Source organism: Novipirellula galeiformis (assembly GCF_007860095.1).
GTDB classification, from domain to species: Bacteria; Planctomycetota; Planctomycetia; order Pirellulales; family Pirellulaceae; genus Novipirellula; species Novipirellula galeiformis.
The window spans coordinates 719,254-834,596 of sequence record NZ_SJPT01000001.1; the positions used below are offsets into that span (position 1 = coordinate 719,254).

Sequence of the window (115,343 nt, forward strand, 5' to 3'; positions counted from 1 at the left end):
GAGCACATTGGGTGAGGTCGGCTGAGTAGCCGGCTCGAATCACATTTTTGCCCCCCCGTGATTCCGCTAGCCGCGCCGCCAATGCGTCGGATTCGGGAATCGCAAACGCACCCGGCTGGGGATGACGGCCGAACCAGGATTGCCAAGTTTGGCCCGCTAAGAGCGACTCGTCGTTGAGTTCCAGCGGCGGGAGTGCCTCGATTGCTAGCGGATTTTCGAATCGTGATTGGCAAAGCGTGACCACGGCTCCGGCGAACAACACGTCTTCCATCGTGATAAAACCATCGGTGCCCGCACACACCAAGGCGACGTTCGCGGTGGGATCAAGACGATCGACGACCGCTGTCAGATTGAGAAAACAGCCGAGTAATACCTCTTTTGCTAGCGAAGCCGCTTCGATCGCTTTGGTGCCGTTGGTGGTGGTCACGACAAGTTCGCGTCCGGCCACACGCTCGGGCGGATACTCGCTCGGAGAGTTCCCGCAATCGAATCCCTCGATGGGAACGCACGCTCGTTCGCCGCACAACAGAGGGGGAGTTGGCATCGCACCAGCGATCTGGCGTGCTTGATCGACGTCGCGGGTGGTTACGATTTGTTTGGCCCCCCCCGCCATCGCCACACTCATGACCGACGTGGCGCGGAGGATATCGATCACGACGGCAATCTCCGTTCGGTCATCGATGGGGTTCAGCGGAGGCAGCAAGGATGTCCACAAACGCATTAAAAAAAGTTTCCTAAAAATGGTCCTGTTCTGGCTCCGCCCAAACGCGAGCTTCGTCATCAAGCCAATCGACGTGAATGACATTCGGGTTGCAACAAACCGGACAATCCTCGACATATTCTTGCTGGGTTCCCGACGAGGGATCGAGCGGAATGACGATTTCCTCGCCGCAAGAATCGCAAAGGTACGTTGCTTCATTATCCATTTTGACACTCTTGTGGATGGATGCCTGGGGCGTATCAACGCGGATCACCCTCCAATCGCACCTCGTTTTGGGGAGCGGAGGGAATTCGTGATTCATCAACGATGTCGCTTGGGCGTTCTCGAAGAACTGCCGATGCTACCCTATAATCACGGCGACCATGATTATCCCCCGTTCTTTTCTTAAGTGCTATGCCCGGACCTGCAATCTCACGCTCCGTATCGTCCGGTGAAAACGCGTCCGGTCAAGGCAGTTCGCGTCAAAACGTCGATTCGAGCGTGTTGCTGGCTCGGTTTGGATTGACCCAATTTCGCCCCGGCCAACGCGATGTCGTCGATGCGATCGCTGCGGGGAACGACGTGATGTGTGTGATGCCGACCGGGGGTGGGAAAAGCTTGTGTTACCAATTGCCGAGTTTGGCTCGCTCGGGCACGACGATTGTTGTCTCGCCGCTGATCGCGTTAATGAAAGATCAGGTCGATACGCTGCAAGCTCGCAATATCAATGCGAAATTGCTCAACAGCACGCTGAGCATGTCCGAGCAAGTCGACGTGATGCAGGAGATGTCGCGCGGCGAGTTGGACTTGGTTTATGTCGCGCCGGAACGACTTCGCAATTCGCGTTTTTTAGAAGCGGTGACGACGGCCAATATTTCGCTGTTGGCGGTCGACGAAGCTCACTGCGTGAGCGAGTGGGGCCATGACTTTCGCCCTGACTATTCGCGATTGGGCCGATTTCGTGATCGCTATCTTTCCAAGGTGCAAACGATTGCGTTAACCGCGACGGCCACGCCTGCGGTGCGAAAAGACATTATCGACTTGTTGCGTCTGCGAGAACCGAAAACGTTCGTGACCGGTTTCGCCCGCACGAATTTGCGGTTTAGCGTTTTGCATTCCAAGGGAGACCGGGAAAAAGACGAACAACTGGTCAACTATGTGAACCAATGCGAAGGCACAGGGATCATTTACGCGGCGACCCGAAAGCGATGCGAAGAGATCGCCGGTTGGTTGCCTGAGAAAACCAAACGTCCCATCGGCGCCTATCACGCCGGCTTAGAGCCGCAGCAGCGCCAACGGATTCAAGACGATTTTATGTCGGGAAAACTGGCGGCGATCGTGGCGACCAATGCGTTTGGAATGGGGATTGATAAATCGGATATCCGTTACGTCATTCATTACAACATGCCGGGCACGCTCGAAGCGTATTACCAAGAAGCCGGCCGCGCCGGTCGCGATGCCAAAGACAGCGATTGTTTGATGTTGTTTTCCTACAACGATCGCTACATTCAAGAGTTCTTTATCGAGAATCGATACCCTTCGCGCGAAACGGTTTCGAAGGTCTATGAGTTTCTGCATTCGCGTTCGGAGGATCCGATCGAATTGACGCTCGAGCAAGTGCGAGCGGCGATTGACGTCAAAGATGGCAGCGAAGCGATTGGCACGTCGCAAACCTTGTTGGCCAAGGCGGGCGTGTTGAAACGGCTCGACAGCACGGCAAATCACGCGTTGATTCGCATCGACAGTAACGCCCCGACGATGTTGGACTTTTTGCCCAAGGAAGCCAAGATCCGGCGGCGCGTGATGTTGGCGGTGGAAAAGGTGATCGGCAAACAACGTGGCGAGGATGTCTTTGTGACCCCCAAACGTTTATCCGATTTGGCAAACGTTGATCGCGAACAACTCAGCCGTACCCTGCGCGAGTTGAGGCGGTTGAAAGGGTTTGATTACGTGCCTCCCTTTCGTGGCCGCGCGGTTCATTTAATCGAACGCGATGTGCCATTCGATTCGCTCGAGATCGACTTTGATGAACTCGAGCGACGTCGCCAAGCCGAGCATGCAAAACTAGATGCCGTGATCGGTTTTGCGCGTAGTAGTGGCTGTCGCCAACGGGTGATTTTAGATTACTTCGGTGATCCCGAAAGCAAGGATTGTGGCAACTGTGATCGTTGCAATCCCGAGGGCCGGCGCTCGAGCGTGCCCGTGGATGAAGCGGTCGTAGCAAAAGCGTTCGAGGGAGTGGATCGCGATGGCTTTGTCCGCGGAGTCCGCGTGGTGCTCAGCGGTGTGTTTCGCATGCATGCACGGTTTGGGAAAAATCTCGTTGCCCAAATGCTCTGCGGATCGAAAAATAAAAAACTGCAACAATGGAAATTGCATCGACTGAGCACCTACGGATTGTTGTCACTGTTGAAACAAAGTGAAGTCGTCGCAGTGATGGATGCCTTGATCGCACGCGGTTTGTTGATCCAACGCGAGGTGGATGATCGTCGCCCGACGGTCGATCTAAGCGACTTCGGTAGTTTGGTGATGCACGCCAAGGAGCCGGTCAACGACACGTTGGGGATGAAGTTTCCGTTGGTCAAGCGGTTGGCCGCGGCTGCGAAAACGCTCGAAGCTGCCGACGTGCACGAAAAATCGAGTGCGATCCAGGAGGAAACTGAAACGTCCACCGACGCGCCGGAGTCGCCCTACTGCGAAGAATTGACAACGGAGCTCAAGGAACGATTGAAACGGTGGCGACAAAAATCGTCTGCGGCTTTGGCGATCCCGGCCTATCGTATTTTGAGTAATGCGACGATCGACCGCATCATCGATGCGGTGCCGCAAACCAGCAGCGAGTTGGAGAAAATCTCCGGTATTGGCCCTGAGACGATGGAGCAATTCGGCTACGACATCGTCGAGCTCATTTTGTCGGTCGTCGGCGAATATCCCCCCGCGACGGCGACCGCTTCCTCGGCGAGCGACTCCGACAGCCATTCGGCCAGCGAAGAACGTGCCAGCGACGAACGGGCTAATGACGAACGGGCTAATGATGAACGGGCCAAGGATGCCTGCGAAAACGCGGCGGAAGCCGAGACCTTGTTCGGTGATGAAGCGGTTGAGGCGGTCGATGCAGCAAGGTGCGAGTACGAGCGATCCGCAGCCGAAGGCATGGATGGAGCGCAGGAAGACGATGATTTTGAGGAGCAAGTCGAGGGGGGGACAAGTCGCGACGTTGATCGTGACCGGAGTGTCGCGATAGCGAAACCGGGGGGGGAAACGTCAGAATTGGATTCGGATGGGCCGCTGGGGACCCATCCGACCCAGGACGACGCAGCGGACGCGTATTGGACATGGCGTCTATTCCGCGATGGTTACACGGTATCCCAGGTCGCTTTGATTCGTCGCTGTCCGGCAGTGGCCTTGGTCCGTCAGCTGGAAATCGCCTCGATCGTCGGGCATCCGGTCGATCCGAGTTGGTTGGCAGCCGCACGGGCAGTGAAGCCGTAGCGGGGCAACCTGCGGAGGGTGAGGCAGCGGAGGATGATTAGGCGAGCGAGCTTGAATTGGAGTATTTTCGCCGTTGGGAACCGATCCAATGGGCCAAAGGCGTGTCTCGAGCCCCACGTTGGTGGCCTGGGCACATTCAAAATGGCAAGCTTCGGGTGAACGCTTTGCGTTTTGGTCGGTTAGTCATCGAGCGTTACAGTCGATACAATCGGGCCGGCCTACCAACGAAGTTTGGAACCTGTTGCGGCGGAAGCGATTGTGCAATTGGGCATCTTGAACAAGGGTTTAGAGTGAAGGGTTGGGCTGATCCGTGAAAAACTGGCACGCAACGTGCATTCGCTGGATCAGCCGTTGCTGGTGTGGCATTTTTGACAGACAAACAATACGCTCCGCAGCGGCGGGCTTGGCATGATTGGCCAAGCCGGATGCTGCGATGGGCGATCTAGAGAATCGACCTACGGGTCAAGGTTGACAAAGGAAACCGATGGATAAAAGGTCCGACGAAAAAGATTCGGCAAAGGGCGGCGTCGCCGCGAACAAACGTGGTAATAACACGTTTTTGATCGCCTTGGTGGTTGCTGGACTGATCGCGATGCTGTTCATGAATCGCGGCGCGAACGTGACCGAAGTCTCAACGAGTTTCTTCCTCGATCAACTCGCCAACAATAATGTCGAGTCGGTACAAATCTCCGACCAACGGGTCTACGGGACGTTCAAGGTTCGCCCTGACGCGCCCGATGTGATGGAAGAGGGCAAGCGGAAGCCGCAGGTTGATAGCGAAGGAAAAACGGTCAAGTTGCCGAAAGAATTCCTGTTCCGCCTCTCCGCCGACGCGGGGGCCTCGGTGCGACTGCAAGAGCGTCTTGAGGCAGCCGATGTCGATTTCCGCATCATGCCGGCTGACAATTCGCAGCAAATCATCAGCATTATCGCGTTTATTATCTTGCCGTTGGGAATCGTGTTCTTTTTGTTCATGATGCTCCGCCGTACGCGCAGCGACATGATGGGGGGCGGGTTCTTGTCAGGGTTCAGCAAGAGTCCTGCGAAGCTTTTCGAAGCGTCCGAAAAGATGATTACCTTCAACGAGGTCGCTGGACTCGAAGGGGTCAAAGCCGATCTGCAAGAGATCGTCGAATACTTGAAAACTCCCGAAAAGTTTCAGCGACTGGGCGGGTTTGTCCCCAAGGGGGTGCTCTTAAACGGGCCTCCGGGAACCGGTAAAACGTTGTTGGCACGCGCCGTGGCGGGCGAAGCCGGGGTGCCGTTCTTTTCGGTCAACGGTAGCGAATTCATTCAAATGTTCGTTGGCGTTGGTGCTAGCCGGGTGCGAGATTTGTTTCGCACCGCGAAGGAAAACAGTCCGGCGATCATCTTTATCGATGAAATCGATGCGGTCGGACGCCAGCGGGGTGCGGGTGTCGGGGGCGGTCACGATGAACGCGAACAAACCTTGAATCAAATCCTCGGCGAAATGGACGGCTTTAGTCAAAGCCAGACCGTGATTGTGATCGCTGCGACCAACCGTCCCGATGTTTTAGACCCGGCGTTGTTACGCCCGGGACGCTTCGACCGTCACGTCACCGTGGGACGCCCGACGATGAAGGGACGCGAGGAAATCTTTAAGGTTCACGTTCGCGATGTGCCCCTTGGCGACGATGTCGACTTGAAACGACTCGCTGCGGGAACGGTCGGATTGACGGGTGCGGACATTCGCAACATGGTCAACGAGGCCGCGCTATGGGCAGCTCGACAGGACAAGAAGCTTGTCGAAATGAATGACTTTGATTACGCCCGGGATAAAATCCTGATGGGCGCCAAACGTGAAGAAGTCCTGCAAGAGAGCGAGAAGGAAAAGACCGCTTATCACGAAGCCGGACACACGTTGACGGCATGGCATCTCGATGGAGCCCATGTGGTTCATAAGGTCACGATCATTCCTCGGGGACGCGCCCTCGGGGTGACTCAGTACGTCCCCAGCGAAGATCGATTGAGCATCAGCAAGCGAGAGCTCGAGCATCAATTGATTGTGTTGCTCGGAGGCCGTGCGGCCGAGAAGATCATTTACAATGAAACCTGTGTCGGGGCGGAGAATGATCTCGAGCGGGCTACCAGTATTGCTCGGCGGATGGTGACGCATTGGGGGATGAGCCCTAAGGTCGGTCCGGTCAGCTACAAGACGAGCGACGAAGATCCCTTCCTCGGACGAGAAATTCATCAAGCGCGGCATTTCAGCGAGCATACGCAAGAATTGGTGGACGAAGAGGTCGCTCGGATCTTGCTCGAAGCGGATCAAAAAGCAGAGCAATTGCTACGCGAACACCGCGGGGAACTCGAGACGATCACACGTTCCCTGTTGGAGCACGAAGAGCTGGGTGAAGCTGAATTGACCGAGCTAATCGGGATGTCGATTCAGGTTCGTAATCGTAAAAAAGGCGACCCGCCAGCGATCGAGCAAACGCTTGCTCCGGAAAGTGGTGCGGATCATAGCCCAGGGTCCGCCGTGGGCGGTCACTCTAGCACGCCACCGAAGGACCGTTAGGGCATGATGTCTTAATGGCTAAAAAGAAACGCGGCAAAGCACGCACCGATTTTCGCAAAAAGTACCAAGCTCGTGTTCGCCAAGGGGACATGACGCGGTCCTTCCAACTTGGCGACGTTGAGAAGCTCGCGGATGTCGTTCATGGAGAACGGGTCAGCGGCAAAGGCGAATTGACGCGTAAGCGAACCGTGAACAATCCGACGATTGAAAAGGATGAGGACGGGGTTACCTCGTCGCCCGATCAATCGCTGATCAAGGGACGTGTGATTAGCGTTCACGGATTGCGGAGCAAGGTGCTTGGTGAAGATGGAGTGTTCTATGAATGCGCGATCCGCCAAGTGCTCAAATCGCTTAGCATCGAACAACGCGGCGTCATTGTCGCGGGAGATCGAGTCTTTTTTCGTGCCGAGTCTCCCTCGGACGGGATGATCGAGAGTATCGATCCGCGGAGCGGGGTGATCAGCCGATCGAGTCGGGGGCGCCAGCACGTGATCGCGGCTAACGTTGATTACTTGTTGATCATCACCAGCGCGGCACAACCCGGACTCAAACCCGCTCTGATCGATCGCTTTTTGTTGACGGCCGAGCATTGTGGTGTCGAGCCGGTGATCGTGATCAACAAGTTGGACTTGATCGACCCGGTGCCGCTGCAACCGATGGTCGGTGTGTTTGCGTCGATGGGTTACCGGGTGTTGGTCACCTCGGCGGAAACCGGCGAGAACGTCGACTATCTCCGGGCGTTATTGAGCGGCAAACAAACCGCATTGGCGGGACAAAGCGGAGTGGGGAAAAGCAGTTTGCTCAATGCCATTGAGCCTGGGCTTGGTTTAGCGGTCTCAGCCGTCAGCCAGGACAACGAAAAGGGGCGGCATACGACGACGGCAACGACGCTGATTCCCCTTGACGGAGGGGGGGCTGTGTTTGATACACCGGGGATTCGTCAATTCCAGCTTTGGGATATCGCCTCGGGCGAAGTCTCGGCCGCCATGCCCGATCTGAGGCCCTATGTGAGCGCGTGTCGCTATCCAAATTGCTTGCATCTAAGCGAAGATGGCTGTGCCGTCAAAGAGGCGGTGGCCGACTCGCGTATTGATGCTAGGCGATATGATTCGTACTGCCACTTGGTCGAGGAATTGCTAGCCGAGGAAGGGACATTTCGTTGACCGGGTTAGGGGGTCAGACTAGACTAGATCGCACTGAAGCAGACAAAAGACATCGCGCTAAGGGTGTCTTGGGCTGAGCAACCTGACGGGCTCCTTTTCTCTTTTCCAAGCGTTGCATCCGCGGTAGCCGAGATGCCATGTGACGCGTCCGCGTTGGTAATTTCTTTTTATGGCCGCTGACGAATCAATCCGAACGGATGCATCGACGGTTTATCGTGGCAAGGAGGATCCGATTGATGCGGGGCAAGATCCGGCCGATTCGGGTTTGATCCAGCCGATGGAGCTTCACGAGCTTGCCGAAGCTCGCACGGTGATTCGAGGATCGTCGCGGGCCAATGCGGACGAATCGGCTTGGAATCGGGTCGATCGCACGCCGGCTTCGGTGGCCAACGTTTTGCTTGGCAAGCGGCTCAATCACTTTCTGCTCGAGGATTTCATCGGCGGCGGAGGGATGGGCGCGGTATTCCGCGCACACGATGAACAACTCGACCGCACCGTCGCGATCAAAGTGATTCCGTTTGTCGGAGATGATCCCGATTTGAAACGCCGCTTTCGCAATGAAGCGCAAAGTGCGGCGAAGTTAGATCATCCTCGGATCGCAAAGGTGTTTGATGTCGGGACCTACGACGATTGGCACTACATCGTTTTTGAATACATCCAAGGGACAAACATTCGCGATTTGGTCAATCGCGAAGGAGTGATGTCGGCCGATCAAGCCGTCTTTTTCACGTGTCAACTTGCCGATGCGATCCAGCATGCATCGGATCGTGGCATCGTGCATCGCGACATCAAGCCATCGAATGTGCTGATTGGCGAGGGCGAGACGATCAAACTTGTCGACATGGGGTTGGCACGCTCGGACAATTTTGAATTGAGTGAAGACATGACCGCCAGCGGCGTGACGCTGGGGACGTTTGATTACATTTCGCCGGAACAGGCCAACGATCCGCGCGATGCCGATGTGCGAAGTGACATCTATTCGCTCGGTTGCACGCTGTACTTCATGCTTGCCGGTCAACCGCCCTACCCCGGCGGCACGATGTTGCAAAAGTTGATCAACCATGGCAAGACGCCTCCTCCGGATGTGCGTCAATTGCGCAGCGAGGTCAGCGGTGATCTTGCCGCGGTGATCCAAAAGATGTTGGCCAAGCGTCCTCAAGACCGTTACCAGAATGCCAACGACTTGATTGCCGATTTGCAAGAGGTCGCCCGTCGCGAGGGATTCGAGCGAGTGCAAACGCTTGGGCCGGTGACCGTCAGCACGCGCGGACCTTTGGTTCAATTGCTTGAGCATCATGCACCTTGGTTGGTGGCGTTTGCGTTATTAATGATCACCGCGGGATGGTTATACGTCGCATCGGGGCTTGCCCGCGATGATTTCGCGATTGTGGTGCCTGAACGTAACAGCGTGGTGAGTCTATCCGCTGAACCCGGATTCGCGTCTTCGCAAACGAGAGCGGCATCGACTCCGCCGTCGGTGCCCCGCGTCCAGGGCGCTCCGGCGGCAACTCGGCCTGAGGCTGCGGCCCCGAAGTCAAACACGCCGCCCCCAGCGACGGATTCGAGTGTCAATCGGGATGCCGGCAGCACCGCGCCTGAAGTGGCTCGTTTGCCCTCGGATCCGCCTCGCATGCTCGATTTGCCTGTCCCCGAAGAGCTCGGAGGCACGGGGGTGTCTGCATCTCCGACGGTCGATGCGGCGAGCGCGGCGGCAATGAAACCGGGGAGCGAGAAACCGCCCAGCGATGCTGCCGCGGTGTCGCCCAAGGAGATGCCCGTTTCGGAGGTGTGGAAGCCGCGTGCGATTCGCGTCAGTCACGCTGAATCGCGATTAGAAAGCGATGACGAGGAAGCCGAGGACTACGCTTATGTGTCGTCGTTGGACCAGGCGATTAAACTCTCGAAGGATTTGGGGGTCGATCGAATCGAGCTCGCGGAGCCGCTGATCCGTAGTGGCCCGATTAAAATTGATCGCGATGGTTTGGTGATCAGTTCGAGCGTCGGAGGCAGTGTCATTCTGTTCGATTCGTCCGATTCCCCTTCGATGCGTCGCGTTGAGTTGTTCGATATTGGATCCAATCGAATCGATTTGGAAGATTTGCATCTGGTTTGGTCGGTGCCGGTTGCGTCGATGGGTGGAGGATGTTTGTTGTCACTCAAGGAGAACCGCTTGGTTCGCTTAACCGATTGCAGTTTGACCATTAAAAATCCGGTTCGTCATCCCGATGTCTATGCCGTCGATATCATGACTCACTCGACTGAGGCGGAGTCTGCGGCGGACCCGAGTGGCGTCGCGGAGTCCAGTGCAGCGTCGGGGCCGTTGCCGCTGGTTTCGATTGAGATGTACAACGTTTGTATTCGCGGCGAAATGTCGATGTTGCGGATGGATGTGGCCGCGGAATTGCAAATGAGATGGGAAAACGGACTGCTCGCGGTCACCGGCCGGATGATCGATACCGCTGGAGCGGTGCGGCAGCCACCCCCCTCGGCGAGGCCGATCCAATTGTTGTTAGATCAAGTCATTGCGATGGTGCCACGCGGATTGGTGCGAATGCGATTGAACGCGACGGGACCGTTCCCGTTGCCGATCGATCGAGACGCCCGGAATTGCGTTTTTGTGGTCAACCCCGATACCGCGGTGGTGGAAGTGTCGGGAATTGAATCGTTGGCCGACGAAACGGCTCTCTTTATGCTGCGGGGTGAAGCGAATGCGTACGACACTCAATCCGACCTTTCGGACCCGATGTTGCGGTTGGTGGACGTCCAAGGCCAGGAAAGGATCGTCCGCATGGTCGATTTGAAGAACCAATCTCCGGCTTGGGCCGAAGAACGCTCCCCAAGATGGGCGGTCGATTGGGCGTCCGAAAATTTAAAAACAATGCCAGCCAGCCGTCTCGGTCTCGCCGATTTTCGTCAATACGGGGCCGTGATTAGCGGTTTTGACGAGCGGTCTCTAACGATAATGACGGCTGCGACGTTAGTGGAGTCGAACGAAGAAAATTGACTTTGATTTGACTTTTCACACGATCTAAGACTTAATAGTGCATCGTACGGCTGAATCAGTGGCGGTGCTTCCCACCCTTGCTCCAAGCTCGAACCTACCTCAACTTCTAAATCTACGGAGAAAATGAATGAAACGACTGGCTATCTGTCTCGGTTTTTTGTGTTTACTAATGTCGCCCGCCATGGCGATCAGCGAATTTGGAAAGCAGTGGAAAAGCGAGTACCTCGGCGAAGAAGTCGATAAGGATTTCGTCAAGCTTGGTAAGAAAGCAAACTGCTACGTTTGCCATGTGAAGGGCGAAAAGAAAGAAGAAGCTCGCAACGAATATGGCAAGGCCATTAACGAATACCTCAAGAGCGAAGATTTTCCGAAGGAATACATCAAAGACAATCCTGAGGAAGCTAAGAAGAAAATCCTCGAAGGTTTCAAAAAGGCTGCTGAACACAAAAGCTCGGACGGAATGACTTTTGGCGAAAAGATCAAAGCCAATCAACTTCCTGCGACCGACGCAGGTCTCTAATTCGTTCACGCTCCTCTCGTTGCTCGCCCAACGAGTCTTGTTGAATTCCCATTCGCTTGCTGACGCTTGATGTTAGCGAGCGAATTTTTTTAGGTGAAGTTCGTTTTCCGTCACTCTCCTTTCGCGATGAAGTCGCCGCATGAATTGGAAATGGAATTGCGTTGGATGCATGGTTTTCACTGCCCTGCTCGTAACCGCGGTTGATGCTCAAGAATCCACTGGCCCGTCCGCCGACGGCGAAGCAGGCTTTGTCGCCTTGTTCGATGGCAACTCGCTTAACGGGTGGCAGAAAGCCGAAGAGAACGCGGATGCTTGGGGCGTCGCAGCGGGCACGCTCGTCTGCAAAGGAAAACGTTGCCATCTGTTCTACGTGGGAGACGAAGCCCCGTTCAAGAACTTTCATTTCAAAGCCGAAGTCATGACGACGCCTGGCAGCAACGCGGGCATCTACTTCAACACCAAGTACCAACCGACCGGTTGGCCAAAGTACGGTTACGAATGCCAAGTCAATGTCTCTCACCGCGACCCGAAAAAGACAAGCAGTCTTTACGCGGTCGATGATGTCGCCGATCCCGGCGTCAAAGACAACCAGTGGTACACGCAAGAGATTATCGTCAAAGGACGGCATGTCGAGTTGAAGGTGAACGGCAAGACGCTTGTCGACTACACCGAGCCCGCAGACAAGCAGGCATTCTCCGCTGACTTTGAACGGCGCTTGAGCGAGGCAGGCACGTTTGCACTGCAGGCACATGATCCCGACAGTGTGGTTTATTTTCGCAATCTGAGAGTCAAGAAGCTCGCCGATTAACGACGCGAGGACGATCGCGTGAACTACGGTAGCGCGCTTGCGTCAATGACTTCTCGGTCGGCTCGGGAACCGATCGCGTGCCGAACGGTGTCATCCAAGCTGTCGGTCAAGAAACGCACCGACCCGTCCGCAAATAGCGAATGAATGCCGCCGACATGGTGACTGCCCGCGGAAATCTCCAGTTCGTTTTTGGAGGCCACGTCGAGATTGATTTTTGAACGCAACGAAACCAAAGCCTGCGAGAAATCGGTTCCGTTGGCATACCCTTTACGCCGATCGAATTGAGGGTGGTAGACTGCGAAATGGCTACAGATATCACACCTCGGTTCGCTGATGAATCTTGTTTCGGCACACAGTGCGGTATTGCTAAGTCCGTCTAAAATCGCAGCGTACGAAATCGGTTTTGGCGATGGCAACGAGGGGGGCTCGTTTGCAGGGTCCAGCGGATGACGCTCGAATTGACCGATCTGCAATACTCCATTTCCGCGTTCCATTCCCAGCTCCGACGAGCTGGAGTAGCTGTCGCGGACGACATTGCTTCCCGAGTTGCCGAGATAGCTATTCATCGCCCGGGCGACATCACTGCCATCGATGGCAAGCCCGTTGTTGTCGGGCAAGACCATGGGGCCCGGCTCGCTGGGACATCGGTACATCGGGACGAGGGTGCTGACCAGCTCGGCCAAGCGTTGGCGATCCTCCATCGTGATCGGGCCATTGCGCAGCGGGGGAACGATTTCCCACAACGCGGTCTGTTCGGCGAAGGGCAAAATGTCCGTAGTCCAGCTGTAACCATGCCCTCCCTTGGCACCCCAGGGCAACGTCTTGTAAGCCGACTCGTAGTTGTGGCACGCCAACCCGATCTGTTTCAAATTGTTTTGGCATTGAATGCGTCGTGCCGCTTCCCGTGCCGCCTGGACCGCGGGCAATAACAATGCCACCAAGACTCCGATGATCGCGATCACGACAAGCAGCTCGATCAACGTGAAGCCACGGGACGCGATCGGCAGCACTCGCGTCGAGTTTGGTTTCAGCGGCGGAAGGTCGCGGTGATGTGACATTGAAATCGGCAGCTGACAAACGGGAGGAAAGCGAAGTCGCAGCGGAAGTCGTCAAGACTTTCGTGAAAGGGGCCGAGCGATGCGAAGCTCTGGAAAAGTTCCGCTACCCCGAATTTTTCCTTTGACAATGCACTAGTTTAGTCGAATCCATTGTCACGGAGACCCGTGGGGATATTTTTGCAAACGGCCTCGCTCCTGGCTCAACCATCGCGTCGTAAATCACCACTGCTGCGCCCCAATTTTGCTGCAAAGTATTGTCGCCAAGCAAGTTGGTCATAACCAAAGTCAGCCTCCGGCTCGATCATTTTGAGTAGCGTCAAAACGGGAGGGTTCTCGAGATAGCGAGTCGTGACTTTGGGTTTTCCCCCCATCGCAAGCCCGCCGCCACCGCTGCTGCTCGTGCCGACCTGCATGCCGGGACCTGGGGCGGCCGTTTCGGTGTGTTTGGTGACTAAGGCATTGATGTAGGCGGAGGCCAGTTCCGGTTTGGGAAAGTAACTGAGCGCTCGAGCGGCCAGCAACACGTCGCGATTATTGGGGCTTCGCAGCATATTCACGTACGTGGCAACCGCCGAGCCGCTGCCGTACTTTTGAAGTTGCTCTATCGCGGCTTCTCGAATCACGTCGTCGGGTTCCTGGAGGCCGACACGCACCAGGGCTTCGACTGAAACCGAGTTGTGAAGCCGTCCGAGTATTTCAACCCATAATCGTTTAAGTCGTTGGTTGTGATTTTCTTGCAGCAATTGTTTGGTAATCGCCGAGGCCGCTAATGGATCGTCGATCGCTTTGAGCGATTCAACCGCTTCGTCTCCCTTGCTGCCGCCGCGTACCGCAATTCGAATCAGGCGTTCGACCTCTTTGATCCACTTTTTGGCATCCACATTCGTCGAGGCCTGGATCTCCTCAATCGCTGCGGCTTCAGGCAACATCCATTTTCCCGCGACCGAGATCATGCCTCGCGACCGTTGGAGATCGCTGTAGCGAATCCATTTCCCTTTTTCCTTCACATAGTCTAGCGCCGCTCTCGCCTTGCTATGCTCGGGATCAAAGCGAATGGCCAATTGCAAGTGGAATCGTTTGTAGGCGTCGGTGCTGTCTTGGATGTTTTTGGCACACCAAATCGCCAGCTTGTAATGATTTTCGGCGTTCTCGCCAGCGGCTGCCGCGTAACGGCGGTAATCCCCCAATTTGTCCGACGAAACGACCCGGCGAACCCGGTTGCTCGATAGCGCGACGCTGATCTCGTCGTCAACGACAACGATGTCAATCTTCTTGTCCTCCAGCCGGCGGACTTGCCCACTAACATGCCCCCCGCCTGAGAGTTCGATGGTATCGCCGCGGAGCGACACCGGTTCCACAGCGAGACTCAGCGCCGCAAGGGCCGCCAACGCAGGAGGTAAACGCCGCAGAGTCCCTAGTTGCCGCAAAAGCCCCAGTTGCCGCAGAGAGCTCGTGTCTCGCTTTGTTCGCCGAATGAGTGCAGGCATGGGAATTCGGGTGTCAGAGGAGGTGGAGGAGTGCCTGTGGAGGGCGAGAATCTGCGTCGCCCGACGTCTCGGGCGTCAGAAATCAAGTCGCCCGACGTTGGCAAACGCAAGACTGCGGATATCCGAGACATCCGGCGACGATCCGGTTTACCATTCTACACGCACTGCAGCGTATTGAGACGGGGCAATTTGTGAAGGTACCTCCGGTTAGCGAAGCCGCTACCTCCCCTTCCGCTACAGCTGGCTACCCCGAATCCTCAGAATCGTTCAATTCTGTATCCGCAGAAGCCGACAATTATACTTGACTAAGTAGATCATGTTTGTAGTATTTGGAGGCACGAGTCCTCTCACGCTGACTTTAATACGATGTCTGCTGTTCTCCACCGCCCGATCGACGAGAAGTCGAGCTCGATAATGACGCAACCCAAATCAACGTCTTCGAATCCCTTGCAACTGTATTCGCTCGATTCAGGAGAGCCGCGGGGTGCTTTGGCAGCCGAGCCGCCATTGGAGCCGAGTGAAGCCTTATTGGCGGAGTTACAGCGGGACAGCGAGTCGTTAGAAAAAGCGACGCCGCAAGAGATCTTAAAATGGGCGGTCGACCGTTTTGCACCCCATTTCACGATGGCGACCGCGTTTGGCCCCGAGGGGATGACGATCATCCATATGCTTGCCGAGATCGCTCCGCAGACGCCCATTTTCAATCTTGAGACGGGGTACCAGTTTGCCGAGACGCTCGAGTTGCGTGAAACGGTCAAGAAACGCTACGGAATCGAAGTCGAGTACAAGTATCCGGAGACGACGGTGGCGCAGTACGAGGCGGCGAATGGGGGGCCGGTTTACAAGACGGATCCGAATCGTTGCTGCTTCGATCGTAAGCTCAGTGTGCTGCACGCCGCAGCGAAGGGTTGGCATGCTTGGGCCAGTGCGATTCGTCGAGACCAGAGTCCCGACCGTGCCAAGGCGCCGATCGTCGGATGGGATCGTAAGTTTGAATTGGTGAAGATCAGTCCGTTGGCGAATTGGACCAAGAAAGAGGTGTGGTCGTTAATCGCGGCGGAAAAGATTCCCTACAACCCGCTGCATGACCAGGGTTACCCGAGCGTGGGATGCCAACCGTGCACCCGCTCGGTGTTGGCCGGGGAAGACGAGCGAGCGGGACGTTGGTCCGGTTTTCAGAAAACCGAATGTGGTTTGCACTCTTCGTAACCGAGGCTTGGTGTCATGCTTATTTCAGCCCGCGTTCATTACGCCTGTCTCGCCATGCTTGAGCTGGCGATGCGTGCCGAGGATGCTGCGCCGGTTGCGGTTCGCGAGATCACCGACCAGCATAACATTCCTGGCCCCTTTCTGGTCCAGATCTTGCGGACGTTGCGCACGGCTGGATGGGTGCAAAGCGTTCGAGGCAGCCAAGGAGGCTATCGGCTGTCGGTCGATCCCAAGGAAATTACCTTGCTCGATGTTGCCGAGGCGATGGGATGTCAGGAAGGAAGCTCGCACGTCGCCGAAAATGCAACGCAAACGGATCAGTCGTTACAGCGAGTTTGGGACAAAGCGAGTGAAGCCTCGCGTGAAGTGCTCAGCAGTGTCCGGCTGAGCGATCTGGCCGAGCAATGTCGTTACGGCGATGCAACGATGTTCTACATCTGAGCCGTGAGAGCAATGTGATGCGGGGCCGCTTGATGCGACATTGCCCGTGCGTCGGGGCTGAATCGTGCGTCGGGGCTGAGCCGTGCGTCTGGGCTGAATCGTGCGTCGGGGCTGAATCGGGCAGCGGTGGCTAGCGCCGGGGCGATCGAAGCGAAACCCTGGATGCAAGGGAGGACCCATCGCGTGGGCGACGGTTCGATTGCGGCACAGCTCGATTGCAGCACAGCTCGACTGGCACCTAGCTCGATTGGAACCTGGCTCTATTGCGTCACAGCGGCGGTTGCGTCGCTGTCAGGGGCGTTTTCGTTTTCCGCTGCGGAGTCATCCTCGTCTTCTTGTTCGTCCTCACGGAAATAGGTTCGCAGCGGTTGTGGTAACGGATCGATGGCGAGTTGGTCGAGCAAGAATCCTTTCTGCTTCGCTTCGCGAAGGACTGCGACGGCGTCACCGTAGCCACCACCCACCTCTACGATCCCTTCGAGAACGGCACGCACCGAACTGGGGACGACCACGCGGCGATCACCCTCGCCCGCTTTGAAGCGGCTGATCCGGAGATGGTCGGGTTTTTCGGGATCGGTTTTCAGGATGATGCCCGAGGGCCCCAGCAAGTAGCTGTGGATTTGCAAGTTTTGGGGGCTTCCCATCAAAACAATCTCAGGAGATTGGCGAAGCGAGACAATCACCGCGGGGGGCCCATCGGGAGCGACCTCGTAGAGTCGGAACGCATCGCCGACGACTCGTCCGGCGAGATGTTGACGACCATCGGGACGGCGACGAATGCTACAGAACGCGCCATAGCGAGTTTCCAGACTCGGCTCGATCATCAAGCTTGCGAGCCCCTTAATCGCCGATTGTTGGTCGATTCCTTGGAGTGCCAAAAGTGCAGAATGACGAAACGCTGCGGTATTTCGAGTGGCTTCGATGAGCGGTTCAATCGCTTCGCTGCGATCCAAGTACGCCAGGGCTTCGGCGGCATAAAAGCGAAGCTCCGGGTTGCTAGATTCGAGTCCTTGTAGCAGTGTGGGGATGGCGCTTTCGCCGAGGCCTTCGAGTTGCAGTGCCGCATCAAACGCGGTGGCGGGTTCGGATAAGCGATTCGCCAGATCGGTCAAACGGACTTGAGTAGCGGAGGATTCCGGGGCCACGCCTAATGCTCGCACCACCGCCATCATTCTGCCTACGTTGTCACGATAACGTGGATGGATTTCGACTTCGATGTAATCGTCTTCGATGGCTTTCGCGATCCCACGCCGAGTCGTGCCATCGAAAAAGAAGAAGCGGCGATTGATGGCCGACGAGATCGCTGCGGACATCTTCACATGTTGGAATTCGGGACGCAGGATCAAACCCAGCTTGCGGGTGATCTGGATGCGCCCGCCGCCCAGCACTTTTCCTTCAATGCGATAGGCATCGTCGGTCGCCGGGTCGTAGTCGGCTCGAGTTAGAACCGGCCCAGTGCCGACGATCATCACGTCACTTTGGCGGACGCTGCTTTGTAAGACTTGTTGATGACGCAGGCGTGATTCGAGAACCCAGCCCCCATGTAAATCCTTCGTTTCGGTTCGCGGAGGGGAGAAGATTTTGAGGTCGACCGGATCGCCACGTCGAGCACCCGGAGGAACATACGCCCGCACGCGAACCAACGCCGTTTGATTGAGTTCTAGGAAATGGTTGGGGTCTTGGACTTCATGGCGACGCATCTCGTCGAGCAATTGGTCGCGGTACGCCGACGGAATCGCCGGTGCACCGGTGCCCGGCAATCCGTTGACCGCCGCCACTCCATCGACTTGGATCGTGTTCATCCCCTGGACGATCGAGGCATCCCGGATCAAATCGGGAGCCTTGGGAACTTTCAGCAGTTCTCGCAGGTGGGCGTCTTTGTCACCCTCGTCGGAACCACTACGCCAAAACGAGGTGCATCCGCCCGCGGTGATCAAACCGAGGCAAAGTACTATCCCTGCTTGGATGCCGGCGCGTCCTGTTACGGAATCGGTAACGATTTTTGGCTTCCTGCCTCGCATCAGCTGACTCGGTGGCGATCGTGGAATGAACTGGTTGCGTTGCTTGATAGCTGACAAAGGCACTTCGAATCAAGACAAGACTGTTCAGGATCGCTTTTCTTGGAGTTTAGGGTTTTCGCGATGTCGAGTGGCATCACGCTTAGTCTTCTTGGCTAAGTTCCGCTTTAACGCTGCGGTCAAGTCAATTCCCGACTGGTTGGCCAAACAGATCGTGACAAACAGCACATCGGCTAGCTCATCGCCAAGGTCCCCCAGTTCACTACCGGGCTTGCATGATTGTTCACCGCACGTCCGCGATAAAATGCGGGCAACCTCGCCCACCTCCTCGACCAACTGGGCCAGATTCGTCATCTCGTCAAAGTAGCGAACCCCGATCCGCTGGATCCATTGATCTACCTGATCCTGGGCAGCGCGAATCGTCAATGATTGCATTTCCGAATCGGGCTGCATTTCGCAATGATCGTGGGATTCACTCATTTTGCTAGCAACAAGTAGGTACCACTTTTCCCTGCCACCGCGATGTCGGTTTTGTCATCGTCGTTGAGTTTGGCGGTCACGATTTGCAGTCCGCAACCGACATGGCCTTCCTCGATCGTGTGGCGCGTAAAGGTTTTGTCGGCGGCATTCCAACGATAGTAATACAAGCAAGGCATTTCATTTCCGCCGGGGTCATTCCCATTATGACCAAAGTATCGTTTCCCGGTGATCAATTCGTTGCTGCCGTCGCCATCCACGTCGGCCCAGGCCAAGGTGTGGGGTTGGCTAAAGCGTCGGTCGATTTCATGTTCGCGAAATTGGAGCTTGCCGTTCGCGTCGACGCCTTGGTTCTCGAGCCAGACCAGTCCGTAATCGTGGCCTTTGCCGAAGATGACGTCGCTATCGCCGTCGCCATCGAGATCGACGACCAGCATTGGAATACTCGCGTGCAGATTCCAAGTCTCGTGGAAAGTCCACTCCGATTCCCAGACGCCGTTTTCGGGATGTTCGTACCATCCCTTGCCCGTCAAAACATCGAGCCGTCCGTCCTGGTTCATGTCGCCGACGCCCATGCCGTGAGCATTTCCGCGTGCTCCGATCTGATGCGGGACAAGTTCGTACGCCGCCGGGCTCTCTTTGCTGACCGGAGTGCTTTTTTTGACCAGTCGCCAAACCATCGTGGGCGCATCCTTAGCCCAACTATTGACGATCCATTCGGGGACGCCATCGCCGTCGAGGTCCTGAAACAACTGAGCTTCATTTTGCGAGCGTTGGGTGTCGACCAGCAAATGCTTGGGCCACATCCGACCAAGTCGCAGCGCTTCGTCGCCGGGGTTCTCGTACCAATGGACCTCGCTCGGCACAAACGATCCGGCGATCACATCGAGTCGGCCGTCATCGTTGACATCGAACAAATAGTCGCCATTGCTTTGCACATAGCCGTTCCAGTCCTCGACGTGCCGCAACGGGCGGGCGGCCCAATCGGTTGCGGAGAACCAGTGACGGCCGGCGACCAAATCGGTTTTACCGTCTCCGTCGATATCGCCTGCAGCGATCCCTTCATTGGCATCCAATGCGAGCAACCGTGGAGCGAAGGTGGAGCCCGGTTCCCCTGCGGTGGCCGAGCTTGATCGTGACGCCGATAGGGCGCTAACGAGGATCACGCAACTGAGCATGATCGAACCGCGCATTTGACTCGTAAGGGTTGTATACACTTCTTCTCCGCGATGGGTGGTTGTTTTTTGAGGGGAATGCGAGTGGGGCAAATAAAATCGATTGGAATCTAGGGGGCGGCTGCGAGAGCCGTTCCACACGCTGAAAGGGGGGGCGATGGCGCAGGCGTATAAATTTCTCACTTGATGTAATCCGATCGTTTTCGGCATCAAGAGAGAGAATTATGGTATTTGGGGTAAAGACGCCTTTTGATTTCGTTCAATGGACGGCATGATTATACGTCCATCCACCGGGATTGTGTGGGGGACGCGTTTACAGACCATCCTCAAGCCTAATTCGAGCGATTGTTGAATCACAGCACCGAAACGAAGCCGCTGTTTCTTGAGGACATGACGGTCGGCGACCGTTGGTCGAGTCCGTGGCGTGAAATCAGTGGCGAAGACGTGGCGGATTTTGCCAGGCTTACCGGCGACCACGATTCCCTGCACAGCAGCGAGAGCGTGGCTTCCCCCTTTGGTGAGCCGGTTGCTCACGGATTGCTGGGATTGAGTGTGCTGGCGGGACTCGGCAGCGATCATCCCAATGCGTCGACGTTGGCCTTGGTCGGGATCTCCGATTGGCAGTTCGAAGCCCCCATTTTCTTCGGCGACCGCGTGCAAGTCGTCACCGAGGTGGAGCAGATCCAGCAGCACGGCCGTCGCGCCGGGCGGGTGACATGGCTGCGCGAATTGGTCAATCAACATGGGCGAATCGTTCAACGCGGACGTTTTGTCACGCTGGTCGCGACTCGCTCACGAGCTCGCCATCTGGGGAATCAAGAGCATGCCCAACGCAGCTTGCTACCGCCTCGCTAGACTGCGGTCGGCTAGAACGCATCGTTCTCCGCCCGCCTGCCCGCCTGCGTATCCTGCCCGCCTGCGTATCCTGTGGTGCTCTTGCGCGGGCTTCTTGGGATTGCTGACGGGACGGGATCATTCTTGAGAGTCACGTCGAATCTCAATCCCTCGAGCACCTCTTCTCGTGAACGCTCTATCCCCAGACCCTCCGATGCAATCGAAGTTATTGCCTCGGATCAAGCTATTCTCTCACGTGGCATCGATCTTCATTTTCTCCGCACTCTAAAAACGACCTCTGTCCCCTTCGATTTGTCGCATTCACTCCTGGCACCTTCGATTTCTCCGAAAACGCCAGTGCTTCATTCGAGCTCCTCCGGAGTGTCAGGGTCCTGTTCGCGACGCGCTGACTCGCGGAACTCTATTGCGGTCACTCCTACTTTCTTATGGAAGTGATCCATGAAGTACGCGGGACTGCTGAAGCCACAGCGGTAAGAGATCGCCGTGGCTGAGAGCGTCGTTTCGATCAACAGCTCTCTGGCACGCGTCAGCCGAACTCGCACGATTTCGGATTTAAGCGAACGCCCCAGCAACGCGCGGAACCGTCGTTCTAGCACGCGTCTGCCCAGGGACACTTCCTGAACGACGTCGTTGACGTCGATCGCATCACAAGCATACAGGCGAATATATTTCACCGCGTTTGCTACCTCTGGATCCTCGACCGCCAGCATATCGGTCGACTGTCTTTCGACAACACGACGCGGAGTTACGTTGAATTTAGCAGGGACGCTTTGTCCTGCCATCATTCGACAAAGCAGATCGGCGGATTGGTAGCCGACACGAATGGGATTGACGTCAATGCTCGTGAGTCTTTGATCATTTAATTCGCAAAGCAATTCATCGTTGCCAACGCCGATCACCGCGACTTGTTCAGGAACCGGAATATTTGCCGTAGCGCAGGCGTCCAGTACCTCGCGGCCACGAATGTCGTTACAGGCAAAGATGCCGATGGGTTTGGGCAAGCTGCGAACCCAATCGACCACCTGTTTTTGTTCCTTCGCCCAGGACGGACCGTACGGGCCTCCGCCGCGTGGCTGAAATAATTTGACGTCGTACCCGGCCTCTTCTGCCAGAACTTGGAAAGCATCGCAACGTTCGTCAAGACGCGGACGATGGCCTCGTCGCAATCCGCAGATTGCCAAGTTTTGCAGACCCAAGCCCGCTAGATGGCTGAACGCCATTTCGGCGATGCGCTGGTAATCGGTCTTCACCACCGGGAAGCCCGTGTTTTGGATGTCGCCAAGCACGTCGAGGCAGGGCGCCGCCGAGCGTTTGAGTAACGCGGCCGTTCGCAGGTTGGTTACATGCGCAATGATTCCGTCGCCTCGCCAGGAAGCCATCCACGCGGGCGTCGGTTCTTCCAAACCCCGCGGTCGAAACAAGATCGACCAGCGACCATGTTCTTGTACATGTTGCCAGATTCCCTTGAGCACTCCTCTGCCGTAGGCCCGAGACGTTTCGACAAACAAGGCAACGCGTGGTGTCGTTGACATAGAGAATTTTACCTCGGGAGAAAGTAACGCGAGACAGGGGCGATAAACCTCGGATAGTCCGAATTACTCGCATCTAAACTAACGAGAGAAGGCATCTCAGGCAAACTGGAATTGACGCAAAATCGAATAAGTTGTTCGCAAAGCTGAATTGAATCGACGCGCAGCGAGCAACTAGGATGTGGCCATGCGTTGAACCACCGCGTCGGCAACAGCCACCGCCTCGGCAACGTTGTGCGTTACTCTTCATTTTTCGATCCCGTTTTAAATCTCTGAGGCCTATCGCGATGCCCCACCAGGAATGTGTGCCGAATCAAAGACTGCAGCGACGAGGGCGTGATGATTTGAAGCGGGGCCGCCGGACCGGCTTTACGCTTGTTGAGTTGCTCGTTGTGATTGCAATCATCGGGGTTTTGGTTGGACTGCTATTACCCGCGGTCCAGTCTGCTCGCGAGGCCGCTCGACGAATGCAATGTACGAACAATCTCAAGCAACTCGCCCTCGCGGTTCATAACTATGCAGATACGTTCAAGGTGATTCCCCCTCTCGAAATCTGGAAATCAGGCAGATCGACCAACTGGGGATCAAGCGTCTTGCTATTGCCATTTATTGAGCAAACGGCATTGCGTGATGGGTTGAATCCGCAAGGGGATGCGATTCCCAATGTGGGCGACCAGCCTTTGCTGGCCACTCGGATTGATGGGTTTATTTGCCCCTCGGATCCTGGCCCCGATGTGAATTTTGCGTTCAACGATCTTGGCAAAGCAAACTACTTGCCCAGCCAGGGCGTTTTTTGGGCGCTGTATAACGACAGCGGTTACACCCAACCGTGCCGCTTGGCTCAAATCACCGATGGGCTTTCGCACACGCTCATGTACAGCGAGCGATTCTTGGGGGAGACGCCCTTTCGTAGCGTGGGAGGCGTATGGGCAGGACGCAGCAAGACAGGGGGCAACGTCCAGGCGCATGGTCGTGCCGCTTGGCCGCCTAATACTCCCTATGCCGGCGATTTGGCTGACATCTCTGGCGCGTCGGATCCGCTGAATACGCGGTCGGCCTATAGCAGCTTGCATCCAGGTGGCGTCAACATCGCTCGTTGTGACGGTTCGGTTCGCTTTGTCAGCGAAAATGTGGATAGCATCACCAGCTACCCCTCGAGTTCCTCCACGAACTTCTTCCGCCTCGCAGACCAAGCCGTATCGCAACCGGCGCAGGCCAATCGCGTCTGGCAGAACTTGTTTATTCCCAATGACGGCAATCCAGTCGGCGACTACTAACAGAATTGGAAAATTGAGATGAAGCGATTTCATTCACTCGGCCTGCGGGGCGCGATGGCCTTGATGGTTTTGGGAATCCTGGGTTGCGGCCCCAAGAGCGGCGTAGAGCGGCACGATCTTTCAGGCACGGTCACCTTTAAAGGTAATCCTGTGCCGGTGGGGATGGTTTCATTCGAGCCGATCGAGAAGGGGGGCGGAGGCGGATTTGCCCCGATCCGAAATGGTGAGTTCGACACGGCCGATGGAGGCCGAGGCGCGCTGAGCGGGACCACGGCCGTTCGGATCACGGGCTTTGACGGAATCAAAGATCCGAGTAATCCCGATGCTCCTCCGAAAGCCTTGTTTCCTGCTTACGAAACGACGATCGACCTGGACGACGATCAGGATGAAATCGAGTTCGCGTTGCCCCTGGAAGACGCTCAACCGAATTAATCCGGAGCCGGTTTTTCCAGGATTTGACAATACAATTCTCCCTCTACCCCAACAGACATGGCGACCATGCTCAATCGACGAAATCTCATCAAAGCGGCCGCAACTTGGGGAGGAGCTTGGGCCCTGCCTAGCTTGCCGACAAACGGTTGGGCGAAATCGTATGGCGAAGATCGTCCGTTGCTTCGCCCGGTTTTTGACGAGGTCATTTGCCCCGAGACGGCGGAGCATCCTCGAAACGATCACCAATTGATCTTGCCGTTGGATTCCGACCGTCTGATGCTGGTTTGGTCCGAATACTACTTGAATGCGGAGAAGCCATCGCAGCGAGAGGGAAATGCAAGAATTGGAGATGAAGTCTCATGCCAGATTTCTAGCATAACGTCGTCCGATCGAGGCCGCACGTGGGGCGACCGACGCGTGCTGCAACCCAATCAGTGGCAACACAACGTCAAGCAGTCCAATCTGGTTCGGCTTTCTGAGAACGAAATTTTGTTGTTCTATGTTGGCTGGGATTCGGCGACCAATCGCAATGTCTTTCGGCGACGCTCGCTCGACAATGGCCAAACATGGGACGAGCAAGTGCAAATCTCAAAGCCTGGCTGGTACTGCAACAACGCCGATCGTGCGATTCGCTTAAGTACCGGGCGGATCATCTTGCCGGCGCATGGCCCATTCGACCCTCGCTATATCGGCGGCACGCGTTATCGGGGGGCCGACCTGCATTCGTTTGTCTATTATTCGGACGACGGTTTTCGGACTTGGAAGACCAGCAAAAACAGCATGACGGCCCAGGGGCGAGGATGTCACGAGCCGACCATCGTCGAGTTGAAAGATGGCAGCCTGTATTGCCTGATGCGAAATACGAATAAGAAACAGTATGCCAGTATTTCTACCGATGGCGGCGAAAGCTGGTCGACGCCACAGCCGACCGTACTGACTTCCCCCGAGGCCCCCGCGCTGCTCAAGCGAATTCCCGCCACCGGCGACTTGATGGTGATCTGGAACAACGTCAGCTCGAGCTCCAATTGGCCGAGAACGCCGCTTAGCGTCGCCATTTCAGACGATGAAGCGAAAACGTGGAAGCACGTTCAAGACATCGACAATCGCAACAACTTTGAGGTCGCCTATCCCTCGGCAACTTTCGTCGATGATGAGGTGTTAGTTGCCTATTACTCGCGAGACACTAAGGGAAGCCGAGGCTCCGAGGTAACGCTGCGAATCTATAAAACCGACCAGCTATACGCCTAGGCAGAAAACAAAGGTGTCTGGATTGAAGGCAGAAAAGGGGAAGGGATTCGTTTTCGAGTGTGCAGCGGTCTAGCATTGGTACTTTGGTGATTGATCCGGCACGGGGTGTTGAGCGATGCCGTGAATGAAACGTGCCGATGAAGCAGGCTGCGTCTACCATGCCTTGAACCGGGGCAATGCGAGGCGAGAGCTATTCCATGAACCCGAGGGCAGCCTGGCGTTTTGGTGAACGATTCACCAAGCCTCAGAAAAGTACCCCGTGGACTTATCTGTCTTCTGCTTGATGCCATCACCAATGGCACTTGGTGGTTCGCCCTCGGAAACACGGACGGAGAGGCAAGCTTCTCGGTTGGCCGATGCGACGTCCAACGCACTGGCTACGCCAGGTCAACGAACCACTTTCCAAGAAGGAACTGGAAACGATCTGGAACTCCGTCGTCTGAAACCGACCCTACGGCAGTGAAGAATGGATCGGTACAAAAAAAACGGCGTGAGTGAAATCACGCCGTTTGAAATCAGGTTCTTTTAAGATCTGGCTCGCTAAGCCCAACCCGTACGAAACGGTTAGCCAGTTTCGCTACATAGTTGACCTTGAAAATTAAGCGACTGGCTTTTTCATGAATTCGCGTTCGACTTCGATCTTGCTGCCATCGGGCGTTGCATCGTTGTCGATATCGAACCACTCTTCCTTGAATTCCAGGTAACCGCCCTTGCCCGCGTTCGCGTTCTTCAGCGCTACATTGGTTCCCAATGCGATGACCGCGTCGCCCATTGCGACGGCGGGGTAGCAACGAGGTCGGTTCTCTTTGTCTGGGTTGCGGATGCAATATGCCCAGTGCTCGATCTCTTCGCGGTAGCCGCGGCTGACCGGACCGGAATCCGCTGCTTTCGCCACGGGTGCGGCGAAGTCTCCGCTGGCGCTGGTGTCCAAGGCGTAGCCGCCACCCTTCTTGCTGATCCCGACCTTGCTGCTTGTGTCGCTGTTGCGATAGAGCATCACGTCGGTTTCTTTGTCGAGGATCAAGGTTCCCTTGGATCCTAGCACCACTTCGCCCCAGCCGCCGAAGCCGTTGCCATTGATCGACGAATAGGTGACCACGACTTTCTTGTTCGGGTCGGTATCGTAGCCAGGGACGGGGCCGTTGCCGGGGTTCTTTTCGTTGGGGTACTTTTCGACGCGATCGTAATAGCCGACGTCGAAGGTTTCGGAGTACTCAGGGCCAGGGAACTCGTACATGCAATAGACATGGTCGCCGACTTCGCGATCCAGGGGCATGATGTGTCGGCCGCCGACCGCGTGAACGCTGAGCGGATGGACTTTCTTGCCATCGTCACGAAGCGAGCTGAGGAAGATGCTGACCGCATCGAGTTGGTGGCTGCCAAGTTCGGCCATCAAACCGGCACCGGTGCGGTCAAACAAACGCCAGCGATGGAGTTCTTCCATGGCCGTGAAAATCTTGCCTTGGAGCGTAAAGTCTTGGTAGCCAAACTTCGATGGATCGACGTTCTTGTCCGCATCCCAAGCGGTCCACAATGCGATCTCGTTTTGTAGCCGAACGATCTCATCAGGATTCTTTTCCGTCTTCAGTTTGTTGACTCGGTGAGCCAAGTCTCGGGCGATACGGTCAAACTTTTTGTCGCTGCCGACGATCTTTTCACCGCCGGGCAATGGCATCGACCAACTGTCACCGCCGGGCAAGTTGCCACGGTGCCATTGGGCGCGAATGTGATGCAATTGGCCAAGTAGACCCCAGCGAATCAGGTTAATGGCGTTGTCATATTTGACGTTGTAGTGACGTTGATGACCGGTCGCCAAATGCAGCGGGTTGCCGTTGGGATCCTTCAGTTCCGCCGCCATCCGCGACATCACCTTGCACTGGGCCACATTGTGAGCCATCAGTTTTTCGGTCAACACATGCAGCCCCTTTTCCATCGCCAACGCGGCGACCGAAGCGTGCAACCAAAGCGGCAATGCGATGATCACGGCCTCGATGTCGGGGTCGTTTAGGCACTCCATGATGCCGCCATTATCGGCGTTGTAAACCTTGACGTTTTTGCGTGCTTCGGCCTCATCCTTGTAGCCTGCCACGCTAATCAAGCCGGGCCGACGCCCCAGCGCCGAGGGGCTCGACCAATCGCCATGAAACGCACGGTGCTCGCTGTAGGGGCGAATGTCACAAACCGCTTTGATGTCCACGTATTCGGGATTGCAGCCCCCGATCAAGACGTTGCCTTCGTCTCCGGTTCCAATCACGGCAACGCGAACGGGATCATTGACTTTGCCGTAGCCGAAATAGGCGGCTCCCAAACCCGCACCGCTGACCGCACCGGCAGCGACAATGCCGCGTAAAAAGTCTCGACGATTGACGTCGTAGTAACTTCCTACCGCTTCGTAGTAATTGTCTTCGCCAATTTTGCGTTGTTCCGCTGAAAGTTTGTCGACCATCGTTCTCTACCTTGTCGCTATGTTGAATCGTTGTATTGAATGAGTTGAAATTCGGACGCTATCGAGGAGGGGCTAGGCTTCGTCGCTTGGGACGCCCCCCGCCATTTTGCGTACGATCAAATGGAGGAAGTAATCCAGACCTGCGAATCGTCCTGCGCCGGTTCCTGCAAGCACCAGGCACGCCATTCCTTCAATCAGTTGATAGTAAGTGGATCCTGGGCCCGAAGTCGGTGGGTATTGACTCAGGAATACGGAAATCAAAAAACCAGCTGCGGCTAAGGCAGCGACCGGAGTAAAGAGCCCGAATAATATGCAAAGTCCCACCGCGATATCGAAATAGGGAACAATCGAATCGATCACGCTGGTGTCAATTCGCGCTGAACGAGGAACGGAGGGGGCGAAAGCACGGTGCGACTGGATTTGCTCCGGAGTGGCAATCGCGATCAGAGAGGAGGTGAGGTTCTCCCAGATTTTTTCGATATCATTCATCGCTCCGGCGCCTTTGGAAACCCACTCCTTGCGGATCGTTTCGCGTTGGCCACCTAGACTCGACACTCCGTCACGCACGGGGTCGACCGCCAAATCGGCGACTCGGCTTTTGCCGAGTTCATATTCCTCTAAGTCGTTCGCATACTCATCGATCACATGATCGTATTGTACCAAGGCGTTTTTGTAGACTTCTTGAGCTTGTCGGTTTTGCTTCTTGTCGAACTTGTAGTGGTCGCTGATTTTCGCCCAGACCAATTTCCATTCGCTGTCGATGCGTTGGCGATCTAAACGAATTTTACCATCATGGTCCCAGACGAGTCCACGATAATGCTCGGCAAAGGGGCCTTTGGCATTGGCGAAAAATGGGGCTGCGGACCATTTGCCCGACGACACCTTGTCGACCCCCTCGGTGTAAAAATGCCAGCCGACCGACAGGCGAAGTAGCACCAGCATGGTGATGCCCACCAGTCCCAGTAATCTTGGAGAAAGCCCCCAGCCAACGGCCAAACGCAGCGGCAACAATACAAGCTCTCTCACTGAAGGACGACTCCGAACAAAGGACAAGCAAGAACCAGGGGTGGGCGTGTCCACGACTGGTAACAGGTGGGTTGGAAAGTTGAGGATTCGGTTAAAAAAAACCGCACGCTGCGGCCCATTATGTCACCTGAACGGGAAATCGCCAAGGATAAAGGGACTCAAAATTCCCCACGTCTGCTTGAGAAGGCAATTGGACACCTCAAGAGGGGACCTTCTGGTTGCATGTCCACTGCCCCTCCCCCGATTTACTTTGGGGGTGCCGTCCTGTTTACCTCTTTTATTCGCAAGAGGGAGGAGTGAGCAGGCTTAGAGAGGTGAGCAGGCTTAGAGAGGAAGGAGCCGTTGCTGACTCGATTCCTTCATGCATTCGATCTACAGCGTCGCTGGATACGTCTTGCCGAGCTGTGTTGCCCGACTCCGAAATGTGCCCGACTCCGAAATGGACGTGAGAGTGAAGCGGGGTTGGTTTGGTTTACCGACAGCGGCTGGCTGAATCCTGCGCCTTCACGTTGAGTAGCGCCTTCACATTGAGTGATGGCGGGCGGGAATCAGCCCTGCCGCGTGAATTTGAGGTTCGAGGGGGGGCACATGCTTCGGTGAGCGTGGCCCTCCCCCTCCGTCTTCTATCAAACCGAGTGATTCAAACGTGCTGAACCGTGAAGCTATTAGAATGACTCGATGACTTCGCCGCTGTTGATGGTACCGAGCGCCGACCACGTTTTGATGTTGATCGACTCGGTCAGGAAGTGGATGCTTCCATCGCCGAACAACACCTGTGCTCCTCCGGGATGCACGCTGCTGGTCGTATACGCATAGTTTCCGTTGATGACGTACACATCGTCGGACGCCCGCTCGATGCGAGTCCAGATGCGATAAGGGATGTTGTCGTAAGAGCCCATCCACAATGAACCTTGAGGTGTTCCTTGCGTCGTTCTTTCAGTAATGACGATGGTGTTGCTCAAGCCGTCGATGAAATCGCGGAACTTTCGCGGTGTCGGTATATCGGTTGATTCGGGCATGGCAGCGAACTGATCCGAGCAAGTCGTCGCCGTGGGGCTGTTGTAATAACAGGCCGTGCGAGCGCCAACGTAGTTGGATTTGCCATAACTTCCCATCTCAAGATTGAGCTCGCCCATCGGATCCGAGGGGCAATTAAAGCCAGCGATACCTTGCTTGGCATCAATGTCCTTGGCGTTGGTCGCTGCTGGAGTGCCCGATTGAACGCCGACCCAGTAATTAGTCGTTGAATTGCCATCAAACGCGAGGTGGCTTTTCATTTGATCGTGAAGGGAGTTTTGCTCCATGAAAGGCAAGACCATTGCGCCCCATGCGATCCGGTTCTGGATAACGATGCTAGGAGGTATCGAGTTGAGCGTGTCGTGGTAGTTGTGCAGTGCGAGTCCAATCTGCTTGAGATTGTTTGAACACTGCATTCGGCGAGCGGCCTCGCGAGCGGACTGGACCGCGGGTAATAGCAGTCCGACCAGAACGCCGATGATCGCGATGACCACAAGCAATTCCACCAGAGTGAATCCGTCGTTTCGTTTCGAGCTGTAGCGTTTCATAGAATGACCCTCAAGTACTAGATAAGTAAGGAAAAGAACTTTTTGAAAGCGAGGGGGGGATGAGTAGTGGTGGTCGTGCATCCGCAGCATGATAAGAAAATGGGCCCTTGAATCGATTTCGCCTTGGTCTGTGTGAGCAGGGCGAGTCTTCGTCAAGGTGGCGGTGCAAAACTTGCGTGTCCCCTCTTTCGGTCAATTTGAAATTACCGGATTAGGTGGTCGATGTCTAGGAAATTGTTCCGCTATTTTGCTCTTGAACGCATGAATTTTAGTGGTGCCATTCTTCTGTTTTAAGAGTTGATAATGGGGGGCATGCATATTTTGGCGACGGGTTCTTGGGGGGCTAGGCAAGCGGCGTACGGTGAAAAACATGCTAGATTCCCGTGTGATTCGCCATTGTTGGCGGCTGCCAATAAGCCCTTGTGCAGGTCTTCGGTATCCCGCAGATCGACTTGCTTGGGCGTGCATGGGCATGACACCTCGCGGGGGCGGATCCCGAGGCTGAAGTGGACGCGATCGGTCCAAGTTCACCGCGATGGTGCCGCTGATGAGTTGCACGCAGCGGTTACAGCGTTACGCGCAGCGGTAGTGCGGTTCCGCCATGAGGGGCGACGCGGGGGGGCTCGCTTGCGTGTTGCAGTGCCACTTCCGCCGCTTTGCTTTGGGGACGCCGTCGCGTCACCTCTCTTTTATTGGGAAACAGGTGAGGAGAGAGCAGGCTTAGGGAGGAAGGAGCCGTCGGTGACTCGATTCCTTCAGGCACTGGGTCTAGAGCGTCGTTTGAAACGCGTTCCAGGGTTGCATGGCGAATGCCGAAATAGAAGTGAGAGCGAAGCGATCGTGGTTGGTTTGGTTTACCGATCGCGGTTGGCTGAATCCAGCGTCTTTACATTGAGTGATGGCGGGCGGGGGGGCAGCCTTGCCGTGTGAATTTAAGGTTAGAGGGGGCTCATGCTTTTGTAAGCATGGCCCCCTCTTTCTTCTATTTGAACGAGTTATTCAGACGTGCTGAACAGTGAGAGCACTAGTATGGCTCGATGACTTCGCCGCTGTTGACGGTGCCGAGCGCCGCCCAGGTTTTAACGTTGATCGAGTCGGTCAAGAAGTGGACGCTTCCATCGCTGAATAGATGCTGTGCCCCTCCTGGATGTACGCTGCTCGTCGTCCAAGGAAAGTTATTGTTGATGACGTAATCGGCCGCCTGTCGATAGATGCGTGTCCAGACGCGTGCTCCCTCAGCGTCATAGCTGCCCATCCACAGTGCTCCAAGGGGGGAACCTTGCGTCGTTCTTTCAGTAATGATCAGGGTATTGCTAAGCCCGTCAACGAAGTCGCGGAACTTCCGTGCTGTCGGTATATCGGTCGATAAGGGCATCGCAGCGTACTGGTCCGAACATGTTGTCGCCGTGGGGCTGCTGAAGTAACAGGCCGTACGTGCACCTACATAGTTGGACTTGCCGTAATTAGACATCTCCGTGTTGATTTCGCCCATCGGATCCGAGGGACAGTTGTAGGCAGCAATGCCTTGCCTGGCATCAATGTCGTTGGCGTTGGCGGCCAATGGCGATCCCGATTGGACGCCGACCCAATAATTGGTCGTTGAATTGCCGTCAAACGCGAGGTGGTTTTTCATTTGGTCGAACATGGTGTTCTGTTCGAGGTAAGGCAAAATCATCGCACCCCATCCGACTCGGTTCTGAGTGACAAAGCTATAGGGCAGCGCATTGAGGGAGTCGTGGTAGTTGTGCAGTGCGAGTCCAATCTGCTTGAAATTGTTCGAGCACTGCATTCGGCGAGCGGCCTCGCGAGCGGCCTGAACCGCGGGTAATAGCAGTCCAACCAAGACGCCAATGATCGCGATGACCACAAGCAATTCCACTAGAGTAAATCCATCGTTTCGGTTCGCGCGGTAGCGGTTCATGTAATGACCCTCAAATACCAGGAATAAGTAAGGAAAAGAAGTGTTTAAAAAGCAAAAGGAGACGCTGATGATTGCGGCTCCGCAGCGTGATGAGAAAAGTGCCTTTGGCTAAACATCACCGCGGTCAATATGGCATTGGCGAGTGTCGCCCAAAGTCGCAGTGATGGATGCGTCCCCCTCGGAAGAGGGCGTTTTGGAATTTAGCCAATTGGATGTCAAATGTCTAGGAAATTATTGTTTTTTTTTTGCTTTTGGTGACATCGTTGAGACTGGAGTAACGTTCTGTTTTCAGAATCGAATGTTGGGGGCAGACAGCCTGTCAGAGGCTGCCTGGGGCGGCTGACTGCATTGAGGTACACCAAGCGATCTGCGGCGAGAAACCGCCAAATTCTTATCGGGTTCCTAAGGCCACCCCCTCGCTCCAAGCCTTTGAACGGGGCTTCGGTGTCCCTTAAAACGACTTGTGTTGCTGATGGGGAACGAGTCGAGGCTGCACTCCGATAGTGAACCAGACGAGGTCAGCTGGAGTGGCTTGAGGTCGCTCCATTGCTGACTTGCGCGCAGCGGCATTGTGCGGTAGCGAGGTGAAAGGGGGGCGGCGTGGGCATCGTTTGCGTGTGACGATGCCGCTGCCTACTCGCCGTGAAGCTTTGCGACGACAATCTTGGGCGCTCACAGGGCGAGAATCCGTTTCGAGATCCAGCCCTGGCCACTGACGCCAACCACGGAAAGTCAAGTTTCCGTGGCATTCTTCTACTGCGACGCTAGGCGCTTGAGCCTTGAGTGGGGTTGGCTTTGGGAGGGGTGCGAGGTGCAACGGGGCCTCCGGATTTCAGATCGAAATTGACCTCGTTGAGACCTGATTTAAGCTCCGCTTTCAATTCGGTATCAGCGTTGTAGCGGGCTGGTAGCGTTTCGACAGGGGCAGCCTCTGATTCAGCAGAGGCTGCGGAGGTGATGCGTACGGTATGGCTGCCGACTTCCGCACCCAAACGATCGAATGTGTACGAAAGTTCATACTTGCCGTCCTGGTCGGTTTGCCCCGTGGATGCACGGCCCTCAGCCGGAGTGAAGGTGACGAGTGCATTAGGAAGGGGAGCCCCGTCGAGCGTTACCTTTCCCGTGACGTTCGCAAAATCAGAACATCCACCACACCACAAGACGCTACAAGTCACCAAGATCGCAAGCCAAGAGCGGGAGGGTTGATAGGGAGCCATGCGGGAATCCTCGAGAACTGAAGAGTGAATAGAATGTCGTTCCTCCGTCGCAACGGATAAGCGTAGCGCGTCGATCGGTATTTGTCAAGAACGACAGCCCCCTGAGCTGCGGGGCGTTCCCCGTCATTCGTGGTGTTTTTTCGCGTGATATTGAGGTGAATGAATGTGATCTCCGGTGCGGTGGCTTGTGTCTCTTGGGTGGGGTTGCGTTGCGCCGGAGGTGCGATGCATCCATTTGTTTCGTGTTCCTGTGGGACGTGGCTTTCGGTTGTGTCAGTCGTTGACGTTTCCAGCAAGTGGCTCGTTCGCCGGACGCTTGCTGATTCACTCGTTTCAGTTTCAAGGCAAGCTCTGTGTACGTTACTTGTAACTTCGCGTGATCACGCGTGTATCCCGACGAGTCATGAAGGTGTGAATACAGAGTGGCGCCGCTGCGGAACTCGATTTCGTTGCCAGTGAATTAGGACGTCGTTGAATCAAGAAGTCGTTGACCTAGGACGTCGTTGACCTAGGAAGTCGTTAAGCACAAACGTCACTATTGAAATCCAATGACGCGTCCGATCGTCATCCCGATCGAGGGTTGTATGGAAACGCAGCAAGGCGGGGAGACGTGACGAGGGGGGGCTTTTCAGGGCACGCACGTTACGTCTTTCCACCTCCACGACTTGGCGTCACGTTTGCCAAGCCGATTACGATCGGTTCCAGCACAGGGTCGGCCTAAGCATGGGGGCGGCCTAAGCACGGGCTCGACTCAAAAGGAGTCATCGGGACGGGGATCATCGGGAGCAACGGTGTCAGGCTATGGTGCATTTGTCCGAGCCACAGGGGGTGACGTCGCATTCGTGAACGCTCCGTAGCGTTAACCGCGCTGATTGACCGCGTGCGGGTAGGGGAAGTAGGTCGGTGGGCTGCGGCGAGTTTGGCTGCGGCGAGTTTGGTTGCGGACAAGGCGTGAATCGTCCGCCGGCGAAAGTCGCAAGGAGTCCCCGAATGCGTGCCGGAGCAGGATTAGGCCATGCGGCAAAGCAGCGGTTTCGTGGCGTCCCCCCCATTCGTCTTGCTTTTGCTTGAACCAAAAGTGCGTATTGTGACGCTCTGGAAATGCCTAATTCAGAGGGGATGCGGGTTTTGAGTGGGGAATTTCTATTGTCAAGTCGATGACCGAATGACGCTGGATTGCTAGGCTAACTTGAAGCCGGATTCGCCGTGGCACAAGGAATAATGGAGCCCCCCAATATGAACGCCCCGATCATCACCGATTTGAGTCAAGCCGCTTCGCCCCAACCGAAGCCCTTTGTGCACCTGCATTGCCACAGCCACTACAGTCTGTTGGACGGTGCTGGCGATATTGGTCGGCTCGTCGATCGCTGTGTCAGCCACGGCATGAACTCGATGGCGCTCACCGATCACGGCAACTTGCATGGTGCGCTGGAGTTCTATCGCAAGGCCAAGGGCGCCGGAATCAATCCGATTATCGGGTACGAAGCCTATATCGCGCCGGGTAGCCGGTTCGATAAGGGAGGCGCTAGCAGTAGCAAGGACGCCAGTTATCACTTGACGCTTTTGGCAAAAAATCGCGTCGGTTTTGGGAACCTCGTCAAACTGGCCTCCGCCGCCTCGCTCGAAGGATTCTATTTCAAGCCGCGAATTGACAAAGAGATTCTGGAAAAATATAGCGAGGGGCTGATTTGTTTGTCGGGCTGTGTCAGCAGTGAATTCAGCCGCGCCGTGATGAAGGGAGTCGACACCGCCGAGCATGAAAAAGAGGCTCGTGATATCGCCGGTTGGTTCCACAAAGTGTTCGATGATCGTTATTTCATCGAAATCATGAACAACGATGTGCAAATCCAAAAAATGCAATTGGAAGGCGCCGTTGATATCGCTAAACGCATGGGGTTGCCGTTGGTCGCGACCAGCGATTGTCACTACGTCGATCAAGAGGACTCCGAAGCCCAAGACATCATGCTGTGTATCAACACGGGGCGTTTTCGGACCGACACGTCGCGGTTCAAGATGGAGAACGACCAGTTCTTCTTGCGCAGCCCCGACCAGATGTACGAAAAGTTCCCAGGGCTCGAGGATGCCGTCGCGCGCAGTCAAGAGATCGCCGATACGGTTGATATCGAAATCGAGTTTGGCAAGCACTTCTTCCCCAATTTCGAATGTCCCGACGACAAGGCGCCGATTGATTATTTGCGGGAACTTTGCGTGCAAGGATTGCTCGATCGTTACGAGGGCGATCCCGAGCGAATCATTGATGGCGAGTTGTCCGAAGAAGTGATCGCGCGTTTGGATCGCGAACTTGGGGTGATCAAGAAACTCGGGTTCCCAACGTACTTTTTGATCGTGTGGGATTTCGTTAACTACGCTCGTGATCAAGGGATTGCCGCGACCGCTCGTGGTAGCGGTGTCGGGGCGATCGTTTGTTACGCACTTTACATGTCGCACGTCTGTCCACTGCGGTACGATTTGCTGTTTGAACGGTTCTTGGATGAAAGTCGTACCGAGCCGCCTGATATCGATATCGACTTTGAAAAAGAGCGTCGCACCGAGGTCATCGATTATGTGAAGCGGCGTTATGGCAGCGAAATGGTTTGCCAAATTGGGACGTTCGGTACGCTGGCCGCTCGGGCGGCGATCAAAGACACCGGGCGGGCGCTGGGGATGCCGCTGGGACGAGTCAACCAGATCACCGAAATGGTGCCCGATGAGCTGAAGATCACGATCAAGAAGTCACTCGAAAAGAGTGCCGACTTGAAAATGACCTACGACGGCGATCCCGAAGTTCGCGAAATGTTGGACCTGGCGATGAAAATCGAAGGTTTGGCGCGGAACATCGGAACGCATGCGGCCGCCGTCGTGATCGCCGACAAACCGCTGCCAGAGTACGTACCTCTGACGCGGGTGCCGGGCAAGCAAGATGTGATCACCCAGTGGTCGATGAACGACGTCGAAGCGTCGGGGCTGCTGAAGATGGACTTCCTCGGTCTTCGCAACCTGACGATCATGAGCCGGACGGTCAAATTGATCGAACAAACGACCGGCAAGGTCGTCGATCCGCTCAAATTCCCACTCGACGACAAAGCATCGTACGCGTTGCTTCAGCGGGGCGAGACCAAGGGTGTGTTCCAGCTCGAGTCGGGCGGGATTCGCGATTTGTTGACCCGCATGAAGCCCGACCAGTTCAGCGACATCATCGCGACCGCCGCTCTGTATCGACCGGGACCGCTTGAGGGCGGGATGGTTGACGATTACGTGAATATCAAACACGGTCGTCAAGAGCCCGAATACAAGCACCCCGTGCTCAAAGAAATTCTTGAAGAGACCAATTCGATCATGGTCTACCAAGAACAGGTGATGCGGATTCTAAACCGGCTGGGGAATGTGCCTCTCTCCAATGCCTATACTTGTATTAAGGCGATCAGTAAGAAGAAAGAGGCGCTGATCAACCAGAACCACGATATTTTTATTGTCGGAAGTGTTGAAAATGGGCTGTCTGAAAAAGATGCCGAAGACATTTGGAATCTGATCGTTAAGTTTGCGGGTTACGGTTTCAATAAATCGCACAGTACCGCCTACGCGTTGATCGCGTTTCAAACCGCCTACCTAAAGGCCCATTATCCGGTCGAGTTCATGGCAGCGTTGCTGTCGAGTGATATCTCAGGACGCAACTTTAAGCGTAAAGATGCGTTGATCGAGCACATCGAAGATTGTGAACGGATGAACATTGAGGTCGTTAACCCCGATGTGAATCAAAGCGATTCGGACTTCTCCGTTGCCGATGGTAAAATCTTCTTTGCACTTTCAGCCATCAAGGGCTGTGGAGGTGCAACGGCGATCTCGGTTGCCGAAGAACGTAAAAAGAATGGTCCTTACAAAGATATCTATGACTTCTGTGAACGTATCGACCAATCGGCTTGTAACAAGTCGGCGATCGAAACGTTGATCAAAGCTGGTGCGATGGATTGTTTTGGTGCCAAGCGAAGCCAGTTGGTTGCGGTGATCGAACGAGCGTTGCAGTCCGGAGCCGCAATTCAAGCAGACAAAAAGAGCGGGCAAGCCAGTTTGTTTGGTGCGTTTGACGACGAAGAGGAAGAGGAGGAAGCGAAGGCGTCGGCGCCATTGCCCGAGATGGACGAGTGGCCCGAACGAGAGAAGTTGATCGCCGAAAAAGAAGTCCTCGGGTACTATCTCGATAGCCATCCGTTGGCGGAGTTCGAGCCCAAGCTAGCCACCTTCCGAACTCACACAACCGATAAGCTTGGCGATATCAAAGATCGCGGCGAGGTGACGCTCGGCGGCATGATCAGTTCGATCAAAATCGCGCATACCAAAAATCCCAAGCCGGGGGCGCCGTCAAAGTACGCGAACTTTGACCTCGAAGACATGCAAGGTGCAATCCGTTGTATTGTGTGGCCCAAAGGGTTCGCTGATATCGGGCATCATGTCGTCCCCGATGCCGTTGTGTTAGCCAAAGGCAAAGTGGATCGCCGCGGTGGCGGTGACGAAGCCAACTTGATCGTCGATGAGTTGATTCCGTTGGATGGACTCGGCCAACGGTATACCCACGGCATGCGTCTGCGACTTGACGAGGCGACGCATACCCCCGAGACGATGACGCGGCTGCGTGAGATTCTGCGAGGCTATCCGGGCAAGCAAGAAATGATGTTCAGCTTGGAACTCAACGAAGGCGAGGTCGTGCATCTGAAGAGCGAAAAGTACCGCGTCGAAATCACCGATGAGCTACGCAATCGCGTCGATGACTTGCTCGGCGCTGGGCACTACAAATTGATGATGACCAAGCCATCACGGTAGATCAACGTCGCGGGTTCGCGCGGCGAACCCGCGTTTGGATCGCGGCGCGTGATCGGTGTCGCGTTTTGATCGCGGAGCGATCACCGACAATGCTACAAATACTCTTGCTTCTTGACTAAGCCAGGCATCGGGATGCTGTAGCGGCCTTCGGTGTTCGCTTTCAGTGGCGATTCGGAATCCAGCGTCAAGTCGGCGATGTTTGGTGCGAACTCATGATCGTGGCTCATGAATTTCTCAAGCGTGATCTCTTGCCCGGTGTGAGCCGCCATGCGTCCCATCGACGTGACCGCGCTGGCCATCACGCCTCGCTCCACTTCGTTGTAAGGCGTGTCGTTGCGAATCGCCGCGATCAAATCCGCCCATTCCAATTGGTACGGGTTCTCTTCGCGTTCGGGCCAATCCCACAACAGTTTGCCTTTGTCCATGTTGTGCCCTGCATAAATTCGGCTCTTCGCAGGCGTGTGCGCCGCCGAAGAAACCACCGCCAATCCCTTGCTGCCATGGGCGTACGTGGCAAATTCCTGTTTGCAACCGGCAATCGTTCGTCCGTCAACCAACAATTTGGTCCCGTCGGCGAAGGTGTATTCCATTCCGTACGAATCAAAGTTTTGGTCGATCATGTCGCCACGGTAATGACGGCCGCCGACCGCATGGACGCGGACCGGCCATTCGTTTTTCATCCAACAGGCTTCGTCGATGTTGTGAATCAAGAAGTCGCTGACCGCACCACCGCTAAGCCATAGGAAGCCATGGAAATTCTTGATTTGGTACTGCAGCTCACTTAGATCGGTGGTGTTGGGCGGCACGGCCGCCGATGCGGTGGGCCCCGCCATCCGGTAAGCACGCAGCAGGGAAACGTCGCCAATTTCACCGTTCTGAATGCGATCGAACAACTCTTGGCGAACTTTGCAGTGACGGCACATCAATCCGACGCCGACCTTCAAGTTCTTGTCTAACGCTTTCTTGTTGATCTCTAGCATGCGTGCGGAGGTCGGTGCATCGATCGTGACCGGTTTCTCCATGAACACGTGAACCCCCTTCTCGATGGCGTAGCCGTAATGCACCCAGCGGAATGCAGGCGGGGTTGCGAAAATGGCGATGTCACCGGGACGCAGACAATCGATCGCCTTCTTGTAACCATCAAAACCAATGAATTGGCGTTCTTCGGGAACATCGACTTTGCTACCGACGTCCTTGTGCTTGGACAGCGCGGTGTGAGTGCTCTTGAGATTGGTTTCAAAGACGTCCGCCAATGCGACTAATTGGATCGGGCCATTGTCGACCGACAACGCGTTGAGCGCCGCCCCGGTACCACGGCCTCCACAGCCAACCAAGGCAACGCGGATCGTATTGTCCTCGGCCGCGTGCACGTGCTGAGCCGACGCGGCAACCAGGGTCGTGGCTGCAGCGACTTGGCTACTGCTTTTCAGAAATTCGCGACGTGACGAACCGCGGGACTCGTTTTCCAATTTCATATCAGCGTTCCGGGGGGAGGAGAGAGGTAAACGGAGACTTAGTGTTGACTATTCTACGGGATCTTTTTGCTCGGGCGCTGTGTTGTCCCACTTGTTGGTCTTTTCTTCGGCCGAAGGCTCGACCAGCGGACGGACCACGCGAAAACCGACGCCCTGGGCGTCGGTCAGATACCAGATGCTTTGAGGAAGTTGAGGGTCTTGCTCTTTCCACTCTTCGCTGGATCCTTCGCGAACGCCGCAGCGAAGCATGTCGGGGTCATCGTCCCAACCGCCACCGCGTACGACGCGTGGATACAGTGTGCTGGGGATCGCCAACGGATTTTTGATTTTGGGGTTCTGCGAATAGAAGTCGGCAACGTATTGATCGAGCACCCATTCGGCAACGTTGCCGTGCATGTCGTACAGTCCCCATGGATTGGGTTTCTTTTGACCGACTTCGTGATACGCGTCATCGCTGTTGTCAAAATACCACGCGTAGTCATCAAGTTGTTCGGGATCATCGCCGAACGAGTAGGCGGTTTGAGTTCCCGCACGAGCGGCGTACTCCCATTCCGCCTCGGTGGGCAAGCGATAGTAACGGCCTGTTTTTGCCGATAACCATTTGCAAAACGTGCGTGCCGCGTGTTGCGTCATGCTGATCGCGGGATAGCGTTCCTTGCCCATCCCAAAACTCATGTCGGTGTAAGGTTCGGTCGGTTTGGAAACGCCATCGACAAGTGCGTCGCGTGGGGAGGCGGGGATCGACAACATCTGACGACGTCGTTGATCCATCTGCTCGCTCCAGACATCGTATTGGTCCCACGTGATTTCGTACTTGCCCATCCAAAAGGGATCGACTGTGACTTCATGCTGCGGCCCTTCGTCCTCGTTGCGATCCGCTTCGCTCTCGGGCGTCCCCATCGTAAACGTGCCCCCTTTGATCGGAACCATTTCGATCGCTAATTCAGTATGCTCGATCGGTTCGGCGTACCGTTTCATCTCCGCGGGGGCCTTCGCGACAGCGTCCGGAACCTCCAACACAGCGTCGTTTGCAGTGCTGGGGTGATGGGAAAACGCGATCGCCAAAGCGACGACCGCCGCGAGCAGGGATTGGGTTTGGGGGGGCGAAAGCATCGTTCGGGCGTAGTTAAGGTAGGAGGTGAAGGGCACTGGACGTTCGCCATTATAGCCACCACTTCGAGCGGTGTGTGTCGAATGCGATCGACTTTGGTAGCGCTCGCGGCGTGGGGGGGCTGGGCTGCAGCTGCAGTCGCGATCTTTCGCGTGGCGAGGTCCCACTTTCGCGCGGTGAGGTCGCAGACGCGAGTCACCTTTCCCAGCGGCGCGACGCGTGCGACTTTTAAGCCCTTCCAAGGGAGAGGGTTAGAGCATTTAGCATTTTGCTGTAGCTCTACCGTCGCCTGACGGTGGGCCCCCGTTCTGGCGAACGCAGCTACGGCCTAAATCCCAGAGCATTTGTCAAATGGCTCTCGTGTGCTTCACCTTCTGCGAAACGAGTGATGCGCAGGTCCGAACGAGCCGAGCAAGTTCACCGGTGGGGCCGCGGGGCCGCAGGGGACTAGCGATGACCACGTGCCAGTTCAGCCTCACCGGCCCCTCGTGCGAAGATCTCGTGGAAGGCTGGGTTTTCGACTCTCTCCGCTGACGTAGGGAGGGGGACGCAGGGAGGGGGACGCAAGTTGTTGCGACTGCTTCCGAAGCTAGGTTAGGGAAGATCGTTGTCACGGACTTCGGCGAGTCGGGCGGCGAGCTTTTGTTTGAATCCTTCGACTACGGCAGCATAGGCTTCGTCCGCTGCCAGATTATTGTATTGCTTGGGGTCGCGGCGGACGTCGAACAATTCGATTCCCCCCGAGGCATCTTCGTTGTATTGCAGGTAGGCCCAATCCTGCTCTCGCAATAGAAATCCCTTTCGGCTCGGTGCCACACTGAACGCTGCTTCACGCACGGTGACACTCGGATCGTCTAACATTGCCGAGATGTCTTGGCCTTGCAGACGCTCGGGGATTGGCATGCCGCACAGCGCAGCCGTCGTGGGATACAAGTCAATCAATTCGACGAGACTGTGGCAAACCGCAGGTTGCTTACCCGGAACGCTGATGATCAGCGGCACCGATGCCGACTCGTCGCGGAGGCTGACTTTGGCCCAGAAATCGTGTTCGCCTAGATGGTAGCCATGATCGCTGGTGAAGATCACGATCGTGTTGTCTCTCAACCCCGCGGCATCGAGCGCCGCGATCACCTTGCCGACTTGGGCATCCATGAATGCCACCGAAGCATAGTAACCGCCCATGGCTTTTTTTTGTCGGCGAACATCCATTTGCATGTTCTGACTCGTTTTGTAGTTGATCCCTGGTTTGGGAATATCGTCCCAGTCGCCAGCGATTTTTTCGGGCAACACCATGCTGTCGAAGGGCTTGAAAGGTTCGTAGTAGGCGCGTGGGGCAACAAACGGCACATGGGGGCGAACGAAGCCAACGCCCAACCAAAATGGGGTGTCGCGGTGTTGTTGGATCAATTCAACGGCTTTGGCGGACGTTTTGCCATCGCTGTGCACCATGTCGTCTCCATCGGCTTCGACGACGACGAAGGTGTTTCCGCCGACCACCGGTTTTTTACCGTCAGGATTGCGTTCGAGTGTTTCTCCATCACCGGGCGCTTTCCATTCCGGTCCAGGGCTATTGAAGCGTTCGCTCCACGAACGAGCGTCATCGGCTTCATTGCCTCCGCTTTCGATACCGCCGGGCACCCCCATGTGAAAAATCTTGCTGACGCGGGCCGAGTAATAACCGCGGTCCTTGAAGTGTTCCGACCATGTCGCCCGGTCACCAATCTGAGGTCGCGGGCTCTTGTAGCCCAATACCCCTGTTGCATGAGGGTAGTAGCCCGACATAAACGAAGCTCGCGAAGGACCACAGTAAGTGGCTTGGCAATAGGCTTGCGTGAATCGAGTCCCACGCTCGGCCAACGCGTCAATGTTGGGTGTTTCGCAGACCGTGTTCCCATAACACGACAATGCGGTTGACGTTAAGTCATCCGCAATGATGAACAACACGTTGTACTTGGGCTGTGCGTTGGGCGTCGCTTCATCGGCAGCCTGGGTCAGCGATTGAAATCCGAAGCAGATGATTCCGAGTGAAACTGCGAGTAGGCGAATCGGAGAGGTGGGCATGGAGTGTATGGGGGTGAGAGGGAGAGGCTCACTGTGTTTAAACACGGATGGTAGTTCAAACCTAACCGAAAACCCCGATCCGACGGCGCTAGCCGCGGTTTTTTTTGAGGTTTACAGAGAGGCGTTTAGTGAATGTAGCCTTGCGGAGAGAGGCGAACCAGTTTGGTTTCCTGACGCTTCCATAAACCGGTGCGTCCCAGGATGGTGCCGATTTGAGTCAGTTCGCATTCGTGGTCCATCGCTAACACCTTGTCGGCATCGGATTGGCTCATCGTCAGGATCAACTCAAAGTCTTCGCCATCGCTCCAAGCATGCTCAAACGGGGTACGGCCGGTTTGTTCGGCCAGGATGATTGCGTCATCGTGAATGGGGATCGCAGTGATATTCAATTCCACCCCAACGCCGCTGGAGGCGCACAGTCGATCGAGATCCAACGAGAGTCCATCGCTAATGTCGATCGCGGCATGCACGTCGACCTGTTCACGCAATCGGTTGGCAAACTCGACTCTCGGGGTGGGACGCAAGTGTCGGCCCCGAATGCTGCCACCGACAAAACCGGTCACCAGCACGGCGTCGTTCTCCTGAGCGCCACTTCGGAGCCACGGATTTCCCGCAGGGACATTGCCGAGCAGCGTGATGTTGACGGCGAGCGGGCCGTCGTAGGTCGAGAGGTCGCCGCCGGCGATGGCGACTTGGAACTCCGCAGCCGCTTGCAGAATTCCTTCGTACACCTCTCCGGCAATGCGCGTCGCGTTTTGTTTGGGAAGGGCTAGGGTGACGAGCGCCGAAGTCGGCACGGCCCCCATCGCCGCGATGTCGCTGAGGTTGATCGCCATCGCTTTGTAGCCTGCATCGGCGTAGGAATGTTCCGCAGAGACAAAGTCGACGCCGTCAATAATCTGGTCCGTACACGCGATTAAGTTTGCCGCAGGGGGCTCCATCACGGCGGCGTCATCCCCAATGCCAACGGTGACTTGCGGAAGCGAGCGGCAACGGCCGCGGAGATAAGCGAGAAAAGACTGTTCCATGTTCAATTAGCGTGTTTTTAGAGGGGAGATTGGCGTTCGGGCACGGTCTGTGGGCTCGCAAAACCGCCGGTTGCGAGCGTTAAAACGAGGCATTTGTGTTAAACCCCGCTTAAAACCGGGGGCTTACGCCCAGAAGTGTCCCCCGTCGCTCGGCAACACACAATCCCATCAAGCCGCCCACTCCCCTTCTCCTCACTCCCAACTCCCAGCTCCCCACTTTCCCCTCCCCCGCCTGTGGAACATTTCTCGATTTTGTGTGAAACTGGAAAAACAGGGCAGTTCTGAGCAAAAACGCTGGACCAGCCCTACTAGACACTCCTATTATTCGAATGTCCCCCAACCAACCACTGGGTCCATCAGACCGACGGATTTGCGAAACACGCTGTCCTCAAATTGCCAACGAGTTCATGGAGCGGGGAATTACCGGTTATGCCTGATATTTTTCTCAACACGACCGTACAAGCTGGGCTTTCCCTTCTGATCCTATGCATCCTGATTGCGGCGGCATTTTATCTTGTGTCAAGCTATCGGGGCTACAACGCCAACGACCGGGATACAGCCTGCGATACGCTAGCAAATTTGAAAGAAATGCATCTCCGGGGTGACATCAGCGAAGCAGAATACCGAACTATAGAAACGACAACCCGACGTCAACTTGCAGACCGAATCCAAAGCGAGCCTTCTCGTCCTCAGGACGAGGGAGCCGCCGAGGCCTGAGTGATCTGAACAATCGATCCGAGACTCCTTTCCCGTTATCGAATCAAGCCGCCTCTTGAGGTAGCCGATTCGATAACAACGCTCGGTGCAGAGAATTCGGAATCAATGCTCGGCAAGCAACACCGCTCTAAGAATGAAACGTGTTGCCTTGTGTTGGTTTACGAGGCTGACCTCTCGAGACAATCTTTTCGAACGAATGACCCTTCCCTATCCATGGGGGCGTTCAATCGGAAAACATATATTTCGTTTAATTAGAATCAAACCACAATCGGCTCGAGTCTTTCGAGGAAACGGATGACCTAGCGGTGTCAGTTTTTATTGACCTGGTTGCACCCTTTGGGGTGTCAACATGGAGGTCGACAAAGACATCACCAAAAGCATTCGAGCCCGTGGCCCTAACCGTTTGACGCGTTGTTGATCTCACGTCGGTGCGATCTGCGGCGAGCGCGGAGCGAAGGCTCATGAAACGCGCGTTAGTCGTTTATCACATCGCAACCAGACCAACAACTCAACCAGGAGCCGTGTATGACCTCGAAAGAAACCCCAACTTCGCGTCGTGGAACTTCGACCAACAAAAAGAATGCCTTCTGTTCCTTTTGTCGCAAGAGTTACCGGGATGTTGGACCGCTCGTCGAAGGCCCAGGTGACGTATACATCTGTGGCGAGTGTATCGAGCTGTGCCAGTCGATCCTTGATCAAGAACAGCGTCGACGTGGGCCTAGCAAGTCGCTCTTTAGCGAGATCCCTGCACCCAAGGACATTGTCGAGCACCTCGATCAATATGTGATCGGGCAAGGTTCGGCGAAGCGTGTTTTGGCAGTCGCCGTCCACAACCACTACAAACGCCTGAATAGCGAGTGGGAAGGCAACTCGGACGTTGAGATCGAAAAGAGCAACATTCTGTTGGCCGGACCGACCGGCAGCGGGAAAACATTGCTCGCTCGTTCGCTCGCTCGCATGTTGAACGTTCCCTTCGCCATCGGCGATGCCACCACGCTAACCGAAGCCGGTTACGTGGGAGAAGATGTTGAGAACCTATTGCTGAAGTTGCTGCACGCCGCCGATTTCGACGTCGAAGCCGCTCAGCGAGGTATTCTCTACATCGACGAAGTCGACAAGATTGGGAAAACCAGTGCCAATGTCTCGATCACTCGTGACGTTTCGGGCGAAGGAGTTCAGCAAAGCCTGTTGAAGATGCTCGAAGGTACCGTCGCAAACGTGCCGCCCCAAGGTGGACGTAAGCATCCCGAGCAACAGTACATCCAACTCGATACAAGTAACATCTTGTTTATCGTCGGTGGAACGTTTGTCGGAATCGAAGACATTATCCGCAAACGCATGGGACATCGTACCCTTGGTTTCGGTGGAGGTGCAGGACATCGCAACGAAATGACCGATTCGGACTTGCTCGCCAACGTGCAAACCGAAGACATCTTGCAATTCGGTTTGATCCCCGAGTTGATCGGACGATTGCCAGTGGTCAGCTACCTGCAACCGCTCGATGAAGAAGGTTTGGTACGAGTGATGAAGGAGCCCAAGAACGCCTTGGTCAAACAGTACCAAGCCCTCTTCAAAATGGAGAACTGCGAACTGAAGTTCACCGATGGGGCGCTTCACATGGTCGCCGCACGAGCCCTCGAGAAAGGGGTCGGAGCTCGCGGGCTACGAGGCATTCTCGAAGAAGTCATGCTCGACATCATGTACGATCTGCCAGGCCAAGAAGCGGGCAGCGTCTACACGATCGACGAAACCGTGGTCAGCGGATCACGCAAGTTGTTCCAGATGCCCACGACCAAAAGCGCGTAAGCCGCGGTCACGCGGCCACGAATAAAGCGTCACATCACGATTCACAGCGAACTGAAAACGCCATTGCAGCCCACGAGGGATGCAATGGCGTTTTGTCGTGATGTGGATAAGCCGTAGGGGCAAAGATCACGGTAAAATGATTTGAACGAAGCTCGGCCAACCTCACGAATGGATAAGTGGCGATGCGTTCGTACCTCGATCTTGATCATCGCCATCTTGCTGAACATCAACGCCGAGTGATTCCGTGATACGTCTAAAAAAGCTTTTCAAACGGACGGCGATCAGCCTCCTGTTGGTCATTTCTGTCATGATCCTGATCGTCGCTTTTGCGACTTGGCGAGCGGCACGCGAAGTCGAGGCACGGCTGGCGCCCCTACGTGAATCCGGCAAACCGATCTCCATTCAAGATCTAAAACCATCCCCCGTCCCCGCTGCACAGAACGCGGCGAAAGTGGTGCAGCACTACGATGATCCACTCCGCAAGTTCGATCGATTGTCTGCAGAAGCCATCGCCCAAATTGAAACCGAAACCGAAACCGAAACTCAACGGAACGCAGCCACGATCCGTGTTGCGAAAAGCGTTGCGCAGGAATTTCCTGAGCTCAATGACGCACTGCGTGCCGCGTCGGAATTACCCGCCTATCAGCTCGATTCCAACGATTTGGGCGAACCTTCGGCAATGGCGGACCAACTCATCAACCCCAAGGTTTCGCCGCGCACGATCGTTCGCGCGTTATACGCACATGGATTGATGTCGTTGGCAGCGGGGGACACCGATGAGGCACTCCGGGATGCGATCGCCATCTTGAATTGGAGCCAGCATGTTGCACGTCAGCCGCTCTTGGTCAGTCACTTGATCGCGACGGCGTGTTACGCTCAAGGCATTGAACTAGCGGCGAAATGCCTTGATGCCGGGGATGCGTCTCCCGCACTTCGCACCGCGTTTTTGGCCATCTGCGCCGATGAATCATCAATGCGTGCAAATTTTGCTGACTCGCTCGATAGCGAACGCGCGTTCGGGATATCATCCTTTGACTCGCTTCCGTTCAGTCGATTTCAGTGGATGCTCGGAGAACTTGCTTTGTATTTGGACGCCATCCACGATTTTGAGTCGTTTGCGGATGCCCCGACCGGCATCGCTCCGGAGGGACCGACGACGTCGAGCACCTTTGCGGGCTTGATTTGGCCATCACTACAGCAAGGCTTCTTGGCACTGCGTCGTCAACAAGCGTTGTCGCGAGCCATCCGGATTTTGGCAGCTTGGCAGGCAGCGGGCAGCGATCGCGGGGCCACGTTCGCCGACCTCGATTTGCCAGACTCCGTCGTGATCGATCCGTACACTGGCTTGCCCATGAAGATGCAAGTCGCCGCCGATACGATTACGCTTTACTCCGTCGGCAAGGACATGCTTGATGATGGCGGCAGCATTGCAGAGGGTCTCGACATCGGGATCGCACTGTAGCTAACCCAGGGCGGAGTCGGGATTTGGGGGGAGTTGATGCCATCCACCCAAATCTTGCTCTTTGCTTAGGTGTGGGATCCGTTTGCTTGGTGGTGCGATTAGATTTTTTAACCTCCCATTTTTTAACCTGTCCTCTGTCCTCGCTAGGTTGTATCCAATGGCTCACGATCTCGATTTGAATGAAGATGCCCGTGGCAGAGATGCAAGTTGTTGGCACGATACAAATAGGGTCGCCGGACGAGAAGGTTAGAAAATGAGAGGGTGGGAAATCTCGGAAATTGGGAAGACTGAGACCGGGGCTGGCTTTGCATTCGGTTTTCACCGGGGCGCCGAAGAAAACGCAGATGCCGTAGGTGGCACTTGAGTCTTGTTTCGCCAAAGTGGAAGAGGGAACCTGCAAGTTGATGATTCTAGAAGCCTGTGTTCTCTCTAACAGAGCATCGATCTGATAAGCGTTTCGATACTGCCGCGGGCGATCGTTCTAAACGCGGGAAAAGATATCCGGCACGGATCGCGACAACGGCATCACTTAGGCGGGGACCACCGGGGACGGACCACCGGGGACAGAGCAAATTTTCGCGAGCACCGGAACCGCGAGCACCGGGGACAGAGCGAATTTTTGGGGGTGTCAGAGCATCCCTGCTGGCGGTTTTGATGGATTGGCCCGCTAAACTGCGAAGATGCTGGCAACGCGACTCAGTATCGACTCAGGCGGCGAAACCGTGCTCGGGGGCCAACCCAGCCCAAGATTGCCGCTCACCCTGCTGCGGCTCGCAAAGGCTTGACCTGGGCTCGGTTAATTAACGCCGACGGATTCGTAAGCTCCAGCCGATTGAATTCAACGGCCGCCAAAGGTTCGCCGAGTTTCCAAGGGTAGCCCTGTCGTGGTGGGCATAGATACGCAGGAAAAGTGCTATGTCCCTTTGCATTCCCTTTTCAGTTCACCGCAGACTGCGGATACCGAGGTCGCGAAAACCTTGCAACTTTTTGTTGATGTCCATATTTGGGGGCAATAAACTTCAGCATTGAAATCCGGTCTTCTGATAGTCTTAACGCACCTACGAAGCGGTTGTTCATTGAGCGTGTTTGGTAAGTGAGAATCAGCCATGAAAAGTAAGAACGGCGTCAGGACAAACGCATTCCCTTTTGCCCACCGCAATCTTCGTTTCTTGATCCAGGGTTTCTTGATTCAATCGTGCGTTTTTCTTTTGCTCTCGTCGTCCGCCATTATCGCAGACGAGTCACGACCTAACGTTCTGCTCGTTTGCGTTGATGATTTGAGGCCGGAGCTTCGTTGTTTTGGCGCGGAGTACATTCATTCTCCTAACATTGATCGGCTTGCATCGCAGGGAAGAAGGTTTGCTCGTCATTATGTTCAATCGCCAACATGCGGCGCGTCTCGATATGCGTTACTGACCGGGACGTACGGCGGTTCAAGCAATAACGCATTGTTCGAACGCGCGAAGAGTTTGCTCGAGAATCCTGGCCGTATCTCGCCTAGCATGCCAGCGTGGTTTCGACAAAATGGCTACACCACGGTGTCGGTTGGAAAAGTTTCTCACCATCCAGGCGGACGAGGTGGCGATCGATGGGACAAGTCTTCTGTTCTAGAGTTACCCGATTCATGGGACAGGCATCTATTGACGCCAGGCCCCTGGCAAGATCCACGGGGTTGGATGCATGGTTTGGCCAACGGCGAAATTCGCAATGACGAGACGAGAGAAGACGGAACCATCTCGATGCATGTGATGCAGTCGACTGAAGGTCCTGACTCGATTTATCCCGACGGAGTTTCAATTGATGAAGCTCTTCGTCAGATGGATTTAGTAACCGCAGAAAAAGAGAAGCCATTCTTTTTAGCCGTTGGGATACTTCGTCCACATCTTCCTTTCGGTGCACCGGCTAAGTATCTGCAACACTATGCCGATACCGAGATGCCGCCCACCGCCCATCCCCAAAAACCGAAGGGCAAAACAACTTGGCATAAGTCGGGTGAGTTTTACAAGTACGATCGTGGCGGTAGAGATCCCAACACGGATGCTGAATACGCGATCGAAGTTCGCAAGCACTATGCCGCGTGTGTTAGTTACGCTGACGCACAGGTGGGTAAATTGATGGATCGACTTCGGACAACGGGCGCGGACAAGAACACAATCGTTGTTTTGTGGGGTGACCATGGTTGGCATCTGGGAGAACACGCCATTTGGGGCAAGCACGCTTTGTTCGAGGAGTCATTGCATTCGCCTTTGATCATTTCCTATCCCGAAATTGCGCAGGGCGGCGAGCCAACAAATGCGATGGTTGAAACGCTCGATATCTTTCCGACCTTGTGTGAGTTGACGGGGTTGCCAACGCCCGATTTCGTCGACGGCGTTTCCCTCAAGCCGATCCTGGACGACCCAAAGTCCGCGGGGCATCCGGCATTTTCATATTTTAGGTCGGCAAAAACGATACGCACAGAAACTCACCGCTTGATACGTCACAAGAATGGTCATGTTGAACTTTACGACCACGGTTCAGCGGCCAAAGAGACCGAGAATATTGCCAGCGAAAATTCACTTCTTGTGGAAACGCTTTCTAACCAGTTGGATGCTCGGCTGGATTAATGGAGAGTTAAAAGCGGGAGCACCGGGGACGGATTACCGGGGACAGAGGGATTACCGGGGACAGAGTACTTTTTCGGGGGTGTCAGATTAGTCCTACTGCGGCTCGCAAATCCTTGGCCCGGGCTCGGTCATTCAACGCCGTTGGCGTGCGGGAGGCGGAACCAAAACACTTTGCCTGGGTTTGATTCTCAATCGTAATCCTAATCCTAATCTTCTCCGCTTGGCTCCCGTCGAATGCGGTTAGGCAGATGGGATTAGGAGTTGGTTGTGCTTTTGAACGAATGCACTCTTTAAGCAAATAGGGCGTCGACGGCGCGGCCTTTGCCGTCTTCGGTGACATAGAACGGGCGAGACTCGATATCAAATCCGGTGCGCGGGCTGATGCCCATCGCCGTCATGATCGTGGCGTGCAAATCGGAGATCGAAACGGGATCTTCCACCGCGACCAAAGGACGCTCCGGTGCGGTGGCGCCATACAAGAATCCTGGCTTCATGCCGCCCCCGAACATCAGCACACTCGATCCGCCAGTGAAATGTCGGTGCAATCCGTAATGCTTCATTTCGCCGAGCACATCGACCTTGTCACGCGCTTGATCTCTGGCGTCGGATCCGGGTTGCCCTTCCATGAGCGCATCGCGACTGAACTCCGATGCCACGATCACGAGGGTCCGGTCGAGCAATTGACGCTGCTCTAAATCGAGAATCAATTGAGCGATCGGTTGATCGATCTCGCGATGCATCCGCGCCATCGTCGTGTGCCCGTCATTGTGCGTGTCGAAGTGCAGAAACGGAACGTACTCGGTGGTGACCTCTACAAATCGCGTCCCCGCTTCGACCAAGCGTCGGGCCAGTAAACATCCTTGGCCAAAGCGTGTGTCGCCGTACTTTTCGGAAATCTCATCCGGTTCAAGCGTAATATCAAAAGCCTCACGTTCTTTCGAGCTGAGCAGCCGATAGGCGTTGTCCAGGGAGCGCAGCATCGATTCTTGATGGTAATCGCTGAGGAACTCACGCTGGGGGCTGTGGTCGACCAGTTTACGAAACAACCGATTGCGGTTGGCAAACCGCTGGGCCTGCATCCCTTGCGGGGGACGCACCGAGACCGCGGCGCGGTCGGGATAGGGCAAGTTCATCGGCCCGTATTCGCTGCCAAAGAAACCGGCCGTGGTGAAGGCTTTGAGCTCCTCGCTTTCACCCACTCCTTCCAAGCGTTGTCCAATGTTAACAAACGCCGGCATCACCTCGTTTCGCGAGCCCAGTACGCGAGCCATCCATGATCCAATGTGGGGAGCCGCGACCGTTTGAGGCGGCACGTAACCGGTGTGCCAGTGGTATTGGTGGCGTGAGTGCAGGATGCTGCCGAGGTCGGGTTGGACGTGCGAGCGAATCAGTGTGCCTCGATCCATCACGCCCGCAATGTTCTCTAAGCCTTCGCAAATCTTGATCGAGTCGACCGCAGTATCAATGGCCGGGAACGTGCTGAGCATGTCGGCCACCGGCAATCCCTTTTCAAATGCGTGGTACCGTTTAGGATCGAACGTGTCTGGGGCCGCCATACCACCGGCCAACCAGACCAAGATACAGGCGTCGGCCGTCGGCTCGGGGTGTGTGATGACCTCCGTTGCCGAAGCGCATTGCCGGGGCGCAGCGCTCGCCATCGCGGCCAGCGACGCAGCGGAAAGTTGACGCAAGAAATCACGGCGAACGAGCGATTGGGGGCGGTTCGGATCGTCGGAAAAATGCATCAGGTTGACTCCGATAGTGTTGGCAAATACGTGGAGGGAGAGGCGGTGGACGTCCCGCAAAATCGGTCGTCCTTAGCGAATCAACATGAACTCGGGCAGCATGCAAATCGCCCACAACGCATCTTCGACCGCTGCTTGGCTAGGAGAAGCACCGAGTGCGCTTTGGAACAGGCTGGCTTCCGTGTCGGTGGGGTTACGCGTCAGGGCGTACTGAAACAAATGACGTACCAAGGCGTCGGTCGAGGACCACTCTTGCGTTAACCAGTGCCGAGCGCCTTGGGAAAACGAGTCTGCGAGCGAGGCGTCATTCGCTAGATCAATCGCCTCGAGTGTGGTGAGCGTCGTCGGACGCATCGAGACAATTTGGTCGCGAAGGGGACGGCCGAGCGATTGCATCAAAGCGTTATTCTTCATCAACGACGCTCGCACCATCGGTCGTTTGCGGGGGTGCTGCGTGATGTTTTCCAGCGTTGCCGCAGCGGCACGCTGGATCAATTCGCTCCAGCCGGCGACGGGCGTCACGATCGAGACGGCGTTCCATCCGTCGCTGGGCGAAGTGAGCTGCGATTTTTCGGCGGCCGGAATTTCCGGATTCCATTGCCATGAATCATCCGTTGCCAAAGAGAGTTGGCTGCCATCGGCAAGAGCGAGATTGGCGGCGAAAAATAAGCCCGCGGGGTTGGGGGCGTCCCCCGCGTTTTTGACATGAAATAACAGCTCGTTTTCGCCCGGTCGCAATAAACCGGCAAGTTCCACCGACACCAGCGTCGTCCAGTCCTTCGACGCACTCGCCTTGGTTCCATTGACGTAGAGCGTGAATTCGTTGTCGCACGTCACAACGGAGCCGCTGTAGTCCACATCGCTGGTTAATCGAAAGCGTTTACGAATCAGGAGTTCTTGGTTTGCCGCAGCGGTTTGCCCATCGGGACCACCCCAAATCCAGGCGGCGGTGGGCGTGGTGACATCGCGGATCGGTGAGTCATCAATGCTGCGTTTGACAGGGGCGTCAAACTTTTGTGGCGCGCTGTGGGTCAATTGCCACACGGCGTCCATGAATTGCTCGGCAGTCATGCGGCGCGCCCGTGGTCCGCGGTAAACATAGTCTTCACTGCGAGACTCGTCACGCGTGACTTCGGTTTTCGATTGGTAGGCTGCCGAAGTGGCGATCAAACGCAAAGTCGCTTTCACATCGTACTGGTTTTCAGCAAGATGAACGGCGAGGTAATCCAGCAGGTCCTCGCTCCATGGTTTGGATTGCATCGCGTCCAACGGCTGAACAATCCCCCGGCCCATCAAACGGTACCACAGCCGATTGACAATCGTGCGAGTGAACCGGCCGTTCTCGGGATGCGTAAGCAATTGGGCGAGTTGGGCAAGTCTTTCTTGACGCGGGGCTGATGCATCGATTTGTCCGAGTTCTGGGAACAACCATGACGCTTGCTGTGTTTCGCCAGTTGGCTTGTCACAGCGATACAACTCAAGTGGCGTTTCGGCGTAGATCGCAGCCAGCCCGTAGGCGTCTTTGAGTGTCCAACGATCGATGAAGCTGTCGTGGCACGAAGCACACTTCATGTTGATGCCGAGAAACGATTGCGAGATGCTTTGCGCGAATTGAATTTCAAGGGTCTGTCCCGCGCTGACGGTGCCTCGCCATTTGATGCCGTCGATGTAGCCGCGAGTTTCGTCCGATGTGGGGGCGACCAATTCGCGAGTGAGTTGATCGAAGGGTTTGTTTTCGACTAACGCGGTGTAAAGCCAGTGACTGATTTGTCGACGACCTTGGGTGATAAACCCGGTGCCGCTGTAATCATTGCGCAGCAGATCGTTGTAGAACGTCAACCAATGATCGGCGTAATCAATCTCGCGTGAGAGCAGTTCATCGACTAAGCGTGTCCGTTTATCGGGTGAGGGATCCTCAAGAAACGTGGCAAGCGCAGCGGGCGTGGGGAGCAGACCGATGAGGTCTAAGTGGACGCGGCGAAAGAAGACGGAGTCTTCGATCGGCGCGAGGCGTGGTGTGCCGTGTGCCGCTTGGTCCGCATCGAGAATGCGATCCAGCGGATGGTCGCGTCCATCGACGCTGGGGGGGAGCTCCGGTTTGCGCGGCCGTAGCGGCGGTTCGTAGCTTTGGATGGCAAACGTAAAGTCTTCGTCCCAGGGCATCCCCTCATCGATCCAGCGGCGAATCAACGCCGTCTCCGGCGTGGTCAAACGAGGCCGATCCGGCGGTGGCATTTGGATCGCGGGGTCTTGGGATGTGATCAACCGAACCAGCTCGGAGCTGGACGAGGCATTCGGCTCGAGCATGCCGGAATCGAGAGCGGAGCTGCGCGTATTGAGCGAAAAATCGCCTTCGGCCTCGCGTCCGCCGTGACAAATGACACAGTTCCGCTGCAAGATCGGCACGATTTCATGAACGAAATCGACGGGCTCCTGACCGCGGGTCGTGTCGCCCGAGCTGGCGATGATCAGCGCTAGAAACGCGGCGGCAATGCGAAATCGCGAGCGTGTTTGGCACATCGTTAGCAATGAAGTGGGGGAAGGGCGAGCGTAAAATGAACAAGCGACGAAGGGGGACGAAGGGGCCTGTGTCGAAGCGGCTGTGTCGAAGGGGGACGCGTCGAAGCGGCTGTGGGGGGCGAGCACAGAGGGGCGAGCACGGAGGGGCGAGCACGGGTGGCAAACGACCCTGATGGACAACATCTCATTGTACTGGTGTGGAGCACGCCAGGTTGGAATCGATGGGGTTTCTTGCGGATTCGGCAATCGCCGCGGCGTGACGCGGTGGATAAATACAGCCGGGGCGTCGCCTAGGCAGCAAACGGGAATTGGAGAAAATTGTCGCACGATTTAGCCGATTGGGGGTGCCCCAATGGCAATACCGCGGCAGGGAAAGAAAGATTCGGATGAGCGACTGGGAGCCCACTTCTTGGAAATCCAAACCGACGTTACAGCAGCCGACGTACGGAGATTCTGCGGCGTTTGACGAGGTCGTTCAGCGTTTAGGGGAGCGTCCACCCCTGGTCACCGGGTGGGAGGTCGAGCGATTGAAGACTCAGCTCGCGCTGGCGGCCAATGGGGATGCGTTTTTGTTGCAGGGCGGAGACTGTAGCGAGAGTTTCGATGCATGTCGTGCCGACCCCATTGAAAAGAAGTTGAAGGTCCTGCTTCAGATGAGTTTGGTGTTGGTGTATGGGTTGAAAAAGCCGATCATTCGGGTGGGGCGGATCGCGGGCCAATATGCCAAACCTCGCTCTAATGATCTCGAAATACGTGATGGGGTCTCGTTGCCGTCGTACCGAGGTGATTGTGTCAATCGCAGTCCCTTCACTAGCGAAGATCGCCAACCGCGCCCTGAGAATTTGCTCACTGCGTATGATCGATCGGCTCAAACGTTGAACTATCTCCGCGCGTTGACCGAAGGTGGCTTCGCTGACTTGAAGCATCCCGAAAACTGGGAGCTCGATTTTGTTACGTTGTCCTCTCGTTCGGACGAGTATCATCAAATGGTGCGAGGGATTGGGGACTCGTTGAATTTCTTGGATGTGCTCGGCGGCGTGACACGGGCCGAGTTGTCTCGGGTCGATTTTTACACATCGCACGAAGCGTTGTTGCTCGCCTACGAAGCATCATTGACGCGGCGTGCGATTGGCCGCAGCGGTTGGTACAACCTCGGCACCCACTTTCCCTGGATCGGCGATCGCACTCGGGCTATCGACGGAGCGCACATCGAATATTGTCGGGGCATTAAGAATCCGATTGGTGTCAAAGTTGGACCGAGCATGACGCCCGACGGTTTGCGGGAGTTGCTCGAGGTGCTCAATCCTGATCGCGAAGCGGGGCGGATGACCTTGATCTGTCGCTTCGGAGCGAGCCAAATCCAGTCCTCGCTGCCACCGTTGATCGCGGCGGTGCAATCGTCAAAGCAGCCGGTGTTGTGGTCCGTTGATCCGATGCATGGCAACACGATCACCACGGCCGAGGGAATCAAGACACGCCACTTTGATCAAATTTTGGACGAGGTGCGCGACTCATTCGCCATTCATGCTCAACACGGCACGGTCGTCGGCGGGATTCATTTAGAGTTGACCGGCAACAACGTCACCGAGTGCATCGGCGGGGCTGGAGGGCTAAGTTCCACCGATCTAGCGACCGCGTACGAGAGCAACGTGGATCCTCGGCTGAACTACGAGCAAGCGATGGAGATCGCGTTTCAGATCGCGGGTCAGGCGAGAGGATCGTGAGCGGTTTTGCAAAGCCGTCGGTGTCGTCGCAAAGCTCGACGCCTGTGGTGACGGGGCCAGTGAATCATTCGTCGACTTCGGGAAGCTTAAGCTTGGCCTTGTTCTTCTCGTAGAACTTGGTGATATCCATGCCGCCTCGCTGTTCCTCTTCAAGCAACTTGATGCGTGACTCGAGGCGTTCGATGCGGCGAGCCAATTGTGGAATGATCTCGTGATCACGGCTCGCCTTCTTCAGGCGAGGGACGGCGGGGTAGCCGAGATGCCGCTGCATCGCGGCGAACAGATAGAGGGGCTCTTTGCGGCGATTGCCGAAGGCGATTCGCCCCTCTTTCTGGCCAAACAGAAATGGGCCTTTGTCATCGAGCGATTGCCCCGCCTCGAGCAAACGGTTGCGATAGTCATCGCTGGCCAGGAACATCAGGTCGCCGAAGTCAATCAGTCCCACTTGAGCGCGGACCAGCAAGATCCACTTTGCCCACGTAGAGTCATACATCGGATCGGAGCTTACCGCAGTCAAGCCTTTGTCGTAGTTGAGTCGGTTGCGACAAAGGGCTTCGAATTGGAACAGGAATAGTCCTGCCGGCGTTGCTTCGGTCGCGCGATACTTGGCATCGGCTTCGAGGATATGCAGCGCGATTCCGATCGTGAACCGGCCGGTTTCGCTCTCCGCTTCTTCGATCAAGTACGTTTGAAACGTGTTGAAGTAATGGCTTAGCTTGCGCATCGCGGGAGCCATTGTGCCGGAGTGCTTCAGTTCGGTGAGCAAGTACTCGACGGCCATCGGCAATTTCGTCGTCGCGAGTAGCTCGAAGCGTGTCTGTTCCAACAGCTCTTGCATTGGCATGTTTTCGCCAATGCGTTCTTTTAGCAATTGAAACAGATAGCCTTGTTCGATGTATTCCGTGCGATCCAACAAGGCGGGCGATGGGGGCTCGGGCGCAGCGGTCATAGCGATGTCCTAAAGCGCCGTTTCCATGGCAATGGCGAGGTCTACAGTTTGCGGAAGACGACACACGCATTATGGCCGCCGAAGCCGAAGCTATTGCTCATTGCAACGTGGACGTCACGTTGCTTCGCAACGTTCGGGGTGTAGTCCAAATCGCAAGCGGGGTCGGGCGTGTCATAATTGATTGTCGGCGCGATCAGCGAATTTTCAATGGTTTTGCACAGGATAACCGCTTCGATTCCGCCACTGGCTCCGAGCGAATGCCCCAGCGAGCTCTTGGTGCTACTGATCGAGGTTTGGTAAGCGTGCTCGCCAAAGACCGTCTTGATCGCTTGCGTTTCCGCCTTATCCCCAAGTGGCGTGCTGGTGCCGTGGGCATTGATGTAGTCAATCGAGGCTGGCTCGATTCCGGCATCGTCGATCGCCGCTTGCATGGCAGCGGCGGCGCCCAGCCCGGCGGGATCGGGCGCGGTGATGTGTCCTGCATCGCTGGTCGTGCCGTAGCCAATGATCTCGGCGTAGATTCGAGCGCCGCGTGCACGGGCGTGTTCAAGTTCTTCGAAGACCAAGACTCCGGCGCCCTCGCCGAGCACGAAGCCATCGCGATTGGCATCAAACGGGCGACTCGCCGCCGCCGGATTGTCGTTGCGAGTCGAGAGCGCCTTCATGTTTTGGAATGCGGCCAGTCCCATTCGCGTGATTGCAGCTTCGGTACCGCCTGTGATCACCAAGTCGGTTTCGCCGAGTTGGATGCTGCGCATCGCTTCGCCCATGGCGTTGGTCGCACTGGCGCAAGCGGTTGCGACCGCAAAGTTGGGGCCTTTCAGCCCGTGAGTGATCGAGATGTTGCCACCGGCGGCGTTCAACATCATCTTGGGAACCGTGAAGGGGCTGACGCGATCAGGTCCCTTGGTGATCATTTTCTCGATCTGGACCTCAATTTCGCCGAGGCCGCCGATGCCTGAACCGAGGATCACGCCACATTTGTGTCGATCCAAGGCAGTAAAGTCAATCGCTGCGTCGGTGATCGCTTGCGCAGCGGCGTGGACCGCGAACTGAGTGAACCGATCGAGTCGTTTCGCTTCGCGATGATCGACCACGCCCGTGACATCAAAATCAGGAATGTCACCACCAAAGTGAACTTTGTATTGGCTAGTGTCGAGCGTGGTGAGGTCGTGGATCCCCGATTCGCCCGCAGTTAACCGTTCCCAAAATTGCGGGACGTCCACTGCGAGTGGCGAGACCACACCAAGTCCAGTAATTACGATGCGACGTTCCGACCGGGCTTGCATCAAGAAGGCCTGTGGAGGTTAAGGAGGAATAAGATGAGAAGATAAAATAAATGCCGCCTCGACATGTGAGGTGAACCAAAATGGGGTTACACCGACATCTCACGGGCGGCAAGAGCGTCAACAATCGAATTGTTGGTTAACATTGCTGGAACGGAACGAAGCCGGCCATCAAACACAGACAGCCTTAGGCGTCATCACCTTTGGCGTTCTCGATAAAGTCGACTGCCTCACCCACCTTTTGGATTTTCTCAGCGGCTTCGTCGGGAATACTAATGTCGAACTCTTCTTCGAGTTCCATCACAAGTTCCACGGTGTCCAGTGAATCAGCACCGAGATCGTTCACGAAGGAAGTTTCTCGAGTAATCTTGTCTTTGTCGACGCCAAGTTGTTCAGCAACGATATCGACAACGCGTTCTTCGACGCTAGCCATGGGCTATCTCCGGGGGAAATGTCAGCAAGTTTGTTAGGGTAAATGGGATGAGGGGGGACCCGAGATAACTCGAGTCTACCCATCCGGTCTTTACGAAGGCTCAATTTTCATTGCCGGCTCCGTTTTATGGGCCTAGCCTTGTTCCAAGGTTTAGAGCCCGGCGGCGACCAATGCATTCGCCGAAAAGATAGGTCAAAAAGCTAAATCACGTCAATACACCGATAGGCTCTACAAGGTGGAAGTATTGTGATTTTCGCAAAGGCAATCAATCAGGCTAAGGATTGATCGCCGGTTTGGCCCTTCTTATGCAACGAGGGGGGGACGCGGCGGCGGTTTTGCCGCTTAGCCAATCATGCCGCCGTCGACGACGATGGTTTGACCCGAAATGTAGCCTGCGTCCTTGGCTGCGAGGAATAATACCGCAGCCGCAACTTCTTCGGGTTGGCCGACTCGTTTCGCAGGAATTCGCTTCTGAACCTCCGCGAGCACAACGTCACCCAGTTCCGCTGTCATCTCGCTGGCGATGAATCCAGGAGCGATGGCGTTGACGGTGACACCGCGGCTCACTAGCTCTTTGCTGAGAGTGCGAGTCAGTGCAATCATCCCCGCTTTGCTAGCCGAGTAGTTGGCTTGACCTGGGTTTCCGATCATTCCCGAGATACTGGCCATGTTGATAATTCGGCCATACTTCTTTTTCCGCATCAAACCAGCCGCGGCGCGACAGCATACGAAGCAGCTTGTCAGGTTCGTGGCAATCACGTCGTCCCATTCTTCGTCGGACATGCCCCGCATCAATTTGTCGCGGGTAATTCCGGCGTTATTGACCAGAATGTCGAGTCGACCGTGCTTTTTAGCGGTGTCTTCGATCGCTGCGGCGGCCGCTGCGCGATCGGTAACGTCGACCGACATTGCCTCGGCCGAGCCACCGGCAGCTTCGATCTCGCTGACCGTCGATGCCAGTTTGTCGGCGTTTCTCGCCAAACAGACAACGTGGGCCCCGTTCTGGGCCAACGCGACGGCAACGGCTTTACCAAGTCCTTGGGATGCTCCGGTGACGATCGCCACTTGGCCTTTCAGGTCCACTGCGATAGATAATTGCATGATGCGTTTGTCTTTCTAGATCAAAGAGTAAGTGAGCGTGGAGCGGGTGATCGTGGGCCTAGCCGAATCTGCCCGCAGTCTTGATTTTGTGGTGATTCCCAAGCCTTTGCCGGGAAGCAAGCCATCGTAACGGCATTCGCCTTGGCCGGTTGGCTCGAAATTTCGGAGGGTGCGGTTGTGTGCTTGCGGTCGATACGAGCTGAAAGGATGAGCAACCGATCCGCAAACTTGGGGCAAAAACGCCGCTAGCACCGTTGACGCAAGGTTTCAGCACCGGTGCTCAGGGCGTCTGGGAGTGCTCAACCGTCCCCAAAACCTTCGGTGGCGAGTTTGCGATGGATTCGCTTCAAGGTGCCCTGCAGGACTCGACCGGTGCCGGCTTCCAGGAATCCCTCGATGCCGTCGTCCATCATCTTGCGGACCGACGCTTCCCACAGGACTGGGTTGACGACTTGTCGGCTCAGTAGATTTTTGATCTCGGCTGCGGATTGATGTGGGGCCGCATCCACGTTGCTGTAGACTGGGATTCGCGTGTCTTGGATCTCAATCGCCTCGAGCGCTTCACCAAGTTTCGCTACCGCCGACTGCATTAGCGGCGTGTGGAAGGCTCCGGCAACGCTCAGTCGGATCGTCTTCATCGCGCCCGCGTTTTTGGCGACTGGCTCGACGCGTTTCAATGCCGAAACGTGTCCGGAAATCGCAATGTTCCCGGGGCACAGCAGGTTGGCCGGTTGCAGTACCTCGTCACCTTGGCGGCACTCATCGCAAACCGCTTGCGCGGTTTCCAGGTCCAAGCCAAGGATGCTTGCCATCCCGCTTTCAGCGGCATCGGAGGCAGCTTGCATCGCTTCGCCACGACGTTGGACGAGTCGAACCGCGTCTTCGAATTGGATGCCACCGGCGAAACAGACCGCGGTGTATTCACCGAGGCTTAGCCCCGCGGTTGCTTTGATCGAATCGGAAAGCTCGGGGCGTTCGCTAAGCAACACTTCGGCCGCCGCCATGCCCACGACGAAAAGTGCCGGTTGGCAAAATTCGGTCGCGTTTAGCTTGTCTTCGGGGCCTTCAAAGGAAAGTGCCGCCAGATCGTAGCCAAGGATTTCCGAGGCCGCGTCATAGCGAGCACGAGCCTGTGGGTAATTTTCGCACAGCCATCGGCCCATGCCGATATTCTGAGCACCTTGGCCCGGGAATAGAATAGCAACAGAGTCAACGTTGAGCGCCACAGTAGCCCCTTCTCCGAGATGCAGCGACCTTGGTAACAAGGTCACGCGTCAAGTGATACTTACTCGTCGAACGAATTTATCGAGTTTTATTCGCTAGTCGATTCGACGACCGTGCGGCCTTGGTAATACCCACACTTTGGACAGATCACGTGCGTTGGCACGGCAGAACTGCATTGTGGGCAATAGGCAACTTGGCGCTTCTTGACGCGGTCGTGGGATCGGCGTTTGCCGGTACGGCTATTGGAATGTTTTCTTTTTGGGACAGCCATCGCTGGGGGTCCATAAGTAGCAGGTTTTAGATGGAATCGAGCGGCGTATCGTAGGAACTTTCATGTAGGATCGTCAACGCGGCACGGGGCCTTTCTTCTGAATTTGGCCTAAATGGTGCAAGATAATCCCGAATCGGGGGTTGAGAGCCTCGTTTTTGGACCGTTTGTAGCGGTTGATCGCGTTGCGGGAGCTGGACAGGCAGACAATTTGGCCGAGGAGATCCGCAAACCAGACCCTCGAAATGCATCGTTAATGCCGAGTTGCTTCCCGCTGCGGAGGGGGCGTTCGCTTGCTGGGGCCGCCCTCTAAGCCGGTTTGAATGCGACCATCATCCCCAAGTTCACTCGGGTTGCCGCGATAAACGTGAACTGGATTTTCCCGACTCCCGCATCGGTCAGTAGAGATTCGGCTTCCTTGAGCGTCTTCATTGCTCCGCCGGGCGTCTCGATTTCCAGCTTCAATGCCTCGGTGCTTTCCGACAAATTGGGCTTCGTCGGCCCGCGAAACAAATCAATCACGACCAGTCGTCCGCCCGGTCGCAAGCAGGAAACCGCTTGGTTTAGCAATTGTGTTTGTTCGGGGGGAGTTAGAGCAAATAACCGCTGGGCCACCAAGACAATGTCGAAATCGTTCGCCAGCGGTGGCTTCGCAGTCAGTTCGGTGGAGGCTGGATCGGCTTCGATTGCGGTAAATCGCTCGCTCAAACCGATCGATTCTGCCATGCTTTTGGACGCGGTGAGGGGACCGGGGAAGTCCACCGCGGTGATCGTGGCCTGGGCATCTCGATGTGCCATCGCGCAGCTCCAGACGGCGGAACCACAACCGAGGTCAAGAATTTTCGGGCCCGCAACTTCCCCCTCGCCACCAACGTTCAGCATTTCGGCAGCTTGCATCGCCGCTGGGGTGTGTACCCACTGAGTCGCAGCGGTTTGGTCAAAGTACTCGGTGCCGCCCACGCTGGTTCGCGTTTGTTTTCCCAGCATGCGCGTGCTCAGCTTTGCCCAGCGATGGTCGCCTAGGTCTTTGTCGTATTGGCATAACAACTGGGCCGCTTGGGACAATGCGTAGTCATCATCGTACTTCTCAACGATCCCAATCGCATTCAAGGCGTCCAACAGCAATTGCGTTGGTTTGGGGACCAGCGAAAGCGTGTTGCAAAGTTGTTCCGCGGTGTGTTGCCCGCCGCGAAGTTGGTCCAATAATCCGGTTTCGCGTGCGGCGCGAAGCAAATGCGAGACCGCGTTGATCTGCATGAGCTCGTGATATTGGTCTAGAGTCTTGTCTCTCGAAGTCATCGTTTGCGTGTCGCAGATGGGGGAGCGGATGGGAGCAGCGAAACGGTGATTCTGAAGCGAAACGCGTTCCATTCCAAGCCGAGGCAGACGAAGTTTACGGCGCGCGGGTGACTCACGCCGCTACCCGGCGACGCGAACTTGGGCTATCACCATTGCGATCAGCATCAGCTCAATCCTGATTGCGATCAGCCCAATCCAGTCCAGCCCCGTCCAGTCCAGCCCCGTCCAGGCTAGCCCTGCCCTTTGGTCCAATTAAGCCATTGGGTGATGTACGCGGCCGGCACGGCTCGGAACGCCGTTTGGAAAGCTTGCTCAAACGGTTGGCCTTCGTTCAGGTTCCGAATCAATGCGTCAAAGCTTTTGCGGCGAGTGCGATCCATCATCGAGGTGGCGATCGCCATACCAATGCGATCGGTTTGTTCGGGTTTGAGTTTTTCATCGAGAAACTGTTTTGCATCCTTCACCGCCACCACCGCGGCGAAGATCTCAGCGTCTTCGCGGCGCTTGGCATCGCGATCGATTTTCGTCCCCGATTTCGCGAAAACGCTCACCCCTACCCCTTCGGCAAACCAGCGTGGGACGTCGATCCCGCGAGTCGCCACCGCAAGGCTGACGATGGGCGAGATGAGTCGGGTTTGGATCTCTTCGTCGCTGTCGCGGTCGGTCGCGACGATCGCGATGTAGGCATTGATGCCATCGAACTTCCAGTGACCGTTCCAGTGGGAAGGCACGTCGCGAGCCTCGATCATCTTGGCAAATTCGCTGTAGTCATAGCGCCGAGGCATCACAAAAATTGTTGCTTTGCCATGAAAATACTCTTCCCCGTCGGGCGCGGTCACCACCGTCTTGGCCCATTTGATTTGTTCTTCGGCTTTCGATGCGACCAATTCCATCGTCGCTTTGGAAGCCGTTCCGGTCACAAAGAAGTGGTCGGTCGCGACCGAGTGCATTTCACCCCCACTGGCGTTGACGAGTTTTAAGTTGTCTTGGGCATCTTCCTCTCGTTTCGCACTAATTTCGCTGGGGGAGGCTTGGGACATCCAGGCCAATTTGCTCATCACGTCGAGCCGTTGATCCTTGCTGGCACCATCGAGCGTAGCGCCTTCGTTGATCCAAGTCGAAATCAATTGAATCGCGTCTTCGGAAAACGCAGGGCGTCCTCCGGCTGGCATGCGATCGCCGACGGTCCCACGCAATTTTTTGATCAACAAACTGTCCGCCGCGTTGCCTGGAGTGATCATTGCACCGCTGTCGCCGCCTCGCATCATGCGAGCGAATGTCTCGATTCGTAGCCCTCCACGCGTCTGCATCGCATCGATGTGGCAACCTGTGCAGCCTTCGACCAGCAGCGGAGCGATGTCGCCCGCAAAGCTGACCGTTTCTTTCCCCGTCGCCTGTTTGATTTCCGGCATCGCCGTTTTCATCGGCGCATCGACCGGGGCCACGCCAGCACCTGCGGTGAGCGGGGCGGTGGGATCGTTCCCGTCGAACTTCGCGCCGGCATTGATCCATGTCTTGAGTGTGAGTAGCTCTTGCGGCGGGACGCTTCCGTTGGGCGGCATCGCTCCCGATTCGATCACCTCGACTAAAACGCTATTGAGGACATCCCCAGCAAAGACAACGGCACCCGCTTTAGAGCCTTTCATCAATGCTTGGTAGTTCCCCATGTTGAATCCTCCCTTGGATCCGGTGACGTGGCAATTGCCACAGCGGCCGACCAGGATCGGGGAGACGTGCTTCGTGAAGCTGATCCCTGCGGTGAAGTCCGCCGCGGCGGGGGGCTGACCGGGCTGCGGACTTTTCATCGGCTCGGTCGCGTTTTTCTCGGCAGCCATCTCGGTATCGGACGCTTCTCCGCTGGGGCGAGCCGGACGACGAAACGGAGGTACCGGGGCGCCTTCGAGTTCAAGCATCGCATGCGCGGTGGAAATTCGCTTCATGGACGGTTCGAGGGCGTCGAACAATTCCGTGGAGCCGACCTTCATGCCAATTTCGATTTGCGTCATCGCGCGTTCGATCGCCTCAGCCGAAGCGGCGAAATTGCCCGCTTTGTATTCCGCCCCCGCCGTGCGGAGGGTCTGGTTGACCGTATTGACCAGCTGTTTTTCGCGGGCATTTAGCTCCGCAGCACGCGATGTCGCTCCCAGAATCAGGGCCGAAAATAGTAAGACAGATAAGACCAGATAACGCATCTGTAAAGAACCAAGGCGAGGATACGGGATAGCAATACGGCCAAGCAGTGAACGCAACTGCTCATTATAAAGTACCCGCCAAGCGATTTCGTCTGTGAAATGATGCCCCAAGGTGAATTCACGCTCCGTGATTCTCCCTTTAATCGGAGCGACCGTTAGGGGGACAAGGGGACAAGGGGACAAGGGGACAAGGAGAGTGGGAGACAAGGAGACAAGGAGACAAGGAGACAAGGAGACAAGGAGAGTGGGAGAGTGGGAGAGTGTCTTGGTGTGCCCTCCTTTTGGGAGGGGTGGGCGTATTGGCGGCCGGGGAGGGGGCGATCGAGTAATCCCGGTTCGAACGACTGCGCACGGTAGGCCCCCAAAAAATCTCGCTGAAGGCTCGGTTTTTGACCCTCCTAGCACCGGCCGGGCGGAGCAAGTGGTTGTCGCAGCGGTCTAGAACAGCCGCGACAGGTCGCTCGGCAATTTGCTGGCTTGGTGAGACATCGCGGCGTTTAGAAGCTCGATCGCCACTCGCGACTCGAGCGTCACTCCGGCGCGGACGCCGACACAGGGGTCGTGACGCCCTTTGACGAGCTCGAATTCGATCTCTTCGAGGTTCTTGCGAACCGATTCTTGCGGCTGATTGATCGTCGAGGTCGGTTTGAATCCGACCTGCATCACCAACGGCATTCCGGTCGTGATGCCGCCAATCATGCCGCCATGGCTGTTGCGGACGTAGCCGCTGCGGCGAATCGGGTCGTTGTTGTCGCTGCCGAGTCGTTGGACCACCTCGCGTCCCGCACCGACTTCGCACGATTGGACCGCATTGAGTCCGCCCAGCGCTCCCATCAATCGCACTTTCAAGCTTTGGTACAGCGGATCCCCTAGTAGCGGCGGTACGTTGACCGCGACGACTTCGACCATTGCGCCGAGTGAATCGCCCTTCATCCGCGTCTGTTTGATCAGCTCGCCTGCTTCCTCAGCGAACTCCGAATCGATCGAATGAATGGTGGCAGCCGTCAAGGAATCTTCGAGTTTTGCGATCACGTCGGCCGCAATCGGTTGCCGTTGTCCGTCCTGCATCAACTCGGCGACTCGATCCGCCAAACTTTGTTTTGCCTTCAGCGATCCAACTTGCGAGATCGACGACAGGATCACGGTGCCAAACTTTTCCGCCAGCAGGATCCGCGCAATTGAGCCGCCGACGACATCCGAGATCGTCGCTCGGTAGCTCGACCGCCCGCCGCCACGGACATCGACAAACCCAGCGGATTTATGGAATTTGACTAAGTCGGTGTGTCCTGGGCGGACTTCGCCGGTAGGCCCGGAAAATTGGGTGTAGTCGCCTGACTTTTTCGAGGTCGAAAGCACCATTGCGGCGATCGGTTCGCCCGTGGTGTAGCCCTGCTCGTATGCTTCGCTCTCGAAGGTATCGCCATCGAGTTGGACGCAGACCTTGCCGCCGCCGAGCAGTTGATCGGTGTCGTTTTGGAACAGTCCCGATAGAAAGACAACCTTGTCTTTCTCGTTACGGGGTGTCCCGTGCTTGTTGCCGCCCGGGCGACGGCGGTCGAGGTACTTTTGCACATCGACACGGCGAATCATTTGACCTGCTGGGCAGCCGAAGACGATGGTCGTTACGGCTGGACCATGCGATTCGCCCGCACCGGCAACGCTGAAGAGTGGACCGCCAAGAATTTCCATCACACAATCTCAATAGACACAAGCAACAAGAGGACAACGGACTGTTATCGTCGCGACTTCGTCGCGATCTGTCGACCCAGTCCGATGTTGGCTCGTGCCAAAATTAGGCACGCCGGAACAATCGCTGGCCGATTGTCGCTGATCGCTCCGCGATCAGAACGATGCAGAACGATGGATCGAGGAGTGATCCACGACATTGTTGGTTCCGACGTTCCTCATCGCTGCACCACAAAAAACATCGCTGCACCGCAAAAAACGCAAGGCGTCTAGGGCGTCGCCTTGCTCATGTTGTCGATCAAGCGTCCGACGTACTTGCCGACGCGTGGAGGTGGCTGTTTCAAAGATCGGGGCAACGCCGCAATCTGTTTCTTCCGTTTCGCGTCGAGCGGAGCCCCCAAGTCCAGCACATTCAACGCCTCGACGGCAGCAAAGTGCCCTACCCTTTCCACGTTGGCTAGTTCCAGTAGCCGCTCGGTCGCCGCTTGCTGTTCCGCCATACCTCCGATGATTTGAATCGCTTCACACGCAGCGATCGCGACGCTTGGTGATTTGTCGTTCATCGCGTGCTTGACCGCTTGGATTGCGGCGGGAGTGTTCGAGCCGCGAAGTCCAATGCCGCGGACCGCCCAAAATCGAATCACCGCATCCTTGTCAGCGGAAAGCTCGATCGCTTTTTCGGTTGTCATGTCACTGTTGACATCCGTCGCATCCAGAGCGGTTTGAGCAAGGCGTGTCATCAGTTCGGGATGGTTTACCGCAAATTCGCGAGGCGACTCATCCTCCGCGACCACGCGGTGCATCTCGGCTTCCGGAAACATGCCCATGTCGCCGGTTTCGATCATCCAGCGGTGAACGGCATCTCGCATCATGCTAACCCGATCGGCGTGGGCGGCATCGCCAGCAATATTTTTGACCTCATCTGGATCACTTTCCAAATCAAACAATTCTTCGACCGGTTTGGGCTGCCAAAACTTTGCTTGGTCCTCGTTCAATTTGCCCTCATCAAACATTTGTTTCCAAACGCGAGTCGTGGGGGTTTGGAACATGTAATCGACATGTTTTAAATAAGGACGCTCGGGATAGAAGTGTCGCATGTAGACATAACGGCCATCGGTACAGCTACGAACCATATCGATACGCTCGTCCATTCGTCCCCGCCAGCCGAACAAATACGGCTTAGCGGGGCCCGCGAACGCTCCGGCAAACGGGACTCCTTGCATGTTCGCAGGCGGTTTTACCCCTGCTAAGCTGATCACCGTTGGGGCCAGATCGACGAACGAAACCAACTGAGTTGACTCGCCACCGGGCATGTAGTCCTGGGGGGCAAGCGAACGAAATTGCTCGGGCACATGGACCAACAATGGCACACGTAATCCCGAATCGAACGGCCAACGCTTGCTGCGAGGCATCCCGCTGCCGTGGTCGCCGTAATAAAAAATGATCGTCGAGTCAGCGAGACCATCGGCTTCGAGGTCTTTCAAGACGCCGCCGACCATCTTGTCCATCTCCGTCAGCTTGTCGTAGTACTGAGCCCAGTCATGACGTACCTCGGGTGTATCGGGGTGGTACTTGGGCAGCGGTGCTTGGGCGGGATCGTGCACCAACGTATGCGGACGTTTGCGAATTTGACTTTCGTGGCTGATCGTAAAATTGATCACCGACATAAATGGCGTCGCCTCGGTCGGACGACGTCGCCAGGGCGATTTGCCGCCGCCCTTTTGCCAGCCCGCATCGTCGTTGGCAAAGTTGTAGTCGGTTTTAGAGTGGTTGGTGCAGTAATAGCCCGCCTCGCGAAGGACTTGCGGATACAGTTTCATGTCGGCGGGCAATCGAACCCCACTTCGCATGTGGTGTCCCCCCAAGCTGGTCGCATGCATTCCGGAGATGAGGGTCGTACGGGCTGGAGCACAAACCGGCGCATTGGACCAACAGTGGCGGAACCTCAATGACTTTTTTGCCAACGCGTCAATATTCGGCGTGTCGGCATAGCGATCGCCATAGCATCCGAGTTGAGGCCCGTTGTCTTCGCTGGTGATCCAAAGCAGGTTTGGCCGCAGCGGCTCCGCGGCGACCGAACGCTGGATTCCCAGCCCCCCAAGCAAACAGAGTCCCGCGATCAGGATTCGATTGACAGTGCTGACGTTCATAGAAATGTCGCCTGAGGTGGAGGATCGCTATCGCGGTGGATCACATGATCGCAGCCGAGCATGGAGGGGGGAGAATGCGATGGCTTGGTTTGTTGGTGTTCTTTGCGGTTTGCCCGGATTTGGAAAAGTTCTCGGGTCGTGCGCGTCGAAACTATTGTAGCTTCGTCCTGTTCGTTGTGTTGGCCATGCAAACCGTAGCGTGTGCTTTGTGGTGGATCTGGCTTCGTTGTCGCGAGGTTTTCATCACGTCGTGGGATCGCCGGCGCCGTGATCATCGGATCGTTCGTGATAAACCGAATCGTGGCGGATTACTTCAGTGCTTTCAGCGTCGGTTTGTGCCAGCACGCAGGCGGATAATGGCGAAACCATCTTATGTACTAAACAATAATCTGCGTTAGGCAGCTGTGGGGGAACCGAAGATGCTCTATTTGCCAACCTACACCGTGCAATCGGTGCACGGGCTTCAGCAAACGTTTCAAGTCAGTGCAAACGGAATGGTCGATACCGGGGGGCTGTTCGTGATGAATTCCACCACGACGACCCCCGAAGTCGAAGGTGAGCCGCCATGCGACCCAACCGGGGCGACCCAAGCTCAGCCATCCGACGCTCGACCTCCCCAAGCTCGCTAGTTGAGGCCACCGGAGGCTTCAAAAAGCTTCAGTGCGTCGACGGTCGGTTTGACGTCGTGAACACGGATCACTTGCGCACCCGCGGCGGCCACGGCTAAAGAAACCCCTAGGGTTGCGGCGGTACGGTCGGCTAATGGATCGCCAATCAGTTTGGCGATGAAGCCTTTTCGCGAGTGTCCGATCAACAACGGCGATCCAAGCTCGACGAACCGCCGCGTCGCTCGCAGCAAGGTCAAGTTGTGCTCGTGCGTCTTGCCGAAGCCGATTCCGGGATCCAAGCAAATGCGGTCGCGACGGATTCCGATGCGCTCACATGCTTGCAATCGCTCGACCAGATATCGTTCGATCTCCGCCACCACATCTTCGTAGCAGGGATCGTCTTGCATCGTTTGCGGGGTGCCCTTCATATGCATGACGCACACGCCGACGCTTCGTTGGCGCGCAAGTTCGCCCATCAACGGATCGCCTTCGAGTCCGGTTACATCGTTGATGATCTCGGCTCCCGCATCGAGAGCTCGTTCGGCGACTTCGGCCTTGGACGTGTCGATGCTGATTGGGATCGTCAATCGTCCGGCCAACTGCTCGATCACGGGCAATACGCGCGAGGTTTCCTGTTCGGCCTCGACGACATCGCTATAGGGCCGTGTGCTCTCGCCGCCGATGTCGATGATGTCGGCGCCGTCGGCCTCCATTTGTAGTGCGACGCGGACCGCGTCTTCGACTTGCCGGTGGGCTCCCCCATCGGAGAAACTGTCGGGCGTGACGTTCAAAATCCCCATCACCAATGGGCGTCGAGCGAACTCCAAACGGCGGCGGCCGATATCCCAGCAATCACAGCGTCGTGGCACGCGGCAATCGCGCGCAGCAGAATGAGCATCAGCGGGGGACTCGAGGGGGCGATCACTAGCAGACATCAAACGAAACAGCCATCACGTCAAAAAGAGTGCAATCAAGAACGCTTGTTTAGCGCTGGTTGCATTCTACTACGGATCGGCTTACCAGCGAAGTTCCATCTGCGAAACCACTCGCTGAGCGAGCTTGTCGATCGCGTCTTGCATTGCCGTATCGATCGATTGCCCCGCTTCGGGGACGAACCGCGAATCTTGGCTGAACGAAATCGTGATGCCACTATTGGGAACGACGGTGTTCTGCATCAACTTTTCACCGCGGCGGCTAACCCAGTCTGCTTGGGCCGAGATCGTGGCATCGAGCGCCCTCGGGTCGTCGGAGGTTGTTTCGGACAACACGACCTTGTTCTCGCCGGTCAGTCGGACGAGCAACGTGCTGTCGGCATTCGGGTCAGAAACCACCTTGAACGGGGTGCGGCTTTCGATCTCCTTGACGAGCGCGAGTGACAACCGCGGTCCCAAGTCATGGCGAAACGTGGTGTTGCGAACCATCGGCACATGCACGGTGCGGATGTCCGATCGATACAGCGACGAGGGGCCGTACTGGTACAACGAGCATCCACCGCACCAGCAAAGCGAGATCGCAATGATGGGGAATAGGCAGGCACGAAGCGTACGGTTGATTTGATTCACGAGTCGATTCACCCTTGCGGTCGCCTACCTTAGCATCGTGGCGCCTTCGGACTCCGGACGCTTGCTGCCATCTTCGAAGGTGGTTTCCAGCGGAGTGGAGCTTTTGGAGTCCGGAAAAACGGTGGTCAGCCACGACAGACGTGGTGTGGGAACGTCAGGTAGTTTTTCAATCTCAGCTAAACGCGTCCGCGCCGTTTCAGCATGCGGCGTATCTTGGTGCATCGTCAGCAATTGTTGGTAGTAGTACCTTGCCGCACCATACTCTTTTTTGTTCTCACGAAAACGAGCCCGGCTGGCTAGGCGTTCTGCGTGATGGAACGAGATCTCCGCGGCAGCACGAGCGACGATGTCGTTGTACTTTTCGTCCTGCAGTTTGTCGGGAAAACGAGTGCGCGTTTGCTGTACAATTTTTTCCGCTTCCTCGAGCACCAAGCCGCTGTAATCGGGGCCCGCGTACATTTCGAGCTTGCAGCGAATCCCCAGCAGGTGAGCCATGAATAAATGGTCGCTGTCGGTGTACGTTTCACGCAAGTCGGTTAAGAACTCGTCGGCCTTCTCAAACTTGCCTTGGCGAATGTGCTCCGCTGCGGCAGCCATGGTGGCGTCATCTGCAAGTTTGCCGGTCGGGTCATCGTAACGAATTTGATCGAGCACCCGGATGGCATGACCGTCGGCGTCCAGCACGGGACGTTTGTGGTCGGTCAGGTTCAAGAACTTCCAATCGTTCTCCGTCGCTTTTTCGGTTTCGATCCAATAACGCGAAATGTTAAACAGCCGAGCGGTGATTCGATCGTTGTGGCGATTGCGTGGGTAGGTCTTCTGCAGCTCGGTGTAGGCTTCGCTCGCTTCGCTCAAGCGATCCGCAAAGAACAAGCTCTCCGCTTGCATGAACATCGCGTCTTGTTGCAGCGCAGTGCCTGGGGACGCTTCGTTGGCACGACGAAACAATTTGGCCGCCTTGTGGAACGTCGTTTTGGCTTCCTTGCCCGACATCGTTCCCGCTTGGCGGAAAGCGGTGTCGCCTTGTTTGTAGAGGTCCTTTGCTTTGTCGACGTTTTCCTGCTCACGCAGGGTGACGAAGTTCATCACTCGCGTCGTGTTTTTTCGTGCTGTGTCGCCAAACGAAGATTCCGCGGAGGTTTGACGAACGCCATCTTCGTCGGGAATGTCGTATACGGACGGTTTCGCTGGAAACAAACTCGGCGGGGGCGTCCATGATTGACAACCCGTCGCGGCGATCAGCGTCCAAGCGGTGATCGTCATCGTGCTGCAGCGACGGATGATCCGCTCCGTCGATTGGATTCGTGTAAACGATCGTCGGCGAAGACTCGGGTGAATCAATAGGGAGAGCAATGATTGCATTGATTGGTCGTATCGCTTCATGCGGTCGGTTCCGTAGGGATCGAGGCAGACGGCTGGGGCTCGGTTTGCACCGACTGCGGCAGCAAGTATTGCGTTCGGGGCACTCTGCCCACGATCGTCTGAATGTATCGGCTCATCACCCCCCTCAGCTCCCCATAAACGTGGGGGGAAACCAAAGTTGGTAGCGATGTTTTGGCATCGACCAAGTCGCGTAACTGTTGGATCACCCGCTGGCGGACGGAGATCACGCTATGCTGGCGCGATGCACACGGCGAGCAAACGATGCCTCCGGTCGCCAACGCAAACGGGATCCGTGGCCCCGATGGCACCACTTCTTTTCCACAATCGGTGCAACGATCCAGTCCCGGCGCATGTCCTAACCGACGCAGCATCTGGGCTTCGTAATAGAGGATGGTCGAGGCAACATCGCCGACGCCATCAATCTGGTTCAAGACTGAAATCGTCAAATCGTAAACATCAACATGAGGGTCATGGTCATCGGTCATCAGTCGCAGAATTTCGGCGACATAGTATCCAGCGTAAACGCGAGCGAGCGAGCGCTCGGCGCCGCGAAATCGGCGATGGAGTTTTGCTTCGGTTAGCAAATCGAGCACATCGCCACTCTTGCGATGAACGACTACACGACAAACGGCCAACAGGTCAAGCGAACCTTCGAAAGGTCCCTTGGGCCGGCGAGCCCCCTTAGCGATCGCGGTCAGCCGTCCAAAGTCACGGGTGAATAGCGTCACCACCAGACTCGTCTCGCTAAATTCCGTAGTGCGAAGAACAATCGCGTGACTTTGCTCGGCCGACAATGGATTCGCCTACGGTTCGTGTTTCGGAGAAGAAAAGAATAAAAAAATTTGTTAACCCCGCTTTGAGGTCGTGAACTTGGGGATCGTCATTGACCACAAATGCTAGCGAGCAAGTTGGGCTCGCTCGATCTGCTAGCATTCAGCTGGCCGCCCCGCCTCATTCAGCCCCGCCTCATTCAGCCCCGCCTCATCCAGCCCAGCCTCATTCAGCCGGGGCCATCCAGCCGCCACCGTTACAGCTCGCCTCGGTCTCCGAGGGAGGAGAGCAGTTCACTCATTTCTGCGGCAGCATGCGAGTCCCCTTGGCTGCGAGCTTCGTTAATTCCGTCGCGCAGATACGCTCGGGCCTCGTCCAAACGCGTCGGATCGTCGTTAGCCAAGTCGGCTAACACTTGTCCGGCCATGAAGAAGGCCGGCACATAGGGGGGGGAGTCCTTAGTGAGCTCATCGAGCCGACGAAGGCTCTGCTCAAAGTCGCCTTCGCTTCTCAGCTCCATCGCGAGACTGTAGCGCAGAAAGGTGTCGTGGGGTTCGTCGGCCAGCATGGCTTCGATTTTTTCACGTCGACTCATCAAGGTTGGCTCTTTGCAAGTGGGAGAGCACCGTCTCGAGAGAGAGAAACAGTGCAAAAGGAACGAAAACGGCTCGTTCCGAATTGTAGCGATTTAGGCTCGATGCGCTAGGTGGAGCGGGATGGAGAGTCGCTTGGATCGACATCGCAGCAAAAGGCAAAATCGGCACAACCGGCAAATTTTAGTCAACTCCGACTCAGTGAAAGGACGATGACCCAAAGGATCCAATTTCCTTTCTAAATTCGTGAGATGTAGGCATGCGCGGTAACCGCAAAATGCTAGTGGCTTCGACGCTATTCGCCATCCCGTTCGCTTTCTTGACGTCATCCGTTTCGGTGGGCGAATCGCCAACAGCTCCGCAATTGGCGTCTCCATCAACGGTTCCAAGTGGCCCCATCGCTCAAGTGGTGGACAAGCAAACTTCGGCCGTGCCAAACGATTTGTTGAACTCCTTGGCGGCGAACAACACTCACCATCACCATCAGTCGCGTGGGATTCTCGACGGCTTGTTCGGCCGTTCTAAAGCTTCGCGATCCTCTGCGGCTAGCACTTCCGCCGCCTCGGCGGATCGTCAGCCAGCCGATTGGAGCGGGATTCCCTATCATGGTGGCACTCAAACACCCGAGGCGGATGAGCGCACCCCGATTCGGGATCCAGGCACTCGTCCCAGCCCCAAGGTCGTTCGTGGGCGTGCTCCCGCTCCGTTGAAGGCGAGCCCCGCTCCGCAAGCAAGTCACTCGCCGACGCTTTCCAAAATTCCTACGCCACCGTCTGACGCGGTGATGATGAAGGAACGCAGTAGCGCCCCGTCGAGCATGAGTGCTGGTACGGTGACTCGCGAAACCGTAAGTCAAACGTCACCGGAGACCAGTGCGCTCTCGAGCGAGTCGAGCAGCCGTCGGCGTGGTCGCCGCGCACTCGATGCCCTCGATCCAGGTGCCATTGAGGCTCCCACGACCTCATCAAACAGCATGGCTGCGACCCCCAAGGCGGCGAAGCCAACGCCCGAGTTGGTTCCCAAAGTCGATCGTCGAGAAATCGTTAGCGAATCGAGTAAGGTTGCCAGCGACGCAAAGTCGGCTGCGAGTGCCTCACAATCCGACTCGGAAGGGTTGGGGGCGAGTCGCGGCAATGGTGCGGGAGCAACCGCCGAAGCCAAATCCATACCGACACCGTCAGCCGATCTCGCTAAATCGGTTGCCAGTCAACCGCAAACCGCGGCCACACAACCGACGCTCGCTCAACCGAAGGTGTCGGGACCTACCGCTGCCCCTCTCGCGGACGCCGCGTCGTCGGTAGCACCGCAGCCGCAAACGGCGGTTGAAACTCCCAACGTGGCAGCGTTACCGAAGGCAACGTCGTCCCCTTCGGCATCGTTGTCGGCTCCTGCTGCGTCATTAGGATTGCCGGATGCGACAACCTCGCTTCAAGCTCCGAATTCCAGTTATCAAACTCCCGACATGCAAAGTGATTCGCCCGCTTCGATGGGGCTTGTTCCGCCAAACCATCTCGCTCCATCGGCGTCGGCGCAAGCGATCTCGCATCGTGCCGGACCTCCTGCGGGCGCATTTGGAACCGAACAATTTGTACCCTCGAGCAGCTTGGGGGCCGCAGATGCCTTGAACAAAGCAACGAGTCAAATTTCCGCTCCCGTTGGATCGGGGATTGCGGGCCAAGACAATCGTCGTAGCGACTCGGCTTCGTCGGACCATGGCGACAACTTTGGCATGCGAACCGAAAAAATGGTGACGTTTGGTCAACCGGTGGAAACACCTGGCGCAGAGCAAACGCCCGCCAGTGCGGCGGCTCCACAAACGCCGCTGTATGACACCCATGCCTATCAAAACAATGCCAAGGAGTCGATCGCCAAAGAAGGCCATCGCAACGATGCCTCGGGCGACAATTTCAGTCAACCACGCTACGATTCGCCGCGTGCCGATTCACAGCAGGCAAACGCGATGCGTACGAGCACCGCGGGATCGGGCTCCTTCGATTCACGACGCGATCCGGGGCCTGGGCAAAACTCGACCGCCTCGGAACTGCCGGGAATCCGCGTCGTTACCTTCGGTCCTGCCTCGATCACCATCCGCCAGACTCAGCAATACGAGATTCGTGTTGAGAACCGGGGTGCCGTTCATGCCGAGGGAGTGATGGTTCGTGCCTTGATTCCGGATTGGGCCGAAGTCCAGGGGCACAACGCTTCGCAAGGTAACATTGATAATCAAACGCAAGGGGATGCCGAGCGTTTGGTGTGGACGATCGAATCGTTACCAGCCGGTTCGGTGGAGCGAATGTTCGTACGCTTGCGAGCCGCGCGAAGTGGAACTCATGACTTGGAAGTCGATTGGACGTTGGCACCCCAGCATGCGACGGCGACGGTCAAAGTGCATGAGCCTCGTTTGGATCTTACGATCGATGGGCCCGATGAAGTCATCTATGGCCAATCGCAAACCTACACCGTTCGCGTCTTGAACCCAGGCGATGGAACGGCACCGAATGTCGTGTTTACTTTGTCACCCAATTCCGCGACGCCTCAAACGCAACGCATCGGTGACATCCCTGCGGGCAAAGAAGCTCAATTCGAAGTCGAGCTCACCGCGCAAGACCTTGTCGATTTGAAAATTCACGGAATGGCTTCCGGGGATCTTGAGCTGCGTGCCGAAGCCGAAAAGACCATTCGCGTCGCCGCGGCGACACTCGAAGCGGTGTTGACCGGTCCTGAAGTCAAGTATCAAAACACCGAGTCGCTTTACAGTTTGCAGGTCCAGAACACCGGTTCGGCGATCAGCGAGCGAATCGTTGCGACCTTGCAATTGCCTGGCGGGGTGAAGTACTTGGGCGGACTCGATGAAGCAAAGTTTGAGCAAGGGACGCTGAAGTGGCAAATCAACGCGTTGGCACCCGGTGCGACTCGCAATTACCAATTCCGTTGTAACATGACCGCGACCGGTGACCAGCGATTCAGTTTCCAGTGCAAAGGTTCGGCCGCAGGCCAAGCGGGGGTTGCCTTGGCAACGCGAGTGGAATCCATCGCCGACCTCGTGTTGACCATCAATGATCCACCAGCACCCGCTCCGATCGGTTCGGACGTGACTTATGAAATCATTGTGCGAAACCGTGGAAGCAAAGAAGCAACCGACGTTCACGCCCTGGCCCAATTCAGTCACGGCATCGAACCGAGCAAGATCGAAGGCCAAAGTGGTGAGATGTTGACGGGGCAAGTCGTATTCGATCCGATTCCTCGCATCGCCGCAGGCCAAGAAGTTCGCTTGCGAGTCGTTGCCAAGGCCGATCGTGCGGGACATCATCGCTTCCGCACCGAAATCCGCTCGGGTGATACCGTGTTGGTGGCGGAAGAGGCAACTCACTACATGAGTCCTCAAAGCGATCGAGTGAGTCGTCGCAGCAGCGACGTGCAAACCCGCTAATCGCAGCGGCGAAAGCGGGCGTCCCCGCCACGGCTCTGAATTGATAATGCAACATCGCCGGTCTCATTTGAGATCGGCGATGTTCGTTTGGAGCCAACGCGTTCATTGGTCGATCGCAACGCGATCGACGCTGAATCACTAGGGGGTGACTTCGATGAACTCGAGCGGTTGCGTTTCGCTGACATCGGCGACGCGAATCGCAAGTTCACCGGCAAGCAGTCTGCGGAACGACTTGCCCACAATGTCGCCTCGCCATCCCTTCAACAGTGACGGTTCGGGATCATTGTTGCGGTGTTCCAATTCGTAACCGAGCAACTCACGCACATCGTCTGCGTTACCGACGATCGGCGGAGCGAGTTTGTGTTGCCGACTGATGCACGCGATCGACGTCGATAGAAATTGGCTCAACATCGGCGAAACCGAACGACGGGTGCCACGAGGACGACGCGGTAGGTCTTCATCCGGTGTATCCAACGCCACGCGAATCGCTTCGGCAATCGCTTCGTATTGACCCGTGTACCCGCGACGTTCGAGACCGCGGATGCTGCGGATCTTGTCGATGTTGGTCGATGCTTTTTTGGCCAATTCGACGAGCAAGTCGTCTCGCATGACACGACGCGGAATTCGATCGGTCTCGCGAGCACGGTCTTCTCGCCATAGCCACAATTGACGAACGGTTTCCAATTGACGTGGGTTCAGCCCCGACGAACCACTGACGCGGTGCCAGTTTTCGCGAGTCTCCGCGTCGATGACTTTCTGCTGCAGATTGTCGGTTTCTTCGGCGACCCAAGTTTCGCGGTTTAGATCACAGACCATCGTGTTGAGTTGTTGGTACATGTTCTCTAAATCGACCACGTCGTGCAGCGCGTACGTGATCTGATCTTTGCTCAAGGGGCGATGACGCCAATTCGTTCGCGTTTCCCCTTTGGGCAACGATTTGCCCACCAACCGCTGAACCAACGTCGCCAGCGATGCGGGGTATTCCATGCCCACAAATCCCGCCGCCAATTGGGTGTCAAATAGACCCGCGATCGGTTTTCCGGAAAAACGATAGCAAAATCGAATCTCTTCACGTGCCGCATGGGCGATCACGATTCGCCCTGGTTGAGAGAGGACCTCCCAAAAGGGATCCGTCGTTTCGACCCGATAGGGATCGATGATCGCCAAGCGGTCCCCAAAAGCGACTTGAATCAAGCACAGTTCGGGGCGATAGCTATCCTCGGATACAAATTCCGTATCAAACCCAACGAAACGGCATTGGGCGATCTCGGCACAGAGATCTTCGAGCTCCGCGTGATTGTTGATGGATTCGTACTTCAAAACGTGACTTTGAATCTTGGGGAACACGGCGAATTGACACTGAGGTGAGCGTCGACTTTACCCCCTTTGATTGCTATCGCCTATCCGGTTTATGTTGCATTGGGTCGAGTTTTTTTCCCCCTCAAAAGCGAAAGCGTTGTTCTGTGACGGATCTGCTAGTCAGTGTGAGGGACGATTCTGAATTTGATATCGCCGTCGCTGCTGGGGTGGCGATCATCGATTTCAAGGAGCCGAGTCGCGGGGCGCTGGCGGCGGTTGAACCGGCGATTTGGCAGTCCGCAGCAAAGAGACTCCCCCATCTGCACGCCAATGATGCCCCTCACCGGACCAGGCCGCTGCTCTCGGCCGCGCTGGGAGAGCCGGAGGATTGGCAAGCCGTGATTAGGCGGCTGCCCGATGCGTTTCAGTTTGCCAAGATCGGCCCCAGCGGGATCGATACCGCCCGAGAGATGAAGCGACTTTGGGGCGAAGCCGCCCTGCATTTGGGGGCGACGACCGAATTGGTGGCCGTCGCGTATGCCGATTTCGAGGCGGCCCATTGCTTGAGTCCGGCTGAAATCTTTCAGCTGGCCGGCCAGTCGGGGTTCCGTCGCTGCTTGGTGGATACCTTTACAAAGGACGGGCGGTCCACCACCGATCATCTTTCTTACGCGGGTTTGCGTGAACTCGGCGAGATTGCGAGCCAGGCGTCGATGCGGTGGGCGATGGCCGGATCGCTCCGCTTGGAGATCGTCGATGATCTCGAAACCCAAGGCATCCTTCCCGATTGCTATGCGGTCCGGGGTGATGTGTGCCAGCACGATCGGGCGGGCAACCTGTCTCCATTGCGGCTGCAACAATGGGTGGACCGTGTGTCGTTGCCGTCGAGGAAACGGTAGACCGGGCCATGTGAATGCTTTGTGGCCCCCAAACCGTGGCCCCTAAACCGTGGCCCCTAAACCGTGGTCCGTCAACCGATCCTGATCGCCGCGAGCGCCGCGATCCGTTGTTACCGAAGCCGTTGTTACCGATGCCGTTGTTACCGATGCCGTTGTTACCGATGCCGTTGTTACCGATGCCGTTGTTACCGATGCCGTAGCGACATTCCGCCGGCACGTTGCGTCTTCGTTCACTCGGCCCAATCGAGCCCGGTCAACGAGATCAACCGGTCTTCGAAATGGCCGATCAAGCCGCCCACAAGGGTCCATTCATCGCGCGATCGCAATTCAATTTCACCGAACTTGTTGATTCGCAAGATGGAGTCACCGTTGACTCCCGATTCATGCATTTGCTTAAGATCGATTTCGCCTTCGTTGACAACGTCTAATAATGTTTTCCCGGTCAGTTCGATAAATTGCATCCCAGATCCTCGGACGAAGATGGCTTCCCAAAACAGCTTTCGGATCGCTCTTAATTTGATCCCCACATTGTAGTTCAGTGTGACTCAAGTGGATGCGGGAAGCGTGAGATTCGCAAAACGATTTTTTCTGTATTGACTTTCCGCCCCGACTTACTGCTGAAGTCGATCGAGCGTTTTTTGCAATTGCCCGATCGTGTAATCGATCGAAGCAATGCGTCCCTCTTGATCGAGCACGACGAGGAACGGCATCGACACCATGCCCAGTTTCGCAGCGACCTCGTTAGCGACTTCGGCGGTGTTGGAGGATTCTGCACGTAAGTTCGGAAACGTGAATTGATTGTGGCGAACAAATTCGTCGACCGGAGCTCCGGTGGGATCCAGATTCACACCCACGATGGCAAGTTTGTCGGGGTCTTGGTCGACCAATTGTTGTAAGTGCGGAATCAATTGCAGCGATTCCGGAAAGCCCGTCGCCCACAACGGCATCAAGACGATTTTGCCACGATAATCCGCTAGCGATAATGCCGAGCCATCCACTGCTTTTAGATCGGGTGCAAACGGTTGACCAATCGCATCTAAACGCGACTTTCGAGCGTCCAAGGCGATCAAAGCTTCTTGACCCGTTGCTGAATTTGCATCCGGAAAACGATCGGAAAGTTCGCGATACGTTGCTTCGGCAAGCTCCTGATGGCCGAGGCCTTCGAATTGAAGCGCCGCACCGGCAAGGTACTGAACCGTTTGCAGATCGGGCGACTCGTTAATCAAAGCTTCCGCGGCAGCTTTCCAATCGGTCGGGTCAACGGATCCGCCTTCGATCGCAAGTCGTAGTAAACGATCGATCTCATCAAATTGCACGCTGCCCGCCAATTGAGCAGCCATCTTTGCGATCTGGGGATCCGTCGAATCAGCATACAAATCAATGATCGTGCCGCGAATCGCCTTCGCTTCAGCATCATGACCGAATTGGGTCAACGTTTGCCGTGCTTGGCCCATGACCATCATCGCAGGAATCTCCGACGAGGCAGGTGAATTGGCTAAATCATGGACCAGTTGAACCATCCGCTTGGGCGCATCTTCGGCTCCGTTTTGCAACGATTCAATCGCAAACCCGATCAACACCAAACGGCTGTCTGTTACCAAGCGTGGGTCGTCGGATTCGAGGTTCGCTTCGGCTAATTTTTCCAGCTCAAGAGCAGCCTTTAAGTCTCCGAGTGCGGCAAGATGCGACAACGATTGTAGTTCGCCGCGGGCGCCATCGCGGCGCGCCTCGGCGTCGGCCGCGGGCATGTTTCGCAATCGTCGGGAGGCTTCCAGTTTTAGCTTCGAGATCCGCTGCATCTCAGCGAACGCTTCCTTCGGATCTTGGATTCCCGCAGTGCCGTTCGCAATCGCCTGCATCGTCCGATCGGCATCTGCCAAAAAATCACGGAGTTCCTGCGGGCTTAAGTCGGCACGCAATTGGCGACGCTTCGAATCCGGCGCGTCGATGACCGATTCCGGTTCGGCTAAGGGCAACATCGCAGGCGCTTGGGCCGGAACGTTGTGAGCCGGAACGTCGGCTTGAGGTGACGACATCGCCTGGCCACCGACCGCGGCGTCTGGACCCTGGGCAGGTTGGCCCGAGGTTGGCGGCAGCGGAGTCAGTGACGAAGGGGCTTGCGGATCAGTCTCGGTGGGAACTGCTAAAGGTAGCTTCGCATCCGCGCCGGCATCCGATGGATTCGTCGTATCACTCTTGCCACATCCTGATAGCAGTGCGACCAGGCAGCTGAGCGATAACCAAACGGTCCATTGAAATGACAGGCGGATTGTTCGCGTCGGGAAGCCGGACAAAAACGAGAGAGGCCAAAGTAAGCTAGGCATAACCAATAACCAGAGACAGAGCGGAAACTCCGAAAGTACCGCGATTGCAGAGATAAAGACAAACGGACCTGATTCTAGCAATCCCCTTGGATGCTGTCGGTAGCGTTTAGGTGTACTGTTGTTGGGAATGGCGCGGAAATCAACTCATTCTTTCGCGTTATTGGATACGCAGTGCCGCGACGACACAGTTGGTGGGGGGCGTGGTAGCTTGGTGGGTGGGGGGCGTTGGTTCTTATCCGCACAATCGCTTCACTCGGGCCCTTCACTTGGGGCGCGACTTGCGATGTCGACTGCCACGCCCGATGCGGTGCAGATTCTCTTCCTCGGTCAGCATGCCCCAGCGAAGCGCCTGGTCTTGCTCGTACTGTTTTCCTAACTGCAACGCGATCGATGCTTTTGCCAGCTCAAAGCCGAGATAAAAAGCATGACTGGGATCAACGTTGTCAGATTCAGGACGTTCGAGTAGTTGGTCGAATAATTTAAACGGATCGCGGTGTTTGAGGTGCAGTCCGGCGGAGAGCAAGTGCATGATTTCGTCTTGCGCATAGAGGCGATAGTGATTGTCCTTCAGGGTGTTGGCAAGCGACGCAAACATGCCTTGCGGATACGCTTTGAGTTTCGGGTCGCGCAATTGCACCAACTCATTGGAAAGATGTTTCGGCGGCACTCGGTTTTTAACGCTGTAGTGAACCAATTTTCTTGCCGCATCGCACTCGCGAACCGACGATCGCGCCCAATTGATGACTTCGGTTGTCAACACGCTGCGAATCCCGAGTTCTTGACAAATGCCCAGCAGTAAAAAGTTGATGCCCGCGGAATCGACCTCCGTTAGTTCCGTCAAATTGCCGATCCCCATCATCATCTCAAGTTCGGGGTAATCGCGGCGGGTATCCGCATAGCGAATCAGACTTGGCATGAACCCTCCACCGATCGGTTCCAAAATCGGGTCCAATCGCATCGGAACTTGATGTCGCGCCAAATAATCGATCGTTTTTTCAAAACTTTTTTTGTCGTCGACTTGATCGGGAATCACGACCACTTCGGCGCCCCAATCTTTCGCGCTCTCGCGATTCGATGAGTTCACCGACAACACCAACGTGGCGCCGTGGCGAGTCGCTTCGCCCGCTTCCCACGCATCAAACGTATCGATCGAAACCTCCAATCCTTCGTCAACGATCGCGGTGACGTAGTCACCTATCGTGTTGCAACGCGAAGCGGGGTCGCAACCAATGTCAATCGTGTCGGCGCCTGATTGACGCAATCGTTTGGCAATTGCAATCACCGACTCAATCGAGAGTCGCGGTGCATGATTGATCTCCGCAATGATCTTGATGTCGTAATCACTCGGTGGAGTTTTGACATGCCCTTGGCCAAACACGTCGGCAAGATCGCGACAGTCTTTGGGGCCGCAAATTACTTGCGTTTTGACGCTTTTTTGCAGTTCGTCGCAACCGGATTCAAGGTAGCCCGGAACGATCAAGTGCGTTGCTTCATCGGGGATCTCCAAGTGCCGAAGCAACCACTTGGATGTCATCAACGCGGCCACCGTAATCGGCATCACTCCGATCGAATAACGGAACTGGTATTGTTGCGCAAGCGATGCAGTGATCTCACGAACGGCATGCTCGGCAAGACGTCCAGTGACGAAGTGGTAGTGATGTTCGGTGGAAGCTTGGATCGTCGTAAGCATGAGTTTGATGGGTGAGAAAAGTCGCGTGGCCAACGATTCAGTGTAACGCAACTCGACGCAAGCTCGACAGCGAGTGAACGTGATCGTGATGATTCATCGTGGTGCGCCTACGCTACATCGACGTGACAAGCGGTTCCGAATTTCGGCCCCAATAACGCAACTCATCTTGACGTGGTCGATTCTCTCTTTACAAATAAAAGGGACGAGAGATCCGTCGATCGATTGTTGAAGTAATTTGAACACGACCTGTTGTGTTTTAACAACTTACTTCAGCGATTGTCGTGGCCGGGATCTCTCGTTTTTTTATGCGCTGATGTTCTTTGAGAGCTGGACGCGGTTTGCGGTGATCGAGCACACCCTGATTGCCTCGATCAGCTTGATCACTCGACCACCTCGATTGCGTGGAGAGATCGATGCGTGGCCGTGATCCTCTACACGAGGAAGCACCGCCACGCGAGGAAGTCAACGAAGGCTCGCGGTTTGAGGTCGAAATGAGGGTGGCGAATCTTGATGGAGAGTGATTGCGGATGACGATTGCCGATAAGGTCAACGTGTTGTGGGACGGCGAATCGATGTTGGCCGTGGAAAAATCGGCAGGCTTGTCAACGCAAGCACCCCCAGGCGCCGAGAGTCTAGAATCGCGTTTGCGTACGCAGCTTTCCGATCGCAGCGATTATCTGGCCGTCGTGCATCGACTCGATCGTCCCGTCAGCGGTGTGGTGCTGGTCGCACTGCGTAAACGTGTCGCTCATTTGTTGTCGCAACAATTCGCAACGCGAAAGGTTGAGAAACAGTATTTGGCCGTCGTTTCGGGGGAAATCGAGCCCGGCGAACAACGTTGGACCGACTATCTAAGAAAGGTTCCCGATCACGCTCATGCCGAGCGTGTTGCGGAAGACCATCCCGATGCAAAGTATGCGGAGACTCGCGTTCAGCTCGTGCGTTATAACGCGGCACAGGATCGCTCGCTCGTTCGTCTGTTTCCTAGCACCGGACGGATGCATCAATTGCGAGTCCAATCCGCGCTGCGAGGGCACCCAATCTTGGGCGATTCGCGGTATGGTCGCGTGCATGGGCAAGGCGGCGAAAGCGACGTCATTCCCTCCTCGCAAGGGCTCTCGGCTCCCCAGCAAACGCGAATCATGCTGCACGCCGAATCGATCACATTTCATCACCCCAAAAGCGGAGTTCGCGTGACGGTTCAATGCCCTGCGGACGAATTGCAGCAAATCGTGTAGGTTGACGCTGGTGCTCGCGTTAAACCGACCCTGGGACTGCGGTTTGGACGGTAGCAGGGCTGGTTTTGGGGATCGGGTTTTCGGATCTCCGAAATTGGCCAGGGTGGTTTGTTGCCGCTCCGCGAACCTGGATCGGCTGGCTGGAAGATTCATCCAATGAGTTTTAACGCCAAAATGAGTTTTGACGCCAAGCCAAACCCAACCTAGTGCCCGCCGTCCCCACGACGCGATGACGACGATCGAACGACCCAAAGCAAATCCTCTCATGACATCATCCTCTGCTAACGCTCCCCTTCGTATCGGTGCGGTTTCGTATCTCAACACCAAACCGTTGGTGTGGGGATTGCGTGAACGGCTTGGAGACCGTGGTGAATTGTCCTTCAATTTGCCCAGCCGATTGGCGGACGATTTGCACACAGGCAAACTTGATGTCGCCCTGATTCCCTCGGTTGAGTACTTGCGAGACCCCTCCTACAGTATCGTTTCGGATGCCGTGATTGGTTGCCGAGGCCCGGTGTGGAGTGTGCGGTTGCTTAGCCGCGTCCCGGCCGCTCAGATCAAGCGGCTCGCGCTCGATGAAGGCAGTCGCACAAGCGCCGCACTGCTACAAATTCTGCTGTGGGAAATTCACGGCATTCGGCCTCAGATTGTGCCCTTCCGGATGGAACAGGCTCCTGAGACGATTGAGGCCGATGCGATGCTGATCATCGGAGATCGCGCGATGCATCCGGCGCCTCGCTGTTACCAAGAAATATGGGATTTAGGTGATCGTTGGTGCCGATGGACTGAATTGCCCTTTGTGTTTGCGATGTGGGTCGCACGCGCAGGAGTCGAGGTGGGCGATTTGGCTGCGGCTCTCCAAGCGTCACGTGACGAGGGGATGGCGTCGCTCGAAGAGATCGCCAGCGTTGAAGCGGCCGCCCATGGACTCACCAACGAAGACCTTTACCGTTATTTTGCTGAGAACTTGCACTACACGCTTGGCCCCGCCGAACGCACCGCGCTGGACGAATTTCGTCGTCGTGCGGTCTCGCTTGGCCTCGTTCCCGAATTAAACGCCCTAAATCAAGCTCCCTGAATTCTCCGACAATTAAAAAAATCATGATCGCTCCTGCCGCTGATAACTCGATCCGTGCCATTTTGGACAAAGCAATCGCAGGCCAACGGCTGACCCCCGCCGAAGGACTTCAATTGCTCGAGAGCCACGATTTGGCTGCGCTCGGCGCCGCCGCCGAAGCGGTCTCGCGGCGGATGCATCCCGAGCCCTATCGAACGTACAACATCGACCGAAATATCAACTACACCAACGTCTGTACGGCAGTCTGTAATTTCTGTGCGTTCTATCGTGGGCCGAAAAGTGATGAAGGCTACGTGCTGCCCCGCGCCGAACTATTGGCAAAGATTGAAGAGACCGTCGCACTGGGCGGTAACCAAATCTTGCTGCAAGGCGGATTGCATCCGAAATACAAGCTCGACTGGTATGAGGAGATGCTCGGCGACATCAAGCAAGCGTTTCCCGAGGTGAACATTCATGGATTCAGCCCTCCCGAGCTGCACCATTTCACCAAGGTCAACAACCTTTCGATCGAAGAAGTGCTGCAGCGACTTAAAGCGGCCGGCTTGGGCAGCATCCCTGGCGGCGGTGCCGAAATCTTGGTCGACCGCGTTCGCAACGAGATCACTCGTGGCAAAGTCATGACTGACGACTGGTTAAACGTGATGCGAGTCTGGCACAAACTAGGCGGCGTCAGCAGCAGTACGATGATGTTCGGACATGTCGAAACGCTGGAGGAGCGAGTGGAACATCTCCGCCGTGTTCGCGAGTTGCAGGATGAAACCAATGGCTTCACCGCCTTCATTTGCTGGACGTTCCAGCCCGACAATACCGAATTGTCGCACATCCCACCGAAGGGTTCATTCGAGTACCTGAAAACATTGGCGGTGTCGCGGTTGTTCCTTGATAATGTGCCCAACATTCAAAGCAGCTGGGTCACGCAAGGATTAAAAGTCGGTCAATTGTCGCTGCTGTTTGGTGCCAACGACATGGGCAGTTTGATGCTCGAAGAAAACGTGGTCGCCGAAGCTGGCACGGTTCACTTTTTGACGCTCGATCAAATCCGCGAGGCGATCGAAGAGCTCGGGTTCGAAGCCCGGCAACGCAGCGTCGATTACAAGCTTGTCGCGCCCGAACTCGAGCAAAAAGCGATCGAGGCCAATCGCAAACGTGCGGCCACGGAATTGGTGCAACTTAGCTAACGCATCAACGTTTTCATCTCGTCCCAAGGCCGCGTGTTGGCCACATCGGCCTTCGTTAAACCGCCACGACGCGCTTGCTTGATTCCGTATCGCATCACGTCGAGGCCATCGGTCGAATGGGCATCGGTGCTGATCACGATCGGAATGCCATGACGTTTGGCGGTCGCCAAATGCACGTCATTGAGATCCAAACGAGCGGGGTTCGCGTTCAGCTCCATCAGCGTCCCGTTGGCTTTGGCTGCGGTCATCACCGCGTCGATATCCACATCGTAGGGCGGACGACGATTGATCAGCCGTCCGGTGGGATGAGCGATACAGTCGACGTGCGGGTTTTCAATCGCACCGAGAATGCGTTCGGTGATTTGGTCGCGTGGTTGTTTTTGGCCGTAATGGACACTCGCCAGCACCCAGTCGGCTTCGGCTAAACAATCGTCCGGCAAATCCATCCCGCCTTTTTCGAGAATGTCGCACTCGATGCCTTTCAAGATGACCAATCGGCCTTCGTATTCATCGCGGATCGCATCGATCGCGTTCCATTGTTCGCGAAGTCGTTTCGGATCGAGTCCAAAGGCCATCGACACACGCTGGCTGTGGTCGGTGATCGCAATGTACTTCAGCCCCCTCGCGATCGCCGCGTCGGCCATCTCGTGCAGCGTTGCGGTTCCATCGGTCGCGTTGGTGTGCATGTGCAAATCGCCGACGATGTCGGATGTTTCAATCAGCTCAGGCAGCTCGCCTTGTTCGGCCCACGTGAACTCATTGCGATCTTCACGAAGCTCGGGCGTAATCCAAGGCATTCCGATCGACTTGTAGACGTTCTCTTCGGTTTCGCCAGCCACTCGCGTGTCGTCTGCGGATTTGAACACACCGTACTCGTTTACCTTCAATCCATGTTCCTTGGCGATCCGACGCACATGGACGTTGTGCGCCTGAGAACCGGTGAAGTACTGCAGTGCGGCACCGAACTCGTTCGCCTCGACCAAACGCATGTCGACTTGAAAGGCTTTGGCGACGCGAATCGAAATTTTTGTATCGCCGCGAGCGATCGTTTGGCTGCGTTGCGGGAAGGCTTCGAAGTGATCCATCGCTGCATTGCGGTCTTGGGCGACGACCAACAGGTCGAGGTCGCCAATGGTTTCGCGGCCGCGGCGGTAGCTGCCCGCCCAGCTCCATTTTTCGATTCCTGCACACGACTGCATGTGGTTGCCGATGATTGTGGCCAATTCATCGCCGGTAGACCAATAAATCCGCTCGGCGGCTTGCTGGGCGATCGCCATGCCGTCCAGGATCGTTTCTTCCGATTTGGGGCCGAATCCTTTGACTTTGCGGACTCGTTCTTCCTGGCACGCGCGTTTGAGGTCGTCGAGCGATTCAATCTCCAGAGCTGCTCGCAGTTTGATCGCCTTTTTGGCTCCCAAACCTGGGATGCGGGCCATTTGGATCACAATGGGGGGGACCGCTTGGCGCAATTCTTCCAATTGCGGCAAGCCCCCGGTTTGGATCAACGTGGCTGTTTTTTCGGCGATAGTCTTGCCGATACCCGAAAGATCGGCAAGCTTTCGAGTGGGATCCTCGACGATTGCGGCGACCGGTTCATCGAGGTCACGGATCGCCGCGGCTCCGCTGCGATAGGCGCGAATCCGAAAAGGATTTTCACCACGAAACTCAAGAAGTTCGGCTAATTCGTCGAAGACATCTGCAATCGCCGCGTTTTCCACTGCTCATTCTCCTGGCTGGTTTGTGATTTAAAGTAGCAATCACTTTGAGATCATTACACCACCCGTTGCGAGGAAAGGAAATTCAGCACAGAATAGCGAAGCCGAATTCGGAGGATAAGCGAATTGGTGAGCGGCCTCACTGGAACTGAGGTACCCCGTAAGGGGCTGCGGGTTCGAGTCCCGTGTCCTCCGCTATTGTTGCTAATCTAATGATTGCTAATAAAAAGCCCCGTGAACTTAAGTGTTTCACGGGGCTTTTTTTGTGGCTGGGCCGCACAAAACGAGGTTCCGGGAGTGAGGTTCTGGGGAGTGTTGCTAAGGACGTGAGTCGACGTCGATAAGCTTGAGTCCCTAGCGTCCCCTTGGCAGCAGCACGTTAGGGGGTTCTAGCTCGGCGGACTGCGTCGGGAAGGGGGATCAGTGAGTTCGGTTTAGCTAGCGGTCGATGTGTGGCTGGCCACGTTATAATGGCCGAAAGCCGAAAGATTGGGTAGTCGATTCTCGCCCTTATCTGACGGTTAGACATGTCAAGAGCCCAGTCGTTTGTGTTGATTCTCGTTTGCCTCGCTGCGACGAGTTCGCATCGCCAAGTCCGTGCGGAATGGTATGCGGATGTCGATTCCGGAGCCATGTTCATCAACGCTCCCGACTTCCAGTATTTCGCCAAGCGAGGTGAAACAGCTCCCTTCGAGCGGATCGAAGATATCACGACCGATGATGGTGAAGACTTCGGAGCGTTCGTCGGCGGCAAGGCGGGCTGGATCTTCGACGGCTCGCTATTAGGCACCGGGAATATGCGGCTTGAATTCTCGGGCTCCTATGCCGGCTTCGACGATAACACCGCAGTCACCTTTTTCGACCCTGGTCCCGGGGTGCGCTACGGCTTTGTAGCACTCGATAATACGACGGGGTTTGGAACGGCCGATCCGCCATCGCAGGTCCGCATTCTTCATACCGTCACCTCTCGTGAGATCGACTTCGGCGGTTACGACCTCTTGTTGCACCAAGATTTTCGCGTGGATGAAAATCGCGTGTGGACTCTCTACGGAGGTCCCTCGGTGCAACATTTGTATCAAGAGTTTATGACACACGCGTCCTTCCCTTTGGACGCGAGTAACACGGAAGCAACGCTCAATGAAGCGTTGGACACCGACTATATTGGCGGAAAGGTGGGCGTCAGTGGTCGGCGGAATCTCAACTCTCGGTGGAGTCTTTTCCTCGATGGCAACACGGGAATCTATCATGCCAAGACTCACTACGATGGAAGATTTATTCATTCCACTTCCTTTCCGCCCCACGATGATCGTATCAGTCTGGAGCGGCACGACCACGCCGTCTCGACACAAGCCAGACTGGATCTCACGCGTCAGATGAATGATTTTGCCTTTATCAGTTTGACGTCCAACGTCCAACACATCGACTACGCGGGGCAGATGAATTATGGAACTCGCAACGATAACGTCCCCAGCGGATCGCGGCTTTCGATCGATCGCGATGAACTCTTCAGTGCAACCGTTGGACTGCGTCTGACGATCTTCCGTTAACTCACAATCGTCCGTTAACTCACAATCGTCCGGTGGCTGCGACGACAATCGTGCGAGATTGGGCTGAGGTTGATTCGCTTGCCAGTGCGGTGACGTTCTCCGAAACGGTTGCCAATCACGACCCTTGGCTCTTTTCTGTTGCGACGGCTTGTTTCGGGAGCCTCCGAGCAAACGCATCGTATCCCACTATCCGTGCCGTTGTGCGATTTCTTCCGTCCATGTCTCCTCACCCAAGGGGCGATCGCCATGGACGGACGTTCGCATCGCCTCCATGTTCGATATGATTCGACGCTGCGATGCCCCCTGTCGCCGACACCTTCCGAACCGTGACGTTGGCGGAGATCGATGTGACCATCGAGCAGGCCATCGGCGACGCAAAGATGCTCGGGGCGATTTGTTTTCTCAGCGTGAAAACAGGGGAAACAAATGTGATGCGGGGGGGGGGAGGACTCTTATTACTCCCGTCACCTTTCTTGCTCGCAGCACCGCAACACGACGTCCCGGATGTGTTGTATCCTTTGCATTATCAAAGTGTTCAATGCCTTGTAGCAACAGGCTGTTAAGCACCGTTCCCCCTTTTCACCTTGAATGATCCTACCAATGAAGAATATCGTTTTACTGTTCGCCGCCACGTTTTGCACATTGGCCTGTAGCAGCGTTTCCCCAGCCGCTGACAATCAACTCACTGAACAAGAGCAACAGGCGGGCTGGCAGCTCCTCTTTAACGGCACGGATTACACTGGCTGGAAATGCAACAACGCAAAGGAAGTCGCTTCGGATGTTGTTGACAATGCGATGCAACCCTACAAGTCGGGCGGGTATCTGATCGTCCACGAAAAGCAGTTCGGCGACTTTATCTTGAAGTGTGACGTCAAGATGCCTGAGACCTGTAACTCGGGGATCTTCTTTCGCGTCGAAGATTTGGCCAATCCAGTGCACACGGGTTTCGAGGCCCAGATCGCGACCGGCAATGGCGTAGGCGTTCACGACTTCGGCGCAATCTACGATATTGTTCCCACGACCAAGAACGCATCCAAAGGGCCCGGCCAGTGGAACCACGTCGAAATCAAATGTGAGGGAGCGGAAGTTTCGATCAAAATTAACGGCGAACTGGTCAGCCAGCTGGATGCCGACGAGTTGGATCAGCCGGGCGAACGCGAGATTGCGGGCGATCACAAATTTAAATTGAACGGCAAGAGCCGCGCCATCAAAGATTTTGCCCGCGTTGGCTACCTCGGTTTCCAAGACCACGGTCATCCGGTTTGGTACAAGAACGTCAAGCTGTTGCCATTGAATTAGGGAGCATGACAAGGATTTCTGGTGCTGTATCCAGACGTTCGCTTGCGTTTCCCGCAAACGAAGAAAACAACTGTGACGGGGGGAGTTTACGGTGTTTTACTACCCCCGTCCCATTCTCGTTCCTGTGCTTATCTAGCTTCACCGCCAGCGTTTGAAAACTGAAAACTAAAAATGTCCGCGTCTTGGAGGTCAAATCGCAATCGAACCGGTTTTCCGGACAGCGATGACAAGTCCTGCGTGTCTTTCCAAACGACGGTCCTGGTGATGGAGTCTCCAAAGATTTCGGGGCAGTCCTGTAGCGCGAAGCCATCGACTGGCTTTCCCTCTCCATCCTGAATCTCGACTCGAATCGAGCCTGCCGCCGACGTCGCGAAGTTAAGCTCTAGCCGTGAGCCGTCAAAGACCAGTGGCTTGGTCAGCACCGAACCGCCTTTCCAACCAGCCCGCGCGGACACGAATCCGTCCTGCCGCAAGGTGTAGCGGCGGACGGTGGTCGAATCGCCTTGCCAGTAGCCTTCGGTCGCATAGAGTGAGATGTCATCGGGGGCGCCATCGAGATCCGATTTCGTTTGCAGCATGCCCCAAAAGATGAAGTTATCGCCGTAGACCCACGAGTCTTTCGTGGCGGGCCCTGGCCGGATAAAGGCTTCATCCCAGCGGGAAAAGGTCTCGCCGTCTCGACTGGTCATGAACGCCGCATCGGTCACCGTGGTGCCGTAGCGAGGGTGCTGCTTGGCACGATACTGACGCTCTTCAAGTCCCGGTAACTGTTCCATCGATGGCGACCAGCCGCGGTCCATGTAACGCATGGGAAAGCCCATGAGGATGTGCGGCGCGCGGTAGTAGGGCTGGATCTGATTGGTATACAGAGCCTGCTCCGCCGCGCCCGGGTAATCGAGCCACTGTGGTTCCGGGAAACGATTCGGATCGAGCGATGACGCCGTCATGATGCCCCGCACGCCCTGGTCGAATTGCCGGTGGTACTCGCGATAAACCTTTCCTACCGAATCCCAGAACATCAAATTCTGCGAATCGAAGGCACCGGTGGTGGTAAAGGGTTGCTTGCTCTTTAAACGAAAATGGACACCGTCCGCGGAGACGAGCAAATAGAGACCTCGGGGCTTGCTGCCCACGATCACAATCTTATATCGCTCTTCATCGGGACAATCTGGGTTCGTGTCTTTGAAAGTGGCTGTGTGAGCGGGACTGCCGCCGATCTCACTGACCATGTCGGCGTCGAGGATCAAGTTGTTCTTCGTCGACCCTTGGAACTCGACGATATCGAGTTCGGGACGCGTCCAGTGGATGCCATCGTGACTCTCGGCCAGACACAGCGTCTCCCACGAGTTCTTCTCCTTCTCGTAGGCCTTCGAGGCAGTGTGATGACCACCGCGATAGTACATCCGGAAGACATCGCCATCACGGAAGACGCTTTGATAGGCACTTCCATTTCCCTCCCACGGAGCATCGGTGCGAAAGACAATTTCACGCCGCTGCGGGCGATGCAATTCGAGCCTGGCATCGTCGAGTCGCTCGATCAGATATTGATCGACGAACAGTTCTCGCCGCGAACCGATGTTGATCGCCTCCGCACCACTGCCCTCTGATCCGTTCCCTCGCACCGTCGGACCCGCGACCGTGTAACCGATCGCTGAAGCGCCTAATAGTGTCGCCGATTTCATCCAATCGCGTCGAGTTTGCATGGTGTCATTTCCCATCAAAGAAAGATTGCGGAAGTCGATGTAAGCTGTCTTGGTCATACCATTGATTGCTCGATTATACCTCCAATGGACGCGGCGGTTGGTCAGATCACGTTCTTTCTTCACGATGTTGTCAAGTCGTTCCGTCAGAGAACAATGATCATCCGCAGAACACGTGAGGCACTTGGGCTGGATTCTATCACGACTCGCAGAACTAGCAGCGACACAATCAGGGACCGGCACCGGGTCCACGGACTGACGTCCGTGGCTGTTGCATGTCATCGCTTTGCGATTTGTAATCTGCCAGCCGTAACGCGACGGTAGGGGAAATAAATGTGGGGAAAACAAATGTGATGGGGGCGTTTACGGAGCTCGTCACTGAATCTGGCATACGCGGCCACAGCGATCATGTCTGCCAATTCTCCGGGAGCGTCGGCGGCGTTGATGATCTTCGTCCTCGGCAGCAGAGATTTCCTCCGGTTGCCAGTGCATCATCAGCCTTCTTGATAAACATCCGCCTGCGGGTTGCCGCCGGATTTGAGATACGCGATGAGATCGAGTATCTCATCGAGCGTCAGCACATCCATCAAACCGGATGGCATCAGCGACAGACTTGCTGGCGAAGTTTGCTCGATTTCCGCTCGCTTTATCGCCACCGTCTCAGCTCGCAGCGAATCGGTTTGGACCGTGATTACGGTAGCGGATACGCCGATCGGTCGCCCAGTGATGACTTGGCCGCTGTCCAGCACGTAGGTACTCAGGCGATACTTCTCGTCAATCACTTTGGACGGTTGGACGATTGATTCCAGGAGCGCGTGTTCGTCAAAGCGGCGTCCGACGTGCGTCAGATCCGGTCCCGTGGGACTGCCCTGCTCGCTCACACGATGACACTTCATGCACTGCGCTTTAGCCAATGCGGCGCGGCCCTGTTCCCATGACCGACCGTGACGCGTTCGTGGCAGTTCGGTTTCCAGCTCTTCCCACGTCCACTGTTTGACAAATGAGGCAGAAAGCGATTCGTCTCCGCCAGATTCCTCGGTGGCAAGTGCCAGCATGTCCAATCGAGGTTTCAGATGTTTCTGTTCCGCATCGGTCAAGGTGGCAATCGCATCTTCATGAATATGTTGCAGTGAAACGCTCAATAACTTCCCGCCCTGATAACGGCGAGCGGCCAACAGTGAATCAAAAAATGACTCACGCGTTCCTGCCGTCCAGCCTTCGGCAACACGAGCCAGCCGCTGCGAATAAAAGACGACGTCTTCCTGGCTGATCGCCGTGCGGATCAATTCGACCGTGCGCGGTACCACGTTGGGTGCCTGTAGGTAGATCAGCAAACCGCATAATTCACGATTCACGTAGCTGCTGGTCTGCGGATACAGCGGACTGAGTCGCGCCAGCACTTGGGCGCGGTCCGATTCAGAAGGATGGCCTTGGCGGATGAAGCTCAATTGCCACACCCGTAGCGCGTCCAGCAATTGTTCTCGGCCGAGCGTCCGCAGCGGCAGTCGATCCAGCGCCGCCAATAACTCGGGCTGGTCCTCAGCACGCCCCAGTCGAGCCAGCGCCAGCAGCGCGGCAATCGACGCGGTCGGCCGCGATTCGCTCAACGCACGTTCACGCCACAGTGCCGGATCCTGGCGTTCAATGGCCAGCCGGGCGGCAAATCGCAGCCAGCGATCTTCACTGTCTAGATGAGGCCATGCGACGTCAATCGCGTTGGCGTCGCGTTTGCTGTGCCATTGTTCTAACTGGTGCCGTAGTTGACGCGCCGAGGTTGCTTGCTGTGCCTGATCGGCTTGCTGTGGGGTGAGCGAGATTGCCGCAGCATCAGGACCATCGTAGGTAACTCGGTACAGTCCCGATTGCGAACCGCGACCGCCGGTGATGAAGTACATCGCTCCATCGGGGCCAAACGTCAGGTCGCAGACGTTCAACGCTCCGCCTTCCAGGAACACTTTGTACTCTGCGTCATAGCTGGCACCACGCGGCGTCAATTGGACCTGAAAGATGCGGCCGTGCTGCCAGTCACCCATAAACAAAGACTCGCGGTAGCCGGGCGGAAAGTGAGACCGCGTGCCGAACTCCAGTCCCGTGGGTGACCCCAATCCGGTATCGAGTGTGGTCGGCAGAGAGTCGGCGAAGTATTCCGGCCACTTACCCGTGCCCCAGCGCCAACCGTATTCGCCGCCGGAGACGACGTGATTCAACCGAGTCGGGCGGTACCATGGCAGCCCGACATCCCATTCCATGTCCGCGTCGTAGGTAAACATTTCGCCGTCATCGTTGAAGGCCACGTCGAACTGATTACGGAAACCACCGGCGATGATCTCCCAGTTCTTACCCTTGGGATCCGTCTTGGCAACATACCCCACGCGAATATCCGGCACGGCGTCCCGCGACTCGGGCAGCAGGTGGTCGTCCTGGGGATCTCGATAGGGTGAATCGACCGCGAAACCCTCCGGAAACGCCACGTCATTACCGTTGACGATGTACAGCATGTTGTCGGGGCCCAACACAACTTGATTGGGACCATGTCCATAGCGACTCTGGTAATCGAACGCCTTGAGTTCCTCAACGGAATCAAACTGGTCATCCCCGTTGGTGTCGCGTAACCGGTAGAAGCCGCTGGCGTTCGTTGCACAAACATACAAACTGTCGTGCGCCCAGAGGATGCCGCGACAATGTTTCAACGTGTCTTCGATCACTTCGAAGCGATCCACACGCTCACGATCGTCGCTCAAAGACAACCTGACCACACCTCGCTTGTCGCGTCCCAGAACGACTCGGCCTCGATTGTCGAACGTCATGCTGATCCATGACCCTTCGCCTTTTTTCGCTGATCGCAGCAATTGCGCGCGAAACCCGGGGGGCAAAGCAATCGAATCCACCGTGGTCGCCTGGCCACCGCCTGGAAGATCATCATTGCTATAAACGGGCGAGACGACGCAGCACATCATCAACAGCAGAGCCCCTCGCGCAGCGTCATGGAGTCGGGGGGCGTGTCCAAAAGCCAGACTTCGCGTTTTCAAAATAGGGTTCCCTGTTGAAACGTGGTTCGCTGTTAGATTCAAAACGTAAACACAGAGGCCGAATGAGCAGACTCGGTCGCGGCCGCCATCCAAGCTGGGGAGAAATCAAATGAGTCAGAGAAACCAAGTGCTCAAATTTGTTTATCTCGGATCCACTTCTCTGTGCATCGATTTCTTCCGTTAAATCAGATTTCTGGCGGTTACGGACCATTGTAAACGCAGCGCTGCATCGGTGTTCTCTCTCGATGTGATTTTCCCGTGGCCGAGTTATCTCACAGCAGGCGGCGGCGTTGTCGAACTCGGGGACAATCGTCTGCGATTAGTCTGTGCCAGACAACGGTTCCAGGAGCCGTTAACGTGATCTCGGTTGTTAATCGCGGTTGTTGATTCGCTTCGTTTGCTGTCTCGTGGTTGCGTTCGTTTCCAAACTTCTCATGGTGCGTTTGATCTTTTCGAACGAACTATCAAAATGCCTCGGACCTCAACGCTCGGATCACTCCGCAAGCGTTAACGTGGCATAACGCCGACAAAGGTAGGGCGTGGTATCACGGTCGCCCACGCCACTGCGCACGCCATCGTACTCATCCGCCAACACACCGTATTGAATGGCCGTTGCCTTGGAGCAGGCCGTCGATCGTGAGCAGGCCGTCGATCGTGAGCACGGCGGAGCGACGCGGCTTAACCGTAGACGCAGGCATCATCCACGCCCAGCATGCGCAGATAGACCGACAAAATGCCTCGATGATGCACGGTGTGATTCAACACCCACGTCCGCAAGCATTCTCCTTTGCTGAGCGTCATCAGGGTCTGCTCGCCCGCTTTCATCGTCCACAGCTTGGCCATCGTTTCGTCGGAAGTACCCGCAAGTGCCGCTCGCGCGGATAGGAGGTTTTCGTCAAAGGCTGCGAGGATTTTGGCTGGATCGTCCAATGAAGGTGTTTGGTAAGCGGGACCGTCCGTCGGAGCCAAATTGAAAACGTCTTCATCAATAATGAACTTCGTCCAGCCGACAATTTCTGCGAGGTGGTTGGCGTTCCAGCCGAGTGTGTGAAGAGTCTCGTTGGCCTTCCATTCCAATTGGTCCGCTGGAACTTTTTCGAGGACTTTGCGGGTTTGAGCCATTTCTCGCTCGAGTTCGGGCAGCATTAATTCTGCGATCGTCATCGGGGACGTTCCTGTGTCGTAGTGTTTAGGGTTAGGCGTATGAGGTTTAACGATCTTAATCGATTCGTTTGTTGGTCGACTCGGGGTGTCAGGTTTTCACTGCTTGGTGCGGATCGGGTGGCGGATAGGATACATCGATAACCATCTAAAAGTCTTGTTCTTCCCATTCGTTTTTTGAAGGCCCCCCCATGTTTTTTGGACAGATCGATCGGTTCCGGATTTTCGCGATGGTCGCCGCGACCTGTTGCGCAGGGATCGCGACGACCGATTTGATGGCGGACGATTGGCCAGGATGGATGGGGCCGTCGCGGGACGGAGTGTACCGCGAAACGGGAATCATCGATGCGGTGCCTGAGGAGGGGTTGAAGGTCAAATGGCGGACCCCAATCGCCGGCGGCTATGCCGGCCCTGCGGTCGCCGACGGACGGGTCTTCGTGTTCGATTACCTGAAGACCGAAGGCGAAGCGTTCAACGATGCTGGCCAACGAGCCAACTTGAAGGGCCAAGAGCGGTTGACGGCGCTGGATGCCGAAACCGGCAAAACTCTGTGGCAATACGCCTACGATCGTCCTTATAGCATCTCGTACCCCGCTGGCCCGCGATGCACGCCGACCGTGGACGGCGATCTCGTCTACATTCTGGGCAGCGAAGGTGACTTGCAAGCCTTGCGAGTCTCAGACGGTGAAGTCGTTTGGAAACGCAATCTGCCACAAGACCTTGGCGCCGAGGTTCCGATTTGGGGATTCGCGTCTCATCCGTTGATCGATGGCGATACGCTGTACACGATGGTTGGTGGCGAAGGACAAAGTATCGTGGCATTTGACAAGTGGACCGGCGAAGTGAAGTGGAAGGCGATTGACGGTAACGCCGGTTACTGCACCCCATCGATCATCGATCACGGCGGTGCACGCCAATTGATCGTCTATCACCCCACGGCGGTGACCAGCTTGAATCCGACCACGGGCAGCGAGTACTGGAGTATCCCGATCGCTCCGTCATTTGACATGTCGATCGCTCGTCCGATGGTGGACGGTGATTTGATGTACGCCAGCGGAATTCGCAGCGAGTCGTTGATGATCCAATTGGATCGTGACAGCCCGAAAGCCAAAGAAGTGTGGCGAGGCGAACCCAAAGAGGCGGTTCACAGTGCCAATGCGACACCGATCTTCACAGGCGGCGTTGTCTATGGAACCGATTGCGTCCAAGGCAACTTGATTGCTGTGGATGCGAAAGACGGATCGCGGTTGTGGTCGACTTTCGAAGCAACAAAGCCCGATGAGAAACGATTCATCAAACACGGCACTGCGTTCTTGACTCGCTTGGCCGACACCGACCGCTATCTCATCTTCAGCGAAACGGGCGACTTGCAAATGGCCAAGTTGACCGCCGCCGGATTCGAAGATTTGGGGCGTTTTCATGTTTTGGAACCGACCGCCGAAGCGTTCGGTCGTTCGGTGGTGTGGAGCCATCCGGCGTATGCAGGTCAAACGGCGTTCGCTCGCAACGATCATGAAATCGTCGCCGTCGACTTGGCCAAATAAGTGGCCGCGTGAAAAAGATGCTGCGAGATGGACGTGGCGAGAGCGGGGCGTTGTCGGAGATATGCAGCGTTGAACCGCGTTTAACTTGTCCGGCTCTGTTGTCGCGACGTCGCTCTCGCGCCGGGGACTGCCCTACGTCGCTGTGCAGGTTCCTTTACGGCTCGCTCGGTTGCCGAGTTGCGGAACGCCAAGCGGTGGGAGGATGCGATGCGTGGTTAGGAATTAACGCGATCATCAGCAAAAACAAGCCAACCACAATGTGATTTTGATGGACCGCGGGTGGGGGTGTGTCGAAAAAACGGCCCCACAGAATCAAGCCCACCGCAACCACCAAAATCAGCAAATGGGCATAACGCGTCGGTCGCCAATACGAGAGGCCCGCCAGAGTGCAGATCAGCAGCGCGATGCTAAGATCCCCCCATAAAATCATCGCATCGGCCTGGGATCGAAAAATAAACGGACTGGCCGCTAACCACACCGCTGTCATAATTTCGATCATTCGTCCCCACATCACGCCACCTCTCGGGAGAGTAGTTTTTCGCCAGCTTGGTCTAGTTCATCGCTGCGGTATCCCCATACCGCATTCCAGAGCAAACGTTTGTCGTGATGGTCCTTCCATACGATGTACAGGTAGGTCAGCGAGACGCGGACTTCATCCCACGCCCAATACACGAGAGTCAGCGAAATGGCCGCTGTCACCAAGCATAGGAAACACCACTCTCCGATGACAAAGGCTTGGAACAGGACCAACACCGCGCTGACGACCCCTAATGGAATGACATCGATGCCAAATAAAATCACCAACCACGGGCGGTATTGCCAGCGCCGCGTCGATCCGGCAAAACCAAAAATGGCGTCGCCCAGGTAAGCCAACACTCCGAGCGCCGCATCGTGAATCCCCAAGATGCCGTACATCGTCTTGGCGGTGTCCGACTTGAGCACGCGGTTGCTGCTGTCACCGAAAACAGGATCCCAGCTATTTTCAATCAGCCCCCATTGGTACAGCGATAAATGAGCGGACAGAATTGCCGCAACAAAGGCGAGTAAGCAAATCGGGATTCGCTGACTCCACGCCGACGGATTGTGTTTGTAGGGAGGAACCGGACGGTCAAGCGGTCCGATGGGTTGGCGGTGCGTGGAGGGCGACGATTGACGCATCTTCGTTCCTGATGTCTAGCGGCGCTGGGGTATCGCGGCGGTCGCAAATGGGCTTGGCGAGAGGCGGGACGGCACGCCCCGATTCATCGCTGTAGTCCGTTCTTGCGATACCATCGATCGGGATCCGATTTCAATTCATCGAGAATCTTGGGTAACGTGCTCGATAGCGTGTGTTGTGGTAGCCAACCGAGCAGCTCCTTTGCACGGGAAATGTTCACGGCATAGTGATCGTCTGCCATCGCCACCATGAACGGTTTGATAAAGGCATCACCACCTTGCAACGTGTCGCTCACTGCCGCCCCCACTTTCGCGACCGGCTTGGGAATTCGCATCGTCATCCACTCTTTGCCGTGGAGTTCTTGGCCAATTAGGTTTTGGAGCGTTTGATAGGAAAGGGTTTCCTCTTCCGCGATCAAAATCGCGGTTTTTGGCGGAATCGCTTCACGCCGCTCGACCGTGCGAACGATCGCATCGACGGTATCCTCCAAGTGCACCGCTGCTTGGCCAGCATCGCTATCGCCAGGAAAGAAGTGCCCCTGGAAATCTTGTTCGTAAATGCGTTTGATTTGTTGCACGAGTGTCGGTTGCCGTCCGTAGTCGGTGTAGATGCCTGCGACACGCAAAAAGACCGATGGCACATCGGGATGCCCTTCTCGAATCAATCGCTCCGTCTCAATCTTACTCGCCGGGTAAGGCCACTTCGCTTGGAGTGGATCGTCCTCGCGGATCGTCTCGCCTACCACGCAAGGAGCATGCACTAGCATGGTGCTGGTAAAGATAAACTGCTCATACTCGAAATCATCTAGCGCGTTCAGTAAGCGGTCGGTTCCTTTGACCGTGACAGTGTCGTAGAGGTCGCTGTCTTCGCCGGAGAAATCGTAATAGGCCGCCATGTGAACCACGCTGGCAAGTTTCCCCGATGACAAACGGCGGACTTTCTCAACCGCACCCTGGACCGTCGAATAATCGGTTACATCACATTCAACGTCGTGCACGTGCGGATGGGCTTTGGGTGGTTCGGGTAACCCGACGCGATCGAATCCAAACACTTCATAACCCGCTTCGGCCAAACGATGGCAAACGGGTTGTCCGAGCAAGCCGGAACTGCCGGTGACGATCACACCAGGACGTTCGATGGACATCGTTGTGATGGGGTTGAGAGTCTCGAGATGAATTAGGACGTTGGTGTCCGCAACGACATCCACAGCGACGCAACTGGCATGCCAAGCCCCTTCACGCCAAGTGAATAACGCGGCGTTACACGGTTTAAAACACGGCCAAACCCGCCAGACACACCCGGCGGTGGGCTCCTAGGACATTGGACGCCGCCATGCGGCAGGCCCCCAACCGCACTGCCGAATAAGTGGTGCTCAGGCCTGGTAAACGGGTCGCTAACGCAACCAAGCTCGCCCCCAAAATACTCTGGCCCATATCGGATTGATCCGCGATCACTTCGCCAGAGACGGCGACGAGGTAACCGCCGACAAGCACGGTCTCAGTAGGCCTGCTGATGGGAGAGCAACCAAGGCGATCAATGTCACACCAGCCATCTTGAGAGAGGAAGGAAGTAAAAATAAGGTCAACGGTCAACGACGGAGCACAACCGCATCGGTCGTGTTTCGATCGCGTTCCTCCAGGCGGCACTGCATGCAAAATGCTGCCCTGCCCTGCCCTACCCTGCCCTATCTCAATTTAACTCCACTCAACTGTTAGCTCGGTTGACGGTTTGTTTGACGACTCGCCAAATCCAGCCGACAAACAAGCCCAACACAATCGCTGTGCTGACCCAGCTCAACGGACCGACCAGATCCTGGTATTGGTCGCCAAACCACCAGCCAATTCCCGCCAATAATGCAGTCCAAATCACCGTGCCAATCGCAGTCAACAGCGAAAAACGACCGAGCGGCATCTCGGTGAATCCAGCGGGCACGCTAATCAAAGTGCGCAGTCCTGGAATCATTCGGCACAACAACACTGCGGCACTGCCCCAATCATCAAACCACGCTTCAACGCGGTCCAAGTCTTGACGCCCGAGTGTCAGCCAAACGCCGTGACGGTCAATCCAGTGGGCGAGTCGTTCTTTACCTATCCAACGGGCAAGCAGGTACCACGCCATGGCACCGGCAAACGACCCCGCACTACCAGCGACGACGACAGCGATGAAGGAAGCATCGCCTTGGCTGACCGAATAGCCTGCCCAGGGCATGACGACTTCCGAGGGGAGCGGTGGAAAAAGGTTTTCCGCCAGCATCAAAAAGCCGACACCCACGGCGCCGAACTGTTCTAGAAATTGAGTGATCCATTGATTCATGCCCCCTAACCGTGGCAATTTGCGTGCCGAAGGCAAATCGCTTGCGGGTGTCAACGCATTGCGTTGGCCTAGCAGAACCGTGTTGCTGACAGCGACCCTAATCCCAGCCGACCTCGACGAAGACTCATGCTCGCTTTCTTCTTTGCTTGGCTTCCTCGGTGGGATCATAGGAGATTACATTGCCGGTTCCCCTCGTTGATAATCGAGAGTGTCTCTTTCGGTCGACAAGCGTTGCTTGGTGGTCGTTGCGATTGAGATGTATGATTGACCGCGGCAGGATTCGTTTGCAAGCTGAAGTACAGCTTGGACCTTGGATCGATACCCAACCGAGAACGCAAAGTCACAGGATGAAAACAAAACCGCATGTCGTTATTGTGGGGGGCGGCTTCGGCGGGCTCGAAACCGCGAAGCGACTCCGCAAAGCGGATGTTCGTGTGACGTTAATCGATCGTCGCAATTATCATCTCTTTCAACCGCTGCTTTACCAAGTCGCCACGGGAGGGTTGTCACCGGCAAACATTGCCACCCCGCTGCGCGCGATCCTTGGCAAGCAAGCGAATTGTGAAGTGGTGTTGGCCGAAGTGACAGGTTTCGACGTCGCCAATCAGACTCTCTTGTTGGCCGATGGCGAGCTTGAATATGACATTTTGGTGGTCGCCGCAGGAGCAACCCATAGTTATTTTGGCCGTGATGATTGGGAGCCACTCGCTCCGGGGTTGAAAACGATCGGCGATGCCACTCAGATCCGCCGACGCATCTATTTGGCGTTCGAAGCGGCCGAACGGGAGACCGATCCGGAACTACGCACCGCGCTGATGACCTTTGTCATTGTCGGCGGTGGGCCAACCGGCGTGGAATTGGCCGGGGCATTATCCGAAATCGCCGAACATACGTTGAAGCATGACTTTCGGCACATCAATCCCGAAGACGCACGAATCATGATCGTCGAAGCCGGCCCGCATCTTTTGGGGTTTTATCCCGAGGAACTGTGCAAACGAGCCGAAGAAAAAGTGCGTTGCTTTAACATCGAAGTTCACACGCATACCAAGTTGGTCGAAATCACCGGCGAGCACGTCCGCTTGCAGACCGGCGAAGGAGACGTCGTGGTGCCGACTCGGACGGTGTTGTGGGGCGCCGGGGTGAAGGCCAATCCGTTAGGGAAAAAACTCGCCGCCGCTTGTGCGATGGAAACCGATCGAGCGGGACATGTGGCCGTCAATGAACACCTCAACCTTGCCGGACACGAGAATGTCTATGTGATCGGTGACATCGCCACCTGCCTTGGCGAGCAAGGTAAACCGCTACCGGGACTCGCGGCGGTGGCGATCCAACAAGGGGCGTATGTCGCCAAGACGATCGCCGCCCGAGCGAACCAAACTTGGAAGCCCACGCCCTTTCGCTACCACGATCGAGGGACGATGGCGACAATCGGACGCGCCGCCGGGGTGGCTCAGATCGGAAAACGACAATTCTGTGGCTTCTTTGCTTGGTTATTGTGGTTGTTCGTCCACCTGATGTTGATCGTGCAATTCCAAAATCGCGTGCTGATTCTGTGGCAATGGGCGTGGAATTATGTCACGTTCAATCGCAGTGCTAGACTGATCACAGGCGATGAAGAGGAAGTGATTGTCCGTCCGCATCACAAGAGAGAACCAGAGCACCGAGATGCCGACGAGAGAGAATCGCTCGTGTGACATCGCAAACTTGTTTCCGTTCATTGCATCCACGGCAAACGAACAAGGTTTCATCGGTCAATCACCACGGAAGACGCTTCATGAGTAACCGTCATCAAGTCACGTGTTCAATTTGTAAGAAAAAATTCCCACTCGCCGAAGTCACGCCTAGCCGGTTGGTTCGTCCAGCGATGGCAGCATTGATTGTCGCCGATCATCCCGATTGGGACCGCGATAGCTATGGGTGTCACAATGACTTGAATCATTATCGCAGCCTGTATATGCAGGACATCCTGACCGCCGAAAAAGGTGAGTTGAGTTCGCTTGAGAAGGAGGTGCTCGATAGCCTCCGCGAACACGATATTTTGACTCAGAATCTCAACGAAACGGTGGACGAGGAAGCCACGCTAGGGCAACGTTTAGCGGATCGCGTTGCGACGTTTGGCGGCAGTTGGACTTTCATTCTGTTCTTTGCCAGCGTGTTGATCGTGTGGATCACGATCAATTCGATCGCGCTGCTGAGCAAACCCTTCGATCCCTTTCCGTTCATCTTGCTGAATTTGGTCCTCTCGTGTCTCGCCGCGATTCAAGCCCCGGTGATCATGATGAGCCAGAATCGACAGGAAGCGAAAGATCGTTTACGGTCCGAGAATGATTACCGGGTGAACCTCAAAGCTGAGCTCGAAATTCGCCACCTTCATTCCAAACTCGATTTGTTGTTGACGCATCAATGGCAACGTTTGCTTGAGATTCAACAAGTGCAAACCGGTTTGTTGGAAGAGCTCGAGAACAAGCGATGAACGGAAAAGTATCGCCCATTTCCGCCCCTCTCTAAGCAGCTAGGCAGGAGTCTTTCGGTAGTTTAGCCGCTTGAGCGTTAGCCACGGTTGAACCGGGCTAACGCTCAAGCGGCTAATGGGATTTCACCCAATCATGCCTGCCTCCCTGCTTAGCATGGCGTTCGCGACGGTGGGGGCATCCGCAAGGGATTCTCGCTGCGGGTTTCTCGGTGACGTTGATGCGGTGACGTTGATTCAGTGACGTTGATTCGGTTCATCGTCGCCCACCGTTCGTGAGGTTTCGGGTGAATCGATTGGTAACTTCGCTGTGTTCAAAACCTTCTTAGCCGCGTCGATCAATCTCTTGACAACGTAAACTCGGGTAAACGAACCACTTCGCCACCCTTCATCGCTGATTCGTGAGCACAGATGCCAACGCAAGTCCAATTGGCACTGGTCACCGCGTCGGGAACTGGGCGGCGATTCTCGAGCACACTGCTGACAAACTCGTTGACCAGATGGGGGTGCGATCCGCCGTGACCGCCGCCTTGCAAAAACGACAAGTGATCGGCGTCGTGGATTTCTTGTGGCAAAGTAAAGCGGCGAATTGCATCGGGCAGTCGATGAGCAAAATCGGGGACTTCGACTGTCTCGGCAATCTCGTGCTCTGGCTTTTTAGCCGTGTGAATCACGTGCGGTTCATTTTCAATGAGCGTCCATTCAAAACTCTTCTTCGTCCCGTACACATCAAAGCTTTCGCGGTATTGCCGGGCCACGTCATACAGTGAACGCCAAATGTGGGCGGTCAAATCGGTGTCTTTGATTTTGATATGACACGTTTCGACGGCAAAGCGATTGCCCGATTTTTCAGCGATGTCTTCGCGGACCGTGCCCGAGCCGAAACAGCTGACGTACTCGGCCAACCCATCGACCAGCCCCAGACAAGGGCTGACGACATGCGTTGCATAATGCATTGGAATCATCTTTTCCCAATACGAGGGCCATCCATCCATGTCTTGAGGATGCGAGGCGGCAAGGTATTGGATCTTGCCTAGTTCGCCACTCTCATACCGTTGCTTGATGAACAGATACTCGCGACTGTAGACCACCGTTTCGGCCATCATGTAGTGCAGTCCGGTCTCCTGTACCCTCTCGACAATTTGTTGGCACTCTTCGATGGTGGTCGCCATCGGTACCGTGCACATCACATGCTTGCCCGCGTCGAGCGCCCGGAGCGACATCCAAGCGTGATCGGAGATCGGCGAGTTGATGTGGACCGCATCCACGTTAGGGTCGGCAATTAAATCATCGAACGACGTGTAGCGCCCGCCGATTTCGAATTGGTCGCCACACTCATCGAGTCCCGCTCGATCGCGACGGCAAATCGCGGCCACTTCCGCGTTGGGGTGAGCTTGGTAAATCGGAATGAACTCGGCTCCAAAGCCAAGCCCGACCATTCCTATTCGCAATTTCTTTGAGGTTTCTGACACGATCGATGCTCTCGGTGAAGGACTTTGGGATGTAAAGGGAGGAGATTGAGGAGCCTGCTCAACCGCAGGAAACCGTAGGTGACTTGCCGGACAATAAACACACTCAAGGTGAATCAAGCATGCATTGTCGGCCACTCGTGATGCTGCGTCGATGCGATATCACGCTAAAGCTTTGAGATATTTTACGATTGTTTTCTGCAGCTTTGTTAGGTGGTTCCTCGTGTAATATTCAGCTCACTCCGGTCATCGTCGATGCCTTTGGCAGAGCTTTTGCGGCGATTTGACGTCGCTCCGTCGCGGATGATTGAAACCACCAACGCAGATGCGCGAGGATTGGTGTCCAGAATCGTCGACGACATCTACATCCATTTGCACGATGCTTGGTCGATCGGTTTGCCCGCGTAAGAGGGTGCTGATCCGCCGCCTGAATGAATTCGGCGTTGGGAAGGAGATGGGATCAGTGCCCGGATTGAAATCAAAGAGATCGTAGGGTCACTACTGAATCCCGGTCACGGTAGAAGATCCGAATTCCAGTCGTGGATGCTAGCGGCGCCCGTCGCTATCGCGGCATGCAGATGCGAAACCAAGCAAACGCCCACTCCGTTTCGAAAAAATGTGACCCATCCGGGGCGTAATGCGGTGCTCGCAAACGAACGACGATGCGTCGTCGCGGTTATCGCATCAACTTCAAACCGCTTTCGGCGATCGTGTAAGGCACGATCGATTCGTCGCACGCGCTGCCGCGATGTTTGGCAACCTGCAATGCACGTCCCATCTTATTGCCGTCGCGGGTCTTGCCCATCAAGATGATGGTGTTTGCATTGGATAGCACATCGCCACTTTCAATGGGACGAACGAGCAAATCATCGAGCATCACTTCGTGGCTGGTGTACAGCAGCATGCACCCAATGTCGCGATGGTTGTAAGCATGCGTTTCAATCGATTCCTGATTCGCACGAAAAGCGGCTCGAAAGAGGTCTCGGGCAACCCAGTCATATTCTTTGCGGAGAATTTGGTGGTAGATGTACTCAAACATCTCAAATTGGATCGAGTCAGCGGCTTTGTTCGTCGGTTCCACGCCGTCAATCACACAGCGGCGAACGCCGTGAGCAAAGTTGCCATAGAAGAACGCGATCGCTTGGTCCAGTTTCTTGGCCTGTTCATACTTCCATTCACGCCAAGCGTCTGAATCGAGATCGCTGGCGGTCACGCGGCGTCCGGAGTGCTGGAACACATGCATGTAATCGCGGCGCGAGAGGGCTGTGTTCCAGAGGTTCGCCGCGTCTCGTTGGAGATCCGTCTCAAATTCGCTCAGTTTCCAATCACACAATCGCCGGGCGTAGTCCGCGTGGTTCTGAGAATCACCGCGAGCGGTCAGGTCGAACAGGATGCCTGAGTGTTGCTCTTGCTTGGTTCCCTGGTGTGCGAAGCCTACCCCCAATTGGGTTTTTCCAATCCCCGAAGCCCCCATCACGACCGTCAACGTACCCGGGATCAACCCACCACCGAGTAGTTCATCCAGTTCGGGGATTCCAGTTTTCAAGCGATCGGACATAGCGGGCAAGTGGGGGTTAGGGCAGTCGTGGGGAGGTGCGTCGTGGCGTCACCAGAGTGACCGCCGCGACGTGAGTGAGGTTCACGCTCGACACGCCGGGTAATGTAAAAGACCGATGAAAAAGGTGCTAGTCAGAGACGCCGCGATTACCCCACGCCGCAATCTGCAATCGACTTGCGGTATGCTGTGCGTGATTCGGATTGCGAACACGCCCTTTCCGCGGGAAGGGTGAGTGCGACGCCCCCCCTATTTTTGTGGAAAGATAACGAGAACAGAATGCGAAAGAGAATCAATGAATCGGTAGGCTTCCTGCGTTCCACGGCGATTGGGGGGATTTTTTTCTTGTTGCCGTTGGCCGTCATTCTCGGTCTGTTGGGGCAAGTCTATGGGATCGTTTCCGCAGTCGCGGTCCCGCTGCAGAAATGGATTCCAGGGAATCAACCGCTGGGAATCGCGATTTTGTTCGCCGCAGCGGTGGCCGTTTTGGTGTTGATGTGTTTCGCCGCTGGCGTGATCGCGCGGCGGGCGATTGGTAAGAAGTTTTCATCCACCATCGAGAAGCAATTGATCACCGTGTTTCCAAAATACGCGATCTACAAAGATTTGTTGGCGGGCAATTTGAAGCACGACAGCGACGGGCCGACCTTGTCGCCAGTCTTGGTGTCGTGTCCCGAAGGTTATCGCGTCGCGATGGAAGCGGACCGCTTGCCGGGCGGATTGGTAGTGGTCTATTTCCCTGGGGCACCCGACACCTGGATTGGTTCGGTGGTGTTGGTTCCCCAGTCACGCGTGTTTGCCACCGAGTTGGACTTCAACGAAACCCTCGGTGTGTTCGAGCGTCTCGGACGCGATTCGAGTCAATTCCTGGCACCGGTCGAAAGTTTGGTCAACAATACGCCCGCTCCGTCTACTACTCACACGGACTCACCCGAGGTTCGCTAGCGAGTCGGCGTGGGGTCGCCAAGCAAATGTTCTTGTCGTCTCCCCAACGATCACGGTACCTCGACATAGTTGCCGGGGCCGTTCATTGTTGCGAGACGCTGTAAAGTTCTGACGTGAGAGCCGATTGCCATGCAATTGATTTGCGTGTTTTTACCACCGCTTCGATTTTGCTGTGTGACTTGGTCAACCACCGAAGGCGTAAACTCGCCGTCGGAAAGCAAGACGACGGCATCGGGTTTCAATTGAATGGCAAGTAGCAGAGCATCCAATGGATCCGTGCCACCCTTGGGCTCAATCGCCTGTAATTCGGTTTGTAATCGGCTTGCACCTTTCAATCCGGCACTGCGATAGCCACCACCGCGAATTTGTAACGCATTGGTATTGAACAGCAGCAACGCAAATTGTTGCTTGGCACTCATTTGCCCGACAGCGTCGACAATCGCGGCTTGCGTGCGGTTAAAACGATCGCCCTGCATGCTGCTACTGCAATCGAGCACGTAGATGACGGAGGCCACGTCGGGAGGCAGTATGAGTAAATTCTGAGGGCCTGTTTGCAGGGAGCTTCGCAAGACACCCACCTCCAAACGCTGGCCCGTCTTTTTATCTCGAATGTCGTCAAACCGAGAGTCGTTGCTGCCCAACGCGGATGCCAAATCGGTGGGCCCTGTACCGGCGGGGTGAACCACTTCCCAGCCGAGCAGGCCCTGACTGGTGCTCTTCGTTGTGGGCATCGGAGTGCTTGCCGTACGGGGGCTGCGCGGTAAAGCAACGCCGTTGTTTTTAGCGACGCCCACGCTCGCACCAGAGTGCGGTTGGGCGTCCGATGACATCGATTCGCTCGTCACGATACCGCTAGGTGGCGTTTGAGTTCGAAGTGAACCGCTCGAAGACGACCCGGCATGACGATACGGAGGTGAACGCGAAGGCAACGGGTTCGAAGACGACGCAGCATTGGAAGGAGACGCCGTCCCCGAACGGGATGTACCCCCTGCGTTTACAGCGGCGGGTAAAGTGCCTGTGAACGCGTTGGTAGTCTGGCCACCGGCCTGGGAGGACGAGGTGTTTGCTGAACCCGAGGCGATGCATTGGCCACTACTGCTGCTACATTTTCCGCCGATCATCGGAGAACGGCAATTTTTGCACACGGCATTTCGACGTGGCGGCGAAGATGATGAGGGTATCGGCCTCCCGATCGTTGCCGACGTCGGCGACGAGTCTATGGCGGTTTGCGTTAGGTCCGGCTTCGTTGAGTTCATCGCTGCCGGCGGTGTCACGGATGATCGAGAACTCGATTTCTTCTTTAGGGGCGTCAGCGACATCGAATGAAGGAAGCGGCGGAATAAAATCGATTGTGGTTCCGCAGCAGATTTTTCGGGTCGTGGTTCGTCGCCACATGCCAAACTCGTCGACATCACGGTGGTCATGATCCCCAAACGAAGCAATGGGCTTAATGTTCGCATTTTATTGAACACTTGAAGCTCCTCCGCCAAGGAATACGATTAACGTTTCGCCATCGGATTGTGGCCACAATTGATAGGGTACCCCTTGCTGGATCATCTGTTCACGCAATTTTTCGAATTCGTCGTAAGATTCGGGCCAGATCGCAATGGTCATGGAATAGGCTTGTGACTTCGCATCCTGAATGAGGTTGCGGAACTCTTGTTCTGCGACGCCGCTCGCCAAGTCCCATCCCGCACCGGGAATGGGATGGACCTGAATGCCTTTATCGGCGTTGGTTTTGGTGGATACCTGCGTGCTATTGAATCCTTGGTCAAACAGTGCCGGCATTTTGGCCAGGTACAGCGAACCGTCTCGAACCAACAGTAGGACGGATGTCATGTTGCTCGAACGTACGCGTGGCAGTCGCAAGGTTTGCTGTTTCGCCTCGGCAAGACTCGCGTAATCGGCTTGAGCCTTGTTCAGTTGCTTGGTCGCTTCGTCAAGCTGTTGCGGAATTCGCTCGTTTTCAGTTCGTTGTTCTGCGTTTTTTTCCAACGTTTGGGCAAGCATTCGACTTGCGTTCGTTTCTGCATTGATCGAGGTGTCCAATTGTTCCTTAAGTTGACTCTGGATGTAAGTTAAAGTTTGCAGCTCGGAGTCGTCAACGATCGAGGTCGATTGGGGGAACGCCGCCAGCGACATCTGCAGTTGTTTATATTGTGCCGATGCATCTTCGAGTTCAGCCATCGCGATTCGGACTTGTTCGGGACTTGCATGCTCGCCTTCATTGTTTTCTGATTTCACAATCGACTGGTTTTGAATCATGATTGCAAGTAAGATTGCAAGGAAGACGATGCCGCCGAAGGTATTGCAGATCGTGTCAAGGAAAAGGTCAAAACTCGCGGTGGTATCTCGCTGGCTTCTCATGGCGTGATCTCCAGTTCGTAGCTCAGGCGTACGGCATGATTTCGCCCTACCACCGTGAAGCCATAACTTGCTTTGTTGCTCGTGGACAATTGTTCGACCGTTTGGAAGTCACTTGCCCCGTCAGGTTCCACCAGCACTAATAGATGACGATGGGACATGGGCGTGGTTGAAAACCACTTCTTGAGTTGGCTGAGTCGCTTGGGGCCTCGAAAGACTTTCGCAGATCGCGTTAACGCATCGCGAATCTCAATCCTCCCGGACCCTAGCGTGATCAGAGTCAGGTAGCGTCCTGCTTCGATTTCATCCCGATAGATTGTTGATTCGTCGCCGAGAAGCACATTCGCTTGCTCTTGAATTTGCTCGGCTTTCTTTGTTTGTTCTTGGATTTGGTTCCGCTGGGATGCAAGCTGAGCGGATTGTTCGCTTAGACGCGCCGTTTCTGCGTTGGCGATCGTGTTCTCCGCAGCAAGCTGGTTCGTCTTAGCGTCGGAAGTTTCGATTTGAGATTCGAGTGAGACATTCTGTTGTTTTAACTGCTCGACCTTGTCCTCAATGTTAAACGCGTTGACGTCCGAGGAACGGTTGGTCGCTTGAAAGCGTTCCGTGAGTTCGGATTCGATTTGTTCAATCTGCTGACGCAGCGTTGCGATCGTTTCGACGATCGGTTGGATGTCTTCGGTGGGGGCCGTACTGGCGGTTTCCACCCGCTGTGCTAGTTCAAGAACCAAGATCAGCGTGATCAAGATAAAAATGCCAACCACCGCAGTGATGATATCTTGAAAAGCGAAAAACGAGATTCCGGGCCCCGTGTTGCGACGTTTTGCCATCGGACTCGTCCCCTAGGCTTCCCGCGTTTGTTCGTAAGGTAGGATCTTGATGCGGCTCACGATTTGCTTCAAACAATAGTCTTGGCAATCGTCTAGAAACATCTCTTCTGCTTTACGCTGCGACGTGATCCAGAGCTGTATCACCAGCGCTACCACTAGAGCCAATAGCGTCGTTTCAAAAGCGGTGCTCAACCCTCCGGTGACTTCTTTTAAAGAGCCGACAATCCCGGCAACGTCCGATTGCTTGTCGAGTAAGCTGCTGAAATTGCCAATCGCCCCGGCTAATCCCAACACGGTGCCGATAAACCCCAGCACCGGAATGGCCCACAGAAAGCCACCTAAAGTCGCAAAGGATGTTTGGTGTGACGATTCATCACGCTCCGCACTGGCTCGCAAAATGTCGTCGATGTCGCTGACGCGGCCTAGGTTTTTTAGATTCGAAAGAGCAATCAAGATGCGGTTGTAAACTAGAAAACGATTTGGATCATCGGCCAACGCATGGATGTTGCGGATCACATGATCGGCGGTTTGACTGGTCAATACGAACTCATGATTCTCAGGAATGACGGCATGATCGAGGGCTTTACGTTGAATCGATAGCTTGCCGCGTTTAAGTAGCAAGATCACGATGCTCCAAAACCCAAGCAGCACCGTCGCATGTTGGGTCGGCCCACGCTCCAGTAGCATCGCTCGAAAATAATGCTCCGGCATCAAATGAACACCTGCGAAAAATGACGTTGTCAGCACCAACGCAATGATCCCCGAGAAACCAGTGTTGACAGCGGTTCCGTTTCCAGCCCCGACGCCAAATTTACGTTCCGGATCCGATTTGGCCACACTCAACGGGCGCGGAAGTGGTGGGGCAGCTGGAGAGCGAGGAGGTAGACTCATACTTAGTTCACTGCGTTGGAAGCCGCTGCGGCCATGACAAGGATCAGTACCGCAGTACCGACGAACAAAACGAGGAAAACGATGAAGACGGTCGCACTGTACCTCCAGAATGTGTATAGCTTCTGAATCGCCAACCCCAGGTGCACCATATTGCGCTGGCGATTGAGTGTCTTCAGGCTGGTGGCGTAATTCAATAGCAAGATCGCTCCAGCGATAAAGACGCCACAGTTAACCAGCCCCGATAAACCATAGATGACCGAATAGGAACCGCCACGGGGAAACCATTTGGCATCCGCACCGACCACCATTGCGGTAACGAAATAGAGGACCGCAAAACCCGAACCCACGAGCGTGAAAATACTGAGCATCAACACCCAGGGACGGTGACGGAGGAATTGCTCACATACGTCTGCGGGAACCGAAGAGGTTGTGCCTCCGCTGGATACGGATTGGGCAACAGAATTGCCGTCTGGTTCGGTGACCGCCGCAGTGGTCGGAGCAAAGCGTTCCGGCATGCAAACGCTGGCCGGTCGCCAATCGTCGTAGCCCGCACGCCATACCAACGTGTCGCGATGCACATCGCCGGTGCTAATCCACTGGACGAGCGTCTGGGAATTGATCGGGCCTTGGTTATCGCCGTTGACGTGCGCGTACCACTGCACTCCATCCTCTGGCATCTGTCCGGGAATCGGTGCCGAAGTGGTCGAGGAGGGCTGGGCTGTCGCGTTCTGGGGCGTTGAGGTTCCTCGCGATGGCGCGCTGGAGGTCGTTGCCGGGACGGTTGCGACCGCTTGAGGTTGATCTTGGTTTCGCTTTTGGAAAATGTCACCAAACGCTTCAGCACGCTGCCATGCCAAACCATCGGACGACAATTCGTGCATCCGCGTGATTTGACCCCGGCGGATCAGTTCGCGAACTTTAGTATCGGTAAGCGGGCCTAACGTTTTGCCTTTGAAACGAACGTAGATGCGGTCATCACTCATGGGTATTTACTTTGGATAAGAAAAAATGGGTCTTCCGGCGACGAGGTCCGCGTGAGAGTCCGACAATCGCGGTTGCCCCGCCTTCATTTCGCCCACGGAGACCCACTCCGCCTTGGTTTTGTCGCGTGGCGACGGGCGAACGATTGCCAAATTACAATCCGACTCCGGAGGGAGTTGGAGTTGCGGAGCGATTTGCCCACTGGTATTTCGGACGAGGATCCCCACCCATTCAAACCGTTGGTTACGAATCTGTGGAGCGATGGTTTTGGGGTTGGGACGTTCGGAATACAGACTCGCTAGTCGCGGAATCAATTCTTGTTCAATCGGTGGCGTAAACGTTGTGTTCTGGTTTGTTGGCTCATACCAATTTGCGATCTCGACATTGCGTTCCTTTAGCAATTGCAATTCGTTGACCAGGTTCGTGGACAAGTAATCGCTTCCCTCGCACGCTCCACTTAACAAATGTTGAAGCAACATTTCTTTGATTTGACCGTCAAGGTTTTCACGTTTTCTCAGGGTTGCTACCAGTTTTAGGAACTCGCCATCCCAGTCATCTAGTAATTGATTGTGCTGAGTTTGGTAGGCGACGAGCAGGTTGTGGATCGTTGCGTAGGGTTCTTTGTGAACGACGTACTCTCCGGTTAACAGTTGCGTTGCAACCGCTCCGGTATCGTTGGTCACGACCTCGATGCTTCGCTGTTTGCTTGGTCCCTCGGGAAACGGACCAAAGCGGTCTTTGCTTCTCTGTTCGAAATAGGTTTTATAAATGAAGTGGCGGTTGCCGTTGCCATTGGACTCCACCACCGTAAACAGGTCGGCGATCACGGTATCGGGTAATCCACCGAGGACATTCTTGAGGATGCTACGACGCTCGTCATATCGATCCAAACGGTCCATCGCCAATGCAGGCAGTTGAATAAGTGATTGATTGACCTGGGATTGCATCGCTGACTTGGAACTTTGCATCTGCATCATATTTCTCTCAGATAAAGTCGACTGAAGCGGTTTTACAACCGCGTCGACGTATTCGTTCCAGCTCAATGCCTGATCCCAT

At 55.8% G+C, this 115,343-nt stretch carries 89 protein-coding genes and 1 tRNA gene (2 of these 90 only partly in view); 35 read left to right on the plus strand and 55 right to left on the minus strand.

The features are described 5' to 3' along the window. Positions 1-721 carry the 5' portion of a 2-phosphosulfolactate phosphatase gene (locus Pla52o_RS02515; RefSeq protein ID WP_197168952.1) on the minus strand. The gene continues 71 nt to the left of window position 1, outside the view, so 721 of the gene's 792 nt are visible here — the first part of the coding sequence; it begins with the start codon at positions 719-721; its stop codon lies off the left edge, out of view. Positions 722-734: 13 nt separating this feature from the next. Continuing rightward, entirely contained in the window at positions 735-926 is a 192-nt protein-coding gene (locus tag Pla52o_RS02520) for a CPXCG motif-containing cysteine-rich protein (protein ID WP_146593517.1), read from the minus strand. A gap of 188 nt (positions 927-1,114) precedes the next feature. On the opposite strand from Pla52o_RS02520, the gene Pla52o_RS02525 reads away from it, so the two are divergent. The 6 genes from Pla52o_RS02525 to Pla52o_RS02550 all read left to right on the plus strand — a co-directional run bounded on the left by Pla52o_RS02525 (position 1,115) and on the right by Pla52o_RS02550 (position 12,226). Next, complete coding sequence (locus Pla52o_RS02525) at positions 1,115-4,192, plus strand: RecQ family ATP-dependent DNA helicase (RefSeq protein WP_146592993.1); 3,078 nt, start codon at positions 1,115-1,117, stop codon at positions 4,190-4,192. A 484-nt stretch (positions 4,193-4,676) separates the two neighbouring features. Next, positions 4,677-6,731: an ATP-dependent zinc metalloprotease FtsH gene (gene ftsH, locus Pla52o_RS02530; protein WP_146592994.1), complete on the plus strand. Its 2,055-nt coding sequence runs from the start codon at positions 4,677-4,679 to the stop codon at positions 6,729-6,731. A gap of 14 nt (positions 6,732-6,745) precedes the next feature. Then, on the plus strand, positions 6,746-7,894 hold the full coding sequence (gene rsgA / locus Pla52o_RS02535) for a ribosome small subunit-dependent GTPase A (protein ID WP_146592995.1): 1,149 nt from the start codon (positions 6,746-6,748) through the stop codon (positions 7,892-7,894). A gap of 169 nt (positions 7,895-8,063) precedes the next feature. Next, positions 8,064-10,898, plus strand: coding sequence for a serine/threonine protein kinase (locus Pla52o_RS02540; protein WP_146592996.1), 2,835 nt, complete (start codon positions 8,064-8,066; stop codon positions 10,896-10,898). Between the two features lie 127 nt (positions 10,899-11,025). Next, complete coding sequence (locus tag Pla52o_RS02545) at positions 11,026-11,418, plus strand: hypothetical protein (protein WP_146592997.1); 393 nt, start codon at positions 11,026-11,028, stop codon at positions 11,416-11,418. A gap of 169 nt (positions 11,419-11,587) precedes the next feature. Next, the gene (locus Pla52o_RS02550; protein WP_231612037.1) at positions 11,588-12,226 is read left to right on the plus strand and encodes a 3-keto-disaccharide hydrolase; all 639 of its coding nucleotides are present in this window, start codon (positions 11,588-11,590) and stop codon (positions 12,224-12,226) included. A 23-nt stretch (positions 12,227-12,249) separates the two neighbouring features. On the opposite strand, the gene Pla52o_RS02555 is transcribed toward Pla52o_RS02550, so the two are convergent. Beyond that, complete coding sequence (locus Pla52o_RS02555; RefSeq protein ID WP_146592999.1) at positions 12,250-13,284, minus strand: DUF1559 domain-containing protein; 1,035 nt, start codon at positions 13,282-13,284, stop codon at positions 12,250-12,252. A gap of 200 nt (positions 13,285-13,484) precedes the next feature. Continuing rightward, complete coding sequence (locus Pla52o_RS02560; RefSeq protein WP_146593000.1) at positions 13,485-14,771, minus strand: HEAT repeat domain-containing protein; 1,287 nt, start codon at positions 14,769-14,771, stop codon at positions 13,485-13,487. 366 nt (positions 14,772-15,137) lie between these two features. Here Pla52o_RS02560 and Pla52o_RS02565 point away from each other — a divergent pair, with 366 nt between their 5' ends. Both Pla52o_RS02565 and Pla52o_RS02570 read left to right on the plus strand, forming a co-directional pair. Beyond that, positions 15,138-15,980 (plus strand): phosphoadenylyl-sulfate reductase, encoded by an 843-nt coding sequence (locus Pla52o_RS02565; RefSeq protein ID WP_390620828.1) that lies wholly within the window; start codon positions 15,138-15,140, stop codon positions 15,978-15,980. A gap of 15 nt (positions 15,981-15,995) precedes the next feature. Continuing rightward, positions 15,996-16,421: an Rrf2 family transcriptional regulator gene (locus Pla52o_RS02570; RefSeq protein WP_146593001.1), complete on the plus strand. Its 426-nt coding sequence runs from the start codon at positions 15,996-15,998 to the stop codon at positions 16,419-16,421. 260 nt (positions 16,422-16,681) lie between these two features. Here the strand turns inward: Pla52o_RS02570 and Pla52o_RS02575 are convergent, their stop codons facing one another. Genes Pla52o_RS02575 through Pla52o_RS02585 form a run of 3 tightly spaced genes read right to left on the minus strand, consistent with a single transcriptional unit; the run spans position 16,682 to position 20,094 of the window. Then, positions 16,682-18,499 carry a flagellar basal body P-ring protein FlgI gene (locus tag Pla52o_RS02575; protein ID WP_231612038.1) on the minus strand — a complete coding sequence of 606 codons (1,818 nt, stop codon included), beginning with the start codon at positions 18,497-18,499 and terminating at the stop codon, positions 16,682-16,684. 27 nt (positions 18,500-18,526) lie between these two features. Continuing rightward, entirely contained in the window at positions 18,527-18,919 is a 393-nt protein-coding gene (locus Pla52o_RS02580) for a nucleotide pyrophosphohydrolase (protein WP_197168953.1), read from the minus strand. Beyond that, the gene (locus Pla52o_RS02585) at positions 18,916-20,094 is read right to left on the minus strand and encodes an FG-GAP repeat domain-containing protein (protein WP_146593521.1); all 1,179 of its coding nucleotides are present in this window, start codon (positions 20,092-20,094) and stop codon (positions 18,916-18,918) included. Before Pla52o_RS02585 ends, Pla52o_RS02580 begins: the two co-directional genes overlap by 4 nt. A gap of 345 nt (positions 20,095-20,439) precedes the next feature. Between Pla52o_RS02585 and Pla52o_RS02590 the strand changes: the two genes are divergently transcribed. Further along, positions 20,440-20,946: a MaoC family dehydratase gene (locus Pla52o_RS02590; RefSeq protein WP_231612040.1), complete on the plus strand. Its 507-nt coding sequence runs from the start codon at positions 20,440-20,442 to the stop codon at positions 20,944-20,946. A gap of 341 nt (positions 20,947-21,287) precedes the next feature. On the opposite strand, the gene Pla52o_RS02595 is transcribed toward Pla52o_RS02590, so the two are convergent. Further along, positions 21,288-22,478, minus strand: coding sequence for a XylR family transcriptional regulator (locus Pla52o_RS02595; RefSeq protein ID WP_146593002.1), 1,191 nt, complete (start codon positions 22,476-22,478; stop codon positions 21,288-21,290). 284 nt (positions 22,479-22,762) lie between these two features. Here Pla52o_RS02595 and Pla52o_RS02600 point away from each other — a divergent pair, with 284 nt between their 5' ends. Genes Pla52o_RS02600 through Pla52o_RS02610 form a run of 3 tightly spaced genes read left to right on the plus strand, consistent with a single transcriptional unit; the run spans position 22,763 to position 25,432 of the window. Next, complete coding sequence (locus tag Pla52o_RS02600) at positions 22,763-23,752, plus strand: DUF1559 domain-containing protein (RefSeq protein ID WP_146593003.1); 990 nt, start codon at positions 22,763-22,765, stop codon at positions 23,750-23,752. Positions 23,753-23,770: 18 nt separating this feature from the next. Next, complete coding sequence (locus Pla52o_RS02605; protein WP_146593004.1) at positions 23,771-24,184, plus strand: hypothetical protein; 414 nt, start codon at positions 23,771-23,773, stop codon at positions 24,182-24,184. A gap of 57 nt (positions 24,185-24,241) precedes the next feature. Next, a complete protein-coding gene (locus Pla52o_RS02610) occupies positions 24,242-25,432 on the plus strand; it encodes a sialidase family protein (RefSeq protein WP_146593005.1) in 1,191 nt (396 codons plus the stop codon). Between the two features lie 598 nt (positions 25,433-26,030). Here Pla52o_RS02610 and Pla52o_RS02615 read toward each other — a convergent pair. From Pla52o_RS02615 to Pla52o_RS02625, 3 genes are all read right to left on the minus strand, one after another. Next, positions 26,031-27,878, minus strand: a complete 1,848-nt coding sequence (locus tag Pla52o_RS02615; protein WP_146593006.1) for a Gfo/Idh/MocA family protein — start codon at positions 27,876-27,878, stop codon at positions 26,031-26,033. Positions 27,879-27,950: 72 nt separating this feature from the next. Next, positions 27,951-28,904 (minus strand): DoxX family protein, encoded by a 954-nt coding sequence (locus tag Pla52o_RS02620; protein WP_146593007.1) that lies wholly within the window; start codon positions 28,902-28,904, stop codon positions 27,951-27,953. Between the two features lie 665 nt (positions 28,905-29,569). Continuing rightward, positions 29,570-30,469 (minus strand): DUF1559 domain-containing protein, encoded by a 900-nt coding sequence (locus Pla52o_RS02625; protein ID WP_146593008.1) that lies wholly within the window; start codon positions 30,467-30,469, stop codon positions 29,570-29,572. Positions 30,470-31,210: 741 nt separating this feature from the next. On the opposite strand from Pla52o_RS02625, the gene Pla52o_RS02630 reads away from it, so the two are divergent. Further along, positions 31,211-31,399, plus strand: coding sequence for a hypothetical protein (locus tag Pla52o_RS02630; RefSeq protein ID WP_146593009.1), 189 nt, complete (start codon positions 31,211-31,213; stop codon positions 31,397-31,399). A 94-nt stretch (positions 31,400-31,493) separates the two neighbouring features. Here Pla52o_RS02630 and Pla52o_RS02635 read toward each other — a convergent pair whose 3' ends face one another. Further along, positions 31,494-32,390: a DUF1559 domain-containing protein gene (locus Pla52o_RS02635; protein ID WP_146593010.1), complete on the minus strand. Its 897-nt coding sequence runs from the start codon at positions 32,388-32,390 to the stop codon at positions 31,494-31,496. Between the two features lie 764 nt (positions 32,391-33,154). Continuing rightward, entirely contained in the window at positions 33,155-33,607 is a 453-nt protein-coding gene (locus Pla52o_RS02640) for a carboxypeptidase-like regulatory domain-containing protein (protein WP_146593011.1), read from the minus strand. Positions 33,608-34,843: 1,236 nt separating this feature from the next. Between Pla52o_RS02640 and dnaE the strand changes: the two genes are divergently transcribed. Next, positions 34,844-38,422 (plus strand): DNA polymerase III subunit alpha, encoded by a 3,579-nt coding sequence (dnaE, locus tag Pla52o_RS02645; RefSeq protein WP_146593012.1) that lies wholly within the window; start codon positions 34,844-34,846, stop codon positions 38,420-38,422. A gap of 92 nt (positions 38,423-38,514) precedes the next feature. On the opposite strand, the gene Pla52o_RS02650 is transcribed toward dnaE, so the two are convergent. From Pla52o_RS02650 to thiL, 4 genes are all read right to left on the minus strand, one after another. After that, positions 38,515-39,897: a Gfo/Idh/MocA family protein gene (locus tag Pla52o_RS02650; protein ID WP_146593013.1), complete on the minus strand. Its 1,383-nt coding sequence runs from the start codon at positions 39,895-39,897 to the stop codon at positions 38,515-38,517. 48 nt (positions 39,898-39,945) lie between these two features. Continuing rightward, on the minus strand, positions 39,946-41,010 hold the full coding sequence (locus Pla52o_RS02655; protein WP_146593014.1) for a formylglycine-generating enzyme family protein: 1,065 nt from the start codon (positions 41,008-41,010) through the stop codon (positions 39,946-39,948). 592 nt (positions 41,011-41,602) lie between these two features. Then, positions 41,603-43,069: a sulfatase gene (locus Pla52o_RS02660; protein WP_146593015.1), complete on the minus strand. Its 1,467-nt coding sequence runs from the start codon at positions 43,067-43,069 to the stop codon at positions 41,603-41,605. Positions 43,070-43,194: 125 nt separating this feature from the next. Beyond that, positions 43,195-44,097, minus strand: coding sequence for a thiamine-phosphate kinase (thiL, locus tag Pla52o_RS02665; RefSeq protein ID WP_146593016.1), 903 nt, complete (start codon positions 44,095-44,097; stop codon positions 43,195-43,197). Positions 44,098-44,526: 429 nt separating this feature from the next. Between thiL and Pla52o_RS02670 the strand changes: the two genes are divergently transcribed. The 4 genes from Pla52o_RS02670 (at position 44,527) to Pla52o_RS02685 (ending at position 50,688) form a co-directional block, all read left to right on the plus strand. After that, on the plus strand, positions 44,527-44,814 hold the full coding sequence (locus tag Pla52o_RS02670; protein ID WP_146593017.1) for a hypothetical protein: 288 nt from the start codon (positions 44,527-44,529) through the stop codon (positions 44,812-44,814). A 525-nt stretch (positions 44,815-45,339) separates the two neighbouring features. After that, positions 45,340-46,620 carry an ATP-dependent Clp protease ATP-binding subunit ClpX gene (clpX, locus tag Pla52o_RS02675; RefSeq protein ID WP_146593018.1) on the plus strand — a complete coding sequence of 427 codons (1,281 nt, stop codon included), beginning with the start codon at positions 45,340-45,342 and terminating at the stop codon, positions 46,618-46,620. Positions 46,621-46,864: 244 nt separating this feature from the next. Then, positions 46,865-48,082 (plus strand): hypothetical protein, encoded by a 1,218-nt coding sequence (locus Pla52o_RS02680; RefSeq protein ID WP_146593019.1) that lies wholly within the window; start codon positions 46,865-46,867, stop codon positions 48,080-48,082. 1,208 nt (positions 48,083-49,290) lie between these two features. Beyond that, on the plus strand, positions 49,291-50,688 hold the full coding sequence (locus Pla52o_RS02685) for a sulfatase (protein ID WP_231612101.1): 1,398 nt from the start codon (positions 49,291-49,293) through the stop codon (positions 50,686-50,688). 290 nt (positions 50,689-50,978) lie between these two features. On the opposite strand, the gene Pla52o_RS02690 is transcribed toward Pla52o_RS02685, so the two are convergent. Both Pla52o_RS02690 and Pla52o_RS02695 read right to left on the minus strand, forming a co-directional pair. Then, positions 50,979-52,433 (minus strand): DUF1501 domain-containing protein, encoded by a 1,455-nt coding sequence (locus tag Pla52o_RS02690; RefSeq protein WP_146593021.1) that lies wholly within the window; start codon positions 52,431-52,433, stop codon positions 50,979-50,981. A 72-nt stretch (positions 52,434-52,505) separates the two neighbouring features. Continuing rightward, positions 52,506-54,953: a DUF1549 domain-containing protein gene (locus Pla52o_RS02695; RefSeq protein ID WP_146593022.1), complete on the minus strand. Its 2,448-nt coding sequence runs from the start codon at positions 54,951-54,953 to the stop codon at positions 52,506-52,508. Between the two features lie 386 nt (positions 54,954-55,339). On the opposite strand from Pla52o_RS02695, the gene Pla52o_RS02700 reads away from it, so the two are divergent. After that, the gene (locus Pla52o_RS02700; RefSeq protein WP_146593023.1) at positions 55,340-56,677 is read left to right on the plus strand and encodes a class II 3-deoxy-7-phosphoheptulonate synthase; all 1,338 of its coding nucleotides are present in this window, start codon (positions 55,340-55,342) and stop codon (positions 56,675-56,677) included. A 64-nt stretch (positions 56,678-56,741) separates the two neighbouring features. Here Pla52o_RS02700 and Pla52o_RS02705 read toward each other — a convergent pair whose 3' ends face one another. The 10 genes from Pla52o_RS02705 to Pla52o_RS02750 form a co-directional block, all read right to left on the minus strand. Beyond that, positions 56,742-57,593, minus strand: a complete 852-nt coding sequence (locus tag Pla52o_RS02705; protein WP_146593523.1) for a hypothetical protein — start codon at positions 57,591-57,593, stop codon at positions 56,742-56,744. Positions 57,594-57,667: 74 nt separating this feature from the next. Further along, positions 57,668-58,915, minus strand: a complete 1,248-nt coding sequence (gene fabF, locus Pla52o_RS02710; protein ID WP_146593024.1) for a beta-ketoacyl-ACP synthase II — start codon at positions 58,913-58,915, stop codon at positions 57,668-57,670. 184 nt (positions 58,916-59,099) lie between these two features. Then, positions 59,100-59,345, minus strand: coding sequence for an acyl carrier protein (locus Pla52o_RS02715; RefSeq protein WP_008708273.1), 246 nt, complete (start codon positions 59,343-59,345; stop codon positions 59,100-59,102). Positions 59,346-59,687: 342 nt separating this feature from the next. Next, positions 59,688-60,446, minus strand: coding sequence for a 3-oxoacyl-[acyl-carrier-protein] reductase (gene fabG, locus Pla52o_RS02720; RefSeq protein ID WP_146593025.1), 759 nt, complete (start codon positions 60,444-60,446; stop codon positions 59,688-59,690). Positions 60,447-60,745: 299 nt separating this feature from the next. Beyond that, positions 60,746-61,672, minus strand: coding sequence for an ACP S-malonyltransferase (gene fabD, locus Pla52o_RS02725; RefSeq protein ID WP_146593026.1), 927 nt, complete (start codon positions 61,670-61,672; stop codon positions 60,746-60,748). Positions 61,673-61,758: 86 nt separating this feature from the next. Then, on the minus strand, positions 61,759-61,941 hold the full coding sequence (gene rpmF, locus Pla52o_RS02730) for a 50S ribosomal protein L32 (protein ID WP_146593027.1): 183 nt from the start codon (positions 61,939-61,941) through the stop codon (positions 61,759-61,761). A 306-nt stretch (positions 61,942-62,247) separates the two neighbouring features. Beyond that, a complete protein-coding gene (locus Pla52o_RS02735; protein ID WP_146593028.1) occupies positions 62,248-63,237 on the minus strand; it encodes a class I SAM-dependent methyltransferase in 990 nt (329 codons plus the stop codon). Positions 63,238-63,467: 230 nt separating this feature from the next. After that, positions 63,468-65,429 carry a c-type cytochrome domain-containing protein gene (locus tag Pla52o_RS02740; RefSeq protein ID WP_146593029.1) on the minus strand — a complete coding sequence of 654 codons (1,962 nt, stop codon included), beginning with the start codon at positions 65,427-65,429 and terminating at the stop codon, positions 63,468-63,470. Between the two features lie 438 nt (positions 65,430-65,867). After that, positions 65,868-67,118 carry a chorismate synthase gene (locus Pla52o_RS02745; RefSeq protein ID WP_146593030.1) on the minus strand — a complete coding sequence of 417 codons (1,251 nt, stop codon included), beginning with the start codon at positions 67,116-67,118 and terminating at the stop codon, positions 65,868-65,870. 266 nt (positions 67,119-67,384) lie between these two features. Beyond that, positions 67,385-69,265 carry a sulfatase-like hydrolase/transferase gene (locus tag Pla52o_RS02750; protein WP_146593031.1) on the minus strand — a complete coding sequence of 627 codons (1,881 nt, stop codon included), beginning with the start codon at positions 69,263-69,265 and terminating at the stop codon, positions 67,385-67,387. Positions 69,266-69,684: 419 nt separating this feature from the next. Here Pla52o_RS02750 and Pla52o_RS02755 point away from each other — a divergent pair, with 419 nt between their 5' ends. Beyond that, positions 69,685-69,894, plus strand: coding sequence for a hypothetical protein (locus tag Pla52o_RS02755; RefSeq protein WP_146593032.1), 210 nt, complete (start codon positions 69,685-69,687; stop codon positions 69,892-69,894). Here the strand turns inward: Pla52o_RS02755 and folP are convergent. From folP to Pla52o_RS02780, 5 genes are all read right to left on the minus strand, one after another. After that, positions 69,891-70,742: a dihydropteroate synthase gene (folP, locus tag Pla52o_RS02760; protein WP_449289952.1), complete on the minus strand. Its 852-nt coding sequence runs from the start codon at positions 70,740-70,742 to the stop codon at positions 69,891-69,893. The genes Pla52o_RS02755 and folP overlap by 4 nt on opposite strands. A 147-nt stretch (positions 70,743-70,889) precedes the next feature. Then, positions 70,890-71,435, minus strand: coding sequence for an LPS assembly lipoprotein LptE (gene lptE, locus Pla52o_RS02765; RefSeq protein WP_231612042.1), 546 nt, complete (start codon positions 71,433-71,435; stop codon positions 70,890-70,892). 24 nt (positions 71,436-71,459) lie between these two features. Next, a complete protein-coding gene (locus Pla52o_RS02770; RefSeq protein ID WP_231612043.1) occupies positions 71,460-72,818 on the minus strand; it encodes a tetratricopeptide repeat protein in 1,359 nt (452 codons plus the stop codon). Next, positions 72,815-73,612: a DNA repair protein RecO gene (gene recO, locus Pla52o_RS02775; protein WP_146593034.1), complete on the minus strand. Its 798-nt coding sequence runs from the start codon at positions 73,610-73,612 to the stop codon at positions 72,815-72,817. The genes Pla52o_RS02770 and recO overlap by 4 nt, the downstream gene beginning before the upstream one ends. A gap of 233 nt (positions 73,613-73,845) precedes the next feature. Continuing rightward, a complete protein-coding gene (locus tag Pla52o_RS02780) occupies positions 73,846-74,184 on the minus strand; it encodes a tetratricopeptide repeat protein (protein ID WP_146593035.1) in 339 nt (112 codons plus the stop codon). Between the two features lie 275 nt (positions 74,185-74,459). Between Pla52o_RS02780 and Pla52o_RS02785 the strand changes: the two genes are divergently transcribed. Continuing rightward, entirely contained in the window at positions 74,460-77,612 is a 3,153-nt protein-coding gene (locus tag Pla52o_RS02785) for a DUF11 domain-containing protein (protein WP_146593036.1), read from the plus strand. A gap of 138 nt (positions 77,613-77,750) precedes the next feature. Here Pla52o_RS02785 and Pla52o_RS02790 read toward each other — a convergent pair whose 3' ends face one another. Continuing rightward, on the minus strand, positions 77,751-78,932 hold the full coding sequence (locus Pla52o_RS02790) for a ribonuclease D (RefSeq protein WP_146593526.1): 1,182 nt from the start codon (positions 78,930-78,932) through the stop codon (positions 77,751-77,753). Between the two features lie 143 nt (positions 78,933-79,075). On the opposite strand from Pla52o_RS02790, the gene Pla52o_RS02795 reads away from it, so the two are divergent. Both Pla52o_RS02795 and Pla52o_RS26590 read left to right on the plus strand, forming a co-directional pair. Next, positions 79,076-79,810, plus strand: a complete 735-nt coding sequence (locus Pla52o_RS02795) for a (5-formylfuran-3-yl)methyl phosphate synthase (protein ID WP_197168954.1) — start codon at positions 79,076-79,078, stop codon at positions 79,808-79,810. A 35-nt stretch (positions 79,811-79,845) separates the two neighbouring features. Further along, positions 79,846-80,010 (plus strand): hypothetical protein, encoded by a 165-nt coding sequence (locus tag Pla52o_RS26590; protein ID WP_197168955.1) that lies wholly within the window; start codon positions 79,846-79,848, stop codon positions 80,008-80,010. Positions 80,011-80,040: 30 nt separating this feature from the next. Here Pla52o_RS26590 and Pla52o_RS02800 read toward each other — a convergent pair whose 3' ends face one another. The 3 genes from Pla52o_RS02800 to Pla52o_RS02810 all read right to left on the minus strand — a co-directional run bounded on the left by Pla52o_RS02800 (position 80,041) and on the right by Pla52o_RS02810 (position 83,824). Next, complete coding sequence (locus Pla52o_RS02800; protein ID WP_146593037.1) at positions 80,041-80,271, minus strand: hypothetical protein; 231 nt, start codon at positions 80,269-80,271, stop codon at positions 80,041-80,043. A gap of 150 nt (positions 80,272-80,421) precedes the next feature. After that, positions 80,422-82,134, minus strand: a complete 1,713-nt coding sequence (locus tag Pla52o_RS02805) for a TlpA disulfide reductase family protein (RefSeq protein WP_146593038.1) — start codon at positions 82,132-82,134, stop codon at positions 80,422-80,424. 262 nt (positions 82,135-82,396) lie between these two features. After that, entirely contained in the window at positions 82,397-83,824 is a 1,428-nt protein-coding gene (locus tag Pla52o_RS02810) for a DUF6513 domain-containing protein (protein ID WP_146593039.1), read from the minus strand. 527 nt (positions 83,825-84,351) lie between these two features. On the opposite strand from Pla52o_RS02810, the gene Pla52o_RS02815 reads away from it, so the two are divergent. The 3 genes from Pla52o_RS02815 (at position 84,352) to mqnC (ending at position 87,318) form a co-directional block, all read left to right on the plus strand. Further along, on the plus strand, positions 84,352-85,062 hold the full coding sequence (locus tag Pla52o_RS02815) for an RluA family pseudouridine synthase (RefSeq protein WP_146593040.1): 711 nt from the start codon (positions 84,352-84,354) through the stop codon (positions 85,060-85,062). Between the two features lie 265 nt (positions 85,063-85,327). Further along, complete coding sequence (locus tag Pla52o_RS02820) at positions 85,328-86,140, plus strand: menaquinone biosynthetic enzyme MqnA/MqnD family protein (protein ID WP_146593041.1); 813 nt, start codon at positions 85,328-85,330, stop codon at positions 86,138-86,140. A 23-nt stretch (positions 86,141-86,163) separates the two neighbouring features. Continuing rightward, positions 86,164-87,318 carry a cyclic dehypoxanthinyl futalosine synthase gene (gene mqnC / locus Pla52o_RS02825; protein ID WP_146593042.1) on the plus strand — a complete coding sequence of 385 codons (1,155 nt, stop codon included), beginning with the start codon at positions 86,164-86,166 and terminating at the stop codon, positions 87,316-87,318. Here mqnC and polX read toward each other — a convergent pair. Next, a complete protein-coding gene (polX, locus tag Pla52o_RS02830; RefSeq protein WP_146593043.1) occupies positions 87,315-89,036 on the minus strand; it encodes a DNA polymerase/3'-5' exonuclease PolX in 1,722 nt (573 codons plus the stop codon). The genes mqnC and polX overlap by 4 nt on opposite strands. A 109-nt stretch (positions 89,037-89,145) precedes the next feature. Here polX and Pla52o_RS02835 point away from each other — a divergent pair. From Pla52o_RS02835 to Pla52o_RS02850, 3 genes are all read left to right on the plus strand, one after another. Beyond that, positions 89,146-89,228, plus strand: a tRNA-Ser gene (locus Pla52o_RS02835). 332 nt (positions 89,229-89,560) lie between these two features. Continuing rightward, positions 89,561-90,580 (plus strand): hypothetical protein, encoded by a 1,020-nt coding sequence (locus Pla52o_RS02840; RefSeq protein ID WP_146593044.1) that lies wholly within the window; start codon positions 89,561-89,563, stop codon positions 90,578-90,580. Between the two features lie 600 nt (positions 90,581-91,180). Next, positions 91,181-91,879 (plus strand): 3-keto-disaccharide hydrolase, encoded by a 699-nt coding sequence (locus Pla52o_RS02850; protein WP_197168956.1) that lies wholly within the window; start codon positions 91,181-91,183, stop codon positions 91,877-91,879. A gap of 128 nt (positions 91,880-92,007) precedes the next feature. Here Pla52o_RS02850 and Pla52o_RS02855 read toward each other — a convergent pair whose 3' ends face one another. From Pla52o_RS02855 to Pla52o_RS02865, 3 genes are all read right to left on the minus strand, one after another. Next, positions 92,008-93,639, minus strand: coding sequence for a hypothetical protein (locus Pla52o_RS02855; RefSeq protein WP_197168957.1), 1,632 nt, complete (start codon positions 93,637-93,639; stop codon positions 92,008-92,010). A gap of 434 nt (positions 93,640-94,073) precedes the next feature. After that, the gene (locus Pla52o_RS02860) at positions 94,074-96,608 is read right to left on the minus strand and encodes a DUF7133 domain-containing protein (protein ID WP_146593047.1); all 2,535 of its coding nucleotides are present in this window, start codon (positions 96,606-96,608) and stop codon (positions 94,074-94,076) included. A 678-nt stretch (positions 96,609-97,286) separates the two neighbouring features. After that, complete coding sequence (locus Pla52o_RS02865; RefSeq protein ID WP_146593048.1) at positions 97,287-97,772, minus strand: DinB family protein; 486 nt, start codon at positions 97,770-97,772, stop codon at positions 97,287-97,289. 188 nt (positions 97,773-97,960) lie between these two features. Here Pla52o_RS02865 and Pla52o_RS02870 point away from each other — a divergent pair, with 188 nt between their 5' ends. Next, positions 97,961-99,313, plus strand: a complete 1,353-nt coding sequence (locus Pla52o_RS02870) for a PQQ-binding-like beta-propeller repeat protein (RefSeq protein ID WP_146593049.1) — start codon at positions 97,961-97,963, stop codon at positions 99,311-99,313. A 154-nt stretch (positions 99,314-99,467) separates the two neighbouring features. On the opposite strand, the gene Pla52o_RS02875 is transcribed toward Pla52o_RS02870, so the two are convergent. The 5 genes from Pla52o_RS02875 to Pla52o_RS02895 all read right to left on the minus strand — a co-directional run bounded on the left by Pla52o_RS02875 (position 99,468) and on the right by Pla52o_RS02895 (position 102,782). Continuing rightward, positions 99,468-99,824 (minus strand): SPW repeat domain-containing protein, encoded by a 357-nt coding sequence (locus Pla52o_RS02875; protein ID WP_146593050.1) that lies wholly within the window; start codon positions 99,822-99,824, stop codon positions 99,468-99,470. Continuing rightward, positions 99,824-100,471 carry a vitamin K epoxide reductase family protein gene (locus Pla52o_RS02880; protein ID WP_146593051.1) on the minus strand — a complete coding sequence of 216 codons (648 nt, stop codon included), beginning with the start codon at positions 100,469-100,471 and terminating at the stop codon, positions 99,824-99,826. Before Pla52o_RS02880 ends, Pla52o_RS02875 begins: the two co-directional genes overlap by 1 nt. A gap of 83 nt (positions 100,472-100,554) precedes the next feature. Next, positions 100,555-101,613: an NAD-dependent epimerase/dehydratase family protein gene (locus Pla52o_RS02885; RefSeq protein WP_146593052.1), complete on the minus strand. Its 1,059-nt coding sequence runs from the start codon at positions 101,611-101,613 to the stop codon at positions 100,555-100,557. Between the two features lie 124 nt (positions 101,614-101,737). Next, positions 101,738-102,061 carry a hypothetical protein gene (locus Pla52o_RS02890; protein ID WP_231612046.1) on the minus strand — a complete coding sequence of 108 codons (324 nt, stop codon included), beginning with the start codon at positions 102,059-102,061 and terminating at the stop codon, positions 101,738-101,740. Between the two features lie 112 nt (positions 102,062-102,173). Further along, positions 102,174-102,782 carry a DedA family protein gene (locus tag Pla52o_RS02895; protein WP_146593054.1) on the minus strand — a complete coding sequence of 203 codons (609 nt, stop codon included), beginning with the start codon at positions 102,780-102,782 and terminating at the stop codon, positions 102,174-102,176. Positions 102,783-103,129: 347 nt separating this feature from the next. On the opposite strand from Pla52o_RS02895, the gene Pla52o_RS02900 reads away from it, so the two are divergent. Continuing rightward, entirely contained in the window at positions 103,130-104,476 is a 1,347-nt protein-coding gene (locus tag Pla52o_RS02900) for an NAD(P)/FAD-dependent oxidoreductase (RefSeq protein ID WP_146593055.1), read from the plus strand. An 80-nt stretch (positions 104,477-104,556) separates the two neighbouring features. Beyond that, a complete protein-coding gene (locus tag Pla52o_RS02905) occupies positions 104,557-105,255 on the plus strand; it encodes a DUF1003 domain-containing protein (RefSeq protein ID WP_146593056.1) in 699 nt (232 codons plus the stop codon). Between the two features lie 335 nt (positions 105,256-105,590). Here Pla52o_RS02905 and Pla52o_RS02910 read toward each other — a convergent pair whose 3' ends face one another. Further along, positions 105,591-106,691, minus strand: a complete 1,101-nt coding sequence (locus Pla52o_RS02910) for a Gfo/Idh/MocA family protein (protein WP_146593529.1) — start codon at positions 106,689-106,691, stop codon at positions 105,591-105,593. Between the two features lie 285 nt (positions 106,692-106,976). On the opposite strand from Pla52o_RS02910, the gene Pla52o_RS26595 reads away from it, so the two are divergent. Next, a complete protein-coding gene (locus Pla52o_RS26595; protein ID WP_197168958.1) occupies positions 106,977-107,129 on the plus strand; it encodes a hypothetical protein in 153 nt (50 codons plus the stop codon). 268 nt (positions 107,130-107,397) lie between these two features. Here the strand turns inward: Pla52o_RS26595 and Pla52o_RS02915 are convergent, their stop codons facing one another. After that, positions 107,398-108,279 carry an RAD55 family ATPase gene (locus Pla52o_RS02915; RefSeq protein WP_146593057.1) on the minus strand — a complete coding sequence of 294 codons (882 nt, stop codon included), beginning with the start codon at positions 108,277-108,279 and terminating at the stop codon, positions 107,398-107,400. A 276-nt stretch (positions 108,280-108,555) separates the two neighbouring features. On the opposite strand from Pla52o_RS02915, the gene Pla52o_RS02920 reads away from it, so the two are divergent. Beyond that, complete coding sequence (locus Pla52o_RS02920) at positions 108,556-109,221, plus strand: DUF502 domain-containing protein (protein WP_146593058.1); 666 nt, start codon at positions 108,556-108,558, stop codon at positions 109,219-109,221. A 50-nt stretch (positions 109,222-109,271) separates the two neighbouring features. Here the strand turns inward: Pla52o_RS02920 and Pla52o_RS26600 are convergent, their stop codons facing one another. Beyond that, a complete protein-coding gene (locus tag Pla52o_RS26600; protein ID WP_197168959.1) occupies positions 109,272-110,051 on the minus strand; it encodes a vWA domain-containing protein in 780 nt (259 codons plus the stop codon). A gap of 229 nt (positions 110,052-110,280) precedes the next feature. Between Pla52o_RS26600 and Pla52o_RS26605 the strand changes: the two genes are divergently transcribed. After that, positions 110,281-110,547, plus strand: a complete 267-nt coding sequence (locus Pla52o_RS26605; protein WP_197168960.1) for a hypothetical protein — start codon at positions 110,281-110,283, stop codon at positions 110,545-110,547. Between the two features lie 135 nt (positions 110,548-110,682). Here Pla52o_RS26605 and Pla52o_RS02930 read toward each other — a convergent pair whose 3' ends face one another. The 5 genes in view from Pla52o_RS02930 to Pla52o_RS02950 are tightly spaced (at most 12 nt apart) and all read right to left on the minus strand, a layout consistent with a single transcriptional unit that may run on beyond the window. Beyond that, positions 110,683-111,588, minus strand: a complete 906-nt coding sequence (locus tag Pla52o_RS02930; protein ID WP_146593060.1) for a hypothetical protein — start codon at positions 111,586-111,588, stop codon at positions 110,683-110,685. After that, entirely contained in the window at positions 111,585-112,415 is an 831-nt protein-coding gene (locus Pla52o_RS02935; RefSeq protein WP_146593061.1) for a hypothetical protein, read from the minus strand. The genes Pla52o_RS02930 and Pla52o_RS02935 overlap by 4 nt, the downstream gene beginning before the upstream one ends. A 12-nt stretch (positions 112,416-112,427) precedes the next feature. After that, positions 112,428-113,306: a MotA/TolQ/ExbB proton channel family protein gene (locus Pla52o_RS02940; protein ID WP_197168961.1), complete on the minus strand. Its 879-nt coding sequence runs from the start codon at positions 113,304-113,306 to the stop codon at positions 112,428-112,430. A gap of 2 nt (positions 113,307-113,308) precedes the next feature. Then, a complete protein-coding gene (locus Pla52o_RS02945; protein WP_146593062.1) occupies positions 113,309-114,289 on the minus strand; it encodes a DUF4339 domain-containing protein in 981 nt (326 codons plus the stop codon). Between the two features lie 6 nt (positions 114,290-114,295). Further along, positions 114,296-115,343 carry the final stretch of a hypothetical protein gene (locus Pla52o_RS02950; protein ID WP_146593063.1) on the minus strand. The gene runs 1,847 nt beyond the window's last position, so the window shows 1,048 of its 2,895 coding nt (coding positions 1,848-2,895); the start codon falls outside the window, past its right edge; its stop codon occupies positions 114,296-114,298.

What these genes read in the sequence shown, in the direction of transcription:
- Pla52o_RS26595 (WP_197168958.1), top strand. Translation starts at nt 106,977, where the DNA reads ATGCCTTTGGCAGAGCTTTTGCGGCGATTTGACGTCGCTCCGTCGCGG.
- mqnC (WP_146593042.1), top strand. Translation starts at nt 86,164, where the DNA reads ATGATCGCTCCTGCCGCTGATAACTCGATCCGTGCCATTTTGGACAAA.
- Pla52o_RS02715 (WP_008708273.1), bottom strand. Translation starts at nt 59,345, where the DNA reads ATGGCTAGCGTCGAAGAACGCGTTGTCGATATCGTTGCTGAACAACTT.
- Pla52o_RS02740 (WP_146593029.1), bottom strand. Translation starts at nt 65,429, where the DNA reads ATGCGTTATCTGGTCTTATCTGTCTTACTATTTTCGGCCCTGATTCTG.
- Pla52o_RS02690 (WP_146593021.1), bottom strand. Translation starts at nt 52,433, where the DNA reads ATGCATTTTTCCGACGATCCGAACCGCCCCCAATCGCTCGTTCGCCGT.
- Pla52o_RS02640 (WP_146593011.1), bottom strand. Translation starts at nt 33,607, where the DNA reads ATGGCTCCCTATCAACCCTCCCGCTCTTGGCTTGCGATCTTGGTGACT.
- Pla52o_RS02900 (WP_146593055.1), top strand. Translation starts at nt 103,130, where the DNA reads ATGAAAACAAAACCGCATGTCGTTATTGTGGGGGGCGGCTTCGGCGGG.
- Pla52o_RS02655 (WP_146593014.1), bottom strand. Translation starts at nt 41,010, where the DNA reads ATGCTTTCGCCCCCCCAAACCCAATCCCTGCTCGCGGCGGTCGTCGCT.
- Pla52o_RS02820 (WP_146593041.1), top strand. Translation starts at nt 85,328, where the DNA reads ATGACATCATCCTCTGCTAACGCTCCCCTTCGTATCGGTGCGGTTTCG.
- Pla52o_RS02905 (WP_146593056.1), top strand. Translation starts at nt 104,557, where the DNA reads ATGAGTAACCGTCATCAAGTCACGTGTTCAATTTGTAAGAAAAAATTC.
- Pla52o_RS02750 (WP_146593031.1), bottom strand. Translation starts at nt 69,265, where the DNA reads ATGAACGTCAGCACTGTCAATCGAATCCTGATCGCGGGACTCTGTTTG.
- Pla52o_RS02595 (WP_146593002.1), bottom strand. Translation starts at nt 22,478, where the DNA reads ATGTCAACGACACCACGCGTTGCCTTGTTTGTCGAAACGTCTCGGGCC.
- Pla52o_RS02550 (WP_231612037.1), top strand. Translation starts at nt 11,588, where the DNA reads ATGGTTTTCACTGCCCTGCTCGTAACCGCGGTTGATGCTCAAGAATCC.
- Pla52o_RS02815 (WP_146593040.1), top strand. Translation starts at nt 84,352, where the DNA reads ATGACGATTGCCGATAAGGTCAACGTGTTGTGGGACGGCGAATCGATG.
- Pla52o_RS02770 (WP_231612043.1), bottom strand. Translation starts at nt 72,818, where the DNA reads ATGAAGCGATACGACCAATCAATGCAATCATTGCTCTCCCTATTGATT.
- Pla52o_RS02920 (WP_146593058.1), top strand. Translation starts at nt 108,556, where the DNA reads ATGCGAAAGAGAATCAATGAATCGGTAGGCTTCCTGCGTTCCACGGCG.
- Pla52o_RS02520 (WP_146593517.1), bottom strand. Translation starts at nt 926, where the DNA reads ATGGATAATGAAGCAACGTACCTTTGCGATTCTTGCGGCGAGGAAATC.
- dnaE (WP_146593012.1), top strand. Translation starts at nt 34,844, where the DNA reads ATGAACGCCCCGATCATCACCGATTTGAGTCAAGCCGCTTCGCCCCAA.
- thiL (WP_146593016.1), bottom strand. Translation starts at nt 44,097, where the DNA reads ATGGAACAGTCTTTTCTCGCTTATCTCCGCGGCCGTTGCCGCTCGCTT.
- Pla52o_RS02855 (WP_197168957.1), bottom strand. Translation starts at nt 93,639, where the DNA reads ATGACCAAGACAGCTTACATCGACTTCCGCAATCTTTCTTTGATGGGA.
- Pla52o_RS02805 (WP_146593038.1), bottom strand. Translation starts at nt 82,134, where the DNA reads ATGCCTAGCTTACTTTGGCCTCTCTCGTTTTTGTCCGGCTTCCCGACG.
- Pla52o_RS02930 (WP_146593060.1), bottom strand. Translation starts at nt 111,588, where the DNA reads ATGAGAAGCCAGCGAGATACCACCGCGAGTTTTGACCTTTTCCTTGAC.
- Pla52o_RS02840 (WP_146593044.1), top strand. Translation starts at nt 89,561, where the DNA reads ATGTCAAGAGCCCAGTCGTTTGTGTTGATTCTCGTTTGCCTCGCTGCG.
- Pla52o_RS02885 (WP_146593052.1), bottom strand. Translation starts at nt 101,613, where the DNA reads ATGTCCATCGAACGTCCTGGTGTGATCGTCACCGGCAGTTCCGGCTTG.
- Pla52o_RS02800 (WP_146593037.1), bottom strand. Translation starts at nt 80,271, where the DNA reads ATGCAATTTATCGAACTGACCGGGAAAACATTATTAGACGTTGTCAAC.
- Pla52o_RS02940 (WP_197168961.1), bottom strand. Translation starts at nt 113,306, where the DNA reads ATGAGTCTACCTCCTCGCTCTCCAGCTGCCCCACCACTTCCGCGCCCG.
- Pla52o_RS02935 (WP_146593061.1), bottom strand. Translation starts at nt 112,415, where the DNA reads ATGGCAAAACGTCGCAACACGGGGCCCGGAATCTCGTTTTTCGCTTTT.
- Pla52o_RS02605 (WP_146593004.1), top strand. Translation starts at nt 23,771, where the DNA reads ATGAAGCGATTTCATTCACTCGGCCTGCGGGGCGCGATGGCCTTGATG.
- Pla52o_RS02610 (WP_146593005.1), top strand. Translation starts at nt 24,242, where the DNA reads ATGGCGACCATGCTCAATCGACGAAATCTCATCAAAGCGGCCGCAACT.
- Pla52o_RS02745 (WP_146593030.1), bottom strand. Translation starts at nt 67,118, where the DNA reads ATGGAAATTCTTGGCGGTCCACTCTTCAGCGTTGCCGGTGCGGGCGAA.
- Pla52o_RS26600 (WP_197168959.1), bottom strand. Translation starts at nt 110,051, where the DNA reads ATGTCATCGGACGCCCAACCGCACTCTGGTGCGAGCGTGGGCGTCGCT.
- Pla52o_RS02785 (WP_146593036.1), top strand. Translation starts at nt 74,460, where the DNA reads ATGCTAGTGGCTTCGACGCTATTCGCCATCCCGTTCGCTTTCTTGACG.
- fabG (WP_146593025.1), bottom strand. Translation starts at nt 60,446, where the DNA reads ATGCAATTATCTATCGCAGTGGACCTGAAAGGCCAAGTGGCGATCGTC.
- Pla52o_RS02560 (WP_146593000.1), bottom strand. Translation starts at nt 14,771, where the DNA reads ATGCCTGCACTCATTCGGCGAACAAAGCGAGACACGAGCTCTCTGCGG.
- Pla52o_RS02865 (WP_146593048.1), bottom strand. Translation starts at nt 97,772, where the DNA reads ATGACGATCGCAGAATTAATGCTGCCCGAACTCGAGCGAGAAATGGCT.
- Pla52o_RS02780 (WP_146593035.1), bottom strand. Translation starts at nt 74,184, where the DNA reads ATGAGTCGACGTGAAAAAATCGAAGCCATGCTGGCCGACGAACCCCAC.
- Pla52o_RS02600 (WP_146593003.1), top strand. Translation starts at nt 22,763, where the DNA reads ATGCCCCACCAGGAATGTGTGCCGAATCAAAGACTGCAGCGACGAGGG.
- ftsH (WP_146592994.1), top strand. Translation starts at nt 4,677, where the DNA reads ATGGATAAAAGGTCCGACGAAAAAGATTCGGCAAAGGGCGGCGTCGCC.
- Pla52o_RS02580 (WP_197168953.1), bottom strand. Translation starts at nt 18,919, where the DNA reads ATGAGTGAATCCCACGATCATTGCGAAATGCAGCCCGATTCGGAAATG.
- Pla52o_RS02540 (WP_146592996.1), top strand. Translation starts at nt 8,064, where the DNA reads ATGGCCGCTGACGAATCAATCCGAACGGATGCATCGACGGTTTATCGT.
- Pla52o_RS02895 (WP_146593054.1), bottom strand. Translation starts at nt 102,782, where the DNA reads ATGAATCAATGGATCACTCAATTTCTAGAACAGTTCGGCGCCGTGGGT.
- Pla52o_RS02915 (WP_146593057.1), bottom strand. Translation starts at nt 108,279, where the DNA reads ATGTCCGATCGCTTGAAAACTGGAATCCCCGAACTGGATGAACTACTC.
- Pla52o_RS02910 (WP_146593529.1), bottom strand. Translation starts at nt 106,691, where the DNA reads ATGGTCGGGCTTGGCTTTGGAGCCGAGTTCATTCCGATTTACCAAGCT.
- rsgA (WP_146592995.1), top strand. Translation starts at nt 6,746, where the DNA reads ATGGCTAAAAAGAAACGCGGCAAAGCACGCACCGATTTTCGCAAAAAG.
- Pla52o_RS02810 (WP_146593039.1), bottom strand. Translation starts at nt 83,824, where the DNA reads ATGCTTACGACGATCCAAGCTTCCACCGAACATCACTACCACTTCGTC.
- Pla52o_RS02870 (WP_146593049.1), top strand. Translation starts at nt 97,961, where the DNA reads ATGTTTTTTGGACAGATCGATCGGTTCCGGATTTTCGCGATGGTCGCC.
- Pla52o_RS02615 (WP_146593006.1), bottom strand. Translation starts at nt 27,878, where the DNA reads ATGGTCGACAAACTTTCAGCGGAACAACGCAAAATTGGCGAAGACAAT.
- Pla52o_RS02545 (WP_146592997.1), top strand. Translation starts at nt 11,026, where the DNA reads ATGAAACGACTGGCTATCTGTCTCGGTTTTTTGTGTTTACTAATGTCG.
- Pla52o_RS02850 (WP_197168956.1), top strand. Translation starts at nt 91,181, where the DNA reads ATGAAGAATATCGTTTTACTGTTCGCCGCCACGTTTTGCACATTGGCC.
- Pla52o_RS02875 (WP_146593050.1), bottom strand. Translation starts at nt 99,824, where the DNA reads ATGTGGGGACGAATGATCGAAATTATGACAGCGGTGTGGTTAGCGGCC.
- rpmF (WP_146593027.1), bottom strand. Translation starts at nt 61,941, where the DNA reads ATGGCTGTCCCAAAAAGAAAACATTCCAATAGCCGTACCGGCAAACGC.
- Pla52o_RS02635 (WP_146593010.1), bottom strand. Translation starts at nt 32,390, where the DNA reads ATGAACCGCTACCGCGCGAACCGAAACGATGGATTTACTCTAGTGGAA.
- Pla52o_RS02735 (WP_146593028.1), bottom strand. Translation starts at nt 63,237, where the DNA reads ATGACTTCGAGAGACAAGACTCTAGACCAATATCACGAGCTCATGCAG.
- Pla52o_RS02660 (WP_146593015.1), bottom strand. Translation starts at nt 43,069, where the DNA reads ATGCCCACCTCTCCGATTCGCCTACTCGCAGTTTCACTCGGAATCATC.
- Pla52o_RS02945 (WP_146593062.1), bottom strand. Translation starts at nt 114,289, where the DNA reads ATGAGTGATGACCGCATCTACGTTCGTTTCAAAGGCAAAACGTTAGGC.
- fabF (WP_146593024.1), bottom strand. Translation starts at nt 58,915, where the DNA reads ATGCAAGCCCGGTCGGAACGTCGCATCGTAATTACTGGACTTGGTGTG.
- Pla52o_RS02525 (WP_146592993.1), top strand. Translation starts at nt 1,115, where the DNA reads ATGCCCGGACCTGCAATCTCACGCTCCGTATCGTCCGGTGAAAACGCG.
- Pla52o_RS02755 (WP_146593032.1), top strand. Translation starts at nt 69,685, where the DNA reads ATGCTCTATTTGCCAACCTACACCGTGCAATCGGTGCACGGGCTTCAG.
- Pla52o_RS02570 (WP_146593001.1), top strand. Translation starts at nt 15,996, where the DNA reads ATGCTTATTTCAGCCCGCGTTCATTACGCCTGTCTCGCCATGCTTGAG.
- Pla52o_RS02565 (WP_390620828.1), top strand. Translation starts at nt 15,138, where the DNA reads ATGTCTGCTGTTCTCCACCGCCCGATCGACGAGAAGTCGAGCTCGATA.
- Pla52o_RS02700 (WP_146593023.1), top strand. Translation starts at nt 55,340, where the DNA reads ATGAGCGACTGGGAGCCCACTTCTTGGAAATCCAAACCGACGTTACAG.
- Pla52o_RS02670 (WP_146593017.1), top strand. Translation starts at nt 44,527, where the DNA reads ATGCCTGATATTTTTCTCAACACGACCGTACAAGCTGGGCTTTCCCTT.
- clpX (WP_146593018.1), top strand. Translation starts at nt 45,340, where the DNA reads ATGACCTCGAAAGAAACCCCAACTTCGCGTCGTGGAACTTCGACCAAC.
- Pla52o_RS02695 (WP_146593022.1), bottom strand. Translation starts at nt 54,953, where the DNA reads ATGTGCCAAACACGCTCGCGATTTCGCATTGCCGCCGCGTTTCTAGCG.
- Pla52o_RS02625 (WP_146593008.1), bottom strand. Translation starts at nt 30,469, where the DNA reads ATGAAACGCTACAGCTCGAAACGAAACGACGGATTCACTCTGGTGGAA.
- Pla52o_RS02650 (WP_146593013.1), bottom strand. Translation starts at nt 39,897, where the DNA reads ATGAAATTGGAAAACGAGTCCCGCGGTTCGTCACGTCGCGAATTTCTG.
- Pla52o_RS02880 (WP_146593051.1), bottom strand. Translation starts at nt 100,471, where the DNA reads ATGCGTCAATCGTCGCCCTCCACGCACCGCCAACCCATCGGACCGCTT.
- Pla52o_RS02585 (WP_146593521.1), bottom strand. Translation starts at nt 20,094, where the DNA reads ATGCTCAGTTGCGTGATCCTCGTTAGCGCCCTATCGGCGTCACGATCA.
- Pla52o_RS02555 (WP_146592999.1), bottom strand. Translation starts at nt 13,284, where the DNA reads ATGTCACATCACCGCGACCTTCCGCCGCTGAAACCAAACTCGACGCGA.